Here is a 111723-nt window from a genome sequence, read left to right as displayed (position 1 = left end):
TGAATTTTTGAAAGCGCCTCCCGCTTTCCGGGCTGGCCCGACAAAAAGCAGTCGCTCCGGTCCAGCCTCAACTCTTGGCGCCCACCACCCGCAGCGCCGGACGCTTCCGGCGGCTGCCGATGCGGCCGGCCACCGGCGCGTCGGCGCGGCTGTCGGCCTGTTCCTTTTCGGCGAACAGCCAGTCGACGAACAATTGCACGATCGGCGCCGAACGCATCTCGTTGCGGCAGACGACATAGAAATCGTCGACCGCCGGCACCGACAGGCTGAACGGCGCCACCAGCAGGCCCCTGGCGAGCAGCATGCTGGCTGTGACGGAATCGCCGAGCGCCACGCCATGGCCGTGCACCGCGGCTTCGATCGCCGTGCGGGCGTCGCCGAGATGGTGGCGGCGGCCACGTTCGAGGTCGAGCCCATCGGCGGCGGCCAGCCAGGTGTGCCATTCGCGGCCATCATCGCCATGCAGGATGACATGGCCAGCAAGATCCCGGCAGATGCGGAGCGGCCGGTTGTTGATCAGCGTCGGGCTGACCACCGGGAACAGTTCGAGGCCCGACCATTTGCGCATCCAGCAATCGGTCCAGCTGCCGTCGCCATAGAGCACGCAGACATCGACCTGTGGGGCGCGGATGTCCTTGGGGTCGTTGGACGGGATCAGCGTCAACCTGATATCAGGATATTGCGCCATGAAGCTGCCGAGCCGCGGCGTCATCCACAGAAGCAGCAGCGCCGGCACGCAGGAGACCGACAGCGTACCGGCGCTGGCTGGCCTGGTCATGCGCTGGGTGGCGGCGGCGATGCCGTCGAAGGCGGTCGAGACCGCCGGCAGCAATTCGGCGCCGTGCGGGGTGAGCTTTACCCGCTGTCCGGTGCGTTCGAACAGTTTTACGCCGAGTGATTGCTCGAGCGCCTTGATCTGGTGGCTGATTGCGCCGTGGGTGACGTTGAGCTCACTCGCCGCCTTGGTCAGCGAGGCATGCCGCGCCGTCGCCTCGAAGGCGCGCAACGGATTCAAGGGGGGCAGACGCTTGGCCATGAGCAACCGGATACTCTGTGAGATTTTCTCACAATCAGCACCGTAACAATATCAATTGATTTTTCAATGCGGCTGCCGGACACTTTGGCAGGTCAACAGCATCAATGACGTAAAATCTACAGGCAGCCAGCGGGACAGCGACCCGGCCGGATGATGGTCAGTTCGCAGATGTCGCCACGGCCGCATGCATCAGCCCGCAGGAGGAGACCGACATGGGTTATGACAGAGGCAAGCTGGAAGCCTTGCGCCGCAAGTATGGCGAGAGCCATGGCGGCGAGATGTTCGACCCGAAGTTCCGCAAGGTCGCCGACAAGATCTTCTCCAAGAGCGGCACAAGGCTGGCGCCCTATGCCGGCATCCCCACCTTCCTCGCCGCGCCCTACCGTGAAATCGCTGCCGACAATCCGGATTTCGGCGATTTGCAGGTGGCGATCATCGGCGTGCCGATGGATCTCGGCGTCACCAACCGGCCCGGCTCGCGCTTTGGACCCAGGGCGCTGCGCGCCATCGAGCGCATCGGCCCTTACAATCATGTGCTGGAATGCGCGCCGACGCATGAGCTGCGCGTCGCCGACATCGGCGATACGCCGTTCCGCAGCCGCTACCGGCTGGAGGTCAGCCACGAAGACATCGAGCGCCGCACCAACCAGATCGTCGATGCCGGCGTGCTGCCGCTTTCGGTCGGCGGCGACCACTCGATCAGCCATCCGATCCTGAAGGCGGTCGGCAAGAAGGCGCCGGTCGGCATGATCCACATCGATGCCCATTGCGACACAAGCGGGCTGTTCGACATGACCAAGTTCCACCATGGCGGCCCGTTCCGCAACGCGGTGCTGGACGGCGTGCTCGACCCCGCCCGCACCATCCAGATCGGCATCCGCGGCTCGGCCGAGTATCTGTGGGAGTTCACCTACGAATCCGGCATGACGGTCGTGCATGCCGAAGAGGTGACGGGTCTCGGCATCCCCGCCATCATCGAGAAGGCGCGCAAAATCGTCGGCGACGGCCCGACCTACATTTCCTTCGACGTCGACAGTGTCGATCCGGCCTTCGCGCCAGGCACCGGCACGCCGGAAATCGGCGGCCTGACGACGCGCGAGGTGCTCGAACTGCTGCGCGGCTTGAAAGGCCTCAACATCATCGGCGGCGACGTCGTCGAGGTGGCGCCGCAATATGACGCGACCACCAACACCGCCCATGTCGGCGCCCAGGTCCTGTTCGAGATCCTGAGCCTGATGGTGTTCAGCTCGGCGATCACCGGCAAGGGGGCCTGACGGATTTCACACGCAAAGGCGGCCGCCGCGCTGGAGCCGGCGGCCGTTTCCAAAACAAACAAGCTTCCAGAAGGGGAATACCAATGACAATCCAAATGAAATCAACCATCGCCGCCGCGCTGATGCTCGCCGGCCTCGGCTTCGCCTCCCAGGCCCATGCCGATGCCGTCGACGACATCACCAAGGCCGGCGCCATCAATGTCGGCATCTTCTCCGACTTTCCGCCCTTCTCCTCGGCCAGCGCCGATATGAGCATCAAGGGTTACGACGTCGACGTCGCGCAGGCGATCGCCGATTCACTCAAGGTGAAGCTCAATCTGGTCAGCGTCACCGGCCAGAACCGCATCCCGTATCTCACCGACAAGCGCGTCGATATCCTGATGAGCGTCGGCTATTCCAAGGAGCGCGAGGAGGTGATCGATTTCGCCGCCGCCTATGCGCCCTACTACATCGCCGTCATCGGTCCGGCAGCGCTTTCGGTCAAAGGCAAGGAAGATCTCGCCGACAAGTCGATCGCCGTCAACCGAGGCACGCTGGAGGATACGTCGCTGACCGAGGCGGCGCCGGCATCGGCCGACATCAAGCGCTTCGACAACTACAACTCCGTCATCCAAGCCTTCATCTCCGGCCAGACGCAGCTGATGGTGGTCGGCAATGATGTCGGCGCGCAGGTGCTGGCCAAGCAGGACGCGCTGAAGCCGGAGCAGAAGTTCCAGCTCTTGACCTCGCCTTCGCATATCGGCCTCAACAAGAAAGAGGACCGGCTGAAGACGGCGGTCAATGATGCGGTTGCCAAGATGCTGGCCGACGGCAAGCTCGATGAGAGCTCGAAGGCCTGGCTGAAGACGCCGCTCAATCCCGACAACCTCAAGGATTGAGTTCTCGTGGCCTTTGCCTGGCTCCCAGGTGCTGTGGGCGACATCGCGCGCGGCGCGGCCACGACGATCCTGTTGATCGTCGTGACCACGCTCGTGGGCACGCTGCTCAGTATCCTGGGCGCTGCCGGCCGGCGCAACGGCCCGGTATTCGTGAAGCGCGCCATCGCGGTCTATGTCGAGGTGATGCGCAACACGCCGTTCCTGGTGCAGCTGTTCTTCATCTTCTTCGGCCTGCCCAGCCTCGGCATAAGGCTCGATCCGATCCTGGCCGCCATGCTGGCAATGACGCTCAACATGGCGGCCTACACGATTGAAATCGTCGGCGCCGGCCTCGATGCCGTGCCCGGCGGACAGACGGAAGCCGCCTTGGCACTCGGGCTTCGGCCACGCCAGGTGTTTGTCAAGATCGTGCTGCCGCAGGCGCTCAAGGTGATCTACCCGGCGCTGACCAGCCAGATCGTCATCATGATGCTGGAATCGGCCGTGGTGTCGCAGATCGCCGTGCGCGAGCTGACCTATGAGGCCGACATGCTGCAAGCCCGCACCTTCCGGTCCTTCGAAACCTATTTCGTCGTGACCCTGGTCTACCTCGTCCTGTCCATGGCCTTGCGCCGGCTGCTGGTCACAGGCGGGCGCCGCGTATTGGGGGCAGGTGTCACATGATCGAATTCACCTTCTGGGACATCGTTCGCAATCTGCTGCTCGCCGCCCGCTGGACGGTGCTGTTGTCGCTGGCGGCCTTTGTCGGCGGGGCGCTGGTCGGGCTGATCGTGCTGTTCTTCAGGATCGCAGAGAATAAATGGAGCCAGCGGGTCGCTTCCGGCTACATCGCCCTGTTCCAGGGAACGCCGCTGTTGATGCAGCTGTTCCTGATGTTCTTCGGCCTGCCGATGCTCGGCCTGCGCATCGAGCCATGGACGGCAGCGGTGCTCGGCCTGACCTTCTTCGCCAGCGCCTATCTGGCCGAGATCTGGCGCAGCGGCGTCGATGCGCTGCCGCTGGGACAGTGGGATGCCGGCGCCAGCCTCGGCCTGCACCGCCTGCAGGAGCTCAGGCTGATCATCCTGCCGCAGGCGTTCTCGATCACAAGGGCGCCGATCGTCGGCTTCCTGGTGCAGTTGATCAAATCGACGGCGCTGACCTCGATCATCGGCTTCGAGGAGCTGGTCAGAACCTCCAACGCCATCAACAACGCCACCTTCGAACCGTTCAAGGTCTACGGGCTGGTGGCGCTGATCTTCTTCGTCATGTGCTTTCCACTGACGCAATACGCCCGTACGCTCGAACAACGAGCGGCGGCCCACTGACGCCAGGCGGCGACAGTGCGTGAAGGGAACCTGCCGGAATAGAACGGCATCAACTGAGGAGAAACCAGATGAACAGACTGATGGGAAAATCCCTGACACGGCGCGGCGTGCTTGGTGCGGGCCTCGCTACAGCCGGCGTGCTCGCTATGCCGTCGATCCTGCGCGCGCAGGACAAGTCGCTGAAGGTCGGCGTCTATGGCGGCTATTTCAAGAAATCCTTCGACGAGCACGTCTTCCCCGACTTTACCAAGGCGACCGGCATTGCGGTCGAGTCGGTCGCCGAGCCGACCGGCGAAGCCTGGCTGGTGCAGCTCGAACAGGCGTCCAAGGCCGGCCAGGCCCCGGCGGACCTTTCGATGATGTCGCAGACCTCGACGCTGAAGGGCCAGTCGACCGAATTGTGGACGCCGCTCGATACGTCGAAGTTCAAGCACTACAACGATTTGTTGCCGCGCTTCGTCAACAAATATCCGGATGGTCGCGTTGCCGGCATCGGCGCCGTCGCCTGGTGGATCACGCTGGTCTCCAACACCGATGTCTACAAGGATGCGCCGACCTCATGGGAGACGCTGTGGGACAAGGCCAATGAGGACAAGCTCGGCCTGCTGGCGCTTGCCTCGAACTCGTTCCTGCTCGAAGTGACGGCCAAGACCTTCATGGGCGGCACCAATGCGCTCGACACCGAGGACGGACTGAACAAGGCGTTCGAAAAGCTCGCCGAGCTCAAGCCGAATGTCCGGCTGTGGTATCGCGACGAGGCGCAGTTCGAGCAGGCGCTGAAGTCGGGCGAGATCCCGATGGGCCAGTATTATCACGACGTTACCGGCCTCGCGGTCGCCGACGGCTTCCATGTCCGCTCGACCTTCCCGAAAGAGGGCGGCATCCAGGACTCCGGCAATTGGGTGCTGTCGCGCGCCTCGACCAAGGTCGACGAGGCACATGCCTTCATCGACTATATGAGCCAGCCGTCGATGCAGGGCCTGATGTCGCGCAAGGTCGGCACCACGCCGACGCTGAAGAAAGAGGTGCTCGATCTCAAGCCGGAAGAGTTCGCCGCGGTGTCGTCGGATATCGATCCGATCATCCCGCGCTACGACCTCTATACGTCGAAGGCCGACTGGATCAACCAGAAGTGGACCGAGCTCATCGTCGGCTGAGCCGTTCGTTCCGCTTGAAAACTGATCGGCCGCCGGATTTCCTCCGGCGGCCCGTTAGAGCAGTTCACCGTTTCATGGAAACGGCGACCTACTCCAACTTTCTTGTTTGTAAGCAATTCCGGACGGAAAACCGTTACACACTTTTCCTGGAATTGCTCCAGCGCACAGCCTGAGAGGGATGAGCATGTCCGGACTAGACATCAACGCCGTCACCAAAAAATTCGGCAACTTCGCCGCCGTCGACAATGTCCAGCTCAACGTGCCGCATGGCACGTTCGTGTGCCTGCTCGGCCCGTCGGGCTGCGGCAAGACCACGCTGCTGCGCATGATTGCCGGACTGGAGGAGCCGACCAGCGGCGCCATCGTGCTCGACGGCGAGGACATCACGCCTTTGCCGACGCACAAGCGCAATCTCGGCATGGTGTTCCAGTCGCTGGCGCTGTTTCCGCATCTCTCCGTCGGCGACAACATCGCCTATGCGCTGCGCATTCGCGGCGCCTCGAAGGAGGAGCAGAAGAAACGCGTCGACGAGTTGCTGGGCCTCATCCATCTGACCGGCTTTGCCGACCGTCCGGTGGCCAAACTATCGGGCGGTCAGCGCCAGCGCGTGGCAATTGCGCGGGCCTTGGCGCTGTCGCCGAAACTGTTCCTGCTCGACGAGCCGCTGTCGGCGCTCGACGCCAAACTGCGCGAGGCCATGCAGGTAGAACTGCGCCAGTTGCAGCAGCGGTTGGGCATCACCACCATCGTCGTCACCCACGACCAGCGCGAAGCCATGACCATGGCCGACCTCGTCGTCGTCATGGGCCACGGCAGGATCCTGCAGGCGGCGCCGCCAATCGAGATCTACCGCAAGCCGGCCGACGCCTTCGTCGCGGACTTCATCGGCATCACCAATCTGCTGCCGGCCGAGATCGACAGCACCGGGCGCACCACCATTCTGGGCACAGCCATTCCAGGTCTTGCCATGCCGGCGGGTCAGACCAAAGCTTCTGTATCGGTCCGCCCCGAGGATGTGCATCTCGGCAGCCCCGGCGGCTCGGCCATCACCGGCGAGGTGAGTTTCGTGCGCGATCTCGGCGGCACCATCGAGACCTTCGTCGACGTCGGCGGCACCAGCATCATTGCGGTGACGACGCCGCGCGAGCGGCATGACGTGCCGGTCGGCGCCAAGGTCGGCGTAACATTGCCGCCGGCAAGCTGCGTGGTGCTCGGCGCATGAGACGCGAAGCCCCGAAGTCGATAGCCGACTACACGCCGCTGTTCTTTCCGGCGCTGATGCTGGTCGTCTTCTTCGTCGTGCCGTTCTCGACGATGATCGCGGTCAGCTTCTTCAAACGCAACCCGTCCGGTTTCTACACGCCGGACTTCGTGTTCGACAATTACGCCCGCTTCCTGTCGGTGTTCTTCGGCGGCGTGCTCGGCTTTTCGCTGATGCTGGCGGTGCTGGTCGCCGTCTGCTGCGTCGCCATCGCCTTCCCCTTCACCTACCTTTTGACCCGTCGGCAGCGCCGCGTGCAGACGCTGTGGCTGGTCGGCCTCCTGTCGGTGCTGTCGCTGTCGGAAGTCATTATCGGCTTTGCCTGGTCGACGCTGTTTTCGCGCACCGCCGGCATCACCAATTTGTTCGTGGCGATCGGGCTGATGGACAAGCCGGTGGCGCTGCTGCCGACCTTTGGCGCGGTGCTGACCGCCATGGTCTACCAGGCGCTGCCCTATACGATCCTGGTGCTGTACCCCGCCCTCGTGCGCCTCGACCCGACATTACTCGAGGCAGCGCGCACGCTCGGCGCCTCGCCGATCCGCGCCTTCTTCAACGTCGTCGCGCCGGCGCTCAGAAACACCATCGTGGCGACGCTGATCATGGTTTTCGTATTCGCCCTCGGCTCCTATCTTTTGCCGCAGATTCTGGGACGGCCGCAGCACTGGACGCTGTCGGTGCTGATCACCGACCAGGCGATCTACCAGTCCAACATGCCGTTCGCGGCCGCAATGGCGGTGTTCCTGGTGCTGATCTCGCTGGCGCTGGTCGGACTGACGCTGCTCGTCGGACGAAGGGAGAACGCCCTATGACCGCGACCTTGCTGCGCCGTGTCTATTTCACCATCGTCGCGCTGTTCCTGGCGGCGCCGCTGATCGTCGTCGCCGGCGTGTCGGTGAATTCGCGGCAGGAGCTCAGCTTCCCGCCGGTCGGCTTCTCGCTCGCCTGGTACGCCCAGATCTTCACCGATCCGGAATGGCGTCTGGCGCTGATCCATTCGGTGACGCTGGCCGTCTGTTCGGCCGCGATTGCCGTGGCGGTGGCGCTGCCGCTGGCCTGGTTCCTGTGGCGGCGCATCGCGCCATGGGCGAACATTTTCCAGGTGCTGGGGCTTGCCCCCTTCATCCTACCGCCGGTCATCACCGCGCTCGGCTTCCTCTCCTTCTGGGCGACGGTCGGGCTGTTCGGCCAGTTCTTCACCGCCATAATCAGCCACGCCATCTTCTTCGTGACGCTGCCGCTGGTGACCCTGTCGCTCGGCTTTGCCTCGATCGACCGCTCATTGGTCGAGGCTGCGGCGACCATGGGCGCCGATGATCGCACGGTGCTGAAGACCGTGGTGCTGCCGCTGATCCTGCCCTACCTCGTCTCGGGTTACGCCTTCGCCTTCGTCTTGTCGCTCAACGAATACATCGTCGCCTACATGACGATCGGCTTCACCACCGAGACGCTGCCGATCAAGATCTTCAACGCGCTGCGCTACGGCTACACGCCGACCATGGCTTCGGTGTCGGTGTTCTTCGTCGCGGTGGCGGCACTGGTGTTCGGCTCGATCGCCAGGTTCGGCGATATACGCAGGCTGCTCGGCGCGATGTCGTCGGACGGGAGCTGAGTGCAATCATTCTAAGTAACAGCACCAGTACAGCACCCCTCGATCGCTGCTCAGACCACCAATGCCATGAAGGTGCTGAGTGCACCCTATGCACTCGCGCAGGCGGCAGCTTCGCGCCTCATCTCGGACTCAGGGGTGAACCTAAGTGCTCCTCGAAAGCGGACAACTGACTTCTTCGCCCGACTATTCGCCAGGGTCGAACTCACCTTTGAACAAGACTGTCTCCACCGGCCCGAGGGGATTGACGATCCGGCTCTCCAGGACTTCGACAAGTTTGCGTCCGACACCCGCTATGTCCACGAAATGAACGCCGATCTTCGCAGGCAAGAAACGTGACAGCCGCGTGCTGTCCCGAGTGACAATGTGGATGTCACTCCCTGGCGCGAGACCTCTTCTGCCAAGAGCGTGTAGTGCCCCCAAAAGGCCCAGTTCGTTGGCGCAAGCCAAGCCCGTCGGCGGATCTGACCAGGCCAGCATGCGATCGAACCAGGCTGCGCTCAATTCCATGGTGAACATTCCATGACCGATCAGCGACTGGTCGATCGGAATACCAGCCTCGGCCATTGCCCTTCCATACCCGGAAAGACGCATGGCACTCGCCTGGTCGCCCGGAACGAGAAGTTGCAGCGCAATGCGTCGGCAGCCCTTGTCCACGAGCCGCCGGGTCGCCTCGTAGGCAATCTGTTCATTGTCGATGTCGACATAAGGATATGCTGTATCCAGGTCAGTTCTTCCAAACGCGACGAATGGCATGCCTCTATCCAGCAATAGCTTAACGCGTGGATCACCCGAGACCATGCGCGTGATAATCAGTCCGTCTGTGCTGCCCGCCTGAAGCTGTCGCTGCACACTCTCGATGGGGTCATCATCGGGCGTGGTGGAGTAGATGGATAGACTATAACCCGCTTGCCGCGCCGCCAGCGTCATGCCTTCGATTAACGGAAGCTTCAACAGATCGGACAGATGATCTTGTGTTTCCATCGGGTAGATTGCTGTCATCGTCAGCGTGCGGCCAGTTTTGAGCGCGAAGCCATGATGATTTGGCACATAGCCGACCCGCTGCGCCACTTCCTTGACGCGAGCGATGGTGGCGGGATGAACCTCCGGCCCATCCTTCAGCGCGCGGGATACCGTGGTCACCGAAAGGGAAAGTTCCGCCGCGATCTGTTTCAGGTTGGTCATGTCGCCCGACCTCATTTGCGAAAGCGCCGGCTGATTTGCTGACTTCCACTACGTGACCGAATTCCACCTCACGGTCAATCCAAGCTCTCGCTAAAGCAGCTTGACTCTCCTGCAATTGGATGCAATCGTAACGTTACGATTGGCAAGAATTGGCCATTTTTAGCGCGTCTCAACAAATTCTAGGGAGGAGAACCTATGTCTTGGTTACGCATTTCCTTGACGGCATTCGCATTCTCGGCCGCCGTGCCGGTCTATGCCCAATCAGTCACCATCACGACCGCGGGCGGCGATTATGGCAACGCCATGAAGGAAGCCATGTGGGCCCCCGCTGCAAAAGAGCTTGGCTATGATGTCGGCGAGGAGACCCTCAGCGACGGCTTGGCCGCCCTGAAGATGCAGGTTACCTCGGGCGCGGTCACAACCGACGTCATTCACCTGGGCTCACCGGAGGGCGCGCAGGCCGCCGCACAGTCGCTGCTGGAGCCGCTCGACTACACGATCATCGACCCAAAGGCCGTGCCGGACGGCGCAAAGTCCGACTACTGCTATCCATTCGACTCCTATGGCACCGTCTTGTCGTGGAACACCAAGACCTATGGCGAAAACCCGCCGAAGACATGGGCGGAGTTCTGGGACGTTGCCAAATTCCCCGGCCGTCGTGCGCTGCGTGCCAATGCCCAGGACTCGATCGAGATCGCGCTGCTCTCCGATGGCGTAGCACCGGCGGACGTCTATCCCGTTCTCAGCACGCCAGAGGGTCTGGATCGCGCTATTAAGCGGCTCGAAGCACTCAAGCCGAATGTCGCCGTTTGGTGGACCTCGGGAGCGCAGTCGGCGCAGTTGCTGAAAGATGGTGAGGCGGATTTGGTCGTTACCTGGAACGGGCGGGCCCAAACCGTAAAAGCAGATGGCGGCGCGGCCGACTACACGTTCAAGGGTTCCGTCATTGGCACCGACTGTCTTGCGGTGCCGAAAGGGGCGCCGAACAAGGAAGCAGCTATGAAGCTCATCGCAGCGATGACACAGCCCGCGCGCGTGGCGAAGCTGACCGACTTCATAGCCTATGGCCCAGTCAATCCTGCTGGCTATGAGGGTGGCCTTATCCCCGAGGACCGTCTCAAGACGCTGGCGACCGCGCCTGAAAATGCCGGCACTTCGGTGTTTTCGAATTCAGAATGGTGGGTCAGGAATGGCGAGGCTGCCCAAAAAGCCTTCGATGAGATGATGGCCCGCTGAGTCTCAGCTCTAAGGCTTGAGCACATGATGAAGTCGCTCCCGATCACCATCGACAGCGTGCGCAAGACCTATGGATCTTACGTCGCGCTGGACGATGTCTCGCTCGACATTCGGGCTGGCGAATTCCTCACGCTGCTGGGGCCATCGGGATCGGGCAAGACCACGCTGCTCATGGCTCTGGCCGGCTTTGTCCGGCCCGATCGAGGTAAACTCTTGTTGGGCGATCGCGACATTACCCGCCTGGCCCCGAACAGGCGCAACATCGGCATAGTCTTCCAGAACTACGCCCTGTTTCCCCACATGAACGTTCTGGCAAATGTTGAGTATCCGCTGGTGCTGCGCAAGGTACCGAAAGCCGAGGCCCGCCAGCGGGCGCTCGACACTTTGGACCGCGTGAAGCTCGAAGGTTTGGCGGAGCGCAACATTGCCGCATTGTCCGGCGGCCAGCGCCAGCGGGTTGCGTTGGCGCGGGCGATCGTCTTCGAGCCGCGCGTGATGCTGATGGACGAGCCGTTGTCGGCGCTCGACAAGAATTTGCGCGAAACCATGCAGTACGAGATCCGGCGTCTGCACGATGATCTGGGGATCACCACGATTTATGTGACGCATGACCAGCGCGAAGCACTGATCATGTCAGACCGGGTCGCGGTGATGAATTCCGGCCGTATTCAGCAGATCGACACGCCACAGCGGATTTATGATCATCCATCGACCCGCTTTGTCGCGGGGTTCATGGGTGAGGCCAACATTGTGGCCCCGGGCGCGGTGCGCAGAATAGACGGCGCCGATGCATCAAGCGAGGCTCTGATGATCCGCGCCGAAAGCTTCCATCTTGATGCGAAGCTCGTCGGGCGAGACGGGGTGGCGCTCGAGGGAACGCTGCGCGCCAAGGCGTTTCGCGGCGAGAACTGGCTTTTGACGCTGGCGCTTGACGGCGGGCAAGAGATTCTTGTCTGCGTTCCGGCGGCGATGGCCAGCGGCTGCGGCGAGCTTGCGACCGGTCAGCGAGTGACCGCATATGCACCGGCAGCGAAAGTTCACGCGATACCGGGAGCAGGAGCGTGACCGTCATCGCCGATCCTGCGCTGGCGGCAGACGCACGACGCGAGCGGCGGTTCTTCCTGTCGCTTTCAGTGCCCGCGCTTTTGATCGTTGGGCTGGCGGCGATCCTGCCCATCGTCTGGATTATCCGGCAATCCTTCCTCACCACAGCGGGTGAATACACCGTCGGCAACTACGAGAAAGTGCTTTCGAGCGGACTGACATGGTCGGCACTCGTCACCACCCTTGAACTGTCCGTGGGCACGCTGGCGATCTGCATTCTACTCGGTACCCCCTTGGCGCTCGCCCTGGCCAGCACCAGACCAAGGATGGCCAATTTGCTGATGGCCTTCGTCATGCTGCCATTGTGGACCTCCATTCTGGTGCGCACCTATGGCTGGCTCGTTCTGTTGCGACGCGATGGCCTGATCAACGCGGCTTTGACCGGTTCAGGCCTGACAGCTGAGCCATTGCCGCTGGTTTACAATTTCACGGGAACGCTGATCGGCATGGTTCACTACATGCTGCCGCTTTTTCTGCTGCCCGTTTATGCGGCGATGCGCGATATCGATGCAAACCTCGTCCGCGCGTCGGCGAGCATGGGCGCCACTCTCGGGCAAACGATCCGCACGGTCATTCTGCCGCTTTCGGCCGGCGGCATCTTCTCGGGTTCGATCATCGTCTTCATTTACACCATAGGGTTCTTCATCACGCCCGCGGTGCTTGGCGGCGGCAAGGTAAACCCTCTTTCCACCCGGATCGAGCGCACGCTATCGACCTTCCAGGATTGGGGCTCGGCGAGCGTCCTGGGCATCCTGCTCCTCGTACTAATGGCGTTGGTGGGGGTGATGTTCCTGGCTGCGCGGCGGCTGATTGCCGGACGCAGCATCGGCACAGCCCATGCTTGAAGCCTATCCAGATAGCAGGCTGGCCCGCATCCTCCTGTGGAGCTTTTGCGCGCTCGTTATGGCGTTCCTGATGCTGCCGACGCTCGTCGTCGTGCCGCTCTCTTTTTCGGCGTCCAATCTTTTGGAGTTCCCGCCGCGCGCATACTCGTTGCGCTGGTACGAGGCTTTCTTCGGTTCGGCGGCATGGATGGCCGCACTCAGGACGAGCCTGATCCTTGGCACATTGACGGCGATGATCGCAGTGCCCCTGGGGCTGCTGGCCTGCATTTCGATAAATCGGCTCGGCGGAAAGGCCTCCATTGCCATTCAGGGTATTCTGCTAACCCCTTCTATCGTGCCGGGAATCCTGCTCGCTATTGGTCTCTTCTTTGTTCTGGCGGCCCAACGTCTGGTCGGAACGCTGTTCGGTGTCCTGGTCGGACATGTGGTGCTGGCCGTTCCGGTCGCCTGCATTGTGTTGTTGCCCGCCTTGGCCCGCTTTGACTGGAACCAGGTTCAGGCGGCGCGCAGCCTGGGCGCAAACTGGGCAAGAGCCATTGGCGGAATAATTGTCCCCCAACTTCGGATAAGTCTGTTGTCGGCCACGCTGATGGCCTTCCTGACCTCGCTCGATGAATCCGTCATTTCGATCTTCGTCGCGAGTGGTCAAAACAGCACGCTGCCGAAGCTCATGTTCCTGTCGCTGCGCGATCAGATCGACCCGACCATTGCGGCGATTTCGACCTTGTGGACCGTCATCGTCGTGGTCGTTGTCCTCGTCGTGACCCTTCGCCAAAAATCCTGACCGAGATTGGAAACATGCCCAACAATCATCATGCAGCCGACGATCTGGCGGATCATTCAACGGACATACCCCAGGTGGGGTTGGCGATCATCACCGGCTCGGCGAATTGGGGTCTCGCCTTTCCAGAAGATGTCGAAGTCGATGGCGTCCGCACCTTGCAACGAGACATGAGTTTCGAAACCCCTTTCGGTCCCAGCGACAATTGGAAACTGCTCGAATTCGATGCATCTATTACCGTCGAGGGCAAAACGAAACGTGCCCTGTGCATGTATTCGCACGGCAATCCCCGAGACCATATCGACCATTCCTGTCATCGCCGCGCGTTCTGGGTCTTGATGAAAGCGGGTGTAAGGCAAGTGCTGGCCTGCTCGACTGTTGGCGCCGTCAACAAGGCGATCCAGCCCGGCGACATAGTCGTAAACGCCGATATCATCGAACTGTCGCAGACCCCGTTTTCACTTCTGCCTGGCCGCCAGAGCTTCGACTGCTCGGGCAAGCAGATCGTATGTCCAAGATGTGCGGCGTTGTTGGCCGAGACCGCCCGGCGCCATTGGCCAGCCGAATGCCGCGTCCATGGCATAGAGCAGCAGCTGGTGGCTGCCCACTGCTACGGGCCGCGACTGACAACTCCCGCCGAAGCTCTGGCGTATCGAAACATGGGAGCGGACGTGCTCAACCACTCGATCGCCCCTGAGGCCACCTTATCGCGCGAGATCGGCGCCTGTTTCGTGCCCCTGGCGTTCGTCACGGCCGGCTTCAACGACTATATGGACCGCGAGCGCCAGAAATTGCTGCAGGAGCACGTGCTGCCGAGCCTCTCTATGACAGCCTCGCGGGTTGCGCTGGAGACCGCGGCGCGACTTCCGGCCAATCCGGAATGCTCTTGCCACGGCTTGAAGTCGCCCCAACCGGCAGAGCGTTCTACCCGGTTCTGAAAAGCAGCGAGAGTCTGGGATCGTTCACTCGCAACGATGCTCGCGTCGAACTGAGAGTCCGCTTTTGAAGATCCCACGCCCGAAGCGTTCGGCCGCTTCCGGTCCAAAAGGCGACACCAGACATCTGCTCTGCAGTGACTGCTTCGGGCAACTGGCGGACCGCCTGGTGCGCCATCAATGCCCAAACACGAGCGGCGGCGCGATGCGGTCGCGGCGCAGCCAGCGGGCCAGGAGCAGCACCGCCACCACCGCCAGTCCTGACGCCAGGCCGATCCAAATGCCGACGCCGTGCAGGCCGAAATGGAAGGCGAGCAGGACGCCGAGCGGCAGGCCGATGCCCCAATAGCCGATGGCGGCATAGATCATCGGCAGCTTGGTGTCGTGCAGGCCGCGCAGCATGCCGGCGGCAACGGCCTGCGCGCCGTCGAAGATCTGAAACAGCGCGGCAAAGGCCAGGAACGACACGGCCAGCGCGATCACCCTGGCGTTCGCCGGATCGGTCATGTCGATGAAGGCGCTGATCAACAGATGCGGCCACAGCACCATCACCAGCGCCATCAGCGCCATGGACGAGACGCCGATGACGAAGGCGGTCCAGCCGGCGCGCGAAACGCCTGCCGGATTGCCGGCGCCGTGGGCCAGCCCGACGCGCACGGTGACGGCCTGGTTGAGACCGAGCGGCACCATGAAGGAGATCGAGGCGATCTGGATTGCGATAGCGTGCGCGGCGAGCGAATCCGCATCGATCAGGCCCATCAGCAGGGCTGCTGCATTGAAGATCGTCACCTCGAAGGCGAGGATGCCGGCGATCGGCATGCCGAGCCGCAGCAGACCCTTGAAACGCGGCCAGTCGGAGCGCCAGAAGCGACCAAACAGGCGGTAGCGGCGGAACTTCTTCTCCAGCATCACCACGGCTCCCAGGCCGCAGAACATCAGCGTGCTCGACAGGGTGGTCGCCAGCCCCGAACCGGCAATGCCCATCGAGGTGACGCCGAGATTGCCAAACATGAACACCCAGTTGAAGAAGGCGTTGCAGGCGACGGCGACGAAGACGATGATCAGCGCCCAGCCCGGCCGCTCCAGCGCCGAGATGAAGGAACGCAGCACGATATAGCCGTAGAAGGGCAGCACCGCCCATTCCAGCCAGCGCAGATAGATGCCGGCCTGATGTGCCAATGCCGGCTCCTGGCCCATGGCCAGCAGAATGGCCTCGCCATGCCACAGCACCATCCAGATCGGGATCGAGATCAGGATCGCCAGCCACAGTCCCTGGCGCACGGTGCGACGCAAATCGCGCACCGAATAGCGGCGGCGGCCAAGCTCGGTGGCGATCATCGGCGAAGTCGCCAGCATCAGGCCGAGGCCGAAGATCAGCGGCATGAAATAGAGGTTGGCGCCGAGCGCGCCGCTGGCCAGCGTGTCCGCGCCCAGACGCCCCATCATCATGACGTCGGTGGCGGTCATCGCGGTCTGGCCGAGATTGGTCAGCACCATCGGCCAGGCCAGCGCCAGCGTCGCCCTGATTTCCTGACGCCAAAGATTTTCCGGCGCACGAGCGCCGGCTTCGATCGCAGACATTGTCCTGCTCTTTCCGATTGCGGCGCGTCGGCAACGAGGCCGGAAGCCGCACTTCCAAACGGCAAAACCTTCGGTTTCGCAGCGTTTGCGTCGTTCTATTGGACGAAATGCGACATGAAGGCAAGGGAGGACGGGCAGCCGGCGATTGAGCCAGAGGCGGGAACCCTCCTATCCGGCTGCCCTTGCATCAACCGATGCTTTCGCCGCCGTCGATCACCAGTGCCTGGCCGGTCATGAAGGATGAGCGGTCGGAGACGAGGAACAGGATCGCTTCGGCGATCTCTTCGGCGCTCGCCCAGCGGCCCATCGGAATCTTGGTGCGGACATAGGTCTCGATCGCCTCGCGTCCGCCCATCTGGGCGATGAACGGCTCGTTGAAGGGCGTGTCGACCCAACCGGGGCAGAGCGCGTTGACGCGCACATTGTGCCGGGCATAGTCGAGCGACATCTGCCTGGTCATCGCCACAACCGCATGTTTGGAGGTGGCATAGGCGATCATTTCGCGATCGTAGAACACGCCGGAATTCGAGGCCGTGTTGAGGATGACGCCGCCGCCTTGCGCGACCATTGCCGGCATGACCAGCCGCGCGGCCAGAAACTGCGCCCGTACATTGATGCGCCATGACGCATCCATACCATCGACCTCGACCTCGGTCAGCGTGCCGCCGACCTGGATGCCGGCGTGATTGTGCAGAATGTCGATGCGGCCATACTTGCCGAGAGTGCCTGCGATGAGCTTCTCGACCGCGGCGTCGTCAGAGACGTCGGTGACAATCGCCCCGGCCTGCCCGCCCACTGCCCGGATGTCCGCCGCTGTCGTCTCGCCGCTGGTCTTATCCCGGTCGGCGATGACCACCACAGCGCCTTCCCTGGCCATGATCATGGCGCCGGCGCGGCCGATGCCGGAACCGGCGCCCGTCACCACGGCGATGCGGTCTCTAAGGATCATGAATTTGTCTTTCAGCTGGATGGCTTGTTCAGTTTGACGGCTGGCGCTGGCGCAGCTGCCATTGGGCAAGCACCACCAGAAGAACCGAGGCGACGAGCACGATGCTGGCGATGGCGTTGATTTCCGGCGTCACGCCGCGCCGGATCGAGGCGAAGACATAGATCGGCAGCGTCGTCTGCGCGCCGGCGACGAAGAAGGCGACGATGAAATCGTCGAAGGAGAAGGTGAAGGCGAGCAGGAAACCGGCGACCACAGCCGGCATGATCTGCGGCAGCACGATCGAGCGGAACGTCGTCAGCGGCGTGGCGTAGAGATCGCTCGAGGCCTCAACCAGGTTGCGGTCGAGGCTGGCGAGACGCGTGCCGACGATTATCGTCACCAACGCCATCGAAAACAGGCCGTGCGCGGCGATGATCGATCCATAGCCGAGTGACAGGCGCGGCGGTTGATCGTCGGGCCAGATCGAGGCGAGGAACGGGTTGAGCACGCCAAACAGCTGGACCAGCGCAACGAGCGTCGAGATGCCGATGACGACGCCGGGAACGACGATCGCGGCACCCATCAGCGCGTCGAAGACGGCGCGGGTTCTGAGCCCGACCCGCGCCAGGCCGAGTGCGGCTGCCGTGCCGCACACCGCCGCCAGAAGCGCGCTGGTGGTGGCGATGAACAGGCTGTTCTTCAATGCCTCGACCAGGAACGGGTTCGACAGCGCCGTGCCGTACCACTGCACCGAAAAGCCGGTGAACTCGCTGGCATGGCGGCCGGCGTTGAAGGAAAACAGCACGACCAACGCAATCGGCAGATAGAGGAAGGCGAAGACGGCTGTGACGAAGGCGCGCATCAGATCAGATCCACCCTGCGGGCGCCCGACACCCGTGTCGAAATGCGGTTTGCCGCGATCAGCACCACCACCGAAACCGCCACCAGCGTGATGGCGATGGCCGATCCGAACGGCCAGTTGCGCGACTGCAGGAACAGGTCGACCAGCGCGTTGCCGATGAAGAACACCTTGCCGCCGCCAAGCAGGGTCGGGATCAGGTATTCGCCAAGCAACAGGATCATGACCAGTGAGAAGCCGGTCATGACGCCCGGCAGCGACAGCTTCAGGGTGACACCCAGAAACGTCGAGAGCGGCGTCGCGCCGAGATCGGCGGAGGCTTCCAGCAGCCTTCGGTCGAGCCGCTCGAGACTGACATAGATCGGCAGGATCATCAGCGGCAAATAGCCGTAGACGATGCCGAGCAGCACGGCGCCCGGCGTGTTGATCAGCCTGACATCCTCGATGCCGACAAAGGCCAGCAGTGCGGGAATGCCGCGTCCGCCCAGAATGTACATCCAGGCGTAGGTGCGCATCAAAAGGCTGGTCCAGAACGGAATGACGACGAGCGCAAGTAGGATCAGCCGCCAGCGCTCCGGCGCCTTCAGGGCAAGATAGTAGGCGACCGGGTAGGCGACGAGCAGACAGGCAAGCGCGCCCACCGGCGCCAGCATCATCGTGTTCCAGAACGCGGTCGCCCTTGCCGGGAGATTGGCGTATTGCGCCAGCGTGAAGGCGGCCTGATAGCCGCCCTCCGGCGCCCGCTCGCCGACGCTGAACACGGCAATGGCGACGAACGGCAACACCAAAAACACCACCAGCCACACTGTAGCCGGAGCGAGCAGCAGCGCTGTCAGGATGTTATACCGAAATCTGTTGCCGTGCATGGAAACCGCCCCGATGCCGGCGGACATAGGCCCGCCGGTTTTCCGTTTGCGTCAGTCCAGCCTCAAGCCGACTTGAAGCGCGCCATCAGTTCGGCGCGGCCGGGGTCGGTCAGCGTCGCCGCCGCACCAAACTCCAGCGGTGTCAACAGGTCGGCCGCCGGGTAAAGGATCGGATTGTCGAGCACTTCCTTGGGCAGCAGTTTGTTGACCCGCGCGTCGGTCGAGGGCGCGCCATTGGCGAGATGCTCCTTCACAGCAACCTCCGGGGTCATCAGATAATTGAGCAAGGCATAGCCGGCCGGCTTGTTCGGCGCGTCCTTCGGGATGGCGTAGAAATCGGTCCAGATTTCCCCGCCCTCCTTGCCCAAGACATAGGCGATCTCCGGGATATCGCGATGCAACTGCGCGCCGTCATTCGTCCAGCACATGGTCATCCAGGCGTCGCCCGCCCGCATTCCCGGCTGGTAGTCGGACGAGACCGCGAACAGATGCGGCTTGACCTTGAGCAGCAGCTCCTCGGCCTTGGCGAGCTCGTCCTGCTTCAGCGAGTTGAAGGAATAGCCGTAATATTTCAGCGCGTTGCCGATGGTGGTCAGCTGGTAGTCATGCACCATGGTGCGGCCATCGCCCTCAGCCATGGCGACGTCCCAGAATTCCTTCCAGCTCGTCATCGGCTTGGCCAGCTTCTTGGTGTTGACGGCAAAGCCCGTGGTGCCCCAGTTCTTCGGCACCGCGTAGGTCGTGCCGTCGATCGTGCCTTCCGAGGTGAAGCGCGGGTCTTCCTGCGTGCCGTCGAAATTCGGCAGCTTGGCCATATCGAGCGGATCGATGATGCCGAGCTTCTTGTAGGTCGAGATCGTGTAGTTGGTCGGCACGAACAGGCTCCAGCCCGAGGCGCCGGCCTGCAGCTTGGCCAGCATCTCCTCATTGGAGCCGAACACGTTGACCTCGACGGCGACGCCGGTGTCCTTCTTGAAATTCTCGAAGGTCTGCGGGTCGTGATAGTTCGGCCAGGTGGCGATCGACATGCGGTCGCCGAGGTTTTCGGCGGCGAAGGCCGGCGTCGGCATGATGCCGAGCTCGCGCGCCATCACCGCGGTTGCGATGCCCAGGCCGGTGAGGCCGAGGAAATCGCGGCGCCCGATCGAGCCGCGCTTCAGGCGCATCAGCTGGTCGACGAAGTTCTCAGGGCTAATCGGCAGTCCGTCACGATATGATTTCGACATTTTTTGCTACCCTCTGGTTGGTCCCGTTGTTCTTGGTCTCCGGAAACGCCAGCGGCGTCCCGGAGGCAAAGCCGATGGCGACGGGTTCACCCGGCTTGAAGAGATTGCCATGGCCGATCACATGGTCGGCCTTGGCCAGCAGCGTTCCGATGCCCTGCACCTCGATGGCGTATTCCGCCGTCGAGCCCAGGAAGATCCGGTTGCGCACGATGCCCTTGAAAGGGCTGCCTTTGGTGGCGCCGAGGCTTAGCGATTCAGGACGCAGGCTGACGGAAACGGTCTCGCCCTGCTGCAAGGCGGTTCGTTTGCGCGCGGCAATGACGGTTCCGTCCGCCAGCGCCACATTGACAAGATCGCCTGTATGCCCGGCAACCTTGCCGCTCAACAGATTGGTCTTGCCGACGAAGTCGGCGACGAACAGGTCGGCCGGCTCGTCATAGATCTCGCTTGGTTGCCCGAGCTGTACGATGCGGCCGCCGTTCATGACGCAGACGAAGTCGCTCATCGACAGCGCCTCCTCCTGGTCGTGGGTGACCAGCACGAAGGTGATGCCGATCTCGCGCTGCAGGTTCTGCAGCTCGATCTGCATGTCGGTGCGCAGCTTTTTGTCGAGCGCTGCGAGCGGCTCGTCGAGCAAAAGCACAGCCGGCTTGTTGACCAGTGCGCGCGCCAGCGCGACGCGCTGCTGCTGGCCGCCGGAGAGTTCGTGGATCTTGCGGCGGCCAAAGCCGGCGAGCCGCACCATTTCGAGCGCCTCGCCGGCGCGCCGGCCGATTTCCTGCGACGACAGGCGCGGCCGTGCCTGGCGCAACCCGTAGGACACATTGGCTTCGACATCGAGATGCGGAAACAGAGCGTATTGCTGGAACACCATGTTGACCGGCCGACGATAGGGCGGCGTTCCGGCCATGTCCCGGCCACGGATAAACACCTGGCCTTCGCTCGGCTGCTCGAAGCCGCCGATCATGCGCAGGCATGTGGTCTTGCCGCAGCCGGACGGTCCGAGAAGGGCGACAAAGGCGGAGGGCGGCACAGCCAGATCGATGCCGCTGACAGCGGTCACGGCGCCATAGCGCTTGGTGACGCCGCGAAACTCGATGTCGGGCACTGCGGTCAAAGTGCTGGCTCCAGCAACAGGGCTATTTCAGGACGCTACCAGAGCCAATGGCGGCTAGTATATACCTCGCTGGTGGTATATCTGATCTATTTTCTCGTTTAAGGGGGTATATTTTGAGCGCATCTCGCAGCGACGAATACAGCCGGCTCGCTGCCCTTGTCGCGGCAACGCGAGAGACCAGCGGCGACCTGTTCGGCCAGGCTATGGTCGATTGGTTGAGGCAGCATGTCAGCTTCGACCACTGCGTGATCTTCGGCTATCGCGGCGCTTCGCGGCCGCCGTTGCTGTTCGAAACCTTCTCGCCTGACGAGAGCCATGTCTTCGTCACGCTTTATCAGGAAGGGCCTTACCTGCTCGACCCGTTTCATCACGCGGCGGTGGAGCGCAAGGAGGGGTTCTGGCGCATGCGCGAACTGGCGCCCGACCGCTTCTATGCCAGCGAGTATTTTCGCACCTACTACAGTCAGACAAGGCTCGCCGAGGAGGTCGGCTTCTTCGTGCCATTGCCCGGCAAGGATGCGCTGGTGCTGTCGCTGATGCGATTGCAGGCCTCCGGCCCCTTCGGCACCGCCGATGCCAGGCTGCTGCGCGACATGGCGCCGGCGGTCATCAACTTCGCCCGGTTGCGCTGGCCCGCACTTGCGGCCGAGGAGCAGGACGAAGCGGAGCAGGGCGAGACGATCGCCGCCGTCAATGAGTTCGACCGCGCCCACATTTGGGAAAGCCTGTCGCTGACCCCGCGCGAAAAGCATGTCGTCGATCTGGTGCTGCAGGGGCATTCCACCGAGTCGATCGCGAGAGCCATGCGCATCGTGCCGGGAACGGTGAAGGTTCATCGCCGCAACATCCATCGCAAACTCGGCGTCAAATCCCAAGCCGGGCTGTTCGCCCGCTTCATTGAGATCATCGAGAGCCGGCGTTGAAATCGCTGAGGCAGACATCGTTCACTTGCGGGCGACAGACTGCTACGGATTACCCGAAACCAGTCGCTTCCTCATACGCCCCGGAGAGCAGACGATGGCATTCAGGCGCAGAAAGAACACGGCCGCGATCCCTCGCACGGTGCCCGCTTTCGAGCACATCGTCACCGAGGCGAGCGACAGTTTCCTGTGGCGGCTCGACGACTATCCCTGGGAGCGCAATGTCTGGAATTTTCATCCGGAATACGAGATCCATCTCCTGAGGAAGTCTTCCGGGGTCGCGCTGGTCGGCGATCACATCGGCGAATTCGGGCCGGGCTACCTGAGCATCGTCGGCGGCGGGCTGCCGCATGACTGGGTGACATCGGTGCAACCCGGCGAGCTGATCGAAGGACGCGACATCGTGCTGCAATTCGATCCGCAGCGGCTGCGCGGCTCGGCGGGACTGCTGCCGGAGCTGCGCGAACTAGAACCGTTCCTGGAGCGATCGCTGCGCGGCATCGTCTTCCATGGCCGCGCCGCGCTCGACGGCGCTGCGCTGATGGAAAGGATGGGCACCGTGCACGGGCTCGTCCGGTTTTGCCTCTTCCTCGAACTGGTCGATCTGCTGGCCAGGACAGACGAATACGAGCTTTTGTCCTCGCCGGATTTCTCACCCGCGCTCGACGCAACCTCGCTGGACATCATCCAGCGCACGCTGACCTATCTCTTCCAGCACTTCGCCGAGGACCTGAAGCTGCCGGAGGCGGCGGAGCTGGCGGGGATGAGCGAAAGCACGTTTTCGCGCTTCTTCCAGAAAAACACCGGCAACAGTTTCAGCGACCACATCGCCAAGCTCCGGCTCTGGCAAGCCTGCAAGCTGCTGGCGGACACCGATATTCCGATCACCGACATCTGCTTCCAGGTCGGCTACATGAACATCTCCAACTTCAACCGCGCCTTCCTGCGCAAGCACCGGATGACGCCGTCATCCTACCGCAAGCTGTCGAAGCAGCGGATGACGATGCGCGCCTGAAAACCGGCCTTCCTCACTCCATCGGTACTCATGTGACAGAGGCCGTGCAGGCGAGCCGGATTTTGCAGCGCACAATGCATAAAAGTACAGGTCTGCTGCAACGGGGCTTCTAGCGCGGCCTTTAGCAACTCCTCATTTTGGCGATGGGTGGCTTGTCGCTCGGGCGATGGCGAGGATCGCGCAACCGAAGACTTCCGCTTCCTGCGACTGTTCCTGGAGGAGTAAATCAATGAAACCAATTCGGCTCGCTGCGAGCATAAGCGCAGCTTTCATGCTTACCACGACCCTCTCGACCATGGCGCTGGCGGCGCCGGTCTGCTCGGCGCCGGTCAAGGTGCTGGCGCAACCGCGTGACGGGCTGACGCTGCTGGAAGCGTCCAAGGACGAGTTCCAGAAACTGGCCGGCGCCAGCTTCCAGATCGACTATCTCAACGAGAACGACCGCCGGGCAAAGTCGCGCGCCGATGCGTCCACGGTCGGCAACTACAACGTCTACTATGTCGACGAAGCCAATGTCGCGCTGTTCGCCTCGTCGAAATGGATCGTGCCGCTCACCGACTATTACCCGGCTGACTACGACTACGCCGATTTCGACCCGGGCCGGCAGAAGGTCGCCACCTATGACGGCAAGGTGTGGTTCGCGCCGCTGACCGGCGGCGGCGACCTGATGGTCTACCGCAAGGACATTCTGGAAGCCGCCGGCATCCAGCCGCCGAAGACGCTGGACGAGTTGATCGCCGACGTGCCGAAGCTGACCGATCCCGACAAGGGCATGTACGGCATCGCGCTGCGCGGCGCGCGTGGCTCGGGCGCCAATGTCTGGCGCTGGATGCCGTTCTTCAAGGCCTATGGCGGAAAATGGTTCGACGGTGACAAGCCGGCTTTCAACTACGAGGCCGCGGTCAAAGCGACCGAGACCTATCTTAAACTGTTCAAGGATTCAGCGCCCGGCACGCAGACCGGCAGCTGGGATGAATCGACCGGCGCCTTCCTGTCGGGCCAGGTTGCCATCTTGGTCGAATCGACGCCACTGTCGGGCATGGCGGTCGACCCGAAGACCTCGCAAGTGGTCGGCAAGATCGGCTTCCTGCCGCCGCCCTCGCCACTGACCGGCGGCGGCTACGGCCACGGCCTCGCCATCGCCGCCAAGGCCAATGCCGATGACGCCGCGAAGCAATGCGCCGGCCTGTTCATCGCCTGGGCGACGTCGAAAGAGAACGAGAAGCGCCGGCTCGACGCGCACCAATTCGGCGAGCTCAACCGCACCAGCGTGCTGTCCAGCAAGGAGTTCGCCGACATCTATGGCGCCGATCTCGGCCAGGCGCTTGCCGATACCGGCAAGGTGACGGCGGTGAACTTCTGGCAGGATCCGCGCTGGCCGGATCTCGGCGACCGCTGGGGCATCATCCTGGAAGAGCTGGTCACCGGCACGCGCACCGACGTCAAGGGCGGCCTCGACGAACTCGAGGCCTACGCCAACGAGCTGGTGAAGAAGAAGTAATCCTCCCGCCCGCGGCGCGCGGTCCACGGCATTCGACCGGATGCCGGGACCTGTGCGCCGCGGGTCTCTCCAAAAGGGCACAGCCCGAGGATAGGCAATGCGCCGACGCTCTTCCCTGCCCGTGACGTTTCTGGTTCCGACGCTCGCCATTCTTCTGGTGCTGTCGATGGTGCCGACGCTGTACGCCATCGTCATTGCGCTGCAGAACCGCGAGCTGAGCTCGTCGGACTATTCCTGGGTCTGGCTGTCGAACTTCATCGACCTGTTCGCCGACCGGCGTTTCCTCAACGCGGTCTGGGTTTCGGTGAAGTGGGAAATCGTCACCGTGGTGGCGACGATGATGGTGGCGATCGGGCTCGGCGTGCTGATGTTCGAAGTAGCGTCGCCGCGGCTGCGCAACATCTACTGCCTGCTGTTCATCATCCCGGTGCTGTTGCCGCGTGTCTCGGCGGCCTTCGTGTGGAAGTTTGCCTATCATCCGCTCTACGGCATCGCCACCTATCCCTACAGGCTGATCACCGGCGGGCTGATCTTCGACCCGCTGTCGAAGCCGTCGACGGCCCTGTTTGCCGTCGCCTCGGTCGATGTCTGGCAGTGGGGACTGTTCTTCGCGGTCATCGTGCTGAAGCTTCTGGAGACCTTGCCGCCGCAGCCGATCGAAGCGGCGCGGCTCGACCACGCCAAACGCTGGCAGATCCATGCCTATGTGACCTTGCCTATGCTGAAGGCGCCGCTGATCAGCCTGATGTTCGTCAAGATGATCGAATTGCTGCGCTCCTTCGACCTGATTTATGTGATGACGCGCGGCGGGCCGGGCGTGGCGACCGAGACGCTCGACATGTACGCCTTCTCGCAAGGCTTCATCGAATCCGGCAAGGTGTCCTATGCCTCGGCCATGGCGGTGCTGATGATGATCGCGACTGTCATCACCTTCACCATGCTGTGGAAGCGGGTGCAGGCATGAGGCCGTATCGCATGAGACCGGGCCGCCTTATCGGCAAGATCATCCTGGCCTTCGCCGGCTTCATGGCGGTGTTTCCGCTCGCCTGGACGGCGGTCAATTCGCTGAAGAACAATGTCGACATCATCACCCGCGTGCCGCGCCTGGTGTTTACCCCGACCTTCGACAATATCAGCTACATCATCGGCCGCGACAGCGTAATGACCGGTCTCTATAACTCGGTCATTTCCTGCGGCGTCGCCGTGCTGATCGGCGTCATGCTCGGCCTTCCGGCAGCCTATGCGGTGGCGCGCTATCCCAATCGCTTCGCTGGCGACATCCAGTTCTTCGTGTTGTCGCTGCGCTTCCTGCCCCCGGTGGCAGTCGCCATTCCGCTGATGGTGATCTGGCTGCAGATCGGGCTCTACGACACCTTGCCGGCGCTGATCGTCACCTATTCGCTGCTCACCATCTCGGTGATCATGTGGCTCGCCATTCCCGCCTTCCAGGCCGTGCCGAAGGAAATCGAGGAAGCCGCTTTCGTCGACGGCTACGGCGCTTACTCGGTGTTCTGGCGCATTGCGCTGCCGGTAGCGGCGCGCTCGCTGATCGGCGCCGTCGCCTTCAGCTTCGTGCTGGTGTGGAACGAATTCCTGATCGCGCTGATGCTGTCCAGTTCCAACGCCAAGACATTGCCGATCGTCGCTTCCGAACTTTCACAGCAAGGCATGAACGTGCCGTGGGGAATCCTCAACGCCTCGGTCGTGCTGTTGTCGCTACCGCCGCTGCTGTTCCTCGGCGTGCTCAGCGGCTTCCTGAATTCCGTTTTCCGGCAAAAAAAGACTTGATGCGAGGACTTACCTATGCGGGCACTGGTGCTTGAGAAAAAAGGCGAACTGTCGCTGCGCGAGATCGCGCTGCCGCTCGACGTCGGACCGGGCGATGTCAAGATCGCCATCCACACGGTCGGCGTCTGCGGCAGCGACGTGCACTATTACACCCATGGCGCCATCGGCAGCTATGTCGTGCGGGCCCCGATGGTGCTCGGCCACGAAGCCGCGGGAACGATCGTCGAGATCGGCGCCAATGTCGGCACGCTGAAGGTCGGCGACCGCGTCTGCATGGAGCCGGGCGTGCCGAACCTGTCGTCGCGCGCGACCAGGCTCGGCATCTACAATGTCGACCCTGACGTCTCCTTCTGGGCGACGCCGCCTGTGCATGGCGTGCTGGCGCCCTATGCCGTGCACCCGGCCGCCTTCACCTACAGACTGCCGGACAATGTCACCTTCGCCGAAGGCGCGATGGTCGAACCCTTTGCCATCGGCATGCAGGCGGCGCGCCGCGCCCGCATCGTGCCTGGCGACGTCGCCGTCGTCGTCGGCTGCGGCCCGATCGGCATCATGATCGCGCTGGCGGCGCTGGCCGGCGGCTGCTCGAAGGTGCTGATCTCCGATTTTTCCGCACCCAAGCTCAAGATTGCCGCGCAATATCCCGGCATCGTGCCGGTCAATATAGGTGAGCAATCGCTGGTCGACGCAGTCTCCGCCGCGACCGACAATTGGGGCGCGGATATCGTGTTCGAGGCGAGCGGCAGCCCGAAGGCATTCGCCGACCTGTTCGATGTCGTGCGGCCGGGCGGCGCGGTGGTGCTGGTCGGACTGCCGGTCGAACCGGTCAGCCTCAACGTTCCGGCGGCGATCTCCAAGGAAGTGCGCATCGAGACGGTGTTCCGTTACGCCAACATCTTCGACCGCGCGCTGCAGCTGATCGCCTCGGGGAAGGTCGACCTCAAGCCGCTGATCACCGGCACTTATGATTTCTCGGACAGCATCGAGGCCTTCGAGCGGGCGGCGCAAGGCAAGCCGCAAGACGTCAAGCTGCAAATCCTTCTTACAGGCGAGAAGGGCTGACCATGTCCGCGATCGTTTGCTCCCATGTCGACAAGGCTTACGGCGCCACCACCGTCATCCGCGACCTCAATCTCTCGATCGAGGAGCACGAATTCGTCGTATTCCTCGGCCCGTCCGGCTGCGGCAAGTCGACCTTGCTCAGGATGCTGGCCGGACTGGAGGATATCAGCGGCGGGGAAGTGTCGATCGGCGGCAAAGTGGTCAACGATCTCGAGCCCGGCGAGCGCGGCATTGCCATGGTTTTCCAGAACTATGCGCTCTACCCGCATATGACGATCTTCGACAACATCGCCTTTGGGCTCAAGCGACAGAAAGTGCCCCCGGCCGAGATCCGGAAGCGGGTCGAGGCGGTGGCAACGACGCTCGGCCTCGAACCTTACCTCGCCCGCAAGCCGACCGAACTTTCCGGCGGCCAGCAGCAGCGCGTGGCGATTGCGCGCGCCATGATCAAGACGCCGAAAGTGTTCCTGTTCGACGAGCCGCTGTCCAATCTAGACGCCAAACTTCGCAACCATATGCGGGTCGAAATCGCCCGCCTGCACCAGTCGCTGAAGACCACTACCGTCTATGTCACCCACGACCAGCTCGAAGCGATGACGCTGGCCGACCGGATAGTGCTGCTCAGGGATGGCGTCATCGAACAGATCGGCTCGCCGGCCGAGATCTATCGCCAGCCGGGCAATCTGTTCGTCGCCGGCTTCATCGGTACGCCGAACATGAATTTCATCGACGTGGCCGTCGGGCGGAAGGACGAACGCTGGACGCTGACAGGCGGCGGCTCGACCTTCTTCATAGAAGGCCTGGGCTTCGATCTGCGCGGCGTCCATCGCGCCGTGCTTGGAATCCGACCGCCGGACCTGAAGACCGCCGGTGCTCAGAGCATCAATCTTCTGCAAGGCACCGCCGACCTCATCGAGTTCCACGGCAATGACGCGCTGGTGACGTTCGCCTGCGGCGGCAAGGAGGTCGGCGCGTTGGTATCGGCCCGCGAATGCCCGGCGTTGCGCGCGCCTGTGCGCTACACATTCGAGGAGGAGAGCGTGCATCTGTTCGACGCGGCGACCGGCGCATCCTTGCGCCGGCGAGAGGAGGCCTAGATTTGGTACGCAATTCCGGACGGAAAACCGTTTCACGCTTTTCCTGGAATTGCTCTAGTTGATGGCGTCGAGCGCCTGCCGCTGGCGGTGCATTTCGAGGAAAATCCTGTAGTCGCGGTCGAAGCGGCCTGACGCGGCCGGGTTCGAGGTGCGCGCCCTGCCGCCTTGCTGCATGGCGACGCAAGCGGCATTCAGGTCCGGGAACAGACCGGCCGCGGTGGCGGCGACCATGCCGGTGCCGAGCAGAACGGCTTCGTCGGCCAGCGGCTCGATCACCGCGCAGCCGGTGGCGTCGGCATAGAGCTCCATCAGCAACGGGTTCTTGGTGTGGCCGCCGGTGACATGCAGCGTGTCGATGAGATAGCCGTTCTCGTTCAGCGCCTCCAGCACATGGCGCACGCCGAGCGCGATGCCGACGGCGGTGCGCCAATACAGCTTGCACAGACTGTCGAAGGAGGAATCCAGCGTCAGCCCGCTGACCACGCCGACGGCATGCGGGTCGGCAAGCGGCGAGCGGTTGCCGTGGAAATCCGGCAGCACATGCAACCTCGCCGCCAGCTTGTCGCCTTCGGTGCTGCGCAGTTCAGCGACGCGCCTGGCGATCTTGGCATGCATGGCCGCATCCGGCTCGCCGCCGGCGCCATGCCAGCGGATGATGTGGTCGAGCAAAGCCCCGGTCGCCGACTGGCCGCCTTCCGACAGCCAGAGCTTTGGCAGTGCGGCGCCATAGTATGGACCCCAGACGCCGGCGAAAGGCTGCGGATCGGGCGACATGGCCATGACGCAGGACGAGGTGCCGGCGATCAATGCCAGATGGCGGCCGATATTCTGCTCGTCGCCAGCAAAGCCGCCGAGCACGCCAAGCGCGCCGGCATAGGCATCGATGACGCCGGCGCCGACCCGACAGTTTTCGCTCAAGCCCAACTCCGCCGCCGCTTCAGGGGTGAGCGTGCCGATGTCTGCGCCGACAGCACTTGCCTTCTCCGGCAGGCTGCCGTGTTCGAACAGATCGCCAAGCCCGACCCTGTCGAAGAAGTCACGGCGCCAGCCGGTTTCCTCATGCGCCAGATAGGTCCATTTGGCGGTCAGCGTGCATTGCGAGCGCGCCAGCGACCCGGTCGCCTTCCAGGTCAGGAAATCGGTGAGGTCGAACAGGTAGCCGGCTTCATGCCAAGTTCCCGGCAGATTGCGCTTCAGCCACATCAGCTTCGGCGTCGCCATTTCCGGCGACATGACGCCACCGATATAGTCGAGTACGGCGTGGCCGCTATCGGTGCATTCATCTGCCTCGGCGATGGCGCGATGGTCGAGCCAGACGATGGTGTCCCAGCGCCGTTCGCCCGTCACCGAGACGCTGAGCTGGCCGGCATTCCTGTCCAGCACCACCAGCGAGCAGGTGGCGTCGAACGACATGCCGACAATATCGTCGGCTGACACACCGGCCTTTTCGCGCGCGGCACGCACCGCGATGCACACAGCCGACCAGATATCCTGCGAATTGTGCTCGGCGTGATCGGCCTGCGGCTGGTTCATGACGATCGGATGCTCGGCGCGGCCGAGCAAGGTGCCTGACGTGTCGAGAATGCCCGCGCGGGCGCTCCCGGTGCCGACATCGACCGCGCAAACGAAGCTTTTCGTCAAGATGCTTTTACTCTCGCTCCCTAGAGCCGGATGATTTCAGGTCTGTTCGACCTGAAATCTGAATCCGTCTCTAAATCAAAGAAGTAGAGCATGATGTCGTCCGAAAACCGCTTCACACTTTTCGGCATCATGCTCTAGCCTGCAATCAGATCGGGCAATTGCAGCATGTCCGCGAATATAAAGTCCGGTTCACTCGACGCAAGCCGCGCTTTCAAGGCCGGGTTGCCGGCGTGCGAACCGCCGGTGAAAGCAAAGACGCGCATACCGGCCGCACGCGCCGCCGCGATGCCGGCAGGGCTGTCCTCGATTACGATGCAATTACCGGGATGCGCGCGCATAGCAGCGGCGGCATGGAGAAAAAGATCCGGCGCCGGCTTGCCGCGCGCGACCATGGCAGCGCTGAACAGATGGGGCTCGAGCAGGCCGAGCAGGCCGGTAACGTCGAGCGCATAGCGAATGCGGTCGAGCGTGCCGGAGGAAGCGACGCAGCAGGGCACGCCCAGCCTCGGCAGGATGTCGCTGATGCCGGGAATCGGCTTCAGCTCCTCGCGGAATTTGCGCATCAGCTCGACGCGCATATCGGTCAGGTGCACGTCGGTGATGTCGATGGTGAAATCGCGAAGAAGTATCTCGCGCACGCTCTTCATGCTCTTGCCGAGGAAATGCTCGTAGGCCGCATCCTCGTTGACCGAGCCCCCGGCGGCAGAGATCATGCCGAGCAGAGCCGAAACCGACAGCGCCTCGCTGTCGACCAGCACGCCGTCACAGTCGAAGATGACCAGTTCGGGCGTCATTGCGGCTGGCGTCAGAGCTTGCCGGAGATGTAGCGCGTCAGCGTCGCGCGCGTGCCATTCGCCCACAAGACGTTGAGCGCATGGGCAAAGGCCTCGGCGAACGGCGCCGAGCGGCCGACACCGCCATAGATATCCTCCATCGCAAGCCAGGCGCCGGGCTTGTCCTTCGCCGCCTTCGCGCTTGCCTGCAGCCGGTCCCAGCTCGGATCGTTGGCCTCGATGACCGCGCCGCTGTCGGTGGTGCCGAAACAGTAGCGGCACCACAGCGCCGACTCGAGCGCCAGACCCGCGACGCCTTTGCCGGCCTTCAGCCGGTCGGCAATGGTCGGGATGATGAATTTCGGCTGCCGGTTGGAGCCGTCGAGGCAGAGCCGGCGGATGGTGTCGCCGATCTTGGGGTTGGAAAAGCGCTGCTCGATGAGCTGATAATAATCCTCCAGCACGGTGTCCGGCACCGGTGGCACGGTCGGGATGATCTCGTCATGCTCGAGCTTGGCGAGGAAGCCGCGCACCAGCGGCTCCTGCATCGCCTCATGGACGAAATGGATGTCCATCAACCCTGCGGGATAAGCGATCGTGGCATGACCGCCATTGAGGATGCGGATCTTCATCAGCTCATAGGGCGCGACATCCCTCACGAATTGCACACCGACCTTTTCCAGCGGTGGGCGGCCGTCGGTGAAACGGTCTTCCAGCACCCATTGCTTGAACGGCTCGCAGAACACCGGCCAGTTGTCCTCAAGGCCGAACTCCGAGGCGAGAATACCGCGCTCGCGGTCGGAGGTGGCGGGGGTGATGCGGTCGACCATGCCGTTGGGAAAGGCGACATTGTCGCTGACCCAGTTTGCCAGATCCTCATCGATCAGCCGGGCGAGGCCGATGACGCCATCCGAGGTGACATGGCCATTGTGAGGGATGTTGTCGCAAGACATGACGGTGAACGGCACGATGCCGTCGGCCCGGCGGCGCTTCAGCCCGGCCAGGATGAGGCCGAACACCGTCTTCGGCGTCGTGCCTGCCTGTGCGTCGGCGACGATGTCGGGGTGGGTCGGGTTGAACTTGCCGGAGGCCGGATCGATGAAATAACCGCCTTCCGTGATGGTCAGCGAGACGATCTTGATCGCCGGATCGGCGAGCTGGTCGATGATGGCATCGGCATCGCCGGGCGTCAGGAAGTCGATCATGACGCCGGTGACGCGGGCGCTCATATGGTCGGAATCCTGCTCGACCACGGTGGTCAGCCAGTCCTGCTCCTGCAGCTTGGAACGGCCGATTTTTTCGCCCTCGAAGACCCCGGCGCCGACCAGCGCCCAGTCATGGCCGATGCCTGCATTGAAGAGATCGTCGAGATAGACCGCCTGATGCGAGCGATGGAAATTGCCGACGCCGAAATGCACGATACCGGGTTTGAGCGCAGCGCGGTCGTATTTCGGACCGGCGACCTTGGCGGGGAGTTCCGAGAGGATCGAGGAGGAGAGTTTCACGGTCATTTTTCTACCCTTTTGGCCGGGCTGCGGCCTGCGTGATCCCGGCCCATCAACTCATCCATTGGCCGCCATCGACATTGTAGGTCTGGGCGACAATGTATTCGGCGTCGTCGCTGGCCAGGAACACCGCCATGCCGGTCAGGTCCTCCGGCTTGCCCATGCGGCCATAGGGCACGCCCTCGCCGACCAGCCGCTTCTTCTCGCCCTTCGCCCGGTTCTCATATTTGGCGAACAGCGCATCGACCTCATCCCACATATCGCTGTCGACGACGCCGGGCGCGATGCCATTGACGTTGATGCGGTGCTTGATCAGGTCGAGCCCGGCGGACTGGGTCAGCGAAATCACCGCGGCCTTGGTGGCGCAATAGACGGCGACCAGCGGCTCGCCGCGCCGTCCTGCCTGGCTGGCGATGTTGATGATCTTGCCGCCCTTGCCCCTTGCGATCATCGAACGCGCCGCTGCCTGCAGCATGAACAAAGTGCCGGCGACGTTGACGGAGAACAATTTGTCATAGCTCGCTTCGGTGATCTCGACGATCGGCGCCAAGTCGAACAAGGCAGCATTGTTAATCAGTATGTCGAGGCCGCCGGTCTTTGTTTCGACCGCATTGACCGCCGCCTGGATCGAAGCGAGGTCGCTGACGTCGAGCCTGACCGGATAGGCGTTGGCGCCAATCTCGGCGGCCGTCTTTTCGGCAGCCGCCAGATTGATATCGGCAATGGCCACCGTGGCGCCCTCGCGGGTGTAGGCTTCGGCAAAAGCCCTGCCGATGCCGCGCGCGGATCCGGTGATCAGCGCCGATTTGCCTTTCAGTCTCACTGCGTCAGCGCCTTTCCATCGGGGCCGAACCGATGCATGCGGACCTTGTCCGGCGTCAAATAGATGGTGTCGCCGTGGCGTACGGCCAGTTCGCCATCGGCGCGTACCGTCAGCGGACCGACGCCGTCGGCCTGGACATGCAGGAAGGTGTCGGAGCCCAGATGCTCGGCGACGCCGACGAGGGCTTTCCAGTCACCCGCTGTGGTCGATATCCCCATATGCTCAGGACGAATGCCGATGGTCTTGGCGTTGTATTTGGCCGCCGGCGCACCTTCGATCAGGTTCATTTTCGGCGAACCGATGAAGCCCGCCACGAATAGGTTCTTCGGCGACTTGTAGAGTTCCATCGGCGAGCCGACCTGTTCGATGTTGCCGGCGTTGAGCACGACGATCTTGTCGGCCATGGTCATGGCTTCGATCTGGTCGTGGGTGACGTAGACCATCGTCGTCTTGAGCTGATGGTGGAGCTCGCTGATTTCGAGCCGCATGGTGCCGCGCAGTGCGGCATCGAGGTTGGACAGCGGCTCGTCGAACAGGAAGGCCGAGGGCTGGCGCACGATGGCGCGGCCGATGGCGACGCGTTGCCGCTGGCCGCCGGAGAGCTGGCCGGGCCGGCGTTCGAGATAGTTGGTGAGATTGAGGACCCGGGCTGCGTCCTTCACCTTCTTGTCGATCGTCGCCACATCTTCGCCCGCCATCTTCAGCGGGAAGCCGATGTTCTTGGCCACCGTCATATGCGGATAGAGCGCATAGGACTGGAATACCATGGCCAGCTTGCGCTTGGCCGGCGCCTCGCCGGTGACGTCACGGCCATCGATGTTGATGGTGCCCCCGCTGGTGTCCTCGAGCCCGGCGATGAGGCGCAGCAACGTGGACTTGCCGCAACCCGACGGCCCGACGAAGACGACGAACTCGCCATTCTCGATGACCAGGTCGAGGCCTGGAATGATGACCGTCGATCCGAAATGCTTGGAGACGTTCTTGAGCGTGATGTTTCCCATGGTTTCCTCCCCGAGGGGTTATTTGGCCGGATTGCTTCAGGCAACGTCCGTTATTTTACCGCGCCGAATGTCAGGCCGCGCACCAGCTGCTTCTGGCTGAACCAGCCCATGATCAGGATGGGGGCGATGGCCAGCGTCGAGGCCGCCGAAAGCTTGGCCCAGAACAGGCCTTGCGGGCTCGAGAACGAACTGATGAAGGCCGTCAGCGGCGCTGCCTCGGTGGTGGTCAGGCGGATGGTCCAGAAGGCTTCGTTCCACGCCAGGATGATGTTGAGCAGCATGGTCGATGCGATGCCCGGCACGGCCATGGGGGTCAGCACATAGACGATCTCGCCCCACAAGGTGGCGCCGTCCATGCGTGCCGCCTCCAGGATTTCGCCGGGGATTTCGCGGAAGTAGGTGTAGAGCATCCAGATCACGATCGGCAGGTTGATCAGCATCAGCATGATCATCAGGCCGATGCGGCTGTCGAGCAGTCCGGCATCGCGGAAGATGAGGTAGATCGGGAATAGCACGGCAACCGCCGGCATCATCTTGGTCGAGAGCATCCACATCAGGATGTCCTTGGTCCACTTGCCCGGCGAGAAGGCCATCGACCAGGCGGCCGGAACCGCGACTATCAGGGCCAGGATGGTCGAGCCGACCGAGAGCAGCACCGAGTTGAAGAAGAACTTGAAGTAGCCGCTCTGCGCCTGGACCTCGGTATAGCTCTCGAACGTCCCCGACGGGATCAGCGCGAAGCCCTGGATGGCCTCCTGCTCCGACTTGAACGAGGTGATGATCGTGTAGAGGATCGGGAAGAAGATCAGCAGCGCGACGATCCAGGCGGCGCCTGTCGCAATGACCTTGTGTTGGGTGGTGACTGCACGTGCCATCGTATCCTCCCTTACTTGTCCAGGTTCTTGCCGACCGCGCGCATGGCGAAGAAGGCGACGATGTTGGCGAGAATGACGGCGATGACACCGCCGGCCGATGCCTGGCCGATTTTGAACTCCAGCAATGCCTTCTGGTAGACGAGGAAGGGCAGGTTGGTGGAGGCATAGCCGGGTCCGCCATTGGTGGTGACCAGGATTTCGGCATAGACCGACAGCAGGAAGATGGTCTGGATCAGGATGACGACGGTGATGGCGCGCGACATGTGCGGCAGCGTCAGATAGATGAAGCGGCTGACGAAGCCGGCGCCGTCCATCTCGGCGGCTTCCTTCTGCTCGCCGTCGAGCGACTGCAATGCGGTCAGCAGGATCAGCGTTGCGAAGGGCAGCCATTGCCAGGCGACGATGATGATGATGGCAAGCATCGGATGCTGCCCGAACCAGTCGATCGGTTGAGCCCCGAAGAAGCGCGCAATGTCGGCAAAGACGCCGTATTGCGGGTGCATGATCATGTTCTTCCAGACAAGTGCAGCCACCGGCGGCATGACGAAGAACGGAGAGATGACGAGGATGCGGACGATCCCCTGTCCCCACATCGGCTGATCGATCAACAGCGCCAGCATGATGCCGCCGATGACGGTGATCAGCAGCACGCTGCCCACCAGGACCAGCGTGTTGAGGATCGACTGCAGGAATGCCGGGTTGGAATAGAACAGCGAGTAATTCGAGAACCAGACAAACCCGTCGCGGATCGGATTGAGCGGATTGTACTGCTGGAAGGAGAACCAGATCGTGAGTGCCAGCGGCACGATCATCCAGACGAACAGCAGCACCACGGATGGCGCCAACATAAAGCGGGCAAGCGAACGGGTCTGCTGAGTAGCCATGACGGTCACCCTTCAAGGTCAGCCAAATTTTCAGGTGTGTGAAAGGGGCCGCCCGAACTGGGATTCGGGCGGCCGTTGCCGGCCAAGGAGGCCGCCGGCATTCGGCACCGGGAGGAGCCTTACTTGATATAACCGCCTTCGGTCATGGTCGCGGTGGCGGCGTCCTGCGCCTGCTTGAGCGCGTCGTCTACGCTGGTCTGGCCGGCGAGCGCCGCCGAGAACAGCTGGCCAACGGTTGTGCCGAGGCCCTGGAACTCAGGAATTGCGACGAACTGCACACCGACATAGGGCACCGGCTTGACGGTCGGATGCGTCGGGTCGGCGGCATTGATCGAGTCCAGCGTCATCTTGGCGAACGGAGCCGCCTTCTGATACTCGGCATTGGCGTAGAGCGAGGAGCGCGTGCCCGGAGGAACGTTGGCCCAGCCTTCCTTGGAAGCAACCAGTTCTGCGTAGTGCTTGCTGGTCGCCCAGGAGACGAACTTCTGTGCGGCGTCTCCCTTCTGCGTGCCGGCCGGGATGGCCAGCGACCAGGCCCACAGCCAGTTGCCGCGCTTGCCCAGACCATTGTCGGGGGCCAGTGCGTAGCCGACCTTGTCCGCGACGGTCGAGTTCTTCGGGTCGGAGACGAAGGAGGCGGCGACGGTGGCGTCGATCCACATGCCGCACTTGCCCTGCTGGAACAGCGCCAGGTTTTCGTTGAAGCCGTTGGACGAGGCGCCCTCGGGACCGTCGGCCTTCATCAGGTCGACATAGAACTGCAGCGTGTTCTTCCATTCGGGCTGGTCGAATTGCGGCTTCCAGTTCTCGTCGAACCAGCGGGCGCCGAAGGAGTTCGACATGGCGGTGAGGAAGGCCATGTTCTCGCCCCAGCCGGCCTTGCCGCGCAGGCAAACGCCGTTCACGCCATTGGCGCGGTCGGTCATCTTGTCGGCGGCCTGCTTGATGAAGTCCCAGGTCGGGGCGTCGGGCATCTTCAGCCCGGCCTTCTCGATCAAGTCCTTGCGGTACATGACGAAGGAGCTTTCGCCGTAGAAGGGCGCGGCATAGAGCTTGCCGTCGACCGACAGGCCGCCGGCAATGGCCGGGATGATGTCCTTGGCGTCATAGTCGTCGCCGAGCTTGTCGAGCGGCAACAGCCAGTTCTGCTTGGCCCAGATCGGAACCTCGTAGGTGCCGATGGTCATAACGTCATACTGGCCACCCTTGGTGGCAATGTCGGTGGTGACGCGCTCGCGCAGCACGTTCTCTTCGAGCGTGACCCAGTTGAGCGTGACGTCGGGGTTAGCCTTGGTGAAGTCGTCGGTCAGCTTCTGCATGCGGACCATGTCGCCATTGTTGACGGTGGCGATGGTGATGGATTCGGCATGCGCGGCGAAAGCGAAGGCGCTGGCCGACAACAGGCCCAAAGTGAGCGTGCGCAGTTTCATCAAATTCCTCCCATGAACCAAGATGAGCATTTGCCTTGGTAATGGGCAATTACTCACTTGGCGTTAATTATGTCAAGCCGGATTCGATGCTGCAGCGCAGCACACGGGGCAGGTGCGCGACGTTGCGCGCGTAGAGGATATTGAATGGATTTGGGAAGCTGTTTGCACGGGGATGTGAGAGCGGGTTGATGCCGACCCATCGCAACCCAATCATGGCGCCAAGGGAGCGATAGGGCCCAGCCCGTCAGCCGTGGGACGGGTAGCTTCCGACGGAATATTCGAAAACCCTGCCGTCGCGTGTTTGCTTGGCTCTGGTCAGCACTTCCGTCACCTGGATCCAGCTGGGCTCGTCCTTGCGCAGCCTAACTTCCCGGCCGATTGCCTTCACGGCAGCTTGAAACGGCGTAAATGCTTCGATCACCTGCGTCGTGCGCACGGTGTTGTTTTCGATTTCTTCGACGCGATAGACTTTCATCAGCCGGCTGATCGACCCTGTTTCAATCTGCAGACGATTGATCCTGCTCAATTGGGTCGTCACAAGCACAAGCCTATGCCGGGCGAGTGATATCGACAGCGTTTTTGTCAAGCTTGGTTAACCGGGTGGCCCGATCGCAGCTGTTTGTCCGCGAAAGCGAGCATTCGTCGCGGATCCATGGCTCGCTTTGCATCTCGGAAATCAATCCGCGAATCGCTCGCCCTCAGGCGCAGGCGATCTCGGCCAGGATCCAGTCCCGGAAGGCTTTTATCTTCGGCACGTTGCGACGCGCCGTCGGGTAGACCAGCCAATAGGCGTGGCCGTCGTCGCCGACCAGGTCGAAGGGCTGGATCAGGCGGCCGGCGGCGAGCTCGGTCTTGAACAATGCGGTGGTCAGGATTGCCACACCATGGCCGGCGATGGCCGCGTTCGCCTCATAGGCCTGCGCGCCCATGCTGGTGCCGGTGCGCCTGGCAAGTTCGTCCGCCGGGACGCCGGCAAGGGCGAACCATTCCCGCCACCAGATGTCGCCGGGATCGAGAATGGGCAGCTTGAACAGGTCGGCGGGTTCGTGGACGCCACCTATGGTGGCAGCGAGTGCCGGGCTCAGCACCGGGGTGAAATCGGCCTTGAACAAAAGATGGGTCTCCACTCCAGGCCACTTGCCGCTGCCGGAGCGGATAGCGATGTCCATGTCCTCGCGGGCAAAATCGATCACCCTGTTCGAGGTATCGACGCGCACCGCCAGCGACGGATGCGCGACCTGGAAGGAGCCGAGGTGCTGCGCCAGCCAGTTCGAGGCAAAGGTCAGCAGCGTCGAGACGCACAGCACACCATCGGCGCCCCCACGCGCGGCGGAATAGGCGCTTGAGAGCAGGCTGAACGCCTCGCTGACGGCGGGCGCCAGGCGCTGGCCGGGTTCCGTCAGCACAATCTGGCGCGGCTGGCGCAGGAACAGCGGCGAACCGATGCGCTCTTCCAGAAGCTTGATCTGGTAGCTGGCGGCGGCCTGCGTCATGCCGAGTTCCTGCGCGGCCTTGGTGAAGGAGAGATGCCGCGCGACGGCTTCGAACACCCTGATGGCCTGCAGCGGCGGCAACTGGGCGAGCTGTGGTGCCTTGAGATCGGGCATAAGCCCTCCTTATGGGTCGTGATCGACGTTTGATTGGCGGCAAGAGCCAATCAGGCCGATATCTGGTGTCAACGATCAATCAAGTTCAAGCATAGCGGAGGCTGAAGATCATGACCACGGTACAGCAAAAGCTCCATTCGACCCCGGCGCAGAGCTGGTTTTCCCTGCTGGTGCATGAATTTTCCCTGCTTGTGCACCGCCGGCGCGGCTACGTCGACGTCCGGGAGTTGTCGCCGCATCTGCAGCGCGACATGGGTTTTCTCGACGGCAACGACCCGTCCGGGCGCTGCAAATAAACGTGTTGGATTTTATCGATGGGCCGCTTAATCTATCAGGAACCGTCGAGCAAAGCCGTGGCGGTCCGCTCGTCGGTGATGAGGCCATTGACCAGCCGGCGGTTCACCGCGGCCAGGATGCCCGGCAATTTGCGCTCGCCCATGGCGAGCGCAATGACCAGCGACTTTTCGCGTGACGGCAAGGCTGCCGACGATACCCGGTCGTTGGTGATGCCCTCGATCATGCGGCCTTCCCGATCGAACACCCAGCCGACGATCTCGGCGACGCCGCCAGCCTTTTGCAACGCCTTCAACTCGCTTTCCGAGATAAAACCGTCCTCGTAGAGCGGCGCCTTCGGGCCGAGATCGCCGATGCCGACAAAGGTCACGTCGGCTTCCGCGGCCAGCGCCAGCGTCGGTTGGATCATCGGCTGGGCAAGCAGCATCTCGCGCTCTTCCGGCGACGAGGCGATGACCGGCAGCGGCATCGGGAACGAGCGCGCCTTGACCCGGTCGGCCATGGTGAAGATGACGTTGTAGAAGGCGGCCGAACCGTCGGGCGAGATGTTGCCGGTCAAGGACACAACCTTGTGCTGCGAGCATTCCATCGGCGGCAATTGCTCGATCGCCGCCTTCAACGTGCGGCCGGTGCCGATGGCCAAGACGATGGGCGTCGGTGACCGCAGCCGCCGCTCGATCTCGGCCGCAGCCGCCTCGGCAATGCCGATCGTGGTCGAGGATGAGGTCGGATCGCTCGGCACCACTTCGACCAGGTCGAGCGCGAAGCGCGACTTCAGCCTTGCGGCAAGGTCGAGGCAATTGGCGATCGGGTGGTCGACCCGCACCTTGATCAGCCCCTCCGACACCGCCAGCGACACCAGCCGCTGCGCCGTCTGCCGGGAAATGCCGAGCGTGGCGGCGATCTGGTCCTGGGTGTTGCCGGCAACATAGTAAAGCCAGCCGGCGCGCGCTGCCTCGTCCAGCCTGCTGCTGCCGCCATCTTGCCGCGAATTCAAAATGTGCCTCCAGCCCTGCCCCTTTGCGCGCCCTTGGGCGAAGCGTCATAGTCTTGCAGGGAATGTGTCGGCGCGCAATTGTCTATCGGCAGGGCAATTGCTTGCTGCTTCGATCCGGCCGCCGCGCGGCAACCAACCAAGCGAAAATCGCCAGCGGACGGGCTCGGCGGTTTATCTCCTGATACAAACGCTTTAAGGGGATCGGCAAAGGAGCCTCGCATGACGCCGAAAGCGGTTTTCTGGGATATGGACGGCACGCTGGTCGACAGCGAGCCGCTGCATGAGGCCGCCTTGGTGGCGGCGCTGCGCAGCGTCGGTATCACGCCGCCGGCCGACCTGCATGAGCGGGTGCTGGGCGTCGCCGCCGCACCGGTCTACGAGATGCTGCGCAGCGAGTTCGGCCTCGACCTGCCCTTCGACGACTGGATCGTGCGCAAATACGATCACTACATGCCGATGGCCGAGACGCTGAAGCCGCGCCCCGGCGCGATCGAAGTGTTCAACGAATTGCGCGCGCTCGGCGTGCAGCAGGCGGTGGTGTCCAATTCCGACCGGGTGATCGTCGATGCAAATCTGAGCGCCGTCGGCCTGATCTATCCCGGCATGCGCACGATCAGCCGAAACGACGTGCGCGAAGGCAAGCCGCATCCCGAACCGTTCCTGCGCGCCGCATGGCTGGCCGGCGTCGATCCCGCAGACGCGGTGGCCGTCGACGACAGCGTTACCGGCGCCACATCAGGCCTGGCCGCGGGGATGCGGACGATCTTCTGGCCGGAAGCGCCGATGGCAGGACCGAAGGGCGCTGTCGTGATCAACAGTGCGGAAGAGTTGCGGGCTCAGTTGGGACTCTGAGTGAGCCTATGAACGTCGGCGCTGCCCCTCATCCTCCCTTCAGCTTGGCCATGCATTGTCTAATGTTGCGCTGGTCGACCCCCACTCCGTCTCGGCTTCGCCGAGCCAAGCTTTTTGCCGTCAAACGCTCGTCCAGAAAGCTCCCTTCCTTTCCCTCCGGAGGAGGGAAAGGTGGCGCTGCGAAGCAGCGACGGATTGGGGGAACCACCTGGCAACCAAGCCTTACGCCGATCAGTCATAACAAATCACAGAAGGTGAGTGCGTAGCGTAAACGGGAGAAGCACGGATGGTCGCTTAGCTGCGGTACACCGGCTCCTCCTCGTCGAGGATCGCCTTCAGCTCGGCAAGGTGACGCTCCGCCTGGAGGGGATAGTCGTCCATTTCGCTGGCGGTCTTTTCGGCAATGGCGTCGGGGAGCGTGCGCAGCGGACGGCCGGTCCACAGCGCCTTGATGTAGGTCTCGGCGGCACGCTCGAAATAGAACATGCGGTTGAAGGCGTCGGCAACGGTGTCGCCGATGACCATGACGCCGTGATTGCCCATCACCATCACCTTGACCTTAGGGTCGGTGAGCAGTTGCGAGCAGCGCTCGCCTTCCTCCTCGAAGGCCAGCCCGCCATAGTGGGCATCGACGACGTGGCGGTTGAAGAACATGGCCGAGTTCTGGTCGATCGGCGGCAGAGTCGAGTCGGCCAGCGATGCAAGCACAGTGGCATGAATGGAATGCACATGCATGGCGCAGCGCGCATGCGGCACGTTGCGGTGAATGGCGCCGTGCAGACCCCAGGCGGTCGGGTCGGGCGCATTCGGGCCGGACAATGTCTCGGGATCGTTGGCGTCGATCAGCAAAAGGTCGCTCGCCTTGATGCGCGAGAAATGCACCTGGTTGGGGTTCATCAGGAATTTGCTGCCGGCCTCGTTGACCGACAGCGAGAAGTGGTTGGCCACGGCTTCATGCATGTTGAGCCGCGCCGTCCAGCGGAAGGCGGCGGCAAGGTCGACGCGCTCCTCATAATAGGGCAGGTTGGTCAGCGGCTCTTTCTGCAAACGGGCGATGCTCATCAAAAAATCCTCCATTTCCCCGAGAATGCCGCGCCCAATGCCGACCAGCAACCGGTAAGTACTGGGTCAGGCCGCCGAGCGGGCCGACTGCAGCCCGCCATGTTCGACGATGAAGTCGATGACTTCCTGCAGTCCCTTGCCGCGCGATAGATCGGTGAAGCCGAACGGGCGCTTGCCCCGCATTCGGGCGGCGTCGCTCTCCATGACATCGAGGTTGACGTTTACATAGGGCGCCAGATCGCTCTTGTTGATGACCAGGAAATCGGAACGGGTGATCGCCGGCCCGCCCTTCCTGGGGATTTCCTCGCCCTGGCAAACCGAGATGACATAGAGGGTCAGGTCGGCAAGGTCCGGCGAGAAGGTGGCAGCAAGATTGTCGCCGCCGGATTCGATGAAGACGATGTCGAGATCGGGGAATTTCCTGTTCAGCCCGGCGATCGCCTGCAAATTGATCGAGGCGTCCTCACGGATGGCGGTGTGCGGGCAGCCGCCGGTCTCCACGCCGACGATGCGGTCCTCAGGCAGCGCCTGCAGGCGAGCCAGCATCATGGCGTCTTCCTTGGTGTAGATGTCGTTGGTGACGACGGCGATGGAGAAATCGTCGCGCAGCGCCTTGCAGAGCTTTTCGGTTAGCGTCGTCTTGCCGGAGCCGACGGGACCGCCGATGCCGATGCGCAGGGGACCGTTGGCCTGAGTCATAGCGAAAAATCCGTCATGCCGAAAAACTCCGTGATGGCGAGGATGGCGAAGCTGAGCCCGATCAACAGGCAGAGCGGCGAATAGAAGCTGACATCGAGCCGCGCAAAAGGCTGTTCCGGCGCCAGACGGCGCCACCACGGCGTGAAGCCGGCAATGCCGCGGCCGAGGAAGACCAGCCCTATGAGCAGCGCTGTGGCGGCAAGGCCTTCCCTTGGAAAGGGGGTGGCGAAGACCCCGGTCAGCGCCAGCGGCCACAGGGTTGCGAGGCACAGGCACGCGGCAACGGCGAAACAGGCAAACGGCGTCGGCATCTCGTCGACGCCGCGAAAGCCGACGACGGCGTGGGCGCAGGAGACGCCGTCCCTGCCCGGCCAGATGCCGCCAAGGCCCCAATAGACATGCAGCGCGGTGATCAGCAGCAGGACGGCCGAGAGGGCGAAGGCGAGGACGATCATGAGCGGAACAGCCTGGAATACTGCGTCTCGTGCTTCATCGCCATGATGTCGGAGATGAAGGCGCAGCCGCCGAGATCGTCCAATGTCGAGCCGGCGGCGCGCGCGGCCGTCGACAGCGCCAACGGCTCGAAGCCGGCGAGCAAGGCCATAGCGTCCGTCTGGCCGACGATGCCGAGTCGGATCGCCGCCTGGACGAGGTTGGAGAAGAAGGCCTGCAGGAAGGCCGACATCGCGTCCTGAAGCGCGATGCCGTTGCCGCCGGCAACGGCGCCGACGGCGACACAGTAGGCGCATTCGGCCGGCAGGCGGCCCAACACCGGATTCGCCCAAGCCGCTGCCGCTTTCAGGAAGGCGGCGCCTTGCAGCATGGTTTCGGTGTGACGCTCACGCGAGCCGGCCAGCGCTTCGGCGAGATCGGCAATTTCATGGAGATCGCCGCCGCCGCGGGCGCGGCGCCAGGCTTCCGTGAAGAGCACGGCGTCGTTCCAGCCCGAGCCCATCTCGACCAGCGTCTCCAGCCAGAAGGCGAGGCTGGCGGTATCGGCAACCAGCCCGTCTTGCCCGGCGCGTTCGAGGCCATGGCTGTAGGCAAAGCCGCCGACCGGAAAGGCCGGCGACAGCCACGCCATGAGCCGCAGCAAAGCGATGCCGGACGGCTGGTCAGTCATGATCGTGATGATGCCCGTCATGGGAATGGCTGTGCGAATGCGACTCGCTGTGTGCGTGGGAACGTCCATCATGGGAATGCGCTTCGGCGTGCGCATGCGCATGGCCATGATCATGACCATGCGCACCTTGGGCGGAATAGGCGCCGCGCACCGGCTTGAACGGTTCGGAGACTTCGCGCACCGTGGCGCCTAGCCCTTCCAGCATAGCCTTGATAACATGGTCGCGCAAAATCAGGATGCGGCTGGGCTCAATCGCAGCCGCCAGATGCCGGTTGCCGATATGCCAGGCGAGTTCGGTCAGATGCACGGCGTGGCGGGCGCGGATGTCGTAGACCTCTTCGGGTGCCGCGGTGATCTCGACCTGGCCGCCATCCTCCAGCACCAGCCGGTCGCCATCGTTCAAGGTCACGGGTTCGGGCAGGTCGACCAGCACCTTGCTGCCGTCGGCAAGTTCGATGGCGCGGCGGCGCAGATGGCGCTCGTCATGGGGCAGCACGGCACGGCCGGATGGCGGCACGCTACCGGCAGTGCCGGCCGTCAGCACCGAGACGGCGCGCGGGAATTTGGTGAAGTCGGTGTTGAGGTTGAGTTTCATCGCATGGCTCCGCCATTGGCTTGCGCCCGTGCCCGGGCAGGCCGCGCCAAGACGCGGTCGAAATACGCGTTGACGCGCTCGGACTCGATCGGGAATTTTCCGGCTCGGGCCCAGCCGCCCATGTCGCCCAACAGCACGTCGACGGCGGAAAATCGGTCGCCCAGCGCAAAAGGCCTGTTGCCCAGCCGGCCGTCCAGCGCCTTGGTCTCGGAGGCGAAATCGTAGGCGGCGGCAGGACCGACATCGACCCGCACTTCCTTGGGCAGCAGGAAGCGGTGGCGCAGCTTGTTCCACAGCGGCGCCTCGAACTCCGACTGGGCGAAATGCATCCAGGAATCCATCTCGGCGCGGCCGGCGACACCGGGACCGGCGCCCATGCCTTTGTCGGCGTGCTTGTCGGCGAGATAGACGCAGATTGCCGCCGAATCCGTCACCGTCAGCTCGCCGTCGATCAGGATCGGCACCTTGCCCGACGGGTTGAGCGCATAGGCTTCCGGCGAGCGCAATTTGACTTCGACGAACTCATAGGGCTGCCCGAGTTCCTCAAGCATCCACAGAACGCGGCTGACGCGGGATCCACGCGATCCGATGGCCTTGCACATGGTTGAACCTTCTTTCCCCGCGACCCTAAACCATAGCCCCTGCTCAGACGATGGTGTCGAAGAGCCGCAGGATGAACGAAATTTGGTAGATCAGCGTGCCGACGACGAAGGCGATGTGGAAGCGGCGGTCGCGCACCAGTATGGCGGCGATGCACAGCGCCACGAAAACCGGCGTTCGGAACAAATATTCATTGCCGTAGCGGGCGAAATGCTCCGGCCCTTTCAGCAGCGTGTCGACGACATCGAGCAGATAGGTCGTCGCCAGCAGGCCGAAGAACCAGCCGCGGCGCGAATAGAAGAAATCCTCATAGCTGGTGTAGTCGAGCATCGAATCCGGAAACAGCAGCGCACACAGCAGGAACAGCGTGATGGCATAGAAGATCAGGAACAAATATTTGCCGAAGGTCCAGACCTCTATCGTGTAGAGGCCGAACTCCCACCACCAGAAATGCACCAGAAGCAACAGCATGGACGCGACCCAGCCGAGGTGCACGGGATAGAGCTTGTACTGGCCGGGATGCTGGACGATGCGCGCCACCCCCGACAGCAGGCGGGCGACGCCAAGCCCGATCACCATGCCCATGACGATGCGGATATGCGGGAAGATGTCGTGGGCGGAGGCTATTTCGGTGGCCATGACCTGCTACGCGGTTTCTTTGAGCCGCATATTGCGGCGGCACCGACCGGCTCGCAATGGAATTTGCCGGGTCGATCAAATCGCCCCTCGCCTCAAAACAGGAAATACCGCTGCGCCATCGGCAGCACGGTTGCCGGCTCGCAAGTCAAGAGTTCGCCATCGGCGCGAACCTCATAGGTTTCGGGATCGACCTCGATATGCGGCGTGGCGTCGTTGAGGATCATCGAGTGCTTGCCGATGCCGCCGCGGGTATTTTCGACCGCGACGAACTGCTTGTCGACGCCGAGCCTGCCATGCAGGCCGGACTCCAGCGCCGCCTTCGAAACGAAGGTCACCGACGAGTTGGTCCTGGCCTTGCCATAGGCGCCGAACATCGGGCGGTAGTGCATGGGCTGGGGGGTCGGGATAGAGGCGTTGGGGTCGCCCATCGGGGCTGCGGCTATCATGCCGCCGATCAGCACCATGTCCGGTTTGACGCCGAAGAAGGCTGGGTTCCACAGCACCAGATCGGCGCGCTTGCCGACCGCGATCGACCCGATGTCCCTGGACAGCCCATGCGCGATGGCCGGGTTGATGGTGTATTTGGCGATGTAGCGGCGGACGCGGAAATTGTCGTTGTTGCCGGTCTCCTGCGGCAATGACCCGCGCTGGCGCTTCATCTTGTCGGCGGTCTGCCAGGTGCGGATCGCCACCTCGCCGACACGGCCCATGGCCTGCGAGTCCGACGAGATGATCGAGAAGGCGCCGATATCGTGCAAAATGTCTTCCGCCGCGATGGTCTCCTTGCGGATGCGGCTTTCGGCAAAGGCGATGTCTTCAGGGATCGACGGCGACAGATGGTGGCAGACCATCAGCATGTCGAGATGCTCGGCCAGCGTGTTGACGGTGTAGGGCCGGGTCGGGTTGGTCGAAGACGGAATGACGTTGGGCAGGCCGCAGACCTTGATGATATCGGGCGCATGGCCGCCGCCGGCGCCTTCGGTGTGGAAGGCGTGGATGGTGCGGCCCTTGATGGCGGCGACGGTGTTCTCCACAAAGCCGGATTCGTTCAGCGTGTCGGTGTGGATCATCACCTGCACGTCGTAATCGTCGGCAACCGACAGGCAGCAGTCGATGGCCGCCGGCGTCGTGCCCCAGTCCTCGTGCAGCTTCAGCGAGCAGGCCCCGCCCAGCACCATTTCCTCCAGCGCTGCCGGCAGCGAGGCGTTGCCCTTTCCGGACAGGCCGATGTTCATCGGGAAAGCGTCGAAGGACTGGATCATGCGCGCCATGTGCCAGGGTCCGGGCGTGCAGGTGGTGGCCAGAGTGCCATGCGCCGGGCCGGTGCCGCCGCCGAGCATGGTGGTGATGCCCGACATCAGCGCTTCGTCGATCTGCTGCGGGCAGATGAAGTGGATGTGCGCGTCGAAGCCGCCGGCGGTCAGGATCTTGCCCTCGCCGGCGATGATCTCGGTACCGGGGCCGATGATGATGGTGACACCGTCCTGCGTGTCGGGATTGCCGGCCTTGCCGATCGCCGCGATGCGGCCGTCCCTGAGACCTATATCGGCCTTGAAGATGCCGGCCGTGGCATCGACCACCAGCGCGTTGGTGATGACCGTGTCGACCGCGCCGCCGGCGCGCGACACCTGGCTCTGGCCCATGCCGTCGCGGATGACCTTGCCGCCGCCGAATTTCACCTCCTCGCCATGGACGGTGAGGTCCTTTTCGACCTCGATAAACAGCTCGGTATCGGCCAGGCGCACTCTGTCGCCGACCGTCGGGCCATACATCTGCGCGTAGGCGGCGCGGGTAATTCTAGCCATCAGTCAATGCTCCCCAAACGCAGTCCGGCCGCAGCCCCACATCGTCGCCATCCAATGGTCATGCAATGACCCGCTCGGCGACACCTTCTGATCCCATTTGGCCGTTGAGGTGGCGGTGCCACCCCAAACCGCCCGTTTGCCAAACCCTTGGCCAAATCGATGAAAGGAAAATACATGCGCAAAATCATCGTTCTTGCAGCCGCAGCCACGCTGGCCTCCGCAACCGTAGCCGGCGCCCAGCAGCAGCCCACGCCGCAACCGAAGCCGGCGGCGCCCAGCGCTCAGCCGGCGGCGCCGGCGATCCAGAAGGTCAACATCGTCGATATCAGCGAATTGCCCAAAGCCACCCAGACGCAGGTCAATCAGGTGATCGCCCAGCGTGGCGATGCCGGGCTGCAGAAACTGCGCTCTTCGATCGACGCGACGCCGCAGATCAAGTCGGCGCTCGAAGCCAAGGGGCTCACCTCGGCACAGGTGGTCGCCGCCAGCATGACCACCGATGGCGCGCTGACCCTTGTCACCAAGAAGGCAAGCTGAAAGAAGCGCTTGGCGGGCCGGCACCCGGCCCGCCAGCCCACAGGGAACCTTCGCCCGACAGGAGGCGTTTCGTTCCTTTGGCGCCGAACGGCGTTGCACAGAAAAGTCCACCAGGAGCGAGCAATGCCTGTCTTTGCCGACACCAGATGGCTCCAGAGCCTTGCTGCCTGCACATTTCTCGCAGCTTTCGGCCCGCAAGCCGCGCAAGGTCTTGAAAGCGCTGACGCCGTCAACCGGGCCGACACCGTCAACAGGATCGTCGGCTCCGATGTCCGGCAGGAGGAGGCGCGGACGGAACCACAGACCAACAAGATCATCACCGCGATCGAGCGGACGCGTGAGAACATCGGCGCCGTGCGCAAGACGTCCAAGCTCGATACTGTGGATATCGTCTTCCTCACCGACGCGGCGCGCAGCGAAGGCGGCCCGCCGCCGGCGGTCGAGAGCAAGGTCGAACAGCATCAGGATGACATTGCGGAACTGCGCAAGGAGATCGACGCCAACGCCTTGCTGTTCAACGCCATCGATTCGCGGCGCGTGCTTACGGAAGACGTCCTTGCGGTGGAATTCGACGGCTCGGCAAGAATCGTCATCTACGCGGCGGCCAGGCCGTCGAACTGACCTCAGGGCGCTCGACCCCGTCGATCTCACAGCCTGCCCATGATCTTCTGCTGAAAACCGTAGACCTCGCGTTTTCCTCCGAACGGCACCAGCGTGACGTCCCGCTCTTGTCCCGGTTCGAAGCGCATCGCGGTGCCGGCGGCAATGTCCAGACGCATGCCGTGCGCTTTGTCGCGGTCGAATTTCAACCCCTCATTGGTCTCGAAGAAATGGTAGTGGCTGCCGACCTGGATCGGCCGGTCGCCGCTGTTGGCGACCTTCAGCGTCACCGTCGGCAGCCCCTTGTTGAGCTCGATGTCGCCGCTTGCGGTGATGATTTCGCCGGGAATCATCGTTAGCCTCACAAAACGCCGAAGACCAGGCCGCCGCCGACTGCAGCACAAGCGGCGCCAGCGGCGCGGGCAAGCCCGCGAAAGCGCATGCCGAGGCCAAGGCCGGCAGCGATGCCCATGGCATGGAGAAGTGCGGTGGCAACGGCAAAGCCGGCCATATAGTCAAGCCCACCTGCATTTTCCGGCACTTCGGTGCCGTGGGCATGGCCATGGAACAGCGCGAACAGGCCGATGATGGCGACTCCGGCCGAGACCGGCAGATCGACCGCCAACGCCACCAGCAAGCCAAGCGCGACGACGGAGGCAAGGATGCCCGGTTCGACGAAAGGCACCGGCACGTGGAGCATGCCGAGCGCGCCGCCGACCAGCATGACGCCGACAAAGGCCAGCGGCCAGGCCCAGATTGCCTTGCCGCCCTTGAGCGCCGCCCACAGGCCGACGGCTACCATGACGGTCATATGGTCGAGGCCGGACAGCGGATGCGCGAAGCCCGCCGCGAAGGACGAGGTCGTGCCGATGCCGACATGGGCATAGGCGGGCATCGCCGCCGCCAGCAGCAGGATCGCTGCAAGCGTGGTGCGTTTGGTTGAAGCAGAGATCATCGGTCTTCCCTTCGAAGTCACGAAAACAATCACGCAGCCTTGCGCGGGCCGCAGCCCTCGGCCTTGAGCACGCGTTGGGTCGAGGCCGGATATTTCACCAGTTTCTCCACTGGGCGGATCGGGCGTGCGGAAAAATTGCCGCCGCAGTTCGGGCAGACGCCGCCCAGCACATGTTCAGCGCAGTCAGCGCAGAAGGTGCATTCAAAGGTGCAGATCAGCGCGTCCGCCGCTTCCGGCGGCAGGTCCTTGTCGCAGCATTCGCAATTCGGTCGCAGCTCCAGCATCGTTTTCTCCTCACCTGATCGGTTCGTGAACGGTCACCAGCTTGGTGCCGTCGGGAAAGGTCGCCTCGACCTGCACGTCGTGGATCATCTCGGCGATGCCTTCCATCACCTGCGCGCGGGTGATGACATGGGCGCCGGCCTCCATCAGTTCGGCGACCGGGCGGCCGTCGCGGGCGCCCTCGACGACGAAATCGGTGATCAGCGCGATCGCTTCGGGGTGATTGAGCTTGACGCCGCGTTCCAGCCGCTTGCGCGCCACGATCGCCGCCATGGCGATGAGCAGCTTGTCCTTTTCACGCGGCGTCAGGTTCATGCGCTTTCCTGGATTTGGCCTGTATTTGGCTCAGAGTGACCATAATTTGGGCAGACCCGCCCGCCCGTTGAGCAGTTCGACGAGCGGAACCAGCCGCTTGCGCAGCTGATAGCCGTCCTCGGCAAACAGCCTCGCAAGAAGCTTGCCAGATTTTTTGACGCTCCAGGCGCTGGCATCGCCGTCGGCGCCGACGATGTCGCGGGCCGGATCGAGCAAGGCTTCGGCCTGCGGCGAGACCATCAGCAGCGTCGCAGCGGCAATGGCGCCGCCGGCGACCGCCGGGCGGCCAAGTGCCGCCGCGATAGCCGGCCCGATGCGGAAATCCTCGGCATGAACGAGCGCACCATCCTGGCGGACACGCCAACGGTCGTGGAAATGGCCGTGCGCGGCCTCTTCGCCCATGGCGAGGCGGCCGAATATGGTGGCTTCAAGCAGCAATGCCTCGGCGCCTGCGGCAAGCTCGACCTCGAGCGTGCGGGCAAAGGCCGAGCGGTCGAAGACGATGGTTTCCTGGGGCAGCCAGGCGATACGCCCGCCCGCGCCGACGCTGAGCTTCACCCGAACTTCGGCGCGGTCGCTAGCGGCACGATAGATCTTTTCGCAGGCCTGGGTGGTTATCGAGGCGGAGGCACCTGGCCCGACATCGATTTCCCAGCCGAGCCGATCGCCGCCGGTCAGGCCGCCGGCGGTGTTGATGAGCACGGCTTCGAGCGGATCGGCTGCAACGGCCGGCATGCGGATTTTGGCCGAGCCGTCCTGATAGAGGCGCAAAAGCCGGGTGCGTCCGTCCCTGACGCCGCACGCAAGCCGGGCCGCCCCGGCCGCGCGCTGGGCCGGAAGAGCCGGGATCAAGACATGCTGCAACGTATCCATGGCGCTAACGTTAAGCACTCCCGGCGCTTTGTCGATATGGTGCTTGTTGATATAGCTTGTTGCTTGACAGCGTTTCCGTTTCTATAGAGGGAGCCTCTTTGGAACGGTCATGCTGCGCCTGGCGGGTTTTTGAAGGCGACGGCGATTTCAGTCCAGGCAACAGGGGCGCCAACCAATCGGCACCGCGACGTTATAAAATTGGGGAAGGAATTGAATGGCTGACGAGCTGGCAACGGAAATCATCGCCAAGATCAGGGCACATGCGGAGCCCGGTGGCGAAGAGATCACCACCAATACGGAATTGACCGCGCTTGGCATCCATTCCCTGGAACTGACCGAGATCATCTTCGATCTCGAGGAGCAGTACGGCATCGAGATCGAGATGAACACGGTCGATGCCTGGAGCAATCTCAAGAATGTCGGCGATATGGTTGAGGCTGTTCGCGCGCTGATTGCGAAAAAAGCCTGAGCTGAATGCAAAAGCGCGTCGTCATTACCGGCATCGGCGGCATATGCGGGCTCGGCGCCAATGCGCCTGCAATCTGGAACGAAATGCGGGCCGGCCGATCGGCCATCGGTCAAATCAGCAATCCCGGTTTGCATGATTTGAAGGTCAAGGTCGGCTGCGAAATCAAGACGCTGCCCGACCATGGCATCAGCCACAAGCAGACCGTGTCGATGGACCGCTTCAGCCTTTTGGCGACGATTGCCGCGCGCGAAGCCATGCAGCATGCCGGCCTGACATCGACTGAAGCAACCACCTACCGGATGGGCGCGGTTGTCGGCGTCGGCGTCTGCGGCTGGGAGGCGATCGAGGAGAACTATCGCGCCATCCTGGTCGACGGCAAGAACCGGGCCGGCATCTTCACCGTGCCGAAAGTGATGCCGAGTGCGGCATCCGGCCATGTCAGCATGAATCTCGGCCTGCGCGGGCCGGTGTTCGGCGTCACTTCGGCCTGCTCCTCGTCCAATCACGCCTTTGCCTCGGCGGTCGACCAGATCCGGCTCGGCCGCGCCGATGTCATGGTCGCCGGCGGCACCGACGCGCCGCTGCTTTGGGGCATCCTGAAGGGCTGGGAGGCCCTGCGGGTGCTGGCGCCCGATACCTGCCGGCCGTTCTCGGCCGATCGCCAAGGCCTGTCGCTCGGCGAAGGTGCTGGAATGGCGGTGCTGGAAACGTATGAACACGCCATGGCGCGCGGCGCGACCATTCTGGCCGAATTTGCCGGAGCCGGCCTTTCCGCCGACGCTTCCGATATCGTCGCGCCGACTGTCGAGGGACCGACGGCGGCGATGCGCGCCTGCCTGGCGGACGCCGGGCTCAATCCCGAGGACGTCGACTATCTCAACGCCCACGGCACCGGCACCAAGGCCAACGACCAGATCGAGACGGCGGCAATCAAGCGCGTCTTCGGCGACCATGCCTATAAGCTGTCGGTGTCGTCGACCAAGTCGATGCATGCCCATTGCCTCGGCGCCTCGGGCGGCCTGGAAATGATCGCCTGCGTGATGGCGATCCGCGAAGGCATCGTGCCGCCGACGGCCAATTTCCGGCAGGCCGACCCCGACTGCGATCTCGACATCACGCCGAATGTGGCGCGCGAGCGCAAGGTGCGCGCGGCGATCAGCAACGGTTTTGCCTTTGGCGGCACCAATGCCGTGGTGGCGTTCAAGGCGGTCTGACGGCAAGCGACTGGCCCCTGAGCGACTGGCCCTGCATGACTGCGAAGACGGTGTGTGCACCGTCGGCCGGTTGATCGGCAAAGACGCCGAGGATAATCCTTCGCCACACGCCAGACGGCGCGATACCGCGCCAAATTCCCGACCGGAGCTTTCGATGACCGACCTGTCCGCCTTTCCGATCACCAAGCGCTGGCCGGCCAGCCACCCCGACCGCCTGCAGCTCTATTCCGCGACGACGCCGAATGGGGTGAAAGTCTCGATCGCGCTGGAAGAACTCGGCCTGCCCTACGAGGCGCATCTGGTGGATATCGGCAAGGACCAGAGCTGGACGCCGGAATTCCTGTCACTGAACCCGAACGGCAAGATACCTGCGATCATCGACCCCGACGGGCCGGGCGGCAAGCCGCTCGGCCTGTTCGAATCCGGCGCCATCCTGCTCTACCTCACCGACAAGACCGGCAAGCTGATCCCGGCCGATCCAGCGCGGCGCTACGAGACCATCCAATGGGTGTTCTTCCAGATGGCGGCGATCGGGCCGATTTTCGGACAGGTCGGGTTTTTCAACAAATTCGCCGGACGCGAGATCGCCGACAAGCGGCCGCTGGATCGCTACCGCAATGAATCGCGGCGGCTGATCGGGGTGCTGGAGACGCGGCTGAAGGGTCGAACCTGGATCATGGACGACGACTATACCATCGCCGACATTTCGATGCTGGGCTGGGTGCGCAATCTGATCGGCTTCTACGAGGCGCGCGAACTCGTCGGCTTCGACGACTTCCCCACCGTCGCGGCATGGCTGGAGCGCGGGCTGGCGCGGCCCGCGGTGCAGCGCGGCCTGACCATTCCCGCCAGGAATTGACCTCGGCCAGCCGAAGCAGCCGGGTCTATTTCGCCTTGGCCTTGCTTTCCGAGCCGCCCTTGCCGATGACGGACGCAGCGAGCGACGCAGCGCCCCTGGCTGTCGCCGCCACCGCACCAGCGGCGACATTGGCGGTCGCCTTGACGGTGCGCATCGCGCCGCCGGCCACCGAGCCGCTGCTTGCCGGCTTCTTGGGTTTGGCGGTTTTCGCCGTCACCTTTGCCGTCGCCACCGGTTCTACCTTCTTTGGCGCCGCTTTGCCGAAAGCCGGCTTTGCGTCCTTGGACCGCTCGGCGATCGCCGGGCCGGCGCCTGCCTTCGCCTGCGTGGCCTTTGCCTGCCTGGCTTTGGGTTGAGCGGTCTTGCTCTTGGCGGGTGTTTTTGCCTTGGTTGCCATCTGACGGTTCCCTCACGGCGGCACGATTGCCGATGAGAGATAACGACCTGAAAGTCTTAAGGTTCCCGTTCCGAAGTCCAGCGAACTATGCGGGATCGCCAACAACCAGGTCGGCGGACCTGCGACGGCCGAGCACGCGATCGATGTTGGGCATGTCGTTGGAAGCGATCCAAGCGCGGGCGTCTTCGTCGGAGCGGCCATGCTCGTGCCAGCGCACCAGAAGGCGGCGCTCGAGTTCGGCACGCGGCACATCGACAAAGATGGTGAAGTCGAACAGCGGCGCCAGCCGCGACCACGGCTCCTCGTCCAGCAGGAGGTAATTGCCTTCGACCAGGATGAACTTGGTCTCGGCGGCAACGATGGAGGCGGCGGCGCGCGACAATTCCATGCTGCGGTCGAACACCGGAATGGCGATGTCTGGCTCGCCCGAACGGATGCGCTTCAACAGCGTCTCGAAGCCGGCGAAGTCGAAAGTCTCCGGCGCGCCCTTTCTTGACCGCAGGCCGCGCTGGTCGAGCACGATGTCATCATAGTGGAAGCCGTCCATCGGCACGACTTCAGCCGCGCCCTCCGGCAACAGATCATGCAGGCCGGCCGAGAGCGTCGACTTGCCGGCGCCGGGCGGGCCGGCAATGGCGACGATGAAGCGTTTCGCCTTGCCAGCGCGCTTGAAGATGGTGGCGGCGAGATGGGCGATTTCGGACATTGGGCGCTTCCAGTTATGCTTTGCATCTTGTCGGCAGTTTGAGGAAATTTCAAACCGCGATTTGGGCAATCTCACGACATCCGCCACGTCAGCGCTGCCCCTCGTCGCCCTGCCGGTGTGCAGCCGATAGATGGGTAACACTTCTCCCCCTATGCGTCCGCCGCAGCGCCAAGCAGATTGGTTGGCGCGGCGGTGCGGCGGACAAGCTCCATGTGCCGTGTGTCGAGGATGCCGGCAGGCAGGTGAGGGGCAGGGCCAGCGTTCGAAAATCAGCCGGGCTGGCCGATCCGCAGGAAATCGCTGTCGAATGCGACATCGCGGGTCGAACCATCGGCTCCGGTGAGATGCATGTGACCTGAGGCTGTCCCGATAGCGCGCGGCGGCTCGCCGCTCGCCAGCGGCAGCGTGCCGATGACATGGCGGAAGGAGACTTCGCCGCCGAGGGTAAAAGCGGTCGCGACCCCTTCGCGCTTCAGCCAATTGTCGTCGATCGATGCGGCATGGCCGATGGCGGCGCGGCCGTCCTCGATGCCGAGCACGCCGCGATGGCGGCTGCTCCACGGCGCGTAGTCGCGGCCGCCATTGCTGAACCACAGCATGGTGACCGGAAGCTCCGCCGGGTTCTTCAGCACCAGCACCAGATCCTGTTCGGCCCGGCGCGCCAGCGCCGTCCAGCCCGGACCGTCATGATCGGCTTCGACCAGGGTGATGAAATCCTCGCGCTCATCCTCCATGCGGTAGTCGGTGAGATCGAGCGTGCCGCCGCCAGTGGCTGGAAAGCGCGTCAGATCGGTCGAGCGGGCGGGATAGGAAAGCTTGAAGCGGCCGCGGGCCGGATCGGGCTCCAGCGGTGCGTCCAGTGTCCCGGCAAAGCGCTTCGGCGAAAAGGCCAGCCGGCCGCCATCGCGCATCGCCGCCATCGGATGGTGGGCGGCGGAGACCGCTCCGGAACCGCCGGAAAAGACATGCTCCTGATAGAGAAAGGGATGACTGTTGCGGAGCGTGAAGATCTTGTCGACCGTCGCGCCCATCACCGTGCGGCGCAACCGGAAGACGGCCCGCCAGCCGTCGGATGTCGCTTCGCTGACGGTGACATCCCAGGGGCTGTTGGCCGGCCAGCCATGCAGCGGTGCGGCCTCGATGTCGCTGGCCGAAAACGGTGCGCATAGGAAATCGCCCGACAGCCGCACCGTGCCTTCAGGCAGATCCGGCGGCAGCGTCTCGCCGGCATCGATCCAGGGCGCGCGGTGCAGCGGCTTCAGCTGGCGGCCATCGCTGTCGACCGTCATTTCGGCGATATGGCCGACAGTGAGATCGAGCGTGACCGAAATGCCCTTTGCCTTGATCGTGACCGTATCCATCCGCGCACCTGCTGATTCTGATGGCAGCGAACAAACCCGCTCCGCGACGGATGCGCAAGCACAGCGACCGGCATTTTGCATCAGGGCGATTTTTACCCTCCCCCTTGTGGGGAGGGTCGGCGAGCGATCGGAGCGAAGCGGAGATCGATCGACGGGGTGGGGTGGGGGTAGCGCCCTACAAGGACCCCCACCCCGATCCGCTACGCGGATCGACCCTCCCCACAAGGGGGAGGGTGGACGCCTACTGCCGCTTATACTCGCGCACCGGCGACTTGGTGCCGTCGGTGTAGGTGACCTGCACCGCCATCGAAGTCACGTTGTCGGCGACCTTGAAGTAAGGCTGGTAGTCATAAGGAATGGCGTACGGGTCCTTCTTGTCGCAAGGCGGCAGCTTGATCCCCTTGTCGAGCGCCGTGCCGTTCAAGCTGTAGCGCACCTCCTTGATGCCGCAGCGGAATGACAGCATCTGGGAGAAATAGACCAGGCCGTGATTGCCGCTGGCGTCGAAGGCGATCCACGACGTCCAGAACTGGTCGAGGATCTGTTTGTTGCCCTGTTGCAGCGCCGCGTCCGGATCGAAACTTATGTCGAACGGCCCGGTCTCGCGGCCCCTGAGATCGAGATATTTGACCCCGATGGTGGTGGCCGTGGTGCTGTCGGGCAATTCGAAGCTCGGATTGGGCATCGGCTTGCCGGTGCGCTGGTCGTTCATCGCCATCAGCCCGGTGTCGGTGAACGGACCTGACACACCCATGCGCCAGGAAATGCCGGTCGCGGCCTCGGGCAGCGAGATGGAGATCGTCCAGCCGGCATTGGAGCGCATCGGCGTCAGCGTCGGGGCAAAGCGTGCTGGGTCGAGCACGTCGCCAAGCGCCGTCAGGCGGGTACGGCTGCGGTCGAGCCAGTCGGCGAGCTGCGTCTGGTCGACGAAATATTTGAGCAGCCCGCCTTCCTTTTCATAGGAGACGAACCTGGTCAGCGCCTCGGCCTCGCTGCGCTTGTCGGACAGCGACTGGACGCCGAGGCGATCCTCGGAAAACTCCTGCGCGAGCAGGTAATAGGCCGGTGCGAAATCCGGATTGGCCGCGATGAAGGCGTTGAGCTTGTCGAGACGTTGGGCATCGTCGAACTGCAGGATATGGACCAGCTTGATCGACAGCGCCTTGGCCTTGTCGGCCAGGGCGCCGAACACTTCGCGGGCGCCGGCCTTGCCGTCCTGCACGCGCAGCAGGGTGGCGAAGCGTGTGTAGGGATCGACGGCGTCGACGTCGAAACCGGCGAAAGCGAGATAGGAGCGCCGCGCATTCAGCATGTCGCCGGAAAGCTCGTAGACGCGGGCATTGTGATAGAATTCGTCCGGCCGCTTCGGCTCGGCGATCGTCCCGCCCTGCGCGGCCAATGCGGCAAAGCCCTTGGCGATGGTGTCGATCGAGGCGGCGATCTGCTCGGTGGTCGCCTGAAGCTTATCCGCCTGCTCGGCCTGTTTCTGCTGGCCGGCAGCGAGCGTTTCGGTCGTCTGCTTGACCGCCTCTACCGACTTTTGCGTCTGCGCGCCCTGCTCAGCCTGCTGCTGCTGGGTCGACGCAATTTCCTCGGTCTTCTTCGCCACCGCGTCGGTCGATTGCTTGACCTGGTCGACCGCCAGCTTCGTCTCGGTTACCGTTTGCTCGATCCTGGCCACCCTGGCCGAGACGATGCCCATCTGCTGCTGCAACTGGGCGATGGCCGGCACCAGGCCGGCGATCACACCGTTCTGCGAATTGGTCTGCTGCTGCAGGCCATAGACGCCGCCGGCGACGGCGGCAGCGCTGGTGGCAAAGATCAGCGCCGGCAGCGCTTTGGCGGCCAGCACCAGCCGCAGAACGATGGCAATGGCGATGATGGCGGCGGCAACCGAAGCGACCAGCGCGATATAGGCGGCGAACGGCGCCAGCGGATTGAGGATGTCGGAAGCCGCGCCGCCGATGAAAGCGACGCTGCCGGCCATTTGCCGGTGCGGCTGAGCGAAGCCCTGATAAGAGATGGCGCAGCCGCGCCGATGTCACCGGTCATTGTCAAATCCCCCAAGCAATTGCCGCCTCTATAGCAGCACCGCGACCCCGCAGGCAAAACAGGACAGGAAGCAGGCGATTTCGGGGCGGGGATTACGGAGTTGGTGAGTAGCGAAGACCGAAGTCACAGCTAATCTCCCCCGCAAGCGGGGAGATTGGCAGCTCCGCCATTAACCAAATGGACGAACACAATGGGTTAGGCTAGGTTCCGGCCCTCTCAGCAACGCCGGACTTGCCTTGCCAAACTTCCATCTACCCTCCCTCGTCCAAAAATTTCTCGCAGCCCTGCTGCTTGTCTTCGTGGCCGGCTGCAGCACCACCGCACCGCCCGACAGCGTGCTGGCGGTGCCGGCGCCGCAGGAGAAATATGCCGCCATCGTAATCGATGCCGGCAGTGGCAAGACGCTGTTCGAGGTCAGTTCGAGGGCGCAACGCTATCCGGCGTCGCTGACCAAGATGATGACGCTCTACCTGCTGTTCGAGGCGCTGGAGACCGGCCGCGTCTCGAAGGAAACCCGGATCCCGGTCTCCGAGAATGCCGCCCGGCAGCCGCCGACCAAATTGCGCTTCAAGCGCGGCGAGAGCATCGATGTCGATTCGGCGATCCGGGCGATCGTGGTCAAGTCGGCCAATGACGTGGCGGTGGCGGTGGGCGAATATCTCGGCGGCTCGGAGAACCAGTTCGCCGCCATGATGACCTCGAAGGCGCGCCAGATCGGCATGAGCAGCACCGTCTTCCGCAACGCATCGGGCCTGCCCGACGATGGCCAGCACACATCGGCGCGCGACATGGCGACGCTGGGGATGGCGCTGCGCGCCCGCTTCCCGCAGCAGTTCCACTATTTCTCCGAAAGCGACTTCATGTTCCGCGGTCGGCTGGTGCGCGGCCACAACGACATGCTCGGCCGGGTGCGCGGCGTCGACGGCATCAAGACCGGCTATATCAGGGCATCCGGTTACAATATCGTCACGTCCTACAATGCCGACGGCCGGCATCTGATCGTGGTGGTGATGGGCGCCGACAGCGCCCGTCAGCGCAACGACCATGTCGAAGCGCTGATCCAGCGCAGTCTTTCGCCGACGCTGGCCGATACCAAGACGCGGCTGATGTTTGCGGGAGACCAGCCGGCAGCATCGCCGCTTCCCGGCCTGCCGCCGCCTGGTTTGCCGGCGCAGTGGTCGCAGTTGCCTGGTTTACCGCCGCAATAGAACCCGTTGTTGGGTGGAGGAACTCTGAAACGCCGGCGGGACAGCACCCCCCTCTGGCCTGCCGGCCATCTCCCCCTCAAGTGGGGAGATTAGCAGCTTCGGCGTCTCGCCTCTTTTTCGTGTTTGGCGAAGCCATGGCGACATCTGATCTCCCCCCTTGAGGGGGAGATGTCCGGCAGGACAGAGGGGGGGTTTCGTGAAGGATCGCTGCCTCATCTTAACTCTGCAGCAGGCGCAACAGCACTTCGGCGGTCTGGTTGCCGAGCAGCAGGCGAGCGAGGCCCCGGGGGGCTGCGCCGCCACAGGCAATTGCAGCAGGCATTCATCACAAGCGCTTGCACAAGCCCCCAATCTTCACCGCCACAGTGGCTATGGCGTGCCGGCTTGGCGTATCGTGGGCGCGACAGCAGGAGCCGGCATCATGAGCCCAAAACCATCCGAACAGGCCGCCAATGAAAACGACAGCGGCGGCGAGTATTTCGAGGCGCCGACCGACCACGACGCCGAGCTGGTGGCCGACGAGGCGCTGGAAGCGCCCGATGTGCCGGACTCCGAACCTCATGGCCGCCTGAAGCCGAAGCGGAAACCATCGGCGATATCGGGCCGCAAATTCCGCAAGCGCGACCTGGTGCGCATCGACGACCTGCGGCCAAGCCTGGCCGACCGCATCCGCTCCGACCATCCCGACCTGCCGCGCGGCGCCCGCATCAGCCGCGAAGAGCTCGGCCGCTACCGCATGCGCTACATGGAGGAGTTGCTGCAGCAGGAGCATGGCGAATTCTCCGAGCTCGACCGCCAGGTGGTCGAATCGATCGCCAGGCAGGACACCATTTCGGAAAACTCGGAAGAGGAGTTCGAGGAGCACCGCTCGTTCGCCGACCGCGTCTCCGACAACATGGCGGCTTTCGGCGGCAGCTGGTGGTTCCTGATCTCGTTCGGCAGCGTGCTTGCGGTGTGGATCGGCATCAATTTGATCGCGGGCGTGAGCAGCGCCTTCGACCCCTACCCCTTCATCCTGCTCAACCTGCTGCTCTCCTGCATCGCCGCCATCCAGGCGCCGATCATCATGATGAGCCAGAGACGGACGGAGGCCAAGGACCGCCTGCGCTCCTTCAACGACTACCGGGTGAACCTGAAAGCCGAGCTGGAAGTGCGCCACCTGCACGAAAAGCTCGACTACCTGATCTCGCGCCAATGGACGCGGCTGGCCGAAATGCAGCAGATGCAGTTGGACGCGATGCACGAGCTGACGGGGGCGAAGAAGGCGAAGCGGGCGCCACGCAGGGTGCGCAGGCGGGTGGCGAAGGTGGAGGTGGCGGGGTGAGTCCCCGGCTGAGGCTGCAGGGCGGACGCGAACTTGCCAGGCCGCGCAAGGTGGCTTCGAAAATATCGCCACGCCAATTGCCCGTTGAAGCCCGGCGCGGCTTCCGCTAAGAAGCCGTGGCTGGCCGGCCTATCGGCTGGTTCGTTTTCAGGTTCCTTGAAGGCACCCGTAGCTCAGCTGGATAGAGCGCTGCCCTCCGAAGGCAGAGGTCACAGGTTCGAATCCTGTCGGGTGCGCCACTTACCGATGTATTACAATAGCTCAGATAACCCTAAAGCCCGTCACGCTGAACGGATTCATGCGACGCGCTTGAAGTCTTTGTTTTAATGCATGTCGTTGTCCCAGGACCGCGGCTCACTTCTGGGCGACATGCATGAGTGCCCGGGTCTAGGCACGGGCGATCAGTCGATATTCGGTGTTATTGGCGCGTCGATTACCACTTCCGCCCGTTCAGTCAGACGCTATGCTGCTGACCGTGACACCAAGGCGCGCGTTCCGTTCGTGATGAAGCAAAGTCAACACCGCTTGCATGAGCGGATGACCATTCGCGGCCACCTCGAACCCGCGTCCTTCGTGCCCTGGATCATGCGCCATGCGGCCAAGCTCGGTCTCGCGCACCACATCGCTCATGCAAGCACCGATCGCATCGAACTCGATATTGCCGGTGCGGCGGAGCTGATCGACATGATGGAGATGGGATGTTCGCTTGGGCCCATTGAGGTCTGGGTCGAGACGATCGACCGCGCGCCTGTCGAGCAAAAAAACATATAGCTTTGCGTGTGGTTACCTCGGTTTGCACTTAATTTAACCAATATTGCAATTGCGAAATTATTATGCATACGTCAGCCGCATCGAGCGGTTCGCCAACTCCTTGCGCCGGCATCTCTCTGGTCGGGAAACAGTAGTATCAGTACGGAAAGTAAGGTCATGCTGTCCGACAAGACGGACACCTGGGTGCCGGTCGCCCTTACCCAGGATCTGCCAACAGGACAGGTAATGCCGGCGCGGACGCCCGCCGGTCCCATTGCCCTCTGGCGAAGCCAATCGGGGCGCTTGGCGGCATCGGCGGATCGCTGTCCGCATCGCGGCATGCGCCTCTCCCATGGCTTCGTGCGCGGCGAGGCGCTCTCCTGCATCTATCACGGCTGGACCTATTCGCAGGCCGGTCAGTGCCTGCGCATTCCTGCCCATCCCAGCCTCACGCCGCCGGAGACGATTCGAGTTGCGACCCGGTTGGTCGAAGAGGCAGGCGGGATCATCTGGGTCGCGGATGGAGAGCCTGACGGCAAGCCACCCCTTTTTGAGGGTTACGTCCCGCTCCGTTCATTGACGGCCCGCGCCGGAAGTTCGGCGCTCTTTGTCGCTGCCGGTACGAAGGCCACCGTTGAAGGATGCGTCTGGCAGGCACCCGGCGCGCCGGCAATCCGCCTGCTGCCTATCCCGCAGGAAGCCGGCGAGACGCTGATCCACGTCCTTGTTCCAGCCGATTGCGATGCGTCCGAGCGCATCGCGGCCTCGCGAGCCGCCGAGAGCCTTCGGCGCATGGCCGAAGGGATCGAGGCGAAAGGGACTGTGCCATGATCGACGATGCGATGCGCCACGAATGGTATCCGGTCGGGCTTTTCAGCCGGCTCGACCGCTATGGGCGCGAGACCACCCTGATGGACGAGCCGATCAAGGTTGCGCTCGACGCCAATGGCGCGGCGAAAGTGACAGGCGAAAACGGGCGCGTGCTGCCGGTTTCGGTGCGCTATGGCCATATCTGGTCGTCGCTCGGCGAACCGAAGAAACCGGTCTTTCCGATTCCCGAGGCAGACCAGCCCGGGCGCCGCTTCGTAGATGTCGGCGTGGTGCGGGTGCGCTGCTCGCCGCTCCGCGCCGTCGAGAACTTCCTCGACATCGCACACTTCCCCTTCGTCCATACCGACATCCTCGGCTCGGAGCCGCATACCGAGGTCGAAAACTACAAGGTCGAGATCCGCGAGGAAGAGGACGAGGTCTGGGCGACCCAGGTGAAGTTCTACCAGCCGCAGGCGGCGAAATCCGCGAGTGGAGGTATCACGACGGAATACATGTACCGCGTGCCGGCTCCGACCTGCTCAGTCCTCTACAAGACCTGCCCGCCGCGCCCGGGCGAATGGGATGTCATTACGCTATTCGTCCAACCGCTTGCCGAGGATCTCTGCGACGTCTGGCCGTGGATGGCGCTTTTCGATGACGAGACGCCACAGACCGACCTCATCCATTTCCAGCAGACGATTTTCCTGCAGGACCGCTCGATCCTCGAAAACCAGATCCCGCGTCTTCTGCCGCTCGATCCCGGCATGGAAATCCCGACGCGCGCCGACCTGACCTCGGTCGCCTATCGCCGCTGGCTGAAGCGCCACAATTATACCTACGGCGCGCAATTGGTGGCACAGTGAAGCTTTACGACTACATCCTCTCCCCAAGTTGCTACAAGGTGCGCCTGATGGCGACGCTGTCAGGTGTGAAGCTCGAAATCCGCCCGGTCGACTTCCATCCCGGCGCCGAGCATCGTGGCCCCGAGCTTATGGCGCTTAATCCGGGAGGCTCCATCCCGATCCTTGAAGACGGCGACCTGATCCTGACCGAGTCTTCCGCCATGCTTGGCTATCTCGCCGCGAAGGCAGCACCGGCCTGGCTCGGCAGCGGCGCCCCCGAGGAGACGGCGCGCATCCAGCAATGGCTTTCCTTCTCGCACAGGCTGACCGCCAACCTCGGCGGCGCGCGCCTGCATGAGATGCTGCTGCGCCCCGGTGACATCGGTGCGCTTCAGGCCAATGGCATAGCGGCACTACGTGAGCTGGAAGCCGGCCTCTTCGAACAAAAAATGCGTGGCGACCGGTTTCTCGCTTCCGACCGGCCGACGATTGCCGACATTGCTTGCTTTCCCTATGTCGCGCTCGCGCCCGACGGCGGCGTTTCCCTCGATTCGTATCCCACGATCCGGCTCTGGTCGCGAGCGCTCCGCAGCCTCGACAATTTCATCGAGATGCCCGGTATCCACCGGCTGCACGAGTTGAAGCCCGAACCGCGACCCATGCTGGACGAGGCGTGAGGTGACCGGCTATCTCCTGAAGAATTGCGCAGCGGTCATCACCGACGAGGGCAGGGGTCCGAGCGTCCGGCGCAATGTCGATGTGCTGACGAATGGCCCGCAGATCGAGGCAATCGGGCAAGGCCTGCACAGAAGCGAGTTGCCGGCCGGTACTATCGTGCAGGACGCCGACGGCTGGTTCGTCTATCCCGGCCTCGTCAACACGCACCATCACTTCTTTCAGTGCTTTGTGCGCAACCGTGCAGAACTCGACTGGACGAAGCTGTCGGTCATCGAATGGCTCGACCGGATCTATCCGATCTTCTCCCGGCTCAACGAGGATTGTTTCTACCACGCCTCGATCACGGCGATGGCAGAGATGATAAAGCACGGTTGCACGACGGCCTTCGACCACCAGTACAATTTTCCGCGCCATGCCGGAAAACGGCTCATCGACCGGCAGTTCGAAGCGGCCGATCTTCTCGGCATGCGTTTCCATGCCGGCCGCGGCGGCAACACGCTGCCAAAATCGGAAGGCTCGACCATTCCAGACGAGATGCTGGAGACCACGGACGAATTCATTGCCGACTGCGCACGCCTCATCGACACTTATCACGACACCAGTCCCTTCAGCATGCGTCAGGTCGTGGTCGCTCCCTGCCAGCCGGTCAACTGCTACCGCGAGACCTTCGTGGAATCGGTTTCGCTGGCGCGTGATCGCGGGGTGCGGATGCACACCCATGTCGGCGAGGGCGAAAGCCCGATCATCGAGGCCCGCCATGGCATGCGTACGGTGGACTATCTCGAGGACCTCGGATTTGCCGGCCGAGACACTTTCTATGCCCATTGCTGGGAGCTGACGCATGACGAACTGCGGCTGATGGCGGCGAGCGGCACCGGTGTCTCGCATTGCCCTGAGCCGGTCTATCTGGTGGGCGCGGAGGTGACTGATATTCCCGCCATGTCCGCCTTTGGCCTGCGCGTCGGTCTCGGCTGCGACGGTGCTGCCTCGAACGACAATTCCAACCTCATGCACTGCATCCATTCCGCCTACATGCTGCAATGCCTGGCGGCCTCGACGCGCGCTCATCCCGTGCCTGCGCCGGTCGATTTCCTCGGCTATGCGACAACGGGCGGGGCCGCGCTTCTGGGCCGCAATGACATCGGCCGACTGTCGCCCGGCATGGCCGCCGACCTCTTCGCGATCGACACGCGCCGCATGGATTATGTCGGCACACGCCACGATCCATTGAGCCTGATCGCCAAGGTCGGCATCGGCATGCCCACCGACATGACCATGATCAACGGCCGCATCGTCTGGGAGAAGGGTGCGTTTACCGGGCTGAACGAGGCCCGGCTTGCTGCGGACGCGGAAACCGCTTTTGCCGCGGTGGAATTCTAACAACTTAAGACAGGGGAACTGACATGCTGAACTATCTGACCCGCAGAACTCTGATGAAGGGCCTTGCCGCAACAGGGCTTGCCGGCGCGCTTGGCAGCCGTCCCGCCTTTGCGGCCGACGAGCCGCTCGGTATCACGCTCGTGCTCCCGTCGCCGGTCGGCGATGTCGGCTGGGGCCATGCGCTCGCCGCCGGCCTCGAGCCGGTCAAGGCCGCATACGGCGACAAGGTGAAGATCACCGTCATCGAGAACATCGCCGAAGGGCCGGACGCCGACCGGATCATGAACAAGACCGTCGCCGACGGTAACAAGTTCCTGATCGCCGGCTCATTCGGCTACCAGAATGGTGCACTACAGATCGCCCGCCGCGATCCTGCGGTCACCGTGCTGCATGCCTCCGGCTTCCAGACTGCGCCGAATTTCTCGCCCTTCGCGGCGAAGTATTTCCAGGGCACTTACCTGCTCGGCATAGCCGCCGCAGCTCTTTCCAAGACCGGCAAGGTCGGCTCCGTCTCTGCCTTCGCCATTCCGGAGCTGATCACCTCGATCAACGCATTTACGCTCGGCGCACAGACCGTAAATCCCGATATCGAGGTATCGGTCGTCTGGGTGAACTCCTGGTTCGACCCGGCCAAGGAACAGGAAGCCGCCAAGGCGCTGATGGCACAGAACTGCGACGTGATCTTCTCGAACGCGCAGGACACACCCTCCGTGATCTCGGCCTGCGAGGAGGCTGGCGTCTACGCGTTCAACCTCAATTCGTCGATGAAGAAATATGCACCGAAGAAATATCTCGGCTGCATCGCGACAGACTGGTCGCCCTTCTTCAAGGCTTCCGTGGATGCCCATCTCGCCGGAACTTTCAAGGGCACCAACACCTTCCTCGGCGTCGCCGAAAAGGTGGTGGAGGTCGTGGACTGGAACTCAGATATCCCAGCCGACACGATGACGAAGATCAAGGAAGTGGCGGCGAAGATCGCCGACGGCAGCTTCTCGCCCTTCACAGGTCCAATCACCAAGGCCGACGGCAGCGAAGCCGCCGCCGCCGGTGCGACGATAGCGGATCCCGAGATCGTCGCGATGGACTGGCACGTCAAGGGTGTCACCACACCACTGCCGAAGTAAGTCATGACCCCGCCCCTTCTGTCGCTCCGCGGCATCTCGAAGAGCTACGGCCAGATCCGGGCTAACGAAGCCATCGATCTGGACGTGGCGCCCCAATCGATCCATGCGATCCTCGGGGAGAATGGGGCGGGCAAATCGACGCTGATGAAGCTCATCTATGGCGTTGAACAGCCGGACGAAGGCACCGTCGTCTGGAACGGAGAGCATCTGCGCCTTGCCTCGCCGGCTGAGGCACGGCGCAGGGGCATCGGCATGGTCTTTCAGCATTTCTCGCTGTTCGAGACGCTGACTGTCGTCGAGAACATCCAGCTCGTCGTCCCCGGCGGTAAGGCGGAGCTGGCGGGGCGCATCCGCAGCCTCGGCCAGGATTTCGGCCTTGAAGTAGATCCTCTCGCCGATGTGCACGCGCTCTCGGTCGGCGAACGGCAGCGGGTGGAGATCATCCGCTGCCTGATGACGGACCCGAAGCTGCTCATTCTCGACGAGCCGACCTCGGTCTTGCCGCCGCAGGCGGTGAAGAAGCTGTTCGACACGCTCAGGCGCCTTCGCGACCGCGGCGTGTCCATCCTGTTCATCTCCCACAAACTGGAGGAAATTCGCACGATCTGTGACCAGGCGACGGTCTTGCGTGGAGGGCGCGTTATCGGCACCGTCGACCCGCGCGACTATGATGCGCACGACCTCGCCCGGATGATGATCGGCCGCGACATGCCCGAGGTGATGCCCGCGTTGGCCATGCCCGAGGGGGAGAAGCGGCTGGAAATAATCGGCATGGACTACACGCCGGACGACCCCTTTGCCACGCCGCTCTCCGGCATCAGCCTTACGGTACGATCAGGCGAGATTCTTGGCATAGCCGGAATATCGGGCAATGGCCAAGGCGAACTTGCCGCGCTCATCTCGGGCGAAGCGATGCTGCTGAAGGAACAACGCGACCGGATCTATATGATGGGCCGCGACGTAGGCACACTCGATGCGGCCGCGCGCAGGAGATTTGGCTTCGCCTTCGTGCCCGAAGACCGGCTGGGACGTGGCGCGGTCCCTGAAATGTCGCTCGTGCTCAACACCGTTCTTACCGCCCATCCTTTCGATCTCGTGAGGCGCGGCCTCATCAACAGCGCCGGAGCGACGGCTTTCACCAGCGAATGCATCCGTCGGTACGACGTTCGCGCCTCCGGCCCGGATGCCGAAGCGGGCTCGCTGTCCGGCGGCAACTTGCAGAAATTCATCGTCGGTCGCGAGATGATGCTGTCGCCAAAACTGCTTTTCGTGGCGCAGCCGACCTGGGGTGTAGACATTGGCGCTGCATCCGCCATCAGAAGGCGGCTCATCGCGTTGCGCAGCCTGGGCGTGGCGATCCTCGTAATTTCCGAGGAACTCGAGGAACTTTTCGAACTCTGCGATTTCATCCAGGTGCTCCATCATGGAATGCTGAGTCCGCCTCTGGTCACGCGGGACACGCGCCCCGAAGACATCGGCAGATACATGATCGGAGCACATGCCTCGCCAGAGAAGGTTCCTGCATGAGCGTTTGGGCCGCGCCGTTCCTCCCCGCGCTCGTCCGCCGGGAGCATGCCTCGCTCGTCGCGGCCATGCTGGCCCCGGCTGCCGCGCTTGGCATGGCGATCATCCTCAATCTGGGCCTTTATGTGCTGATAGGCCGAGATCCGGCGGCCGTCCTGTACGCGATGCTTCTCGAGCCGTTCCTCTCCTGGGCATCGTTTGCGGAGGTGCTGCTGAAGGCGGGGCCCCTTCTCCTCATTGCTCAGGGGCTGGCGATCGGTTTCCGCGCAAAAGTGTTCAACATCGGCGCGGAGGGCCAGTTTATCCTGGGCGCTATTTTCGCCTCGGCGATCCCCGTCTGGTTTCCGCAGGCGACCGGGCAGTGGATCTGGCCGCTGATGCTGCTTCTCGGTGCCCTCGGCGGTGCACTTTGGGCATCTATCACCGCCTTCTGGCGCGTCAGGCTCAATGCGAACGAGATCCTGGTCTCCTTGATGCTGAGCCTCGTTGCGGCGCAAGTCCTCAACTACCTGCTGCTCGGCCCATGGAAGGACCCGGCCGGCTTCAATTTCCCACAATCCGTCATGTTTCAGAACGACGCGATGGTGCCGACCCTGATCACCGGTACCCGCGTCAACGTCTCGCTGCTCATCACACTTGCGCTCTCGCTGGTGGCCTGGGTTTTCATGCAGCGAAGCTTCATGGGGTATAAGCTCAAGGTCGGCGGCCTTGCCCCGCGCGCGGCCGGTTACGCCGGCTTCAGCGAAGGGCGTGCGATTTGGCTATCGCTTCTGATCGGTGGCATGGCGGCGGGACTGGCAGGCGCGGCGGAAGTCGCGGGTCCGCTCGGCCAGCTGCAGCGCTCGATCTCGACCGGCTACGGTTATGCGGCCATCATTGTCGCCTATCTCGGCGGCTTGCATCCAGTCGGCATCATCTTTTCCGCGCTCTTTATGGCTGTCCTCTATATCGGCGGCGACAATGCGATGGTGTCGGCAAACCTGCCGATCGCCGCCGTCCGCGTCTTCCAAGGCAGCTTGCTGCTCGCCTATCTCGGCGCTGTGGCCTTCGTGCGCTACCGCATCGAGTGGCGCCGCCCCCATCACCTGAGCCAGCCATGAACGCCGTCGAGTTCATTATTTCGGGCATGCTCGCAGCGGCAACCCCCTTTCTCCTTGCCGCACTCGGCGAGTTGGTGGTCGAGCGCGCCGGTGTTCTTAACCTCGGCGTAGAGGGCCTGATGGCCCTCGGCGCGGTGCTCGCGTTCATCGTCGTCTACCACGGCGGTGGACACCTGCTGGGGTTCGTTGCCGCCGGCCTCGGTAGCGCCGTCCTGTCCCTCGTCTTTGCAGTGCTGGCACTCGGATTCCGGGCAAACCAGGTCGCGACAGGCCTTGCGATCGGCATTCTCGGCCAAGGCCTTTCGGCGCTGTTCGGCAAAAGCTACGAGAGCTTGACGGTGAAGGGGCTCCCGAAACTTGTCTTTCCCGGCCTCTCGGAAATCCCGGTAGTCGGCAGGCTGTTTGTCCAGGACGTCGTCGTATGGCTTTCCCTTGCCGTGACGTTTGCGATCTGGGCGATGTTTGCCTATACGAGAGTCGGCCTTGTCGTGAGGGCAATCGGCGAGAATCCCAAGGCAGCCCACGCCATCGGCTATCCGGTCATCGCTATCCGTGTCGCGGCCATAGCTTTTGGTGGCATGATGGCGGGTTTTGCCGGCGCCTATGCGGCGGCGGTGTACACGCCCCTTTGGGCGGACGGTATGATTGCCGGACGTGGCTGGATCGCGATCGCACTCGTTGTCTTTGGTACGTGGCTCGCTGGCCGCATCTTCCTGGGTGCCTGCCTCTTCGGCGCGGTTTCGCTGATGAGCCTCGCCGCCCAGGCGACCGGTCTGGACTTGCCATCGCAACTGCTTTCCAGCCTTCCCTATCTCGTTACGATCGTCGTGCTCGGTGTCATCTCGGCGGACCGCCGCTTGCTCAGGCTGAACGGTGTCGCCTCGCTTGGCGAACCCTTCGAACGTTAGCCGGGATGAAAGTGGATTTGCGAAACTCGGCGTAAGTTGAAGAGATTCGAAACGCCAGCGGACGATCGGCATCCGATCCAAAGGGCAGAAACGCCAAACGGGGCGAAGGTATGCCCGCAAGGGTAGCGCTGACGCCGTCGACTGCGAGCAGCGGAACGATGTGACGCACAACGCGCCCGACATCGGTGGAGATCGTCGCGGGTTTCTTGGGTCGTCCCCTTTTCTGCAGTACGAGCCCCATTCTCGAGGGTCCATTCTCCACCGCAGCCTAGCGAAGCGGCGTCGCAAGATGGCCTGAGGCATGCGCCCGGTAAATTCCCGCATGCGAGCACTCGTCCTGCCTGTCTAAGGTTCCGAGTCTAACCGCAAATCCTCGATTTTTTCCGCCAATTCCAAAATATATATTCCGGTCGCCGCAAGAAGCCATAACAACGATTCCCAATACTACCTATTCTTGCAGAAACTAAAAACGCTACACTCGCGTAATCATATTGGTAACGGATGCTGTTCAACCTGCGTCCAGGCAACCAACACGGGGAGCGTCATTATGGATTTCTTTAAAAGTTTAACAAAGGCCTTGGCCGGTGGCGCTGTTGCCGTGGCTTTGTGCTTTCCGGCTGGCGCGGGCGGGCTCAGTGTGGGCATCGGCGGCAGCGGTGGGGTGGGCGTCTCGGTCGGCGGCAGTGGCGGCGGGCTTGGCGTCGGCGTCTCGGTCGGCGGCAGCAAGGGCGCCAATGTCGGCGCAACGGTCGGCGGCACCAGCGGCACCACCGCCAGTGTCGGCGCTACGGTTGGCGGCACCAGCGGCGTTGCGGCCGGCGTCGGCGCATCGGTGGGCACGGGCGTCGGGGTCGGGGTCGGCGCAACCGTCGGCAGCGGTGTCGGGGTCGGCGCCGGTGTCGGGGTGGGCAATGGGGTGACGGCCGGGGTCGGGGTCGGCATTGGCGCACCGACCGCGCCCACCAGCCCTCGGGATCCCAACACGCCGGCGGTGCCGACGCGACCGGCGGTGGTTGCCATCAGCGCCATGTCGGCCGGCCAGATCGCCAAGATGAAGAAACGCTGCGCCAGCGTGCTCAGCGGCAAGGGCACCTACGACCGGGACCTGAAGGAGCTCTGCCGGATATTGGCGCGGCGCTGAGTACCGCAACATCGCATGTGCCGTGGGGCATCAGTCTCTCAGCCAGCCCCAATGCCGCAAGGTGGCGGGCATTCTTAGGGAGAGAGCTTTGCCGAGCGGTTCAGCGTTTCGCGGAAAGGCGGAACCGGTCAGGCTGTGCGCTTTCATCGGCGGCATTCTGCATGGCTTGGTCACCGAGCCGAAGGAAGCGCGCCGCCCGGTTGCGGCCTTAATCTGACCTCTACCGTCCGTCCGGTCACCCGTTTGGGCCGGCTCGAAGATTCGCCTCTGGCCTTTTGTATCACCCGCTCTAGCTGCATTGTGTTAGGCTCGTCATGTTAGCCTTGTCTTGCTGATGGAGGTTTTGATGGATCGGCGATCATTCTTGACAGCATTGTTTGGCGTTGCGGGGGCCGCGGCGCTTGCTACCGCGGTTCGGCCTCTCGAGGCCGTGGCCGGGGTTCCCAATGTCGGTAACGGCATTCTCGATGAACTCGACAAGCAGGATGCCAATTCGTTTGATGACGACGAAGGCGCTGGCGATGTTGAGCAGATCTCGCATCGGCGATGGCACCATCGTCGCCACCACAGGCGGCATGTCTGGAGACGGCACTGCCGCACGTTCTGGCGGCATGGCCGGCTGCGCCGGCGCTGCTATCGCAGGCGCTCCTTTGTCGTCTTGCGGTTCTAACCGCGGCACGTTCCCGGATAGTCCCTGCCCTGAGGCGCAACCACCAAACAGACCCATCCCGATTTGCATCGGGATGGATTGGTTCAGCTTTATCCAGCCACAGCTGCCACCGACTCCCGCTCGACCAGCGGGCATTCCAGCTTGGTGATGGGATAGCGGCCGCGGCCGGCAGGCGGCGGCACTTCGAGCTGTTCGATCGCCCATTGGCCCATCGCCATGTGCGGCAGGATCGATGTCGTCAGCGGCGGGAACAGATGGCGGGCGATCTCCTCGTCGTCATAGCCGACGACGGAGATGTCCTGCGGGATGTGCAGGCCCGCCTCCTTCAGCGCTTCGTAACAGCCGATGGCCGTGCGGTCGTTCTGGCAGAAGATAGCGGTCGGACGCTCTTTCAGCGCCAAAAGCTTCACGGTCGCCGCGTAGCCGGCGCTCGCCGACCAGTCGCCCTCGACCACCAGTTCGGGATCGAACGGGATGTCGGCGGTGGCGAGCGCCCTGCGGTAGCCTTTGAGGCGGTCCTGCGCGGCCTGCATCCACGGCTCGCCGGTGATGGTGGCGATGCGGCGGTGGCCGTGGCCGATCAGATGCCGGGTCGAGTTCTGGCCGCCGGCGATCTCGGACGGCACCACGGCCGGGAAGGCATAATCGGCCGTGTAGCAGTTGAGCAGGATGACCGGGATGTCGAGGCCGTAGAGGAAGTCCGGTGCCGTGATCTCGCGGGTGAAGATGGTCATGTAGACCAGCGCCGAGATGCCGCGCCTGGTGAGCGCCGTAATGGCGCGCGGCTCCATGACGGCGTCGCCCATGGTCTGCGCCACGAGCAACACATTGCCGGCGTTCCACGATGCCTGGCGCGCGCCCTCGATGGCGACAACGGCTTCCGGGCTTGTCGCCAGCTGGTCGACAGCGAAACCGATGACACCGTCAAGTCCATCGAAGGCGGCAACAGCTTTGCGCAGCGCCGAGAAGGCGGGTGCTGCGTAGCCGAGCGCACGCGCGGCGTCGATCACCCGCTCGCGCGTCTGCTGCGACAGCCGGATGCCGGGCGAATCGTTGAGCACGAAAGAGACGGTCGCCTGCGAGCAACCGGCTGCCCTGGCAATGTCGGTCATGGTGACGCGGCCGCCCTTGGCAGCTCTCGCCGGCGCCTTGCGCCGCTTCGCCGTGTCGTCCGGATCCCTCGTCTCGCTCATGGCATTGCGTCCCAATCCCCAGCCTGTCTAGTCGCAAGCCTGCCACACCGACAAGATGGTGTCGCGCCGTCGACCAATGGAAATAGTCGAAGGCGATTATCTTTATTAGCAGTTTTGAAGTTCCCCGCCATGCCGCTGCGGGCTGCGTGAAATTCAAGGACTGCAAGGCATCTGCTTGCGCGAAGCCGTGCTGCACCTGTTCGGGCAAACTAGACCTAGGGCCACCGCCGAGTGTCCGCGCGAGACCTCTGCTAATAGTGTTTACTAATACAAAACGACGCTGTAACGTCAATCCGCCGTGTCCGGTCAGGTGGGACCCGTGCGGCGAGAAGTGCACGTGAATGGCCCGATGGCGAGCGGGGTTTGCCTCCGCAAGCTTGGTCTCGGACATGTGATATGTCAGACAAATCAGACTATTTACGAGCACGGGATGAGTCTCTAAAGTCCGTGATCGCGACCGACGACGCCATTCTTCAGCGCCGGGAACCCCTGAGGAGGAGGGCGTCCAAATCGCGAGCGGCAAGTCAGTGAATGCAAGATCGGTTCAGTCCGACGACTGAGCCAAAACGGGAGGTTGAACATGAAATCCTTGATACGACATGCATCCGTGGCCACCGCAGCCCTGCTGCTTGGCCTGACCGCGACAGCCATTGCGCGCGCCGACGACAAGCCGACGCTGGCCTTCGTCGTCAACGGCGCTTCCGATTTCTGGAAGGCCGCCGAAGCCGGCGTCAAGAAGGCGCAGGCCGAATTGCCCGACTACAATCTCGAACTCAAATATCCCGAGCAGTCCTCGGTCGCCATCCAGCAGCGGCTGATGGACGATCTGGTGACCGCCGGCGTCAAGGGCATCATGGTCTCGGCCGTCGATCCCAAGACCTCGACCGACGGCCTGAACAAGATCGCGTCGGAAACGGCGCTGTTCACCACCGACTCCGATGCCCCGCAGACCAAGCGCGTTGCCTATATCGGCTCGTCCAATGTCGACGCCGGCAAGCAGGCGGCCGAGATCGCCAAGAAAGCGATGCCGGACGGCGGCAAGTGCCTCGGCTTCGTCGGGCTGCTCGGCGCCGACAATGCCAAGGAACGCATCCAGGGCATGAAGGACGGCCTCGCCGGCAGCAAGATCGAACTGGTGGACGTGCGCGGCGACGACATCGACCAGGCGCGCGCCAAGAAGAATGTCGAGGACGCGCTGGTCGCCAGCCCCGACATCACCTGCATGGTCGGCTTCTATTCCTACAACACGCCGCGCATCTATGAAGCGCTGCGCGACGCCGGCAAGCTCGGCTCGATCACCGTCGTCGGCTTCGATGACGATCCGATCACGCTGGGCGGCGTCAAGGAAGGCACCGTGGCGGCGACCGTCGTGCAGCAGCCCTTCGAATGGGCCTATCAGGGCATGAAGCTGATGGCCGCCTATCTCAAGGGCGACAAATCAGGCATTCCGGAAGGCGGCCTGATCATCATCCCGACCAAGATCATCGGTAAGGACGATGTCGACACCTATGCCGCCAATCTAAAGGCGATGTCCGGAAACTGAGACCACGAGCAGTTGCGCCGGCTCAGGGTTCGCCTTGAGCCGGCGATCGTGTTGACGGGCCGGCCAAGGCCCGTCAGTCTGTAGCCCACCGGCTGCTGGCAAGCCTGATCAAATATGGCGTGATGAATTATTCCGACCCATCCATCGTCGCAACCACCCCGTTCCTCGGCCTCGAGAACGTGCGCAAGACCTATCCGGGCGTGGTGGCGCTGGATGGTTTTTCCATGGAGGTCAGGCCGGGAGAGGTGATCGGCTTGGTCGGCGAAAACGGCGCCGGCAAGTCGACCTTGATGAAGATCCTCGGCGGCGTCACCAGGCCGGACAGCGGCGCCATCACCGTCGACGGCGTTGCGCATGACGGGCTCACCGTCGAAGGCAGCCTGGGGTCGGGCATCGCCTTCGTCCACCAGGAACTCAATCTGTTCGAAAACCTCGATGTTGCCGCCAATATCTTCTTCGGCCGCGAGCCGTTGCGCGGCGGGCCGCTGAGATTGGTCGACCGCGCCAAGCTGCGCGAAATGGTGGCGCCGCTGCTGAAGCGTGTCGGCGCCAACTTTTCCGCCGATACGCCGGTTGCCTCGCTGTCGCTTGCCCAGCAGCAGATGGTCGAGATCGCCAAGGCGCTGTCGATCAAGGCACGGCTGGTCATCCTCGACGAGCCGACATCGAGCCTGCCGCTTGCCGAAACCGACAAGCTGCTCGACGTCATCAAGGCGCTGAAGGCCGATGGCATCAGCGTCATCTTCATTTCGCACCGGCTGCATGAGGTCGAGCGCGTCGCCGACCGCGTCGTGGTGCTGCGCGACGGCATGCTGGCCGGCACCTTGCCGAAGAGCGCCATCAACCACGACCAGATGGTCAAGCTGATGATCGGCCGCATGCTGAAGGAGCGCGAGAAGGCCTCCGAGGCGGCGCGGGCGCCGGGCGCCACGGCTCTCTCGGCCAAAGCCATCCGCACCCCCGCCTACCCTGCCCGGCCGGTCGACCTCGACATCAGGCGCGGTGAAATCCTCGGCCTCGCCGGCCTTGTCGGCTCCGGCCGCACCGAACTGGCGCGGGTGTTCTTCGGCATCGACAGCACGCTTGGCGGTGGGCTCGAACTCGGCGGCAAGCCGCTTGTACTGGGTTCGGCGGCCGATGCGGTCGCGCATGGCATTTTCCTGGTTCCGGAAGACCGCAAGCTGACCGGCATTTTGCTTGACCTGTCGATCGCGCAGAACATCTCGCTGCCCAACCTGCCGGCGCATGCGAAGCGTAGACTGGTGTCGGCAAGCTCCGAGGCCGCCACCGCAGAGAAGCAGAAGACGAATCTCGGCATCAAAGCGCCGTCGGTGCAGACGCGAACCGGCACGCTGTCGGGCGGCAACCAGCAGAAGGTGGTGCTGGGCAAATGGCTGGCGATGAACCCGAAGGTGATGATCCTCGATGAGCCGACGCGCGGCATCGATATCGGCGCCAAGGCCGAGATTTACGGGCTGATGCGAGCCTTGGCCGATGCCGGCGTCGCCGTGCTGATGATCTCCAGCGACATGGAAGAGGTGATCGGCGTGTCCGACCGCATCGCCGTCATGCATGAGGGCCAGATCTCGGGCATTCTCGACAAGGAACAATTCAGCCAGGAAAACGTGCTGTTGCTGGCGGTCGGCAAGCCGGCAAACTAGCGGGCTTCAGGCGATTGCCGGTCCGGCGCATTGGGGAGAAGACGATGAGCAAAAAAGATCTCGGCCTGCTGATCCTGATCCTGGTGGTCGGCGCCGTGGTGACCGCCATCAACCCGCGCTTCCTTTTGCCGATCAACCTCGCCAACACCTCGAACCTGATCGGCCTGTTCGGGATCCTCGCCATCGGCCAGGCCTTCGTCATCATCACGGGCGGCATCGAATTGTCGGTGGGGTCGCTGGTGGCGCTGCTCGGCACGCTGTTCATCGATTTCATCGCTGTGCGCGACATGCCATGGCCGCTGGCGCTGCCGCTGATCCTGGTGCTGGGCGGCATCATCGGGCTGGCGCATGGCTGGCTGATCACAAGGCTGAAATTGCAGCCCTTCGTGGTGACGCTGTGCGGCCTTTTGATCTATCGCGGGGTCGCCCGTTTCTATACCGCCGACGGCACCGCCGGCTTCGCCTTCGGCCAGAATTTTCCCGAGCTCGAATTCCTCACCGCGGGCCGCAGCTATGGCGTGCCCAACAGTTTCATCGCACTGATCGTCATTTCGATCGTCATGTGGGTGGTGCTGCACCGCTCGGTGTTCGGACGCTACCTCTATGCCATCGGCAAGAACGAAGAGGCGGCTAAATATTCGGGCATCCGCACCGGCCGCGTCGTGATGGCCGCCTATGTCATCTGCGGCGTTCTGACGGCGCTGTCGGCGATCTATTTCGCCATGTACACGCGCTCGATCTCGCCGGCCAGCCACGGCCAGTTCTACGAACTCTACGCCATTGCCGCCGCCGTGCTCGGCGGCTTCTCGCTGCGCGGCGGCGAAGGCTCGCTGGTTGGCGTCATCCTGGGCACCGTGCTGCTGCAGGAGTTGCAGAACCTGGTCAATCTGCTCGGCATCCCGTCCTCGCTCAACTTCGCGGTGATGGGCGGCGTGATCCTGATTGGCGTGCTGGTCGACCAGCAATGGGGCGTGTTCCGCGCAAGGCGGCTGATGCTCGATGCCAGCCGCAAGACTGTCGCGGCCGAGTAGCGCTACATCACGCCGGAGATATCCGAGAAGGCCATCGCCTTGCGCAGCACCTCGGCGAAGCGTTCTCCGGCGGCTTCGCGCTGGCCGCCGTTGTCGATGGAGGTGACACCGGGTCCGGACAAAGCGACATTGGCGCTGCGGGCGAGCCGAGCCAGCACTTCGCCGCGCGATTCGCGGCCGCGCTGGGCGAGACGCTCGGCGAGGATTTCCGGCGAAGCGGTGATCTCGACGACAGCCAGATTGGCATAGCGCTCCCGCAGCACCGGGATGACTGCGCGCGAGACATTGGCCACGGCGACATGGCCATTGGCTATCGACCAGTCGACATCGGCCGGGATGCCATAGCGCAGGCCGTGCGCCTCCCAGGAAATGGCGAAAGCGCCGTCGGCCTGGGCCTCGGCAAAGGCGGCGTCGGCCAGCGTGTCGTGATCCTCGCTTGCGGCGTCGCTCGGCCTGGTGATGACCCGGCGGACGAACTCCAGCCTCGTCTCGTCGGCAAACAAGGTGCGGGCATAGCCGATTACCGCATCCTTGCCGGCGCCGCTCGGGCCGACGACGGCGACAAACACGCCGTTGCGGAGCGGAAAGGCCTCGCTGCTGAGTTCGCGCTCGATCGACGCCGAGACCATCAGGCGACCCGGCGCCCTTGGCGCCAGACAGTGCGCACGACCGGCACATGGTCGTCGACGCGCACACGCACCAGATCGGCGCGGCGGCCCTGTTCGATGACGCCGCGGTCGTTGAGGCCGATCGCCTCGGCCGGATTCTTCGACACCATCGCAACCGCCTGCGGCAGGGAAATGCCCTCGACGACGTCGCCGAGGAAGAAGGCCGACTGGATCAGGCTGAAGGGAATGTAGTCGGACGACAATATGTCGAGCAGGCCGTCGCCGGCCAGCGTGCGGGCCGAGACATTGCCCGAATGCGAGGAGCCGCGCATGACGTTGGGCGCGCCCATCAGTACGCCGAGCCCGGCATCCTTCGAGGCCTTGGCGGCTTCCAGCGTGGTCGGGAATTCCGCGACGCGCACGCCCTGCTCGATCGCCTCGTCGACATGGCCTGATGTGGCGTCGTCATGGCTCGCCAGCACAATGCCCCGCTCGTTGCAGGCGGCTGATATCGCCACCCGGTTCGGTCCCGAATTCTTCGCCGATTCCGACATCCGCTTTTCGCAGAACAATTGGAAGTCGCGATCGGTCAATTTCAGCTTGCGCTGATAGTAATGGGCGTAGGTCTCGAGATTGACGAACTGACGCTGTCCCGGCGCATGGTCCATCAGCGAGGCCAGCTTGACCCGCTCGTCGCCATCGAAATTGGCGAAAGCCCGCAAGCAATCCGGCGCCGAGACCTCGCAGCGCAGGTGCAGGAAATGGTCGGCCCGCAACCGGTCTTTCGCGACGCTGTCCTCGATCGCGCCGGCGAGCTTGCGGATGTCGTCGGAGGTAATATCCGCGTCCTCGTCCATGCCGACACGCAAAGCGTCGAGCACGGTGGTGATGCCGGCGGTGGCCACCTGCGCGTCATGGGCAAGGACGGCGGCGATCGGGTTCCAGCGCACTTTCGGGCGCGGCGCATAGTGGCCTTCGAGATGGTCGGTGTGGAGCTCGACCAGACCGGGAATAATGTAGTCGCCGCCCATGTCCTCGCCAGCCATATTCCCGCCGATTTGGCCGGTGCCGGCGTCGACGCCGCAGATAAAACCGTCGCGCAGCACGAGCGACCCTTCGACGATCTCGTCGGCAAGCACGATGCGGGCGTTGTGGAGAACGGTTTCGGCGGTCATTCAGGCAGTCCTTGCTTACTCGGACGAATTGCGGTTAGCGGTTTTTCGGGCAGCGCGGCGGCCGAGCGCATGATGCGAAAGCACCATGAACGGAGCGCCCGGTTCGGTTTCGACGAACAGCGTCAGCGCATCCACCAGCACCGGCTGCTGCAGCACATCGGCGAACAGGCTGTCAATTGCCGCGCGCAGACGTTGGCTTTCCTGCGGCCCGGCCCGGCCGGACAGTGTCATGTGGAAGCGAAAGGTCTCGAACAGGTAGGGGTAGCCCCACTGACAGAGATTGCGGAACTCGGCCGGCTTCAGCGAATCCGGGCTGCGCCGTTCGATTTCCGCTTCGGTGAGCGGCCCGCGAAAACGGTCGAAGCTAAGCACGACATCATCAGCGAAACGGTTGAGCGGCGGCAGCGGGCCTTCCGGCAGCAAAGCGAAGAAACCATCGATCTGGCTGACGACCAGGCGCGGGATGGTGACCGTCGGCGTTGCTTCGGCAAAGGCGTCCAGCGCCGCGCGCAGCGAGCTTTCGGTTTCGTTGGCGGCCAACCGGAAGGGCGCTTTCAGCGTCGCATGAAAACCGTAGCGCCGCGCCGATGCGGTGTGAAAGGCGACTTCGGCCGCCGACAGCTCGCCCACCGCCTCGACCGGCCTTGTGGCGGCGCCAAAGGGGTCGCGGCCCAGCCAGTTGGCGGCAATCCGGGCCAACGGCTCGTCCTGCCTTGGGGTGAAATAGATGGCGTAGCGCATCGAAAAAAATCCTCGTCAGCCCGCTGCCATAGGCGATTTCCATGACGGATTGACGAAGCTTATGCGGGTTTTCGAAGGCAAATCGACCCCATGGTCGTTAGCCGACGATTTTTCGCTGCTGGACCAACAGCTTCCGCCGCAAGCGTAGGCCGATCAGGCCTTCATCAGCCACTCGTGCTCGGGCGCGTTGTGGAACTTCCACGTCCGCTTCGGCCCGGCCATGACGTTAAGATAATAGAGGTCGTAGCCGTGGCAGGCGGCGCAGGGGTGATAGCCCTTGGGCACCAGCACAACATCGCCGTCCTCGATCGCCATGGCTTCGTCCAGCTCGCGGGCGCCGGTCTTGTCGGCGTCGGTGTAGACGCGCTGGAAGGCAAAACCCTGCGGCGGGTTGAGGCGGTGGTAGTAGGTTTCCTCAAGATAGGATTCGGCCGGCAGATTGTCCTGGTCGTGCTTGTGCGGCGGGTAGCTCGATGTGTGGCCGCCGGGCGTGATGACCTCGACGACCAGCAGCGAGTCGGCGGGCTTGCCCTCGGGCAATATGTTGGTGACGTAGCGCGTGTTGGTGCCTTTGCCCCGAGTCTCCTGGCCGAGGTCGTGGGGTGCGATGACGCGAACGGGCAAGCCGCCGCCCAGGCCCGGCGCCGAGCAGACCGCGAGTTCGAGATCGGTGTCGGCGGTGACCGACCAGTCCGAACCCTCGGGGATATAAACCGACCACGGCTTGCCATCGAAGGGCGACATGCGCTCGCCGAGCAGGCCGAGTTCCCGGCCGCCGGCCTTTGCCGTGCCCTTGCCGGTGACGAACACCAGGCAGACTTCGCGATCCTGCGTCTTGCCGGATGCGGTCTCGCCCGGCTTCAGCCGGTGCAGGTCGAAGCCGACATAGGTCCATCCGGCGCTGTTGGGCGTGACATGCGCGACGCGGCCATGGCCCTTGTCGGCTTTGACGAGCAGTTTCGACATGTTTTGTCTCCTATCGCAAGTCTTCGAGGTCGGCCTCTCAACTTCGTCATCCTAGAGCGAAGCTCCGTCGCGAAGACCCTAGGATGACGAAGCGAGGGACATTCCGGCCAATCACCGACGTAGGCGATACGCCAGGTGTCGAGTGTCCGACCCGCAAGCCCTTCCGAGCCACGGCCGCTTCATTCCTTCGGTTCGGCGTCCGCCTTCGCTTCGCCGGTCTTCGGTCGATCAGGCGTAGCCTTGCTCTCCTCCACCGGCTTGTAAAGATAGAAGAACTGCCAGACGGCGTAGGCGGCAAAGCCGAGCGCAATGATGCCCCAGAACGGGGTGCCGGAGGCGAATTCTATTCCGGCCCAGATCACGCAGACGGCGACGACGGCAACGCGCCGCCACAGCGGCCGGAAGAACGGGTGCTCGTAATCCTTCATCGGACCGGCTTACGCATTGGGAAAGCCTTGCGTCTCGACCGTGTAGCCGGCCGCCGTCATCACCCGCATCAATTCCTTGTAACCCACGTGGGCCATCTTCAGCGGCGGGTTCTTTTTCGGGTCCTGCTCGGCCTCGACGACGAACCAGCCTTCATAGCCGTGGTCGGCGAAGCGCTGCACGATGGCGCCGAAATCGAGCGAACCGTCGCCAGGCACCGTGAAGGCACCGAGCGCCACGGCGTCGAGAAAGGACTGCTTTGTGCGGTCGAGCCCGTCGATCACGCCCATGCGCACATCCTTCACATGGACATGGCTGATCCGCTTGTGGTGGTTGTCGATGGCGCGCAGCACGTCGCCGCCGGCAAAGGCGAGATGCCCTGCATCGAGCAGCAACGGAATGCCTTCGCCGGAATGGCGCATGAAGGCATCGAGCTCCGGCTCAGTCTCGACCACTGCCGCCATGTGATGGTGATAGGACAGCGGCATGCCTTGCTCGGCGCACCATTCGCCGAATTCGGTGAGGCGCCTGGCATAGGCTCTCATCTCGTCGTTCGACAATTTCGGCTTGGTGGCGAGAGGCCTGGAGCGATCGCCCTGGATCGAGCGGCCGACCTCGCCATAGACGATGCAAGGCGCATTCACCGCCTTGAACAGGTCGATCATCGGCTGGATGCGATCCTTGTTCTTGCCCATGTCCTCATCGACCAGCGTGCCGGAGAACCAGCCGCCGCACAGCGTCACGTCGGCCTTTTTCAGGATAGGCAGCATGATTTCGGGGTCATTGGGAAAGCGGCGGCCCATTTCCATGCCGGTGAAGCCGGCCGAGCGCGACTGGCGCAGGCACTCTTCCAGCGAGACGTCGTCGCTGAGTTCGGCAAGATCGTCGTTCCACCACGCAATGGGGGACATGCCCAGTTTGGCTTTCAAGTTTTAGCTCCGGTCTCTTGTTCACCCTCCCCCTTGTGGGGAGGGTCGCTGCGAAGCAGCGGGGTGGGGGTGCGGCGCCAGACCCCCACCCGGACCTGCGGTCCGACCTCCTCACAAGGGGGAGGTAGGGGGCAGCGCTGACTTAGCATCAATCGCCGATTGTCTGCATCTGCCGCTTTTCGTCATAGGCTTTGCGCGCTGCGTTGACCTGCGGCCGTGCGGAGACTTCCGGCACCGCGACATCCCACCAATGGCCGCCGGCATCGGTGGAAATCAGCGGGTCGGTGTCGATGACCAGCACGGTGGTGCGGTCGTTGGTTTTCGACTTTTGCAGCGCGGTCTCCAGGCCGGTGATCGACGGCACCTTCTCGGCAATAGCGCCCATGCTGGCCGCATGCGCGGCGAAGTCGATGTCGGGCAGGATCTCGTGGCGCGCGTCCTTCAAGAGGTTGTTGAAGTTGGCGCCGCCGGTGGCCATCTGCAGCCGGTTGATGCAGCCATAACCCCTGTTGTCGAGCACCACGATGGTCAGCTTCAGGCCAAGCATCACCGACGTGGCGATTTCGGAATTCATCATGAGGTAAGAGCCGTCCCCGACCATGACGACTATCTCCTGGTCGGGCTTGGCCATCTTGGCGCCGAGCCCGCCGGCAATCTCGTAGCCCATGGTCGAGAAGCCATATTCGCCATGGTACGAGCCGGGCGCGCCCGCCTGCCAGAGTTTATGCAGTTCGCCCGGCAAGCCGCCCGAAGCATTCAACAGCGTCACGCCTGAGCCCAGGGCGCGCTGCACGGCGCCGATCACCTGCGCATCCGAGGGGAAGGCGGCGTTGGTCGACGCCGTCACCTTGGAGGCTTCGGCCTGCCAGGCCTTTTTGCCCCGGGTCGCATTGTCGGTCCATGTCGCCGGTGCTTCCCAGCCCCCCAGCGCCGCACCGAGTTCGACAAGCCCTTCGGCCGCATCGGCGACCAGCGGCAGCGCGCGGTGCTTGCCGGCGTCGAAAGGCTGCACGTTGAGCCCGATGATGGTCTTGCCGGAGTTCTTGAACAGCGCCCACGAGCCGGTGGTGAAATCCTGCAGGCGGGTGCCGATGGCGAGCACGACATCGGCTTCTTCCGCCAGCCGGTTGGCCGCGGACGTGCCGGTGACGCCGACCGCCGCCATGTTGAGCGGATGTGTGTCGGGCAGCGAGGATTTGCCGCCTTGCGTCTCGCAGACCGGAATGCCGGCGCTCTCGGCGAATTTCGCCAGTTCATCCGAAGCCTGCGAATACAGCACGCCGCCGCCGGCGATGATCAGCGGTTTTTTCGCACCCTTCAGCGCGGTGACCGCCGCCGCCAATTCATGCCGGTCCGGACGCGGCCGGCGCTGGTGCCAGACGCGCTCGGCGAAAAAGCTCTCGGGATAGTCATAGGCCTCGGCCTGCACGTCCTGGCAGAGCGACAGCGTCACCGGGCCGCATTCCGCCGGATCGGTCAGCACCTGCATGGTCCGCGCCAATGCCGGGATGATCTGCTCGGGACGGGTGATGCGGTCGAAATAGCGCGACACCGGACGGAAGCAGTCATTGACCGTCGCGGTGCCGTCGGAAAAGTCCTCGGCCTGCTGCAGCACCGGGTCGGGAATGCGGTTGGCGAAGACATCGCCCGGCAAAAACAGGACGGGCAACCTGTTTACATGGGCGAGGGCCGCCGCCGTCACCATGTTGAGCGCACCGGGGCCGATCGACGAGGTCGCGGCCATGAAGCGGCGGCGGAAATTGGCCTTGCCATAGGCGATCGCCGCATGCGCCATCGCCTGCTCATTGTGGGCGCGGAAGGTCGGCAATTCGTCGCGCAGCTGGTACAGCGCCTCGCCGATGCCGGCGACATTGCCGTGACCGAAGATCGCCCACACACCGCCGAAGATGGGCACTCTTCTGCCGTCGATCTCGGTCATCTGCTTGCTCAGAAAGCGGGTCAGCGCCTGCGCCATCGTCAGGCGGATTGTCTTGCTCATGGTGTTTTCCTCCGCAGTCCTCTTGCCGCGCCTTTATGCTGCTTTACGGCCACGCGCGGCAAGCCACGCTTCGGTCAACTGTTCGAAGCGCGCGGCCATGTCGGCGATAGCCTCGTCATCCGTCATCTTGCCTGCCAGCCATCGTTCGGCGGCGTGGACGAAGATGGTGCGGCCGACGGCAAAGCCCTTGACGATCGGCGCCTTGGCGGTGGCGGCAAAGGCCGCTTCCAGTTCGTCCTGCGGCGCTTCGAGACCCAGCAGCACGACGCCACGACACCAGGGATCGTGCTTCAGGATCACCGCTTCGATCTTGGCCCAGGCGCCGGCCGACGCCTGCGGTTCGAGCTTCCACCAGTCCGGCTTGATGCCAAGCGCATAGAGTTCTTCCAGGGCGCGCGGGATGGTCGTTTCGTCGAGCTTGCCGTGCTTGCCGGCGATGATCTCGACCAGAAGCTCCCGGCCGACCTTCCGCGCGGCTTCGAACAGCGAGCGCAGCTTCTGCTGCTGCTCATCCTTGAGCGCTGCCGGATCGTCGGGGTGATAGAAGCACAGGCATTTGATGCAGTGGTCGACCGGCCATTCCACCAGTTGCGAGCCGATGTCCTGCGAGAACTCGAAGCGCAGCGGCCGCGAGCCCGGCAGTTCGACGGGACGGCCGAGCCAGGCAAAGGGGTGGCGGGCGAATTCGAACATCGCTTCGCGGCCATGCTTCTCGTCGATCAGCATGCCATAGCCGTCGCGGCCGGCGGCGACTTTCGCCGCAGCCTTGACCGCCAGCACCTTGAAATCGCGGATGCGCGCCGGATCGGCGCCGGTCTTTGCCGCGACGTCCTCAAGCTGCACACGGTGGTCGCAGGCGAGCGCCATCATCGAGGGGATATCGCGGCGGCGGGTCGTCGCCCAATGGATGTGGTTGATCGCCTCGTCCTTGCGCAACGCTAAGTGCTTGCTGCCGTTCTTGAGGAAGAACTGCAATTCCTCGAAGGTGGGATATTCCGGCGCGCAGAGCAGCCGCGACACGGCGAAGGCGCCGCAGGCATTGGCCCAGGTCGCCGCCGTTGCCAGGTTTTCGCCACCGAGCCAGCCGCGCAGAAAACCGGACATGAAGGCATCACCCGCGCCGAGCACATTGTAGATCTCGATCGGAAAGCCCTTGCCGACGATACCGTCTTCCAGATCGTCGCTGACCGGCCCGTCATAGACGATGCAGCCCATGGCGCCGCGCTTCAGTACGATGGTTGCCTTGGACAGCGCGCGGATCGTCTTCAGCGCGCTCAGGCAATCGTCGGCGCCCGAGGCGATCATGATCTCTTCCTCGGTGCCGACGATGAGGTCGCAATCGGGCAGCACCGTCTTCAGCTGGGCTGAGACGCGGTCGGATTTGACATAGCGCTCAAAACCTTCGGCATGGCCGGCGAGGCCCCAGAGGTTGGGGCGGTAGTCGATGTCGAACACCACCTTGCCGCCCCTGGCCTTGATGATGCGGATCGCCTTGCGCTGGGCGGCGTCGCTGTTGGGCCGGGAAAAATGCGTGCCGGTGACGACGATGGAACGGGCCGAGGCGATGAAGGCTTCATCGATGTCTTCTTCGGCGAGCGCCATGTCGGCGCAGTCGCTGCGATAAAAGATCATTGGCGAGACGCCTTCGCTCTCGACCGAAAGCAGCACCAGGGCCGTCAGCCGTTCCTGGTCGGTCTTGAGCCCATCGACATTGACGCCTTCGCGCCTGAGCTGCTCGCGGATGAAGCGGCCCATCTGCTCGTCGCCGACGCGGGTGAGCAGCGCCGAGCGCAGGCCTAGTCTCGCCGTGCCAACCGAGATGTTGGCCGGGCAGCCGCCGACCGATTTGGCGAAGGAGGTGATGTCCTCCAGCCGCGAGCCGATCTGCTGGCCGTAAAGGTCGACGGAAGCGCGACCGATGGTGATGACATCGAGCGTCGCCTGTTTGGCGTCCATGGCTTCGCTCATTGGAACCTCCCGTCGGTCTTGTTGTCTTGAGCAACGTAGTTGGGGGACACGCGCGAGCGGCAGCGTGGCGCCGGGAATATGAAATAATAATTCCAATCCATAGTCAATATGGAATGAGCATTCCTCCGCGAATTCGAACGCCGGGCGCCGGCCTAGGCCTTACGCTTCTTTCCGGTGCTGCGGCGCTTCTCGCCGACGCCGACGGTGAGCGCCATGGCCAGCGCCATGGTGGCCGACAGCGAGCGGAAGCCGGCAAAATCGGCCTCGGCAACCTCGAACCAGACCTTGGCGAACTGCGCTAGTGGCGAAAACGAACTGTCGGTGATGGCGATGATCGGCACGCCCTGTTCGGAAATGGTGCGGGCCTCCTCGATGGTGGCCGGCGCATAGGGCGAGAAACTGATGGCAATGACGGCGTCCGCCGGGGTGGCGAAGGCGACCATCTCGGCATTGAGGCCGGCGGCGGATTCGATCAGCTGGTTGCGGATCTTCAGCTTGCCCAAGGCATAGGCAATGTAGCTCGCCACCGGGTAGGAGCGGCGCTTGGCCAGGACATAGATGGTCTCGGCCTTGGCCAGCAGCGAGATCGCGTCTTCCAGATGCGCCTCGTCCAGCGAGCGCGAAATATCGTTGAGCGAAGTGCTGGCGGCGGCGACGAAGCCGTCGAAGATGGCTCGGTGTCCAGCACCCGCATCGGCCTTGGCGCGCAGCGCCTGCAGGCGTTCGTCATAAGAGGAATTGCGCTCGCGCAGCCGCTCGCGAAACACCTGCTGCAGGCTGGTGAAGCCGTCGAAGCCTAGTTGCTGGGCAAAGCGGATCAAGGTGGACGGCTGCACGCCCGCCGAAGCGGCGATGCTGGCGGCGGTGCCGAAGGCGATGTCATCGGGATTGTCGAGCGCATAGGCGGCGATCTGGGCGATGCGCTTGGGCAAGGTTTCACGGCGATCGAGGATCGTGGCGCGCAGCGTCTCGAAGTCGCGAGGTACCCGTTCGTCCATCGTCGCCCCGTCCAAGCTCATCTAGAGCATGATGCCGAAAAGTGTGCAGCGGTTTTCGGACGACATCATGCTCTCTTTAACTCAAGTGACGTCCTCTCTGCCCCATCATAGCGAGCCTGCGCAAGAAGGCCATAAAAAATGAGGCAGACATTCCATTCGGAGAAGAAATGGACTAATTCATCCATCGATCGCTTCAGGTATTGGGAGAAAGAAATGGTCGGCGTTGGTCTTATCGGCACGGGTTTCATGGGCAAATGCCACGCCATTGCGTGGAGCGCCGTCGGCGCCGTCTTTCCCGATGTCGCCAAGCCGAAGCTGGTCCATCTCGGCGAGGTCAACGAGGAGTTGGCCAAGCGTAAGGCCGGCGAGTTCGGCTTCGCCAAGGCGTCCGGCGACTGGCGCGCGGTCGTCAACGACCCCGAGGTCGATATCGTCTCGCTGACCACGCCCAACCAGTTCCATCCGGAGATGGCCATCGCTATTCTCGAAGCCGGCAAGCATCTGTGGTGCGAGAAGCCGATGGCGCCGAGCTTTGCCGAAGCAGCGGCGATGGCGGCCGCTGCCAGGGAATCCGGCAAGGTCGCAGCCCTTGGCTACAACTACATACAGAGCCCGGCCATCCGCCACATCGGTGCGCTGCTCGAGGAAAAGATCATCGGCGAGGTCAACCATCTGCGCATCGAGATGGACGAGGACTTCATGGCCGACCCCGAAGCACTGTTCTTCTGGAAGCATGAGGCCGCATCCGGCTATGGCGCGCTCGACGATTTCGCCGTGCATCCGCTGTCGCTGGTCTCGACGCTGTTCGGCCGCGTCGCAAAAGTCATCTGTGACATGGCCAAGCCCTATGTCGACCGCAAGCTGGCCGCCGGCGGCCGCCGCGCCGTCGAGACCTACGACATCGCCAGCGTGCTGATGCATCTGGAAAACGGCATTGCCGGCACGCTGCTGGTCAACCGCTCGGCCTGGGGCCGCAAGGGCCGCATCGCCATCCAGATTTTCGGCTCCAAGGGATCGATCCTGTTCGACCAGGAGCGGATGAACGAAATCCAGCTCTATGTCACCGCCGATCGCCCGACCGAACAGGGCTACCGCACCATACTGGTCGCGCCGCACCACAAGCCTTACGACGCCTTCCTCCCGGCGCCGGGCCATGGGCTCGGCTTCAACGACCTCAAGATCATCGAGTGCCATGAATTGCTGACGCGGCTTGCCGGCAGGCCGGCGCGGGTCATCGAATTTGCCGAAGGGCTGGAGATCGAGCGCACCGTGCACGCGATGGCGAGGTCGTTCGAGGAGAAGCGCTGGGTGGATGTGCGGTAAGATCCGCTCGCTTCAGCCGCCAGCGACAGCATTCGCCTCCCAGCCATTGACCCAGACCTGGCGCAGGCGATCGCCTTCGCCCTTGAAGCGCAGGCTGGTCGGCTGGCAGGCCTCGATGCGATCGCTGCGGAAATTGCGGATGGCCTGGCGCAGTTCGCACCAGGCGACGATGTTGGCGGTTTCTGAATAGTAGATCAGCGCGATTGGACGGATCAGCCGCTCGGAGGCGCGGCCGATTTCGTCGCGATAGGACAGGTCGAGCTTTTCCTCGTCGCGGATGGCGCGGCGCACAAGCGCCAGATCGATGGTGCCGATTGCCGGTGCAGCGAACCCCCAGACATGCAGTGCGTTGGCGTCGAACGCCTGGCGTAGTGGCGGCGGCACGGCGCCGGCGATCTTGGCGCTGACGCGCTTGGCCGCCTGCTTGAGTTCGCTGTCTCCCGTGCGCTCCAGCAGGGCGAGCGACAGGACGATCGCCTCCATCTCCTCGATTGAGAACATCAGCGGTGGCAGGTCGAAGCCGGGCCGCAATATATAGCCGATGCCACGCCCGCCTTCGATCGGCACGCGCATCGCCTGCAGTGCGGCGATGTCGCGATAGATCGAACGCACCGTGACTTCCAGCTGCCCGGCGATCATCGCCGCCGTCACCGGCTGCCGCGCCAGCCGCAGGATCTGGATGATCTCGAACAGGCGCGACGCCTTGCGCATTTCCTCTCCCTGATGAAACGCTACTGACACATCCCCGTCAGTTGGGGTGATTTATTGGACTGCCTATCAGCTTGAAAATCAACAAATTCCTTAACGGCACCCCAGCAGGAAGCGACAAGCAACTGACATGAGTTACGCGGAAAATCTCTGGCTGTTCTTTATCCTGCTGTCCGGCATCATCATCGTGCCCGGCATGGACATGCTGTTCGTGCTGGCCAATGCGCTCACCGGCGGCCGCGACCGGGGCCTCGCCGCCACGGGCGGCATCATGGTCGGCGGCATCGTGCACACGCTGAACGGCGCCATCGGCGTCGGCCTGCTGATGCATTTCGTACCAATCCTGTACAAGCCGCTGCTGATAGCCGGCGCCGCCTACATGGCCTTCATCGGCATCTCGCTGATGCGCAGTTCCATCACCGTCGGCCATGACGGGCCCGCCGGCAGCCGTACGGCCTGGAAGGCCTTTCGCCAGGGACTGGTGACCTGCCTGATCAACCCGAAGGCCTATCTCTTCATATTTGCCGTCTATCCGCAGTTCCTGAAGCCGGATTACGGCCCGATCTGGACGCAGGCGACGGTCATGGGCTTGCTGACGATGCTGACGCAGGCCGCCATCTATGGCGGGCTCGCCATCACCGCCGGCCGCAGCCGCAATCTGCTGGTGGCCAATCCGCGGGCGACCGCTTTTGCGGGCCGGGCGGCCGGACTGCTGCTGTTTGCGGTCTCGGTGTTTACGGCATGGGAAGGGTTGAGGGCAGCGTGATCCCGATCAAGCGATGACGCCGCGTATCTTCGTCTCGGCGCTGCGCTTGCGGATCACTGTCCCGGTCTTTTCGTCGTCGAGGGGGGGGCAGCAACCCCGTCCCGGAGATCGATGACGTCATGACCGCCTCACGCTCTCGCCCAAGACGACGAGAAGCTCGTCCAATTGCTCGAACGTCTCGCCCATCGCATCCGCCGCCCCGGTACCGGCCGCGTCGAGAGCCTCCTTCGAGGGATAGAGTTCGTGCATGACCAGCAGCGTCTTGCCACCCTTTTCCTCGAAGGTCAGCGTGGTGACGGGTCCCCCGTCACCACCTTCCTCATTGGTCCAGACGAGGCGTGAGTGCGGTGTCACTTCGATATACCTGCCGAAGAATTCGTGAAGGTCCGAGGCGTCGTGGCCGAACACCAGGCGGTACGTGCCTCCTGTACGAGCATCCATCTCGCAGGAACGCAGGAACATGCCCATCGACTTCGGCACCCACCACTGCTTGAACAGCTCGGGCTTGGTCCACGCCTCGAACACGATGCGCGCCGGACCGTTGACTGTTCGCGTGACGACCAGCTCGCGCTCGGACTTCCGTTCGACCGTGGTGCGGTTGTTCGTGGGCTCACTCTTGGTTCTTTCGCGCATCGGCTTTCTCCTTCCGTTTCAATTCCTCGACAACCTTGTCCAACTCGTTGAAGCGCGCGTCCCAGAGCAGGCGGTGCCGCTCGATCCAGGCCGCCTCTTCATCCAGTCCGCGCAGGCCGAGCTTGCAGGTCCGCACGCGGCCAACCTTCTGCGTGGTGACGAGCCCCGCCTGCTCCAGGACGCCGACGTGCTTCTTCATGCCCGTGAGGGTCATGTGGAACTTTCCGGCAAGCTCGGTGATCGAAGCATCTGCGCGTCCGAGCTGCTCCAGAACGCCACGCCGGGTGGCGTCCGAGAGCGCGGCGAACGAGGAGTCCAAGTCGGCATACTGAACCATATGGTTCAGTATCTAGCAGACCGGTGGCCGGGGTGCAAGGGGAGCCGCAGCGTCCTTCCCGCGCATCGCCTCGTATCAGGCGGCGCCCGGCCGGTTCTCCATCATGGCGCGGCGGGCTGAGCGGCGCCATTCTACGGCGCCGGCGAGGCCGTGCAGCACCGTCTCGGTGGTCGCCCAGTCGATGCAGCCATCTGTGATGCTCTGGCCATAGACGAGCGGCTTGCCGGGCACGACATCCTGACGGCCGGCAACGAGATTGCTCTCGATCATGAGGCCGATGATACGCTCGTCCCCTGCTGCCACCTGGCCGGCGACATCGGCCGCCACCTTCGGCTGGTTCTCCGGCTTTTTGCTCGAATTGGCATGGCTGACATCGATCATCAGCCTGGGCGCCACGCCGACGCGGGCGAGTTCGGCCGAGGCGGCCTCGACGCTTGCCGCGTCGTAATTCGGCTGAAGGCCGCCGCGCAGGATGACGTGGCAGTCCTCATTGCCGGTGGTCGCGGCAATGGCGCTGCGGCCGCCCTTGGTCACCGCCATGAAATGGTGCGGCTGGGCAGCCGATTTCACCGCTTCGGCGGCGATCCTGAGATTGCCGCCGGTGCCGTTCTTAAAGCCGACCGGACAGGACAAGCCGGAGGCCAGTTCGCGGTGGATCTGGCTCTCGGTGGTGCGCGCGCCGATGGCGCCCCAGGCGACGAGGTCGGCAATGTATTGCGGGATGGTCATGTCGAGGAACTCGGTCGCCGCCGGCAGGCCGAGATTGTTGACGGCCGACAGCACGTTGCGCGCCATCCGCAACCCTTTCTCGATGTTGAAGCTGCCATCGAGGTCGGGATCGTTGATCAGGCCCTTCCAGCCGACCGTGGTGCGCGGCTTCTCAAAATAGACGCGCATGACGATCTCGAGCCGGTCGGACAGGGTCTCGCGCAGCGCCGCCAGACGGCTGGCATAGTCAACGGCCGCGACCGGATCGTGGATGGAACAAGGGCCGACGATGACAAGCAGCCGGTCGTCGGTGCCGTTCAAGATGGCATGGGTGGCGTTGCGTGATGCGCTCACGGTGCGCGTTGCCGTCAGCGTGCGCGGGATCTCCCGCATCACCTCGTCCGGCGTACTCAATTCTCGGATTTCCTTGACCCGAAGATCGTCTGTGGTGGTCAACACGGCTTTCTGCTCCTGTTTTTAGGAGACCTGCCGGCTGATACAAAAAAGCCGCCAGGTCTGGCGGCTGTTCGGACTTGTTGCTGCAATCTTCAGATCGAGCGCAATCCTCCCGCCGCCAGCGAGCTGCTAAAGTACCAATACGAGGCGGTCAGGTTGATCATGAGGCTCATATAGTCGATGCCGAGGCGCTTGTCACGTGGGGTATGCGGAGATAATTCGGGATGGGCCGAATCCTCGCGATTTCGTCATCCCAGGGCGGAGCAGGAGCGAAGCTCCGTCGCGGAGACCCTGGGATCCATTCCGTGACCTGGGCCGTGGAGTGCGGCGGAGCAGAATTCTGGACCGTAGCAGCGCTCTGAAGTCGCGGCATGGATCCTCGGGTCTGCGCTGCGTCGCTACGCTCCTTGCTCCGCCCGTGGATGACGAAGTGCCGGCGGTTTCGCCAATCGCCAACACGTATAACGCGGAGCGGCTCATGCCGTCCAGGGATCGAAAAGTTCAATTCCCAAGCCTTCGAAATCTTTCGTATTGCGCGTTGCCAAGGTGAGCTCGTGCGCAATCGCAGTGGCTGCGATCAGGCCGTCCATCGACGATAGACCACGACCGCGGCGCTTGCCAAAACCCATCAGGTCGCCCCAGGCCAAAGGCAACCGCATCGTCCACCGGCAAAACCCGCTGTTCGAAGCGCTGGGGCAGGTCCCGGGCGAGCCATTCGGCCAGCGCCTCGCGTTTGCGGCCCTCATCCATCAGAGAGACGCCGCGCCGGATCTCGGCGATCGACACTACGCTGATGAAGGAGCGGTCCTCATCAAGCTCGTCCAGCCAGCCCAGGACACGTGCGACAGGCGCTGGCCTCGTCACCTCGGACAGGACATTCGTGTCGAGCAGCAGTCTCACCGCGGCAGGTCACGCGGTTCGTCGCTGACGTTCAAGGTCGAGATCGGCGCCGCGCAGCGGCGAGTCCAGCAGGAACTCGGCAAGCGTACCCTTGCGTGCGATCTTGCGCTGCCATTCCTCGGCCGAGACGACAACCACGCTTGGTTTGCCGTTCTTGGTGATCGTCTGCGGCGAGGACTGCGCGCGCTCGATGACCTCGGAGAGCCGGGCTTTTGCCCCGGCAACCGTCCAGTTGGTGCCTTTGGATGACGTTAGCATCGCATCCCTCGCGACTATCATGACTATCATGACTATCTGGGAATGGCGATGTTGCTGCAACAGGGTTTGAGGCTACTCCGGCGAGGTCCCCGCGACGTTCTGGTCGTAGTCAACCAGCGAGCCGGTCATGACACCGGATTGCGGGCTGGCCATGTAGCTGATCAGCCGCGCCAGTTGGTCGGGCTTCACCAGTTGGCCCATGGGCTGGCCGGCCTCTGCCTTTGCCAGCCAGTCGTCGGAGGCACCGTGCCATTTCTTCTGCACGATGTCCTCGCCCTCGGTGTCCATCCAGCCCGGCAGCACGGCGTTGCAGCGGATGCGGTTGAAACGATAGGCGTTGGCGACGTTCTTGGTCAGCGTCGCCAGCGCGCCCTTGCTGGAGGAATAGGGCGCAAGGAACGACTGGCCGCAATGTGCCGACATCGACAGCACGTTGACGATCGAGCCCGGCGCCTTCTTGTCCAGGAGATGGGCCACCACGCCCTGCATCAGGAAGAACGGGCCGCGCACGTTGGTCTGGAAAATCTGGTCGAAGGTCTCCTCGGAGGTTTCGACCAGCGAACCGCGCGCGGACGTGGCGGCGGCGTTGACCAGCGCGTTGATGGTGCCGAAATGCGAGATCGCGGTTGCCACCGCACGCTTGCAGTCCGCCACTTTCGAGACGTCGGCGCTGATGAAGATCGCATCGACGCCGGCCTTCTTGAAGTGGGCGACCGCCTTGTCGCCCTTCTCCTGCGAGCGGCCGATGAGCGCCAGCGCCTTGCAGCCCTCGTCGGCCAGCGCTTCGGCGACGGCAAAGCCGATGCCTTGCGCACCGCCGGTGACGATGGCGCGCGTGTTCGAATTGCGATCGGCGGATGTGCTCATCGCTCTGCTCCTGTGCCTTGGTTCCGGTTCTTACTTGTCGAGACGGACGGTCTTGCCTGATGTCGCCGACTTCAGCGCGGCATCGGCCAGCTTCAGCGCCACGAGGCCGTCGGCGCCGCTCGGCGATGCCTTCTTGCCCGAGGTTGCAGCAGTGATGAAAGCGGCAATCTCGATGGCGTAGGCGTCGAGATAGCGGGTCATGAAGAAATCGTGCAGCGGCGGGCGCGTATAGCCCTTCTCATTGGCGACCTCTATCGACACCGGCCGCTGGTTTTCGGCGGCGACCATGCCTTTGGAGCCATGCACCTCGATGCGCTGGTCGTAGCCATAGGTGGCGCGGCGCGAATTGGAGATGACGGCCTGCTTCCCGGACGCGGTTTCGAGGATGACGCTGACCGAATCGAAATCGCCGGCCTCGCCGATCTTCTTGTCGACCAGCACCGAAGCATGGGCGCTGACCGCCGCCACCTCTTCGCCGAGCAGGAAGCGCGCCATGTCGAAATCGTGGATGGTCATGTCGCGAAAAATGCCGCCCGAGCGCTTGATGTAATCGACCGGCGGCGCGCCCGGATCGCGCGAGGTGATGGTGACCATCTCGACAGTACCGATGGCGCCGTCGTCGATCGCCTTGCGCACGGCGGCGAAGTGCGGATCGAAGCGGCGGTTGAAGCCGACCATCAGCGTCGCCTTGGCCTTGTCGACCACGGCCAGGCACTTCTCGACGCGCTTGACGTCGAGGTCGATCGGCTTCTCGCAGAAGATCGCCTTGCCGGCCTTGGCGAAACGCTCGATCAGATCGGCATGGGTGTCGGTCGGCGTGCAGATGACCACGGCGTCGATGTCCTTGGCCTTCTCGATCGCGTCGATGGTGCGCACTTCGGCGCCATAGGCGGTTGCCAACTCGGTCGCCGCCTTTTCAAAAGCGTCGGCAACGGCCACCAGTCTGGCCTGCGGGTTGGAGCCGACGGCGCGGGCATGGACCTTGCCGATGCGGCCGGCACCGAGGAGGGCGAAACGAACAGTCATGGGGTATTTCCTCTAGGGGGATGGGTTCGAGAGAGTTGTGTCTCCACCTTCCTTTTGAGAAAGGTGGCAAGATAATTTTTCGAGCACGCCAGAAAACAGGATGACCATCCTGTTCAGGCCGCGAGTTCCGCCTCCCCGGTCTTGGCGCCGGTGATGTAGGAGACGATGTCATTGCCGTCGGTGTTTTCCTTGCGCAGGTTGGCGACGATGCGGCCGCGCCGGAAGACGACGATGCGATCGCACAGGTCGAACACCTGGCGCATGTTGTGGCTGATCAGGATCAGCGGCTCGCCATTGTCCTTCAGCGTGCGGATGATGTTTTCGACCTGCGCCGTCTCCTGCACGCCAAGGGCTGCCGTCGGCTCGTCCATGATGATCAGCTTGGAGGCGAAGGTCGCGGTCCGGGCGATCGCAACGCACTGGCGCTGGCCGCCCGACATGTGGCGAATGGTGTTGGACAAATTGGGGATTTTCACTGCCGTGCGGATCAGCGCCGCCTCGGTCGCCTTGCGCATGTATTTGCGGTCGAGGATCGAGAACGGGCCGAGATTGAAAAACACCTTTTCGCGGCCGAGGAACAGGTTCGACGGCACGTCGAGATCGTCGGCCAGCGCCAGGTTCTGGAACACGGTCTCGATGCCCGCCGTGCGCGCTTCGATCGGCCCGGCAAAATTCACTTCCCTGCCGTCGAACCAGATCTGGCCACTGGTGCGTTGCTCGACGGCGGTGATCTGGCGCACGAAGGTCGATTTGCCGGCGCCATTGTCGCCCATGATGGCGACATGCTCGCCCTTGCGCAGCTCGAAATTCGCGCCTTCCAGCGCGTGCACGCCGCCATAACGCTTGGTCAGGTTTTCGGTCTTCAGGACGATGTCTGTCGTGGAGATATCTGGCATGGTCAAGCCCTCAATGCCCGCATGCGCTGGCGCCATTGGTCGAGAACGACCGCGCCGACGATGATCACGCCCTTCACCATCTCCTGATAGTAGGCGTCGAGGCGCAGGAAGGTGAAGCCGGAAATGATGACGCCGAAGATCAGCGAGCCGATCACGGTGCCGACGATCGAGCCGCGGCCGCCCGACAAAGAGACGCCGCCGATGACCGCCATGGCGATGGCGTCGAGTTCGTACATGACGCCCATGCCGGACTGTGCCGTCAGGTTCTTGGAGGAGAGCACGACGGCGGCCAGCGCGGCGAGGATGCCGGCAATGACATAAACGAGGATCTTGTGGTTGGCGATCTTGATGCCGGACATGCGTGCGGCATCCTCGTTGGAGCCGATGGCGTAGCAGTGCTTGCCGTAGCGTGTGTAGGTCATGATCAGCTGGAACAGCACCGCCAGCGACAGGAAGATGATGACCGGCATCAGGCCCTTGCCGATACCAGCGAAACTTTCGGTCGGAAACGAGATCGGCTGACCCTTGGACCACCATTTGGCAATGCCGCGCGCGGTCACCATCATGCCGAGCGTGGCGATGAACGGCGGAATGCGCGTGTATGCAATCAAGGAGCCGTTGACGAGACCGGCGAGCAGACCGCAGCCGATGGCGACCAGCACCGGCACGATGACCGGCAGGTCGGTCCAGCCTTGCGCCAGGAACATCGCCTTGGGGTTGGGGTTACCGTTGACCGTCGCCACCTGGGCAAAACTCATGGCGATCATGGCGGTGGCGCCGACGATCGAGCCCGAGGACAAGTCGATGCCGCCGCAAATGATCACCTGCGTGACGCCGATGGCGATGATGCCGACGATCGACACCTGCAGGATGATGATCTGCAGGCGGGCCTCATTGAAGATCCCGGCGACGTTGTCGCGCGTGTTGAACAGGAAGCTGTCGCCAAGAAAGATGCGGCCGATCATTTCAAAGATGACGACCAGAATGACCAGCGCCAGGAAGACGTTGAATTCGGCCGGCCATGTCCGCCTCTTCGCGTCATAGCTGACCCCGCCGACGCCATGAGATGTCTGTGACATGTCTGTCCTCCGTGAGGCGGCATTTGCCCTCCCGCACGTAAGGGCGGTGAGGGAAACGGGAGCGGCGCGATTGATGCGCCGCTCCGTTAGTCGAACGAGTCGCCGGCTCAGTTCTTCTTCAGGAACTTGTCGATGTTGGCTGGCGTCACGAGTTGGAAGGGCACGTAGACCTTGTGCTCGACTTTCTCGCCCTTGGCGAGCTTCAGTGCCGCGTCGAGCGCGCCGGCGCCCTGGCCGGCCGCATCCTGGAACACGGTCGCATCGAGGTCGCCGGCCTGCATGGCGGCAAGCGCGTCCTGCGTGGCGTCGACACCGCCGACGACGACCGTCTTCATGTCGATGTTGGCGGCCTTCATCGCCTGGATGGCGCCGATGGCGCTTTCGTCATTGTTGGCGATGACGCCGTCGAACGGCTTGCCGGTCGACAGCCAGTTGGTCATCAGGTTCTGCGCTTCGTCACGGTTCCAGTTCGAAGTCTGCTTGTCGATGATCTTGATGAAGCTGCACTCCGGCGTGGCGATCACCTCTTCGATGTCCTTGGTGCGCTGCACGGCGGCCTGGTTGGAAAGCTCGCCCATGATGACATAGACATTGGCTTCCTTCTTGCCGGCCTCGGTGAACAGGCGGCAGACTTCCTTGGTCTCGAGCGTGCCGGAATCGGCCTCGTTCGACGCGACGAAGGCCTGGTTGTCCGGCAGCGTGTCGACATTGACCGGCTGGCGGTTGACATAGACCAACGGGATCTTGGCGGCGGCTGCGGCGTCCGACATCGCCTGCGTGGCCGAGGTGTCGACCGGGTTGACGATGATGGCGTCGACGCCCGAGGCGGCGAAGTTCTTGATCTGGTCGAGCTGCTTGGCGACGTCGTTCTGCGCGTCCTCGACCTGCAGCTCCACGCCGCTCATGCCCTTGGCCTGCTCGATCATGCCGTTGCGCAGCACGGTGAGGAAGTTGTCGTCGAACTTGGCCATCGACACGCCGACCTTGGCGGCAAAAGCGGACGAACTCATCAGCGCCGCAAAGGCGACGCCCAAAATCAGTTTCTTCATTGTGTTTCTCCTCCACATTGGTGTCCGGCTGCACCGATCTACCCGGAATCCCCGATAGCCCGAGGAATCTCTCCCTGATGCCTTCCTGTTCCGTATGGCGTTTTGTCCAAGGGATGGAACGCCAGGCTCCCAGTTTGAAACAGATGTTCCGGAACGAAAGAACCAAAATACCAATCTGATGAAATATTTATTCCATTTTTTCGCGAGACGTCAAGAGCGATTCCTAAGTCGGAAAGCGGATTTCGGTCGCCGCGCCGCAATTTCACGTCGAATCAAGGCCGGCAGCGGCCCAGGCCGAGTCTGAAGGCAGAATTGATAGATTCTATCATCGCCGGAGAGCCCACGCCGAACGGGTCAGCGCGGCAACGCGTTAGATATTTTCCGGCAGATAGATGTCGAAGGGCAGAAAGGTCTGGCCCGGCGCGTTGGCGGCGCCGGCCTCGATGGAATGCGCCATCAGGTCGACAAGCTCGCGGCACAAGGCGGCGAGCGGCGTCGAGATCACCATAGTCAGGATGTTGTCGGCGAGTGCCGCGCGCGATTCGGCGTTGATCTCGTTGCAGACGACCACCGGCATGTTTGCGGGCTCCGCTGCGCGCAGCGCCGACACCGCGCCTTCCATGCCGCCGCCGGCGACATAGCAGCCGGCAAGATCCGGATACCGCACCAGGAGATCGATCATCGCATCGTGGGTGACCTGGTTGGCTTCCAGATTGACCAGCGTTTCCATCACCGTGAAGTCCGGCGCATGTTCGCGGAAGAAGGAGCGAAAACCGATCTCGCGCAGTTCATGGCCGTGGAAGCGATGACTGCCGACGAAAAGGGCGACCTTGCCGGGGTTCTTTGCCGCCCTGGCGATCATCCAGGCCGCGGTGCGACCGACCTTGCGATTGTCGAGGCCGACATATCCCTCACGGATGCCAGCGGCAAAGTCGGACAGCAGCGAGAAGACAGGTTGCCCCCTCGCTTTCAGCGACTCCACGACCGCCGTCAGCGTCGGATGGTCCGGACCGACAACGGCGATTGCTCTGGATTTCGCTGCCAGCTTGCGCATCTGGGCGGCGATCTCGTCGGCGGCAAGCGAGCTGGCGAAATCGATGGTGGCGACGCCGCGGAAGCGCTGCGATTGCGAGACCGCCATTTCGAGCTCCCTCGCGAAATCGCCGTAAAAAACATCATTGCCTCGCAGCAGCAGAAAGCCGAGGCGGTATTCCGGCAATTCCTGGCGCATGCGCCGCTTGATCAGCCCGGCGGCGTGGTAGCCGATGCCGGTCGCCGCCTCATAGACGCGGCGCGCGGTTTCCTCGCGCACCGGCAGCCGGTTGTTCAGCACCCTGTCGACAGTGGCGACGCTAACGCCGGAGATGCGCGCCAGATCGGTGATGGTTGGCCGTTTTGCCATGACTGTCCCGCATGAGTGCCTGCAACTGCTTACATCGTTCTGATGGAAAATGATAGAAACTATCTTTGTGATATTGAGACTATCACCGCATGGCGCTATTTTGCGCTCGGACACAGGCGCCTGTAATGGACATATCCGTCCTGACGGATGCTGTGGCCGACGGAGGCAGCCTCTATGGAAGCGACACTATCCACACCACCGTCCCGGCGCGACTACAGCCTGATCGGCCGCGACGCCAAGCTCGCCGTCGAGACCGGCCTGTCGGCGGCCGAGTGGTATCACACCGATATTCCGCGCAAGCAGATGAAGGAGCTGATGCAGCGCTCCGACGGGCCGGCGATCCGCGACACCACGATCTGGCTCGCCGCGCTGATCCTGAGTGCCGCCGGCGGCGCCTGGTTCTGGGGCAGCTGGTGGTGCGTGCCGTTCTTCTTCGTCTATGGCGTGCTCTACGGCTCCTCCACCGACTCACGCTGGCACGAATGCGGCCACGGCACCGCCTTCCGCACCCAGTGGATGAACGACGCGGTTTACCAGATCGCCTGCTTCATGATCATGCGCAATCCGGTGACCTGGCGCTGGAGCCACACCCGCCACCACACCGACACCATCATCGTCGGCCGCGACCCGGAAATCTCGGTGATGCGCCCGCCGGACCTGTTGCGCGTCGCGCTTGCTTTCGTCGGCGTGATCGACGCCTGGAAGGCGATGTCGGACATGCTGCGCAACGCCGCCGGCAATATCAGCGCGGCGGAAAAGACTTTTATCCCCGAACAGGAGCAGCCTAAAGCCATTCGCATCGCCCGAATCTGGACGGCCATCTATGCCGTCACCATCGCGATCGCACTGTATTTCGGCTCATGGCTGCCGCTGATGCTGGTCGGGCTGCCCCGGCTCTACGGCGCCTGGCATCATGTCATGGTCGGCCTGCTGCAGCATGGCGGGCTCGCCGAAAATGTCGTGGACCACCGGCTGAACAGCCGCACCGTCTACATGAACCCGGTCAGCCGCTTCATCTACTGGAACATGAACTATCACGTCGAACACCACATGTTCCCGATGGTCCCCTATCATGCGCTGCCCAAACTGCATGCGCTGATCAAGCACGATCTGCCGGCGCCGACGCCGTCGATCCTGGCCGGCTACCGCGAGATGATCCCGGCCTTTTTGCGCCAGCTGCGCAACGAGGACTATTTCCTCAAGCGCGAACTGCCGCCGACGGCGCGGCCCTATCGCGAGGAATTCCACAACGACGCCGTCGCCGCCGCGGCGGAATGACGATCCTGTTAGACTGTTTGTTTTGACGCAATTCCGGACGGAAAACCGCTACGCACTTTTCCTGGAATTGCTTTGGGAGAGAAAAAATGAGCGACTGGGTCGAGGCCTGTGCTGCCGGCGACATCGATGAAGAGGATGTGATGCGCTTCGATCATGGCGGCCGCACCTTCGCCATCTATCGCAGCCCCGATGACGACTACTTCGCCACCGATGGCCTGTGCACGCACGAAAAGGTGCATCTGGCCGACGGGCTGGTGATGGATGACATCATCGAGTGCCCCAAGCACAATGGCCGCTTCAATTACAAGACGGGGGCGGCACGCGGCGCGCCGGTTTGCGTCAATCTCGCCACGCATCCGGTAAAGGTCGAGGCCGGCAAAGTGCTGATCCAGATCGGGTAGGACCATGCAGGCGGGAATGGTCATCATTGGCGCCGGCGAGTGCGGCGGGCGGGCAGCCCTTGCTCTGCGCGAACTGGGCTATGACGGGCCGGTGACGCTGGTGGGTGACGAACCCCATCTGCCCTATGAGCGGCCGCCCCTGTCCAAGGACGCAATGACGAGCGACGCGCCCGAGATCAAGACGATCGCCAGCGACGAAATCCTGGCCGAGAAATCCATCCGGCATATCCATTCCGTTCAAGCGGTGGCGATCGACCGGCCGGAGCATACGGTGCGGCTGTCGGACGGTTCGGCCCTGCCCTACGACAAGCTGTTGCTGGCGACCGGCTCGACACCGCGCAAGCTGCCGATGCCGGGATTGGGGCCGCGCTGCGTCTACCTCCGCACCTTTGCCGACGCGCTGGCCATTCGCGCCCACCTCAGCCCGGCAAACCGCATCGCCATCATTGGTGGTGGCTTTATCGGCCTGGAGCTCGCCGCTTCGGCGCGCAAGCTCGGGGCCAGCGTCACGGTCATTGAGGCGCAGCCGCGCATCCTCATGCGCGGGGTGCCGGCGGAGATCGCTGAAATCATCCATCAGGCGCATGAGGCCGAAGGCGTGACCGTGCTCACCGGTCAGGGCATCGCTGATATCGCCGACGACGGCGCTGAGGTGCACATCATGCTCGCCGATGGGCAGGACATCGTCGCCGATCTCGCCGTCATCGGCATCGGCGCCGTGCCGGTGACCGGGCTTGCCGCGGAAGCGGGCCTGACCGTCGATAACGGCATCGCCGTCAATGGCGAACTCCAAACAATCGATCCCGACATCTTCGCCGCCGGCGATTGCTGCTCGTTTCCGCTCGCTGTCTATGCTGGCCGGCGGGTGCGGCTGGAAGCCTGGCGCAATGCGCAGGAACAGGGTGCGCTGGCCGCGAAGAACATGCTGGGCGCCCGCGAAGCGCATGCCGCGGTGCCATGGTTCTGGTCGGATCAGTATGGTTTGTCGCTGCAGATCGCCGGCCTTTCGGACGAGGGCAAAAGCACGGTCCGCCGCGATCTCGGCGACGGTGCTTTTATTCTGTTTCATCTGGCCGAGGATGGCAGGCTGGTGGCGGCGAGCGGCCTCGGTACGGGCAATGCCGTGGCGCGCGACATCAGGCTGGCCGAGATGCTGATCGCCAAGCGGGCTAGGCCGGCGCCGGAGGCGTTGGGGTCGCCGGATGTGAAGCTGAAGTCGTTGCTGGCAGCGTGAAGGACTGACTTACCCTCCCCTTGTGGGGAGGGTCGCTGCGAAGCAGCGGGGTGGGGTGCGGCACCGGCCCCCACCCCGACCTGCGGTCCGACCTCCCCACAAAGGGGGAGGTAGACGGCTGAGCTAAGCCCGCTAAAACAGCGCCTTCAGCTCGTCCAGCTTGTCGTTGACCAGCCAGCCGTAATAATTCTCTTCCGGCAGTTTGACCGTCTCACCCGCCGCGCGGCGCTTGTCGTTCTCTGCTTTCAGCGCATAGGCGCGCTGCTCGGGATTGCCGACATTGTAGAGCGTGGCGGTCAGCCCCGGATTGCCTGAGATGTCGAAGCCGGCAATGTTTTTGTAGGCGTCGATCGACTTCCTGATCGTCGCTGCGACGTAGGGCAATGTCAGATCCGGATCCATGATGGTCTTGTAGACCCCATTGGGATCGCCGACATCGAGTTCGGGCAGCCCCGACACCTTGTGCACCAGATCGCTCATCTGCAGCGCGGTCAGCGGGTTGAGCTGGCCGAGGCCAAAGGTCTGGCCGGCATAATAGGGCTGGAAGAAGGTGGCGCCGAAGCGGTCGTTGGGAAAGCTGGTGCCGTCGACGGTCTTGCCGCGGAAGGATCGGTTCCACACCTGCTCGCGGCATTCCCACAGGTCGTAGCTGTCCGACATCGTGCATTTCTTGAATTCCGGCCGCTGCACGAAATCGGTGATGTCCTCGCCGTCATAGGCGAAGGACAGCTTGCTGGAGAGGTAGGAGATCGCCTTGACGTAGTAGGTCTGCAGCCGGTCGTAGGCGTCGACATTGTAGGTGTGCTCGCCGACGATGGCGCCGACGATGTGCAAAGGATTGATGCCGTAGGCAGCGGCGGCCTTCCTGATCTTGGCGCGCAGTTCGGCGTCGTTCTGAAGCAAGGCGTAGACCTTGCGGTATTTGGCTTGGAAAGTGGTGTTGGTCGCCTGGGTGCGGCGGCTCGAGGCGCCCGGTATGTCAGGTTGCACGGCATTGCGGTTGCCCGCCGGCACCAATGTCGCCGCGTCAGCCGCGAACAGCGTCGCCGCCAGCGTCAAGCCGAGAATGAGCAGGATCAGTTTTTTCATGCGCCGCCGCCTAGAGAATTGCCGCGCAAACTAGGTAAAGCTCCCGGTCGAGTCGAGAGCGCCCCTGCAGCCGGCAAGACGAAAGGTGGTCCGATGATACCATCCGGCCACACATCAACCTGTTAGCCGGATTGTTGCCTAAGCATCGGCCCAAAGATCGAAACCGATTTTTGGAAAGTCCGATACGTCGATTCAATACTGCTAGAGCGACCTTTGCGCGTCCAAAGGACGCGCGGCGCTCTAATACCGGCGCCGGATGAACCGGCGCCCTCGTTTAAAGGATGAATCGCGACAAATCTGTGTTTCGCGAGAGGTCGCCGACATGCTTTTCCACATAGGCGGCATCGATGGCGACGCTGGTGCCGTTGCGGTCGGGCGCGTCGTAGGAGATCTCGTCCAGCACGCGCTCCATCACCGTCTGCAGGCGTCTCGCTCCGATGTTTTCGACGCTAGCGTTGAGGTCGACAGCGATGCCGGCCAGCGAATCGATGGCATCGTCGGTGAAGGTGAGGTCGACGCCTTCGGTCTTCATCAGCGCGATATACTGCTTGATGAGGCTGGCCTCGGTCTCGGTGAGGATGCGAATGAAATCGTCCTTCTCCAGCGCCCGCAACTCGACACGGATCGGCAGGCGGCCCTGCAATTCCGGCAACAGGTCGGACGGCTTGGAGACATGGAAGGCGCCCGAGGCGATGAACAGTATGTGGTCGGTCTTCAACGGTCCGTATTTGGTCGCCACCGTCGTGCCTTCGATCAGCGGCAGCAGGTCGCGCTGCACGCCTTCGCGCGAGACGCCGGCGCCCATGCCGCCTTCGCGCGAGGCGATCTTGTCGATCTCGTCGAGGAAGACGATGCCGTCATTTTCGGTCGCGTCGAGCGCCCGGCGCACCACCTCGTCTTGGTCGAGCAGCTTGTCGGACTCGTCGTTGACCAACAGCGCGTAGGACTCCTTGACCGTCGTCTTGCGCGCCTTGGTCTTCTTGCCACCCATCGCCTTCGACAGCATGTCGTTGATGTTGAGCACGCCGATATTAGCGCCCGGCATGCCGGGGATCTCGAAGCCGGGCATGCCGCCGGTGCCGGTGTCGGCAACCTCGATCTCGATCTCCTTTTCGTCGAGCTCGCCGTCGCGCAGCTTCTTGCGGAAGGAATCGCGGGTCGCCGGGCTCGCCGTCTTGCCGACCAGGGCTTCCAGCACGCGCTCCTCGGCATTGAGGTGCGCGCGCGCCTTCACGTCCTCGCGCATCTTCTCGCGCACCAGGCCGATGGCGATCTCGACCAGGTCGCGGATGATCTGCTCGACATCGCGGCCGACATAGCCGACTTCGGTGAACTTGGTGGCCTCGACCTTGACGAAGGGCGCACCGGCGAGTCGCGCCAGGCGGCGCGAGATCTCGGTCTTGCCGACGCCGGTCGGGCCGATCATCAGGATGTTCTTCGGCATCACCTCTTCGCGCATCTGGCCTTCCAGCTGCTGGCGGCGCCAGCGGTTGCGCAAGGCAATGGCCACGGCGCGCTTGGCGTCCTTCTGGCCGATGATGAAGCGGTCGAGTTCCGAAACGATTTCACGGGGAGAGAAGGTGGTCATATCACTAGATTCCACTTTGCCACTGCTTGATGGACTCGAACGGATGCAGCAGCATGATCACGTTGAGCGTCAGATTGTCCCGGATGAGGTAGCCGACACCCAGTTCGAAGATGAGGGCGAGGCCGACGATGCTCCATATAGGTAGCTTTCGCGCCATCACAAATCCCAGCACCATGGCCAGCGTGTCGGACACTGAATTGATGATCGAGTCGCCATAGTAATCCAGCGAGATGGTGCCGGCGCGGTAGCGCTCGATGATGAACGGGCTGTTTTCCAGGAGTTCCCAGCCGCCCTCGATGACGACGGCGAATGCCAGGCGCAGACCGATTGGCGAGCGCGGGAACAGGAACCAGGCCAAGGCGTAGAGCAGGAAGCCGTGGATGATGTGCGAGAACGTGTACCAGTCGGAAATATGCTGGGAATTCTCCGAACTGTTCACCACACCGTGCCAGAGTTTGACGTAACCGCAGGTGCAGATCGGCGTGCGGCCCATGCCGTAAAGCGCGCCGGCTTGGAAGATGAGCAGAGCGAGCACGAGCAGAAGCCCCATCCGCCAGCTGTCTTCGTAGGCCGAGTAATTTTTGGCAGTGCCCGGTGTCGCCATCAACTCATTCCCCTTCTTCCGCGTCGCTGTCTTTGGCATCGACAGCCATCAGCACGACGTCCCCATATCTAGAGTGTCTGCGACCGATAGCCCTGAAGCCCGCCTTTTCATAGGCGCGGATGGCGCGGCCATTGTCGGGATGCGGATCGATGATGACGCGCGGCGCGCCTTCCTCGAACAGTTGCTCGACGAATTGCCTGACGATCGCCGAGCCATGACCTTTGCTAACCAGGTCCGGCACGCCGATCGACAGGTCGATGCCGAGCGTGCCGAACGGCTGGTCGGCATAGGGATGGCCGTCTTCCAGATGCGGATCGTAGCTCTGCAGATAGGCGATCGGCCTGCCGTCGAGCTCGACGATCAGCGGCTCTACAGAAATAGAGTCGATGTGCTCCCCGATTTCGGCGATTTCCGTCTCCGGATCGTCCCACCATTCGGCGACATGCGGCTCGGCCAGCCAGCCGGCGATCATCGGCAGGTCTTTTTCGGTAACCGGTCGAAAATCATAGAGCACCGGCGGGTTAGCCGGCATCGAGCGTTTCGACAACAAAGTTGTTGTTGGTGTAGACGCAAATGTCGGAGGCGATCTGCATCGCCTTGCGGGCGATCTCCTCGGCATCCTTGTCGCTGTCCATCAGCGCGCGGGCAGCGGCCAGCGCATAGTTGCCGCCGGAACCGATGGCCATGACGCCGAATTCGGGCTCCAGCACGTCGCCGGTGCCGGTGAGCGCCAGCGAAACCGACTTGTCGGCCACCAGCATCATCGCTTCCAGCCGGCGCAGATAACGGTCGGTGCGCCAGTCCTTGGCGAGCTCGACGCAGGCGCGCGTCAACTGGTCGGGATATTGTTCGAGCTTGGCTTCCAGCCGCTCCAGAAGGGTGAAAGCATCCGCCGTGGCGCCGGCGAAACCCGCAATGACATTGCCGCCTTTGCCGATGCGGCGCACCTTTTTGGCATTGCCTTTCATGATGGTCTGGCCAAGGCTGACCTGGCCGTCGCCGGCGATCACCACCTTGTTGCCCTTGCGCACCGTCACGATGGTCGTGGCGTGCATGCTCAGTTCATTCGACATTTTTAGCTCCGATTCGCGCGATCCCGATAAGGCGATTGGCGCGCGGTAGAGTGATTTCGATCGGCCATATGTATGCATGGGGCGGGTGATTGCAAACGGCGTCCGCCATGGCCGGTGGCTGTCCGCATCGCAACTGGCAATCGCCGGATCATGCTGCTAGAAGGCTTTCGTTTTCAAGCAAATGACAGCTTGGAACCCCGTCTTGAGTTTCGAACCCCTCAGCCAAGGACAAGGTAATGGCGTCCCGTTCCGCCGAAGTCAGCCGCAAGACCAAGGAAACCGAGATCAGCGTCTCGGTCCATGTCGACGGCACCGGAAAATCCGACATGTCGAGCGGCGTCGGCTTCTTCGACCACATGCTGGACCAGCTGTCGCGCCACTCGCTGATCGACATCACGGTGAAGGCCAAGGGCGACCTGCACATTGACGACCACCACACGGTCGAGGACACCGGCATTGCGATCGGCCAGGCGCTGGCCAAGGCGCTGGGCGAGCGGCGCGGCATCATGCGCTACGCCTCTGTCGACCTTGCCATGGACGAGACGCTGACGCGGGCCGCGATCGACGTGTCGGGCCGTCCGTTCCTGGTCTGGAATGTCGCCTTCTCGTCGCCCAAGATCGGCACGTTCGACACCGAACTGGTGCGTGAATTCTTCCAGGCGCTGGCGCAGAATGCCGGTATCACGCTGCATGTCACCAACCATTATGGCGCCAACAATCACCATATTGCCGAAACCTGCTTCAAGGCGGTGGCGCGCGCGCTGCGTTTCGCACTGGAGCGCGACCCGCGCCAGCCGGAAGCGGTTCCCTCCACCAAGGGATCTCTGAAAGGGTAGGCTGATGGCCATCTATGTCGTGATGGAACCGCCAGGCCGCACCGAGGCGGCCGACGCAACCGTTTTGGTCCGCGACGGTTTTTCCTGGCTGGCTTTCCTGGTGGCGCCGCTGTGGCTCGCCTGGCACAGGCTGTGGATCGAGGCCGCGCTCGCCTTCGTCGCCATGGGGCTCATCTCGGTGCTCGGCCAATGGCTGGGACTGGACTGGGCCGGCTCCGCACTGTCTTTACTGGTCTCGCTCTATATCGGGCTGGAAGGCCAAGGGCTGCGGATCGCAGCGCTGCGCTGCCGCGGCTGGCATGAATGGGGCGTCGTCGAAGCCGACAATCCTGACGATGCCGACATCCGCCAGACACTGGACGCCGAGGCGCTTGCCGACGAGCCGGCGCCGCTGCCGCGCATCGTGCCGGACGCCAGCCTGGCCCGGCCGACGCAGACCGGGCTGACGCTGGGCCTGAGCCATACGCCGGGAAAAGCCTGAGATGCGGGTTGCCATCATCGATTACGGGTCGGGCAATCTGCGCTCGGCCACCAAGGCCTTCGAGCGCGCCGCGCATGAAGCCGGCATTGCCGCTGCCATCGAGCTGACCGCCGACGCCGAGCGGGTGCGCAGCGCCGACCGCATCGTTTTGCCCGGCGTCGGCGCCTATGCCGATTGCGCGGCGGGCCTGCGCGGCGTCGCCGGCATGTGGGAAGCGGTGGAAGAGGTAGCGATCGCCAAGGCGCGGCCGTTCCTCGGCATCTGCGTCGGCATGCAGCTGATGTCGGAGCGCGGCCTGGAAAAGACCGTGACCAAGGGCTTCGGCTGGATTGCCGGCGACGTCAAGGAGATCACGCCCGCCGATCCGGCACTGAAGATCCCGCAAATCGGCTGGAACACCATCGATCTGGAGCGCAAGCACCCGCTGTTTTCGGGTATTGCGACCGGGCCCAAGGGTCTGCACGCCTATTTCGTTCATTCCTACCATCTCGACGCGACAAGGCCGGACGAAGTGCTGGCCGTCGCCGATTATGGCGGCCCGGTAACGGCGGCGGTCGCGCGCGGTAACCTTGCCGGCATGCAATTCCATCCGGAAAAGAGCCAGGCGCTCGGCCTGGCACTGATCACCAACTTCCTGCGCTGGAGGCCTTGAGATGAGCAAGAAGGGCTACTGGATGGCGATGGTCGATGTGACCGATCCGGAAAACTATCCGAAATACATCGCCGCCAACAAAGCGGCGTTCGACAAATACGGCGCGAAATTCCTGACGCGAGGCGGTCAGTCGTCAAGCCCGGAAGGGCCATCCGGCAATCGCCATGTGATCGTCGAGTTCGAAAGCTACGAGGTCGCGCTGGCTTGCTTCCATTCCCCCGAATACCAGGCAGCGCTGAAATTCCGGCGCGCTTATTCGACCTCGCATTTCGCCATTGTGGAAGGGGTCTGAACGGTGATCCTGTTTCCGGCCATCGACCTCAAGGACGGCAAGTGCGTGCGGCTGAAGCACGGCGATATGGCGACCGCGACCATCTACAATGACGACCCTGCGGCCCAGGCCAAGGCCTTCGAAGAGCAAGGGTTTGAATGGCTGCATGTCGTCGACCTCAACGGCGCCTTCAAAGGCCAAAGCGTCAACAGCGCGGCGGTCGGCGCCATCCTCAAGGCGACGAAAAACCCGGTGCAGCTCGGCGGCGGCATCCGCACGCTGGCGCAGATCGAGGACTGGCTCGACCGCGGGCTGGCCCGCGTCATCCTCGGCACGGTGGCGGTGCGCGATCCCGACCTGGTCCGGGAAGCCTGCAAGGAATTTCCTGGAAAGATCGCCGTGGGCATCGACGCCAAGGACGGCAAGGTGGCGGTCGAAGGCTGGGCCGAGGCCTCCAGCCTCGGCGTCATCGAACTGGCGCGGAAATTCGAAGGCGCCGGCGTTGCCGCCATTATCTACACCGATATCGACCGCGACGGCGTTCTGACCGGCATCAACTGGGATGCCACGATCGATCTCGCCGACGCGGTGTCGATCCCGGTCATCGCCTCGGGCGGGCTGGCCTCGATCGCCGACATCGTGCGCATGACCATGCCCGACGCAAAGAAACTCGAAGGCGCCATCTCCGGCCGCGCGCTCTATGACGGGCGCATCGATCCGGCCGAGGCGCTTGCGGTGCTGCAGGGCAAGGCGATGGAGGCCCGATCTTGAAGATCTCCATCATCCTGGCCTCCTATGACAGCGGCCACTATCACGGCGGCATGGGCCGAGGCCCGGATGCACTCGTCGCCGGCGGGCTGGTCGACGCGCTGACGCTCTCCGGGCATGACGTCGTCGTCACCGATATCGGCAGGGTTGGCGACGAACAGCAGCGCGAGATCGCCACCGGCTTTGCCGTGTGCGGCGCCGTCTCCGGCGAGGTCCGCATCGCCATAGACCGCGGCCGGCTTCCCATCGTGCTGGCCGGCAATTGTCTGACATCGGCCGGTGCGGTTGCCGGCGAGGATGCCGATGCGATCATCTGGGCCGACCAGCATGGCGATCTCAACACGCCGGAGACGTCCATCTTCGGCTTTCTCGACGGCATGGCGCTGGCCACGGTTCTCGGCCTGTGCTGGAAGCCGATGGCCTCGGCCATCCCCGGCTTCAAGCCGATCGATCCTGCGCGCTGCGTGCTGGTCAACGCGCGCGATCTCGATCCGGCCGAAACAGAGCTGTTGAAGACTTTGCCGGTCATCCGCACCGAATGCCCGGACTGGGCGACGGCGTGCGGCAGGCTGAAGGCGCCGGACGCGAAGCGGGTGCACCTGCATCTCGATCTCGACGTGCACGACCCCGGGGCGCTGCAGGCCAACCGCTACACCACGCCCGGCGGCCCGGAGCCGAAACAGCTGCGCCAGGCTGTCTGCGGCATGGCCGGCCTGCTGCCGATTTCCGGCATCACCATTTCCGCCTACGATCCGGCGTTCGATGCGCAGGCCGAGGTTCCGCCGCTGGTCGGCGAACTGCTCAGCGAGTTGCTGGCGACGATGGAGAAGGGCTGATGCTGAAGGCCCGAGTCATCCCTTGCCTCGACGTCAAGAACGGCCGCGTCGTCAAGGGGGTCAATTTCGTCGACCTCATCGATGCCGGTGATCCGGTCGAGGCGGCCAAAGCCTATGACGCGGCCGGCGCAGACGAGCTTTGCTTTCTCGATATCACCGCGTCGTCCGACAACCGTGAAACCATCTTCGACGTCGTCGCCCGCACCGCCGAACAATGCTTCATGCCGCTGACCGTCGGCGGCGGCGTGCGCCAGGTGGCCGATATTCGCAAACTGTTGCTGGCCGGCGCCGACAAGGTGTCGATCAACACTGCGGCGGTGAAGAACCCCGATTTCGTCGCGGAAGCCGCCGACAAGTTCGGCAACCAGTGCATTGTCGTCGCCATCGACGCCAAGAAGGTGTCGGCACCCAATGAAGCCGACCGCTGGGAGATCTTCACCCATGGCGGCCGTGAAAAGACCGGCATCGATGCGGTCGAGTTTGCGCGAAAAATGGTCGATCGCGGCGCCGGCGAGATTCTTTTGACCTCGATGGACCGTGACGGCACCAAGGCCGGTTACGACATTGCGCTGACCCGCGCGATAGCGGATGCGGTGCGCGCGCCGGTGATCGCGTCGGGCGGCGTCGGCACGCTCGATCATCTGGTCGAGGGCATTCGCGACGGCCATGCCGGCGCCGTGCTCGCCGCCTCGATCTTCCATTTCGGCACTTACACGATTACGGAAGCCAAGGCGCATATGGCCGAGGCCGGGCTGCCGATGCGGCTGGACTATCCGGTTCAATCCACTCCACAAAGGCTGTAGACTGCGTCATGGCTGAATTTTCGCTGTCCGATCTGGAAACGATCATTGGCGAACGCGCCCGTTCCGGCGACCCGGACTCGTGGACGGCAAAACTGTTCGCCAAAGGCATCGACAAGGCGGCGCAGAAGCTTGGTGAAGAGGCAGTCGAGACCGTCATTGCCGCCGTCAAGGGCGACGAGAAAGCCCTCGTTTCCGAAAGTGCCGATCTCATATATCATTGGCTCGTTGTGCTTGGCATGGCCGGCGTTTCGCTGGGCGAGGTGCTGAAGGAGCTTGAGGGCCGTACCGGCCGTTCGGGCGTCACTGAAAAG

The 111723-nt window shown here is 63.3% G+C and carries 116 protein-coding genes, 1 tRNA gene and 3 pseudogenes (1 of these 120 running past the window's edge); 56 read left to right on the top strand and 64 right to left on the bottom strand.

Translation table 11 applies throughout. The features are described 5' to 3' along the window. Nucleotides 1-67: 67 nt before the first annotated feature. Nucleotides 68-1036 (bottom strand): transcriptional regulator GcvA, encoded by a 969-nt coding sequence (gene gcvA, locus AC3EML_RS05645; protein WP_023671280.1) that lies wholly within the window; start codon nt 1034-1036, stop codon nt 68-70. A 212-nt stretch (nt 1037-1248) separates the two neighbouring features. Between gcvA and speB the strand changes: the two genes are divergently transcribed. The 8 genes from speB to AC3EML_RS05605 all read left to right on the top strand — a co-directional run bounded on the left by speB (nt 1249) and on the right by AC3EML_RS05605 (nt 8525). Next, nucleotides 1249-2310 carry an agmatinase gene (speB, locus tag AC3EML_RS05640; protein WP_352520596.1) on the top strand — a complete coding sequence of 354 codons (1062 nt, stop codon included), beginning with the start codon at nt 1249-1251 and terminating at the stop codon, nt 2308-2310. Between the two features lie 83 nt (nt 2311-2393). Beyond that, nucleotides 2394-3188 (top strand): transporter substrate-binding domain-containing protein, encoded by a 795-nt coding sequence (locus tag AC3EML_RS05635; RefSeq protein ID WP_023739695.1) that lies wholly within the window; start codon nt 2394-2396, stop codon nt 3186-3188. 6 nt (nt 3189-3194) lie between these two features. Further along, a complete protein-coding gene (locus tag AC3EML_RS05630) occupies nt 3195-3851 on the top strand; it encodes an amino acid ABC transporter permease (protein WP_023683571.1) in 657 nt (218 codons plus the stop codon). Beyond that, on the top strand, nt 3848-4495 hold the full coding sequence (locus AC3EML_RS05625; RefSeq protein WP_023739697.1) for an amino acid ABC transporter permease: 648 nt from the start codon (nt 3848-3850) through the stop codon (nt 4493-4495). The genes AC3EML_RS05630 and AC3EML_RS05625 overlap by 4 nt, the downstream gene beginning before the upstream one ends. A 68-nt stretch (nt 4496-4563) precedes the next feature. Beyond that, complete coding sequence (locus tag AC3EML_RS05620) at nt 4564-5652, top strand: ABC transporter substrate-binding protein (RefSeq protein WP_488505166.1); 1089 nt, start codon at nt 4564-4566, stop codon at nt 5650-5652. Between the two features lie 184 nt (nt 5653-5836). Then, a complete protein-coding gene (locus AC3EML_RS05615) occupies nt 5837-6874 on the top strand; it encodes an ABC transporter ATP-binding protein (RefSeq protein WP_023671274.1) in 1038 nt (345 codons plus the stop codon). Beyond that, complete coding sequence (locus AC3EML_RS05610) at nt 6871-7725, top strand: ABC transporter permease (RefSeq protein WP_352520597.1); 855 nt, start codon at nt 6871-6873, stop codon at nt 7723-7725. The genes AC3EML_RS05615 and AC3EML_RS05610 overlap by 4 nt, the downstream gene beginning before the upstream one ends. After that, nucleotides 7722-8525 (top strand): ABC transporter permease, encoded by an 804-nt coding sequence (locus tag AC3EML_RS05605; protein ID WP_023671272.1) that lies wholly within the window; start codon nt 7722-7724, stop codon nt 8523-8525. The genes AC3EML_RS05610 and AC3EML_RS05605 overlap by 4 nt, the downstream gene beginning before the upstream one ends. 183 nt (nt 8526-8708) lie before the next feature. On the opposite strand, the gene AC3EML_RS05600 is transcribed toward AC3EML_RS05605, so the two are convergent. Next, nucleotides 8709-9707, bottom strand: coding sequence for a LacI family DNA-binding transcriptional regulator (locus AC3EML_RS05600; protein WP_488505165.1), 999 nt, complete (start codon nt 9705-9707; stop codon nt 8709-8711). Nucleotides 9708-9902: 195 nt separating this feature from the next. Here AC3EML_RS05600 and AC3EML_RS05595 point away from each other — a divergent pair, with 195 nt between their 5' ends. Genes AC3EML_RS05595 through AC3EML_RS05575 form a run of 5 tightly spaced genes read left to right on the top strand, consistent with a single transcriptional unit; the run spans nt 9903 to nt 14611 of the window. Beyond that, the gene (locus AC3EML_RS05595; RefSeq protein ID WP_352557154.1) at nt 9903-10943 is read left to right on the top strand and encodes an ABC transporter substrate-binding protein; all 1041 of its coding nucleotides are present in this window, start codon (nt 9903-9905) and stop codon (nt 10941-10943) included. 27 nt (nt 10944-10970) lie between these two features. Continuing rightward, nucleotides 10971-12008, top strand: coding sequence for an ABC transporter ATP-binding protein (locus AC3EML_RS05590; protein ID WP_023823947.1), 1038 nt, complete (start codon nt 10971-10973; stop codon nt 12006-12008). Next, nucleotides 12005-12892 (top strand): ABC transporter permease, encoded by an 888-nt coding sequence (locus tag AC3EML_RS05585; RefSeq protein ID WP_352520599.1) that lies wholly within the window; start codon nt 12005-12007, stop codon nt 12890-12892. Before AC3EML_RS05590 ends, AC3EML_RS05585 begins: the two co-directional genes overlap by 4 nt. Further along, nucleotides 12885-13676: an ABC transporter permease gene (locus AC3EML_RS05580; RefSeq protein ID WP_352520600.1), complete on the top strand. Its 792-nt coding sequence runs from the start codon at nt 12885-12887 to the stop codon at nt 13674-13676. The genes AC3EML_RS05585 and AC3EML_RS05580 overlap by 8 nt, the downstream gene beginning before the upstream one ends. Before the next feature lie 14 nt (nt 13677-13690). Then, entirely contained in the window at nt 13691-14611 is a 921-nt protein-coding gene (locus tag AC3EML_RS05575; protein ID WP_023700447.1) for a phosphorylase family protein, read from the top strand. A 174-nt stretch (nt 14612-14785) separates the two neighbouring features. Here AC3EML_RS05575 and AC3EML_RS05570 read toward each other — a convergent pair whose 3' ends face one another. From AC3EML_RS05570 to AC3EML_RS05545, 6 genes are all read right to left on the bottom strand, one after another. After that, the gene (locus tag AC3EML_RS05570; RefSeq protein WP_352520601.1) at nt 14786-16189 is read right to left on the bottom strand and encodes an MATE family efflux transporter; all 1404 of its coding nucleotides are present in this window, start codon (nt 16187-16189) and stop codon (nt 14786-14788) included. Between the two features lie 187 nt (nt 16190-16376). Then, a complete protein-coding gene (locus AC3EML_RS05565; RefSeq protein WP_352520602.1) occupies nt 16377-17138 on the bottom strand; it encodes an SDR family NAD(P)-dependent oxidoreductase in 762 nt (253 codons plus the stop codon). A 28-nt stretch (nt 17139-17166) separates the two neighbouring features. Next, the gene (locus tag AC3EML_RS05560; protein WP_352520603.1) at nt 17167-17979 is read right to left on the bottom strand and encodes an ABC transporter permease; all 813 of its coding nucleotides are present in this window, start codon (nt 17977-17979) and stop codon (nt 17167-17169) included. Continuing rightward, complete coding sequence (locus AC3EML_RS05555; protein ID WP_352520604.1) at nt 17979-18842, bottom strand: ABC transporter permease; 864 nt, start codon at nt 18840-18842, stop codon at nt 17979-17981. Before AC3EML_RS05555 ends, AC3EML_RS05560 begins: the two co-directional genes overlap by 1 nt. 62 nt (nt 18843-18904) lie before the next feature. Then, nucleotides 18905-20068: an ABC transporter substrate-binding protein gene (locus tag AC3EML_RS05550; protein ID WP_352520605.1), complete on the bottom strand. Its 1164-nt coding sequence runs from the start codon at nt 20066-20068 to the stop codon at nt 18905-18907. Continuing rightward, on the bottom strand, nt 20049-21185 hold the full coding sequence (locus tag AC3EML_RS05545) for an ABC transporter ATP-binding protein (RefSeq protein ID WP_352520606.1): 1137 nt from the start codon (nt 21183-21185) through the stop codon (nt 20049-20051). Before AC3EML_RS05545 ends, AC3EML_RS05550 begins: the two co-directional genes overlap by 20 nt. A 113-nt stretch (nt 21186-21298) precedes the next feature. Here AC3EML_RS05545 and AC3EML_RS05540 point away from each other — a divergent pair, with 113 nt between their 5' ends. From AC3EML_RS05540 to AC3EML_RS05510, 7 genes are all read left to right on the top strand, one after another. Continuing rightward, complete coding sequence (locus AC3EML_RS05540; RefSeq protein WP_023745861.1) at nt 21299-22108, top strand: helix-turn-helix transcriptional regulator; 810 nt, start codon at nt 21299-21301, stop codon at nt 22106-22108. A 94-nt stretch (nt 22109-22202) separates the two neighbouring features. After that, nucleotides 22203-23120 carry an AraC family transcriptional regulator gene (locus AC3EML_RS05535; protein WP_352520607.1) on the top strand — a complete coding sequence of 306 codons (918 nt, stop codon included), beginning with the start codon at nt 22203-22205 and terminating at the stop codon, nt 23118-23120. A 229-nt stretch (nt 23121-23349) separates the two neighbouring features. Further along, nucleotides 23350-24621: an ABC transporter substrate-binding protein gene (locus AC3EML_RS05530; protein ID WP_352520608.1), complete on the top strand. Its 1272-nt coding sequence runs from the start codon at nt 23350-23352 to the stop codon at nt 24619-24621. Nucleotides 24622-24718: 97 nt separating this feature from the next. Next, nucleotides 24719-25585 (top strand): carbohydrate ABC transporter permease, encoded by an 867-nt coding sequence (locus AC3EML_RS05525; RefSeq protein ID WP_488482030.1) that lies wholly within the window; start codon nt 24719-24721, stop codon nt 25583-25585. 11 nt (nt 25586-25596) lie between these two features. Then, on the top strand, nt 25597-26409 hold the full coding sequence (locus tag AC3EML_RS05520) for a carbohydrate ABC transporter permease (protein WP_023671259.1): 813 nt from the start codon (nt 25597-25599) through the stop codon (nt 26407-26409). A 15-nt stretch (nt 26410-26424) separates the two neighbouring features. Next, nucleotides 26425-27471, top strand: coding sequence for an NAD(P)-dependent alcohol dehydrogenase (locus AC3EML_RS05515; RefSeq protein ID WP_023711364.1), 1047 nt, complete (start codon nt 26425-26427; stop codon nt 27469-27471). A gap of 2 nt (nt 27472-27473) precedes the next feature. Beyond that, nucleotides 27474-28568 carry an ABC transporter ATP-binding protein gene (locus tag AC3EML_RS05510; protein WP_023700457.1) on the top strand — a complete coding sequence of 365 codons (1095 nt, stop codon included), beginning with the start codon at nt 27474-27476 and terminating at the stop codon, nt 28566-28568. Nucleotides 28569-28622: 54 nt separating this feature from the next. Here AC3EML_RS05510 and AC3EML_RS05505 read toward each other — a convergent pair whose 3' ends face one another. The 10 genes from AC3EML_RS05505 to AC3EML_RS05460 form a co-directional block, all read right to left on the bottom strand. Next, nucleotides 28623-30209 carry an FGGY-family carbohydrate kinase gene (locus AC3EML_RS05505; RefSeq protein WP_352520609.1) on the bottom strand — a complete coding sequence of 529 codons (1587 nt, stop codon included), beginning with the start codon at nt 30207-30209 and terminating at the stop codon, nt 28623-28625. Nucleotides 30210-30343: 134 nt separating this feature from the next. Further along, nucleotides 30344-31003 (bottom strand): HAD family hydrolase, encoded by a 660-nt coding sequence (locus AC3EML_RS05500; protein ID WP_352520610.1) that lies wholly within the window; start codon nt 31001-31003, stop codon nt 30344-30346. A gap of 11 nt (nt 31004-31014) precedes the next feature. Beyond that, entirely contained in the window at nt 31015-32493 is a 1479-nt protein-coding gene (locus AC3EML_RS05495) for a mannitol dehydrogenase family protein (protein WP_352520611.1), read from the bottom strand. A gap of 46 nt (nt 32494-32539) precedes the next feature. Continuing rightward, on the bottom strand, nt 32540-33310 hold the full coding sequence (locus AC3EML_RS05490) for an L-iditol 2-dehydrogenase (protein WP_352520612.1): 771 nt from the start codon (nt 33308-33310) through the stop codon (nt 32540-32542). Further along, nucleotides 33307-34311: an ABC transporter ATP-binding protein gene (locus AC3EML_RS05485; protein ID WP_023689168.1), complete on the bottom strand. Its 1005-nt coding sequence runs from the start codon at nt 34309-34311 to the stop codon at nt 33307-33309. Before AC3EML_RS05485 ends, AC3EML_RS05490 begins: the two co-directional genes overlap by 4 nt. A gap of 50 nt (nt 34312-34361) precedes the next feature. Beyond that, entirely contained in the window at nt 34362-35186 is an 825-nt protein-coding gene (locus AC3EML_RS05480) for a carbohydrate ABC transporter permease (RefSeq protein ID WP_023671250.1), read from the bottom strand. A gap of 11 nt (nt 35187-35197) precedes the next feature. Next, complete coding sequence (locus AC3EML_RS05475) at nt 35198-36070, bottom strand: carbohydrate ABC transporter permease (protein ID WP_023671249.1); 873 nt, start codon at nt 36068-36070, stop codon at nt 35198-35200. A 119-nt stretch (nt 36071-36189) separates the two neighbouring features. Further along, entirely contained in the window at nt 36190-37500 is a 1311-nt protein-coding gene (locus AC3EML_RS05470) for an ABC transporter substrate-binding protein (RefSeq protein ID WP_023671248.1), read from the bottom strand. 244 nt (nt 37501-37744) lie between these two features. Beyond that, nucleotides 37745-38086 carry a hypothetical protein gene (locus AC3EML_RS05465; RefSeq protein ID WP_155923262.1) on the bottom strand — a complete coding sequence of 114 codons (342 nt, stop codon included), beginning with the start codon at nt 38084-38086 and terminating at the stop codon, nt 37745-37747. Nucleotides 38087-38198: 112 nt separating this feature from the next. Then, entirely contained in the window at nt 38199-39107 is a 909-nt protein-coding gene (locus AC3EML_RS05460; protein ID WP_023671245.1) for a LysR substrate-binding domain-containing protein, read from the bottom strand. Between the two features lie 110 nt (nt 39108-39217). On the opposite strand from AC3EML_RS05460, the gene AC3EML_RS05455 reads away from it, so the two are divergent. Continuing rightward, on the top strand, nt 39218-39403 hold the full coding sequence (locus tag AC3EML_RS05455) for a hypothetical protein (RefSeq protein ID WP_023671244.1): 186 nt from the start codon (nt 39218-39220) through the stop codon (nt 39401-39403). Between the two features lie 35 nt (nt 39404-39438). On the opposite strand, the gene AC3EML_RS05450 is transcribed toward AC3EML_RS05455, so the two are convergent. Then, nucleotides 39439-40398 carry a sugar-binding transcriptional regulator gene (locus AC3EML_RS05450; protein ID WP_023671243.1) on the bottom strand — a complete coding sequence of 320 codons (960 nt, stop codon included), beginning with the start codon at nt 40396-40398 and terminating at the stop codon, nt 39439-39441. 219 nt (nt 40399-40617) lie between these two features. On the opposite strand from AC3EML_RS05450, the gene AC3EML_RS05445 reads away from it, so the two are divergent. Then, on the top strand, nt 40618-41250 hold the full coding sequence (locus AC3EML_RS05445; protein ID WP_023693084.1) for an HAD family hydrolase: 633 nt from the start codon (nt 40618-40620) through the stop codon (nt 41248-41250). Nucleotides 41251-41544: 294 nt separating this feature from the next. Here the strand turns inward: AC3EML_RS05445 and AC3EML_RS05440 are convergent, their stop codons facing one another. The 8 genes from AC3EML_RS05440 to ureC form a co-directional block, all read right to left on the bottom strand. After that, the gene (locus tag AC3EML_RS05440) at nt 41545-42312 is read right to left on the bottom strand and encodes a class II aldolase and adducin N-terminal domain-containing protein (RefSeq protein WP_352520613.1); all 768 of its coding nucleotides are present in this window, start codon (nt 42310-42312) and stop codon (nt 41545-41547) included. Nucleotides 42313-42378: 66 nt separating this feature from the next. Continuing rightward, nucleotides 42379-43011: an urease accessory protein UreG gene (ureG, locus tag AC3EML_RS05435; RefSeq protein WP_023671240.1), complete on the bottom strand. Its 633-nt coding sequence runs from the start codon at nt 43009-43011 to the stop codon at nt 42379-42381. Next, nucleotides 43008-43466 carry a DUF3995 domain-containing protein gene (locus AC3EML_RS05430; RefSeq protein WP_023745871.1) on the bottom strand — a complete coding sequence of 153 codons (459 nt, stop codon included), beginning with the start codon at nt 43464-43466 and terminating at the stop codon, nt 43008-43010. The genes ureG and AC3EML_RS05430 overlap by 4 nt, the downstream gene beginning before the upstream one ends. Beyond that, nucleotides 43463-44134 carry an urease accessory protein UreF gene (locus AC3EML_RS05425; protein WP_023693083.1) on the bottom strand — a complete coding sequence of 224 codons (672 nt, stop codon included), beginning with the start codon at nt 44132-44134 and terminating at the stop codon, nt 43463-43465. The genes AC3EML_RS05430 and AC3EML_RS05425 overlap by 4 nt, the downstream gene beginning before the upstream one ends. Continuing rightward, nucleotides 44127-44729 (bottom strand): urease accessory protein UreE, encoded by a 603-nt coding sequence (gene ureE / locus AC3EML_RS05420; RefSeq protein ID WP_352520614.1) that lies wholly within the window; start codon nt 44727-44729, stop codon nt 44127-44129. The genes AC3EML_RS05425 and ureE overlap by 8 nt, the downstream gene beginning before the upstream one ends. After that, nucleotides 44726-45331, bottom strand: a complete 606-nt coding sequence (locus AC3EML_RS05415) for a glutathione S-transferase family protein (RefSeq protein ID WP_023822032.1) — start codon at nt 45329-45331, stop codon at nt 44726-44728. The genes ureE and AC3EML_RS05415 overlap by 4 nt, the downstream gene beginning before the upstream one ends. A 43-nt stretch (nt 45332-45374) precedes the next feature. Beyond that, a complete protein-coding gene (locus tag AC3EML_RS05410; protein WP_023695869.1) occupies nt 45375-45968 on the bottom strand; it encodes a hypothetical protein in 594 nt (197 codons plus the stop codon). A 92-nt stretch (nt 45969-46060) separates the two neighbouring features. Then, entirely contained in the window at nt 46061-47773 is a 1713-nt protein-coding gene (ureC, locus tag AC3EML_RS05405; RefSeq protein ID WP_031195771.1) for an urease subunit alpha, read from the bottom strand. Between the two features lie 174 nt (nt 47774-47947). Here ureC and AC3EML_RS05400 point away from each other — a divergent pair, with 174 nt between their 5' ends. Both AC3EML_RS05400 and AC3EML_RS05395 read left to right on the top strand, forming a co-directional pair. Further along, nucleotides 47948-48310, top strand: a complete 363-nt coding sequence (locus AC3EML_RS05400) for a hypothetical protein (protein ID WP_023671233.1) — start codon at nt 47948-47950, stop codon at nt 48308-48310. A gap of 123 nt (nt 48311-48433) precedes the next feature. Further along, on the top strand, nt 48434-48931 hold the full coding sequence (locus tag AC3EML_RS05395) for a hypothetical protein (protein ID WP_023689155.1): 498 nt from the start codon (nt 48434-48436) through the stop codon (nt 48929-48931). Nucleotides 48932-48957: 26 nt separating this feature from the next. On the opposite strand, the gene AC3EML_RS05390 is transcribed toward AC3EML_RS05395, so the two are convergent. From AC3EML_RS05390 to AC3EML_RS05370, 5 genes are read right to left on the bottom strand one after another with little or no spacing between them, the layout of a single operon-like run. Beyond that, entirely contained in the window at nt 48958-49263 is a 306-nt protein-coding gene (locus AC3EML_RS05390; RefSeq protein WP_352520615.1) for an urease subunit beta, read from the bottom strand. Nucleotides 49264-49271: 8 nt separating this feature from the next. After that, the gene (locus tag AC3EML_RS05385; protein ID WP_023671230.1) at nt 49272-49865 is read right to left on the bottom strand and encodes a HupE/UreJ family protein; all 594 of its coding nucleotides are present in this window, start codon (nt 49863-49865) and stop codon (nt 49272-49274) included. A gap of 29 nt (nt 49866-49894) precedes the next feature. Next, nucleotides 49895-50149, bottom strand: a complete 255-nt coding sequence (locus AC3EML_RS05380; protein WP_023671229.1) for a DUF1272 domain-containing protein — start codon at nt 50147-50149, stop codon at nt 49895-49897. Between the two features lie 10 nt (nt 50150-50159). Further along, the gene (locus AC3EML_RS05375) at nt 50160-50462 is read right to left on the bottom strand and encodes an urease subunit gamma (protein WP_023671228.1); all 303 of its coding nucleotides are present in this window, start codon (nt 50460-50462) and stop codon (nt 50160-50162) included. 30 nt (nt 50463-50492) lie between these two features. Continuing rightward, entirely contained in the window at nt 50493-51335 is an 843-nt protein-coding gene (locus tag AC3EML_RS05370; RefSeq protein WP_023671227.1) for an urease accessory protein UreD, read from the bottom strand. Between the two features lie 214 nt (nt 51336-51549). On the opposite strand from AC3EML_RS05370, the gene AC3EML_RS05365 reads away from it, so the two are divergent. From AC3EML_RS05365 to AC3EML_RS05355, 3 genes are all read left to right on the top strand, one after another. After that, on the top strand, nt 51550-51804 hold the full coding sequence (locus AC3EML_RS05365) for an acyl carrier protein (protein WP_023671226.1): 255 nt from the start codon (nt 51550-51552) through the stop codon (nt 51802-51804). 5 nt (nt 51805-51809) lie between these two features. Then, entirely contained in the window at nt 51810-53018 is a 1209-nt protein-coding gene (locus tag AC3EML_RS05360; RefSeq protein ID WP_023671225.1) for a beta-ketoacyl-[acyl-carrier-protein] synthase family protein, read from the top strand. Nucleotides 53019-53172: 154 nt separating this feature from the next. Further along, nucleotides 53173-53877, top strand: a complete 705-nt coding sequence (locus AC3EML_RS05355) for a glutathione S-transferase family protein (RefSeq protein ID WP_352520616.1) — start codon at nt 53173-53175, stop codon at nt 53875-53877. Between the two features lie 25 nt (nt 53878-53902). Here the strand turns inward: AC3EML_RS05355 and AC3EML_RS05350 are convergent, their stop codons facing one another. The 4 genes and pseudogenes from AC3EML_RS05350 to AC3EML_RS05335 all read right to left on the bottom strand — a co-directional run bounded on the left by AC3EML_RS05350 (nt 53903) and on the right by AC3EML_RS05335 (nt 58393). Then, entirely contained in the window at nt 53903-54274 is a 372-nt protein-coding gene (locus AC3EML_RS05350) for a hypothetical protein (RefSeq protein ID WP_352520617.1), read from the bottom strand. 85 nt (nt 54275-54359) lie between these two features. After that, on the bottom strand, nt 54360-54980 hold the full coding sequence (locus tag AC3EML_RS05345) for a nucleoside triphosphate hydrolase (protein ID WP_023671222.1): 621 nt from the start codon (nt 54978-54980) through the stop codon (nt 54360-54362). 269 nt (nt 54981-55249) lie between these two features. Next, nucleotides 55250-56341 (bottom strand): hypothetical protein, encoded by a 1092-nt coding sequence (locus tag AC3EML_RS05340; RefSeq protein ID WP_352520618.1) that lies wholly within the window; start codon nt 56339-56341, stop codon nt 55250-55252. Between the two features lie 241 nt (nt 56342-56582). Continuing rightward, nucleotides 56583-58393, bottom strand: a pseudogene (locus AC3EML_RS05335) (methyl-accepting chemotaxis protein). A gap of 236 nt (nt 58394-58629) precedes the next feature. Between AC3EML_RS05335 and AC3EML_RS05330 the strand changes: the two are divergent. The 13 genes from AC3EML_RS05330 (at nt 58630) to AC3EML_RS05270 (ending at nt 71182) form a co-directional block, all read left to right on the top strand. Next, the gene (locus AC3EML_RS05330; protein ID WP_023806261.1) at nt 58630-59601 is read left to right on the top strand and encodes a D-alanyl-D-alanine carboxypeptidase family protein; all 972 of its coding nucleotides are present in this window, start codon (nt 58630-58632) and stop codon (nt 59599-59601) included. A gap of 421 nt (nt 59602-60022) precedes the next feature. Then, nucleotides 60023-60925, top strand: coding sequence for a DUF1003 domain-containing protein (locus tag AC3EML_RS05325; protein WP_023745876.1), 903 nt, complete (start codon nt 60023-60025; stop codon nt 60923-60925). 162 nt (nt 60926-61087) lie between these two features. Continuing rightward, nucleotides 61088-61164, top strand: a tRNA-Arg gene (locus tag AC3EML_RS05320). A 91-nt stretch (nt 61165-61255) separates the two neighbouring features. Further along, nucleotides 61256-61696, top strand: a complete 441-nt coding sequence (locus AC3EML_RS05315) for an acylphosphatase (protein WP_444849051.1) — start codon at nt 61256-61258, stop codon at nt 61694-61696. 156 nt (nt 61697-61852) lie between these two features. Continuing rightward, entirely contained in the window at nt 61853-62506 is a 654-nt protein-coding gene (locus tag AC3EML_RS05310; protein WP_023819712.1) for a Rieske 2Fe-2S domain-containing protein, read from the top strand. Beyond that, complete coding sequence (locus AC3EML_RS05305; RefSeq protein ID WP_027049105.1) at nt 62503-63348, top strand: aromatic ring-hydroxylating dioxygenase subunit alpha; 846 nt, start codon at nt 62503-62505, stop codon at nt 63346-63348. Before AC3EML_RS05310 ends, AC3EML_RS05305 begins: the two co-directional genes overlap by 4 nt. Next, a complete protein-coding gene (locus AC3EML_RS05300; protein WP_023689145.1) occupies nt 63345-64004 on the top strand; it encodes a glutathione S-transferase family protein in 660 nt (219 codons plus the stop codon). The genes AC3EML_RS05305 and AC3EML_RS05300 overlap by 4 nt, the downstream gene beginning before the upstream one ends. Before the next feature lies 1 nt (nt 64005). Further along, entirely contained in the window at nt 64006-65385 is a 1380-nt protein-coding gene (locus AC3EML_RS05295; RefSeq protein WP_023727822.1) for an amidohydrolase, read from the top strand. A 26-nt stretch (nt 65386-65411) separates the two neighbouring features. After that, nucleotides 65412-66509, top strand: coding sequence for a BMP family ABC transporter substrate-binding protein (locus tag AC3EML_RS05290; protein ID WP_352520872.1), 1098 nt, complete (start codon nt 65412-65414; stop codon nt 66507-66509). A gap of 3 nt (nt 66510-66512) precedes the next feature. After that, nucleotides 66513-68036, top strand: coding sequence for an ABC transporter ATP-binding protein (locus AC3EML_RS05285; RefSeq protein ID WP_352520619.1), 1524 nt, complete (start codon nt 66513-66515; stop codon nt 68034-68036). Continuing rightward, the gene (locus tag AC3EML_RS05280; protein ID WP_352519353.1) at nt 68033-69133 is read left to right on the top strand and encodes an ABC transporter permease; all 1101 of its coding nucleotides are present in this window, start codon (nt 68033-68035) and stop codon (nt 69131-69133) included. Before AC3EML_RS05285 ends, AC3EML_RS05280 begins: the two co-directional genes overlap by 4 nt. Next, nucleotides 69130-70041 (top strand): ABC transporter permease, encoded by a 912-nt coding sequence (locus tag AC3EML_RS05275; protein WP_023734807.1) that lies wholly within the window; start codon nt 69130-69132, stop codon nt 70039-70041. The genes AC3EML_RS05280 and AC3EML_RS05275 overlap by 4 nt, the downstream gene beginning before the upstream one ends. Nucleotides 70042-70588: 547 nt before the next feature. Continuing rightward, entirely contained in the window at nt 70589-71182 is a 594-nt protein-coding gene (locus tag AC3EML_RS05270; protein ID WP_286461242.1) for a hypothetical protein, read from the top strand. 358 nt (nt 71183-71540) lie between these two features. Here AC3EML_RS05270 and AC3EML_RS05265 read toward each other — a convergent pair whose 3' ends face one another. Both AC3EML_RS05265 and AC3EML_RS05260 read right to left on the bottom strand, forming a co-directional pair. After that, nucleotides 71541-71795 (bottom strand): hypothetical protein, encoded by a 255-nt coding sequence (locus AC3EML_RS05265; RefSeq protein ID WP_196815243.1) that lies wholly within the window; start codon nt 71793-71795, stop codon nt 71541-71543. A gap of 146 nt (nt 71796-71941) precedes the next feature. Next, nucleotides 71942-73045: a LacI family DNA-binding transcriptional regulator gene (locus tag AC3EML_RS05260; protein WP_031261963.1), complete on the bottom strand. Its 1104-nt coding sequence runs from the start codon at nt 73043-73045 to the stop codon at nt 71942-71944. Nucleotides 73046-73625: 580 nt separating this feature from the next. On the opposite strand from AC3EML_RS05260, the gene AC3EML_RS05255 reads away from it, so the two are divergent. From AC3EML_RS05255 to AC3EML_RS05245, 3 genes are all read left to right on the top strand, one after another. After that, nucleotides 73626-74588 (top strand): sugar-binding protein, encoded by a 963-nt coding sequence (locus tag AC3EML_RS05255; RefSeq protein ID WP_023672352.1) that lies wholly within the window; start codon nt 73626-73628, stop codon nt 74586-74588. Between the two features lie 122 nt (nt 74589-74710). After that, nucleotides 74711-76249 carry a sugar ABC transporter ATP-binding protein gene (locus AC3EML_RS05250; protein ID WP_352520620.1) on the top strand — a complete coding sequence of 513 codons (1539 nt, stop codon included), beginning with the start codon at nt 74711-74713 and terminating at the stop codon, nt 76247-76249. A gap of 44 nt (nt 76250-76293) precedes the next feature. Further along, nucleotides 76294-77280 (top strand): ABC transporter permease, encoded by a 987-nt coding sequence (locus tag AC3EML_RS05245; RefSeq protein ID WP_023672350.1) that lies wholly within the window; start codon nt 76294-76296, stop codon nt 77278-77280. A 2-nt stretch (nt 77281-77282) separates the two neighbouring features. Here the strand turns inward: AC3EML_RS05245 and phnN are convergent, their stop codons facing one another. The 9 genes from phnN to AC3EML_RS05200 all read right to left on the bottom strand — a co-directional run bounded on the left by phnN (nt 77283) and on the right by AC3EML_RS05200 (nt 87090). Continuing rightward, a complete protein-coding gene (phnN, locus tag AC3EML_RS05240; protein WP_023732707.1) occupies nt 77283-77912 on the bottom strand; it encodes a phosphonate metabolism protein/1,5-bisphosphokinase (PRPP-forming) PhnN in 630 nt (209 codons plus the stop codon). After that, a complete protein-coding gene (locus AC3EML_RS05235; protein ID WP_023732708.1) occupies nt 77909-79063 on the bottom strand; it encodes an alpha-D-ribose 1-methylphosphonate 5-triphosphate diphosphatase in 1155 nt (384 codons plus the stop codon). Before AC3EML_RS05235 ends, phnN begins: the two co-directional genes overlap by 4 nt. A gap of 15 nt (nt 79064-79078) precedes the next feature. After that, nucleotides 79079-79804: a DUF1045 domain-containing protein gene (locus AC3EML_RS05230; protein ID WP_352520621.1), complete on the bottom strand. Its 726-nt coding sequence runs from the start codon at nt 79802-79804 to the stop codon at nt 79079-79081. A gap of 153 nt (nt 79805-79957) precedes the next feature. Beyond that, a complete protein-coding gene (iolB, locus tag AC3EML_RS05225; RefSeq protein ID WP_023732710.1) occupies nt 79958-80770 on the bottom strand; it encodes a 5-deoxy-glucuronate isomerase in 813 nt (270 codons plus the stop codon). A 179-nt stretch (nt 80771-80949) separates the two neighbouring features. Next, on the bottom strand, nt 80950-81198 hold the full coding sequence (locus tag AC3EML_RS05220; RefSeq protein WP_023694642.1) for a hypothetical protein: 249 nt from the start codon (nt 81196-81198) through the stop codon (nt 80950-80952). Nucleotides 81199-81207: 9 nt separating this feature from the next. Next, the gene (gene iolE / locus AC3EML_RS05215; protein ID WP_023814495.1) at nt 81208-82125 is read right to left on the bottom strand and encodes a myo-inosose-2 dehydratase; all 918 of its coding nucleotides are present in this window, start codon (nt 82123-82125) and stop codon (nt 81208-81210) included. A 148-nt stretch (nt 82126-82273) separates the two neighbouring features. Next, nucleotides 82274-84124 carry a 3D-(3,5/4)-trihydroxycyclohexane-1,2-dione acylhydrolase (decyclizing) gene (iolD, locus tag AC3EML_RS05210; RefSeq protein ID WP_352520622.1) on the bottom strand — a complete coding sequence of 617 codons (1851 nt, stop codon included), beginning with the start codon at nt 84122-84124 and terminating at the stop codon, nt 82274-82276. Nucleotides 84125-84157: 33 nt separating this feature from the next. Next, nucleotides 84158-86092, bottom strand: coding sequence for a bifunctional 5-dehydro-2-deoxygluconokinase/5-dehydro-2-deoxyphosphogluconate aldolase (locus AC3EML_RS05205; protein ID WP_352520623.1), 1935 nt, complete (start codon nt 86090-86092; stop codon nt 84158-84160). 152 nt (nt 86093-86244) lie between these two features. Next, complete coding sequence (locus tag AC3EML_RS05200; RefSeq protein WP_023703746.1) at nt 86245-87090, bottom strand: MurR/RpiR family transcriptional regulator; 846 nt, start codon at nt 87088-87090, stop codon at nt 86245-86247. A 213-nt stretch (nt 87091-87303) separates the two neighbouring features. Between AC3EML_RS05200 and AC3EML_RS05195 the strand changes: the two genes are divergently transcribed. Then, nucleotides 87304-88413 (top strand): Gfo/Idh/MocA family protein, encoded by a 1110-nt coding sequence (locus AC3EML_RS05195; protein WP_352520624.1) that lies wholly within the window; start codon nt 87304-87306, stop codon nt 88411-88413. A gap of 12 nt (nt 88414-88425) precedes the next feature. On the opposite strand, the gene AC3EML_RS05190 is transcribed toward AC3EML_RS05195, so the two are convergent. Further along, nucleotides 88426-89124, bottom strand: coding sequence for a helix-turn-helix transcriptional regulator (locus AC3EML_RS05190; RefSeq protein ID WP_352520625.1), 699 nt, complete (start codon nt 89122-89124; stop codon nt 88426-88428). Between the two features lie 127 nt (nt 89125-89251). Between AC3EML_RS05190 and AC3EML_RS05185 the strand changes: the two genes are divergently transcribed. Beyond that, a complete protein-coding gene (locus AC3EML_RS05185) occupies nt 89252-89887 on the top strand; it encodes a LysE family translocator (protein ID WP_352520626.1) in 636 nt (211 codons plus the stop codon). A gap of 117 nt (nt 89888-90004) precedes the next feature. Here the strand turns inward: AC3EML_RS05185 and AC3EML_RS05180 are convergent, their stop codons facing one another. The 11 genes and pseudogenes from AC3EML_RS05180 to AC3EML_RS05130 form a co-directional block, all read right to left on the bottom strand. Beyond that, nucleotides 90005-90520: an SRPBCC domain-containing protein gene (locus tag AC3EML_RS05180; RefSeq protein ID WP_352520627.1), complete on the bottom strand. Its 516-nt coding sequence runs from the start codon at nt 90518-90520 to the stop codon at nt 90005-90007. Next, nucleotides 90498-90857 carry an ArsR/SmtB family transcription factor gene (locus AC3EML_RS05175; RefSeq protein ID WP_352520628.1) on the bottom strand — a complete coding sequence of 120 codons (360 nt, stop codon included), beginning with the start codon at nt 90855-90857 and terminating at the stop codon, nt 90498-90500. The genes AC3EML_RS05180 and AC3EML_RS05175 overlap by 23 nt, the downstream gene beginning before the upstream one ends. Before the next feature lie 75 nt (nt 90858-90932). After that, a complete protein-coding gene (locus tag AC3EML_RS05170; RefSeq protein ID WP_352520629.1) occupies nt 90933-92024 on the bottom strand; it encodes a 3-deoxy-7-phosphoheptulonate synthase in 1092 nt (363 codons plus the stop codon). Between the two features lie 473 nt (nt 92025-92497). Then, nucleotides 92498-92921 (bottom strand): annotated as a pseudogene (locus AC3EML_RS05165) (PIN domain-containing protein). Beyond that, a pseudogene (locus tag AC3EML_RS05160) lies at nt 92918-93179 on the bottom strand (type II toxin-antitoxin system Phd/YefM family antitoxin). The pseudogenes AC3EML_RS05165 and AC3EML_RS05160 overlap by 4 nt, the downstream one beginning before the upstream one ends. Nucleotides 93180-93251: 72 nt before the next feature. Continuing rightward, nucleotides 93252-94046 (bottom strand): SDR family oxidoreductase, encoded by a 795-nt coding sequence (locus tag AC3EML_RS05155; RefSeq protein ID WP_352497029.1) that lies wholly within the window; start codon nt 94044-94046, stop codon nt 93252-93254. Nucleotides 94047-94076: 30 nt separating this feature from the next. Further along, the gene (gene iolG, locus AC3EML_RS05150; protein WP_023672333.1) at nt 94077-95072 is read right to left on the bottom strand and encodes an inositol 2-dehydrogenase; all 996 of its coding nucleotides are present in this window, start codon (nt 95070-95072) and stop codon (nt 94077-94079) included. Nucleotides 95073-95185: 113 nt separating this feature from the next. Beyond that, entirely contained in the window at nt 95186-95968 is a 783-nt protein-coding gene (locus AC3EML_RS05145) for an ATP-binding cassette domain-containing protein (RefSeq protein WP_352520631.1), read from the bottom strand. 2 nt (nt 95969-95970) lie between these two features. Then, the gene (locus AC3EML_RS05140; protein ID WP_023687413.1) at nt 95971-97047 is read right to left on the bottom strand and encodes an ABC transporter permease; all 1077 of its coding nucleotides are present in this window, start codon (nt 97045-97047) and stop codon (nt 95971-95973) included. A 107-nt stretch (nt 97048-97154) separates the two neighbouring features. Continuing rightward, nucleotides 97155-98096: a sugar ABC transporter substrate-binding protein gene (locus tag AC3EML_RS05135; protein WP_023684065.1), complete on the bottom strand. Its 942-nt coding sequence runs from the start codon at nt 98094-98096 to the stop codon at nt 97155-97157. A gap of 370 nt (nt 98097-98466) precedes the next feature. Then, nucleotides 98467-99498, bottom strand: a complete 1032-nt coding sequence (locus tag AC3EML_RS05130) for a LacI family DNA-binding transcriptional regulator (protein WP_352520632.1) — start codon at nt 99496-99498, stop codon at nt 98467-98469. Nucleotides 99499-99672: 174 nt separating this feature from the next. Here AC3EML_RS05130 and AC3EML_RS05125 point away from each other — a divergent pair, with 174 nt between their 5' ends. The 3 genes from AC3EML_RS05125 to AC3EML_RS05115 all read left to right on the top strand — a co-directional run bounded on the left by AC3EML_RS05125 (nt 99673) and on the right by AC3EML_RS05115 (nt 102411). Continuing rightward, nucleotides 99673-100776, top strand: coding sequence for a fatty acid desaturase family protein (locus tag AC3EML_RS05125; RefSeq protein WP_023732723.1), 1104 nt, complete (start codon nt 99673-99675; stop codon nt 100774-100776). Between the two features lie 86 nt (nt 100777-100862). Beyond that, nucleotides 100863-101177, top strand: coding sequence for a MocE family 2Fe-2S type ferredoxin (locus AC3EML_RS05120; RefSeq protein ID WP_023732724.1), 315 nt, complete (start codon nt 100863-100865; stop codon nt 101175-101177). Between the two features lie 16 nt (nt 101178-101193). Continuing rightward, a complete protein-coding gene (locus AC3EML_RS05115) occupies nt 101194-102411 on the top strand; it encodes an NAD(P)/FAD-dependent oxidoreductase (protein ID WP_352463453.1) in 1218 nt (405 codons plus the stop codon). A 132-nt stretch (nt 102412-102543) separates the two neighbouring features. On the opposite strand, the gene AC3EML_RS05110 is transcribed toward AC3EML_RS05115, so the two are convergent. From AC3EML_RS05110 to hslV, 5 genes are all read right to left on the bottom strand, one after another. Next, nucleotides 102544-103500, bottom strand: coding sequence for a DUF1402 family protein (locus AC3EML_RS05110; protein ID WP_352463452.1), 957 nt, complete (start codon nt 103498-103500; stop codon nt 102544-102546). 274 nt (nt 103501-103774) lie between these two features. After that, nucleotides 103775-105088 (bottom strand): ATP-dependent protease ATPase subunit HslU, encoded by a 1314-nt coding sequence (gene hslU / locus AC3EML_RS05105; protein WP_023703756.1) that lies wholly within the window; start codon nt 105086-105088, stop codon nt 103775-103777. A gap of 4 nt (nt 105089-105092) precedes the next feature. Continuing rightward, nucleotides 105093-105692, bottom strand: coding sequence for a DUF2585 domain-containing protein (locus AC3EML_RS05100; RefSeq protein WP_352463451.1), 600 nt, complete (start codon nt 105690-105692; stop codon nt 105093-105095). Between the two features lie 4 nt (nt 105693-105696). After that, complete coding sequence (locus AC3EML_RS05095; RefSeq protein ID WP_352463450.1) at nt 105697-106224, bottom strand: GNAT family N-acetyltransferase; 528 nt, start codon at nt 106222-106224, stop codon at nt 105697-105699. Further along, on the bottom strand, nt 106214-106765 hold the full coding sequence (gene hslV / locus AC3EML_RS05090; protein ID WP_023672322.1) for an ATP-dependent protease subunit HslV: 552 nt from the start codon (nt 106763-106765) through the stop codon (nt 106214-106216). The genes AC3EML_RS05095 and hslV overlap by 11 nt, the downstream gene beginning before the upstream one ends. A gap of 236 nt (nt 106766-107001) precedes the next feature. Here hslV and hisB point away from each other — a divergent pair, with 236 nt between their 5' ends. The 8 genes in view from hisB to AC3EML_RS05050 are tightly spaced (at most 8 nt apart) and all read left to right on the top strand, a layout consistent with a single transcriptional unit that may run on beyond the window. Next, entirely contained in the window at nt 107002-107601 is a 600-nt protein-coding gene (hisB, locus tag AC3EML_RS05085; RefSeq protein WP_023672321.1) for an imidazoleglycerol-phosphate dehydratase HisB, read from the top strand. A 4-nt stretch (nt 107602-107605) separates the two neighbouring features. Next, nucleotides 107606-108082, top strand: a complete 477-nt coding sequence (locus AC3EML_RS05080) for a DUF2628 domain-containing protein (RefSeq protein WP_023695989.1) — start codon at nt 107606-107608, stop codon at nt 108080-108082. A gap of 1 nt (nt 108083) precedes the next feature. Then, nucleotides 108084-108734: an imidazole glycerol phosphate synthase subunit HisH gene (hisH, locus tag AC3EML_RS05075; protein ID WP_023695990.1), complete on the top strand. Its 651-nt coding sequence runs from the start codon at nt 108084-108086 to the stop codon at nt 108732-108734. A gap of 1 nt (nt 108735) precedes the next feature. Continuing rightward, nucleotides 108736-109026 carry a DUF1330 domain-containing protein gene (locus AC3EML_RS05070; protein WP_023672318.1) on the top strand — a complete coding sequence of 97 codons (291 nt, stop codon included), beginning with the start codon at nt 108736-108738 and terminating at the stop codon, nt 109024-109026. A gap of 3 nt (nt 109027-109029) precedes the next feature. Beyond that, nucleotides 109030-109776: a 1-(5-phosphoribosyl)-5-[(5-phosphoribosylamino)methylideneamino]imidazole-4-carboxamide isomerase gene (gene hisA, locus AC3EML_RS05065; protein WP_352520633.1), complete on the top strand. Its 747-nt coding sequence runs from the start codon at nt 109030-109032 to the stop codon at nt 109774-109776. After that, nucleotides 109773-110609: an arginase family protein gene (locus tag AC3EML_RS05060; protein ID WP_352520634.1), complete on the top strand. Its 837-nt coding sequence runs from the start codon at nt 109773-109775 to the stop codon at nt 110607-110609. Before hisA ends, AC3EML_RS05060 begins: the two co-directional genes overlap by 4 nt. Beyond that, nucleotides 110606-111412, top strand: coding sequence for an imidazole glycerol phosphate synthase subunit HisF (gene hisF, locus AC3EML_RS05055; RefSeq protein ID WP_023687423.1), 807 nt, complete (start codon nt 110606-110608; stop codon nt 111410-111412). Before AC3EML_RS05060 ends, hisF begins: the two co-directional genes overlap by 4 nt. 8 nt (nt 111413-111420) lie before the next feature. Next, a protein-coding gene (locus AC3EML_RS05050; protein WP_023681408.1) for a phosphoribosyl-ATP diphosphatase crosses the window boundary here: on the top strand, nt 111421-111723 show its 5' portion. 21 nt of this gene lie beyond the right edge of the window; the window shows 303 of its 324 coding nt (coding positions 1-303); it begins with the start codon at nt 111421-111423; its stop codon lies beyond the right edge, outside the window.

This window comes from Mesorhizobium sp. P170090 (assembly GCF_057786115.1).
Note: the sequence above shows the minus strand (reverse complement) of the source record. Positions and strands in the feature narration are given on the sequence as shown.

Coding starts and splice junctions, on each gene's coding strand:
- hisB (WP_023672321.1), top strand. CDS start 107,002: ATGGCGTCCCGTTCCGCCGAAGTCAGCCGCAAGACCAAGGAAACCGAG.
- AC3EML_RS05525 (WP_488482030.1), top strand. CDS start 24,719: ATGCGCCGACGCTCTTCCCTGCCCGTGACGTTTCTGGTTCCGACGCTC.
- iolB (WP_023732710.1), bottom strand. CDS start 80,770: ATGTCGAAACTGCTCGTCAAAGCCGACAAGGGCCATGGCCGCGTCGCG.
- AC3EML_RS05245 (WP_023672350.1), top strand. CDS start 76,294: ATGAGCAAAAAAGATCTCGGCCTGCTGATCCTGATCCTGGTGGTCGGC.
- AC3EML_RS05230 (WP_352520621.1), bottom strand. CDS start 79,804: ATGCGCTACGCCATCTATTTCACCCCAAGGCAGGACGAGCCGTTGGCC.
- AC3EML_RS05560 (WP_352520603.1), bottom strand. CDS start 17,979: ATGCGCGCCTTCGTCACAGCCGTCTTCGCCTTCCTCTATCTGCCGATT.
- AC3EML_RS05510 (WP_023700457.1), top strand. CDS start 27,474: ATGTCCGCGATCGTTTGCTCCCATGTCGACAAGGCTTACGGCGCCACC.
- AC3EML_RS05520 (WP_023671259.1), top strand. CDS start 25,597: ATGAGACCGGGCCGCCTTATCGGCAAGATCATCCTGGCCTTCGCCGGC.
- AC3EML_RS05365 (WP_023671226.1), top strand. CDS start 51,550: ATGGCTGACGAGCTGGCAACGGAAATCATCGCCAAGATCAGGGCACAT.
- AC3EML_RS05425 (WP_023693083.1), bottom strand. CDS start 44,134: ATGACTGACCAGCCGTCCGGCATCGCTTTGCTGCGGCTCATGGCGTGG.
- AC3EML_RS05470 (WP_023671248.1), bottom strand. CDS start 37,500: ATGAAACTGCGCACGCTCACTTTGGGCCTGTTGTCGGCCAGCGCCTTC.
- AC3EML_RS05620 (WP_488505166.1), top strand. CDS start 4,564: ATGAACAGACTGATGGGAAAATCCCTGACACGGCGCGGCGTGCTTGGT.
- AC3EML_RS05430 (WP_023745871.1), bottom strand. CDS start 43,466: ATGATCGTCCTCGCCTTCGCCCTCTCGGCCGTCCTGCTGCTGATCACC.
- AC3EML_RS05325 (WP_023745876.1), top strand. CDS start 60,023: ATGAGCCCAAAACCATCCGAACAGGCCGCCAATGAAAACGACAGCGGC.
- AC3EML_RS05315 (WP_444849051.1), top strand. CDS start 61,256: ATGTCGTTGTCCCAGGACCGCGGCTCACTTCTGGGCGACATGCATGAG.
- AC3EML_RS05340 (WP_352520618.1), bottom strand. CDS start 56,341: ATGGATACGGTCACGATCAAGGCAAAGGGCATTTCGGTCACGCTCGAT.
- AC3EML_RS05480 (WP_023671250.1), bottom strand. CDS start 35,186: ATGGCACGTGCAGTCACCACCCAACACAAGGTCATTGCGACAGGCGCC.
- AC3EML_RS05260 (WP_031261963.1), bottom strand. CDS start 73,045: ATGAGCGAGACGAGGGATCCGGACGACACGGCGAAGCGGCGCAAGGCG.
- AC3EML_RS05305 (WP_027049105.1), top strand. CDS start 62,503: ATGATCGACGATGCGATGCGCCACGAATGGTATCCGGTCGGGCTTTTC.
- AC3EML_RS05120 (WP_023732724.1), top strand. CDS start 100,863: ATGAGCGACTGGGTCGAGGCCTGTGCTGCCGGCGACATCGATGAAGAG.
- AC3EML_RS05345 (WP_023671222.1), bottom strand. CDS start 54,980: ATGTCCGAAATCGCCCATCTCGCCGCCACCATCTTCAAGCGCGCTGGC.
- AC3EML_RS05175 (WP_352520628.1), bottom strand. CDS start 90,857: ATGGTTCAGTATGCCGACTTGGACTCCTCGTTCGCCGCGCTCTCGGAC.
- AC3EML_RS05495 (WP_352520611.1), bottom strand. CDS start 32,493: ATGACCGTGAAACTCTCCTCCTCGATCCTCTCGGAACTCCCCGCCAAG.
- AC3EML_RS05275 (WP_023734807.1), top strand. CDS start 69,130: ATGAACGCCGTCGAGTTCATTATTTCGGGCATGCTCGCAGCGGCAACC.
- AC3EML_RS05235 (WP_023732708.1), bottom strand. CDS start 79,063: ATGACCGCCGAAACCGTTCTCCACAACGCCCGCATCGTGCTTGCCGAC.
- AC3EML_RS05570 (WP_352520601.1), bottom strand. CDS start 16,189: ATGTCTGCGATCGAAGCCGGCGCTCGTGCGCCGGAAAATCTTTGGCGT.
- AC3EML_RS05115 (WP_352463453.1), top strand. CDS start 101,194: ATGGTCATCATTGGCGCCGGCGAGTGCGGCGGGCGGGCAGCCCTTGCT.
- AC3EML_RS05110 (WP_352463452.1), bottom strand. CDS start 103,500: ATGAAAAAACTGATCCTGCTCATTCTCGGCTTGACGCTGGCGGCGACG.
- AC3EML_RS05445 (WP_023693084.1), top strand. CDS start 40,618: ATGACGCCGAAAGCGGTTTTCTGGGATATGGACGGCACGCTGGTCGAC.
- AC3EML_RS05595 (WP_352557154.1), top strand. CDS start 9,903: ATGTCTTGGTTACGCATTTCCTTGACGGCATTCGCATTCTCGGCCGCC.
- AC3EML_RS05095 (WP_352463450.1), bottom strand. CDS start 106,224: ATGCCGGCTAACCCGCCGGTGCTCTATGATTTTCGACCGGTTACCGAA.
- AC3EML_RS05500 (WP_352520610.1), bottom strand. CDS start 31,003: ATGACGCCCGAACTGGTCATCTTCGACTGTGACGGCGTGCTGGTCGAC.
- iolD (WP_352520622.1), bottom strand. CDS start 84,124: ATGAGCAAGACAATCCGCCTGACGATGGCGCAGGCGCTGACCCGCTTT.
- AC3EML_RS05285 (WP_352520619.1), top strand. CDS start 66,513: ATGACCCCGCCCCTTCTGTCGCTCCGCGGCATCTCGAAGAGCTACGGC.
- AC3EML_RS05600 (WP_488505165.1), bottom strand. CDS start 9,707: ATGACCAACCTGAAACAGATCGCGGCGGAACTTTCCCTTTCGGTGACC.
- AC3EML_RS05185 (WP_352520626.1), top strand. CDS start 89,252: ATGAGTTACGCGGAAAATCTCTGGCTGTTCTTTATCCTGCTGTCCGGC.
- AC3EML_RS05220 (WP_023694642.1), bottom strand. CDS start 81,198: ATGAAGGATTACGAGCACCCGTTCTTCCGGCCGCTGTGGCGGCGCGTT.
- AC3EML_RS05605 (WP_023671272.1), top strand. CDS start 7,722: ATGACCGCGACCTTGCTGCGCCGTGTCTATTTCACCATCGTCGCGCTG.
- ureC (WP_031195771.1), bottom strand. CDS start 47,773: ATGGCTAGAATTACCCGCGCCGCCTACGCGCAGATGTATGGCCCGACG.
- AC3EML_RS05265 (WP_196815243.1), bottom strand. CDS start 71,795: ATGCCGCCAGAACGTGCGGCAGTGCCGTCTCCAGACATGCCGCCTGTG.
- AC3EML_RS05280 (WP_352519353.1), top strand. CDS start 68,033: ATGAGCGTTTGGGCCGCGCCGTTCCTCCCCGCGCTCGTCCGCCGGGAG.
- AC3EML_RS05125 (WP_023732723.1), top strand. CDS start 99,673: ATGGAAGCGACACTATCCACACCACCGTCCCGGCGCGACTACAGCCTG.
- AC3EML_RS05400 (WP_023671233.1), top strand. CDS start 47,948: ATGCGCAAAATCATCGTTCTTGCAGCCGCAGCCACGCTGGCCTCCGCA.
- AC3EML_RS05100 (WP_352463451.1), bottom strand. CDS start 105,692: ATGGCGACACCGGGCACTGCCAAAAATTACTCGGCCTACGAAGACAGC.
- AC3EML_RS05180 (WP_352520627.1), bottom strand. CDS start 90,520: ATGCGCGAAAGAACCAAGAGTGAGCCCACGAACAACCGCACCACGGTC.
- AC3EML_RS05380 (WP_023671229.1), bottom strand. CDS start 50,149: ATGCTGGAGCTGCGACCGAATTGCGAATGCTGCGACAAGGACCTGCCG.
- ureE (WP_352520614.1), bottom strand. CDS start 44,729: ATGAAACTCAACCTCAACACCGACTTCACCAAATTCCCGCGCGCCGTC.
- AC3EML_RS05580 (WP_352520600.1), top strand. CDS start 12,885: ATGCTTGAAGCCTATCCAGATAGCAGGCTGGCCCGCATCCTCCTGTGG.
- AC3EML_RS05530 (WP_352520608.1), top strand. CDS start 23,350: ATGAAACCAATTCGGCTCGCTGCGAGCATAAGCGCAGCTTTCATGCTT.
- AC3EML_RS05385 (WP_023671230.1), bottom strand. CDS start 49,865: ATGATCTCTGCTTCAACCAAACGCACCACGCTTGCAGCGATCCTGCTG.
- AC3EML_RS05355 (WP_352520616.1), top strand. CDS start 53,173: ATGACCGACCTGTCCGCCTTTCCGATCACCAAGCGCTGGCCGGCCAGC.
- AC3EML_RS05460 (WP_023671245.1), bottom strand. CDS start 39,107: ATGCCCGATCTCAAGGCACCACAGCTCGCCCAGTTGCCGCCGCTGCAG.
- AC3EML_RS05200 (WP_023703746.1), bottom strand. CDS start 87,090: ATGGACGAACGGGTACCTCGCGACTTCGAGACGCTGCGCGCCACGATC.
- AC3EML_RS05145 (WP_352520631.1), bottom strand. CDS start 95,968: ATGCCAGATATCTCCACGACAGACATCGTCCTGAAGACCGAAAACCTG.
- AC3EML_RS05360 (WP_023671225.1), top strand. CDS start 51,810: ATGCAAAAGCGCGTCGTCATTACCGGCATCGGCGGCATATGCGGGCTC.
- ureG (WP_023671240.1), bottom strand. CDS start 43,011: ATGACTCAGGCCAACGGTCCCCTGCGCATCGGCATCGGCGGTCCCGTC.
- AC3EML_RS05535 (WP_352520607.1), top strand. CDS start 22,203: ATGGCATTCAGGCGCAGAAAGAACACGGCCGCGATCCCTCGCACGGTG.
- AC3EML_RS05070 (WP_023672318.1), top strand. CDS start 108,736: ATGAGCAAGAAGGGCTACTGGATGGCGATGGTCGATGTGACCGATCCG.
- AC3EML_RS05550 (WP_352520605.1), bottom strand. CDS start 20,068: ATGTCGAAATCATATCGTGACGGACTGCCGATTAGCCCTGAGAACTTC.
- AC3EML_RS05515 (WP_023711364.1), top strand. CDS start 26,425: ATGCGGGCACTGGTGCTTGAGAAAAAAGGCGAACTGTCGCTGCGCGAG.
- AC3EML_RS05485 (WP_023689168.1), bottom strand. CDS start 34,311: ATGGGAAACATCACGCTCAAGAACGTCTCCAAGCATTTCGGATCGACG.
- AC3EML_RS05390 (WP_352520615.1), bottom strand. CDS start 49,263: ATGATTCCCGGCGAAATCATCACCGCAAGCGGCGACATCGAGCTCAAC.
- AC3EML_RS05590 (WP_023823947.1), top strand. CDS start 10,971: ATGAAGTCGCTCCCGATCACCATCGACAGCGTGCGCAAGACCTATGGA.
- AC3EML_RS05270 (WP_286461242.1), top strand. CDS start 70,589: ATGGATTTCTTTAAAAGTTTAACAAAGGCCTTGGCCGGTGGCGCTGTT.
- AC3EML_RS05310 (WP_023819712.1), top strand. CDS start 61,853: ATGCTGTCCGACAAGACGGACACCTGGGTGCCGGTCGCCCTTACCCAG.
- AC3EML_RS05415 (WP_023822032.1), bottom strand. CDS start 45,331: ATGTGCAAGGCCATCGGATCGCGTGGATCCCGCGTCAGCCGCGTTCTG.
- AC3EML_RS05610 (WP_352520597.1), top strand. CDS start 6,871: ATGAGACGCGAAGCCCCGAAGTCGATAGCCGACTACACGCCGCTGTTC.
- gcvA (WP_023671280.1), bottom strand. CDS start 1,036: ATGGCCAAGCGTCTGCCCCCCTTGAATCCGTTGCGCGCCTTCGAGGCG.
- AC3EML_RS05395 (WP_023689155.1), top strand. CDS start 48,434: ATGCCTGTCTTTGCCGACACCAGATGGCTCCAGAGCCTTGCTGCCTGC.
- AC3EML_RS05475 (WP_023671249.1), bottom strand. CDS start 36,070: ATGGCTACTCAGCAGACCCGTTCGCTTGCCCGCTTTATGTTGGCGCCA.
- AC3EML_RS05625 (WP_023739697.1), top strand. CDS start 3,848: ATGATCGAATTCACCTTCTGGGACATCGTTCGCAATCTGCTGCTCGCC.
- AC3EML_RS05155 (WP_352497029.1), bottom strand. CDS start 94,046: ATGAGCACATCCGCCGATCGCAATTCGAACACGCGCGCCATCGTCACC.
- AC3EML_RS05555 (WP_352520604.1), bottom strand. CDS start 18,842: ATGCACGGCAACAGATTTCGGTATAACATCCTGACAGCGCTGCTGCTC.
- AC3EML_RS05130 (WP_352520632.1), bottom strand. CDS start 99,498: ATGGCAAAACGGCCAACCATCACCGATCTGGCGCGCATCTCCGGCGTT.
- AC3EML_RS05190 (WP_352520625.1), bottom strand. CDS start 89,124: ATGCGCAAGGCGTCGCGCCTGTTCGAGATCATCCAGATCCTGCGGCTG.
- speB (WP_352520596.1), top strand. CDS start 1,249: ATGGGTTATGACAGAGGCAAGCTGGAAGCCTTGCGCCGCAAGTATGGC.
- AC3EML_RS05350 (WP_352520617.1), bottom strand. CDS start 54,274: ATGGCAACCAAGGCAAAAACACCCGCCAAGAGCAAGACCGCTCAACCC.
- AC3EML_RS05575 (WP_023700447.1), top strand. CDS start 13,691: ATGCCCAACAATCATCATGCAGCCGACGATCTGGCGGATCATTCAACG.
- AC3EML_RS05455 (WP_023671244.1), top strand. CDS start 39,218: ATGACCACGGTACAGCAAAAGCTCCATTCGACCCCGGCGCAGAGCTGG.
- AC3EML_RS05410 (WP_023695869.1), bottom strand. CDS start 45,968: ATGGCCACCGAAATAGCCTCCGCCCACGACATCTTCCCGCATATCCGC.
- AC3EML_RS05635 (WP_023739695.1), top strand. CDS start 2,394: ATGACAATCCAAATGAAATCAACCATCGCCGCCGCGCTGATGCTCGCC.
- AC3EML_RS05140 (WP_023687413.1), bottom strand. CDS start 97,047: ATGTCACAGACATCTCATGGCGTCGGCGGGGTCAGCTATGACGCGAAG.
- AC3EML_RS05615 (WP_023671274.1), top strand. CDS start 5,837: ATGTCCGGACTAGACATCAACGCCGTCACCAAAAAATTCGGCAACTTC.
- AC3EML_RS05080 (WP_023695989.1), top strand. CDS start 107,606: ATGGCCATCTATGTCGTGATGGAACCGCCAGGCCGCACCGAGGCGGCC.
- AC3EML_RS05205 (WP_352520623.1), bottom strand. CDS start 86,092: ATGAGCGAAGCCATGGACGCCAAACAGGCGACGCTCGATGTCATCACC.
- iolG (WP_023672333.1), bottom strand. CDS start 95,072: ATGACTGTTCGTTTCGCCCTCCTCGGTGCCGGCCGCATCGGCAAGGTC.
- AC3EML_RS05565 (WP_352520602.1), bottom strand. CDS start 17,138: ATGATCCTTAGAGACCGCATCGCCGTGGTGACGGGCGCCGGTTCCGGC.
- hslV (WP_023672322.1), bottom strand. CDS start 106,765: ATGTCGAATGAACTGAGCATGCACGCCACGACCATCGTGACGGTGCGC.
- hisH (WP_023695990.1), top strand. CDS start 108,084: ATGCGGGTTGCCATCATCGATTACGGGTCGGGCAATCTGCGCTCGGCC.
- AC3EML_RS05375 (WP_023671228.1), bottom strand. CDS start 50,462: ATGAACCTGACGCCGCGTGAAAAGGACAAGCTGCTCATCGCCATGGCG.
- AC3EML_RS05195 (WP_352520624.1), top strand. CDS start 87,304: ATGGTCGGCGTTGGTCTTATCGGCACGGGTTTCATGGGCAAATGCCAC.
- AC3EML_RS05370 (WP_023671227.1), bottom strand. CDS start 51,335: ATGGATACGTTGCAGCATGTCTTGATCCCGGCTCTTCCGGCCCAGCGC.
- AC3EML_RS05255 (WP_023672352.1), top strand. CDS start 73,626: ATGAAATCCTTGATACGACATGCATCCGTGGCCACCGCAGCCCTGCTG.
- AC3EML_RS05440 (WP_352520613.1), bottom strand. CDS start 42,312: ATGAGCATCGCCCGTTTGCAGAAAGAGCCGCTGACCAACCTGCCCTAT.
- hslU (WP_023703756.1), bottom strand. CDS start 105,088: ATGACCACCTTCTCTCCCCGTGAAATCGTTTCGGAACTCGACCGCTTC.
- AC3EML_RS05250 (WP_352520620.1), top strand. CDS start 74,711: ATGAATTATTCCGACCCATCCATCGTCGCAACCACCCCGTTCCTCGGC.
- AC3EML_RS05135 (WP_023684065.1), bottom strand. CDS start 98,096: ATGAAGAAACTGATTTTGGGCGTCGCCTTTGCGGCGCTGATGAGTTCG.